Raw genomic sequence first — 115343 nt, 5'->3', positions numbered from 1 at the left:
GTCTTGATGGTAATATTCCTGATCCAGGAATCAATACAGATTTTCAAGATTTAAGCATAAACTCTGGTACCATCCAAGATTTTGGATTTAATATATCTGGTGGTGGCGAAAATTCAAAATACTTTTTTAGCGCTAATTATTACGATGAGGAGGGATTATTAATTAGTGAAGAATTTAATCGCAAAAATATCCGCCTTAATAGTGAATTTAAAATAGGTAAACTTAAAATTCAGGAATCTTTTGGATTTTCTGAAAATAGATTTACTCGTAATAACGCTTTTGGAAATCAAGGAGGAACAGTTCCAATAATTCGTCCTTTTGCTCCAGAAAACGAAGGTGGATTTGAAGCTATTAGTGATCCTATTTTTGGAATTGGAGGAACCAATAAATTTGCCAATGCACAACTAGTAAATGATCAAAATACAGAGCGTAATTTTCTAGGAAATATGAATTTTTCATATGAAATTATAGAAGGACTTACTGCTAAGCTTAATGTAGGAACCGAATATACTAGTTTTTATAGAAACACATTTCAACCTACATTTTTTCAAAGTAATATAGATAGTGAAACTAATGCAAACCCCCTTAATGATTTAACTGAAGTAAGAGGAGAACGCTATGCTATAAACGTAGAACCCACGCTTAACTATAAAAAAAGCATTGGAGAACATAACCTAGATATTCTTGTCGGAAGCGCTCGTCAGGATATCACCAGAAACACACTTGCTATTTACGCAGAAGGCTTGCCTAGCAACAACATTACTAATATAGCACAGTTTACTGACAATATTATAAACTCTGGTGGAGGACGTTTTGATAATAAACTTTTCTCCTATTTTGGGCGTGTAAATTATAATTATAATCAAAAATATTTGTTCACTGCTATTGTTCGTAGAGATAAAACTTCTCTTTTTGCTGATGGATTTAACACAGGTACATTTCCTTCTTTCTCAGTTGGATGGGTTATTAGTGATGAAAATTTCTTTAATCAAGATGGTCTTTTCAACTCCCTCAAATTTAGAGCTGGATATGGCGAATTAGGTTCTCAAAATGTAGATCCTTTTTCGAATCAATCCGTAGTAGAACCCAATTCTCCAATTACTGTTGGTGGTTCTTCTGGACAGATTCCCGGATTCGCAATTACCAGTTTAGTAGATCCTACATTAAGTTTCGAAACATCTAAAACCATTAATTTTGGTTTAGACACTTCCCTGTTAAACAATAGTTTAAAACTAAGTTTAGATTATTTTAATCGAGATAATGAGGATGTAATTCAGGCGGTTGCTATACCAGATTCTAATGGATCAGTAAACCCTGTATTTCAAAATGCTTCATCTATTGACAACAAAGGTTTTGAGTTCGAAGCAGCCTACACCCACGATAAGGGTGGAGACTTAACCTTTAACATAGGGGTTAATTTATCCGCAATCCAAAACGAACTTACGGATTCTCCAAATCCAATTGTAGGTCCTTCATATAACGAAGAAGGATTAAGAGCAAATCGTTTTGAAGTTGGACAACCATTAGGATTCTTCTTTGGATTTGAAACAGACGGAATCTATAATGACCAAGCAGAAATTGATAACGATCCTTTTTTAGCTAATGATCCTGATCGCAGAGCATTGTTACGACCTGGAGATTTTAGACGTGTAGATATAAATAATGATGGTATTATCAATGATGAGGATCAAACATATTTAGGTGATCCAACTCCAGATTTTACATATGGAATTAACTTATCTGTAAATTATAAAAACTGGGATATTGGAGCCTTTTTTAATGGAGTTCAAGGAAACGAGATTTATAATGTTACCAAGTTCTTTGGATATTTTTTCTTAGATGACAATAAACTGGGAATTGTAAGAGATGCTTATACTCCAGCTAACCCAAATACAAATCTTCCTCGAGTAACTACACAGGATACCGCAGGAAACCAGCTCCCATCCGATTTCTTCGTAGAAGATGGTTCTTTTTTCCGACTTAAAACGTTAGAAATAGGATACAATTTTAGCAACTTTATTGGAAAAGAATGGATCTCTAATGCTAGATTATTTGCAAACGTTCAGAATGTTTTCACGATTACAAATTATTCTGGATATGATCCAGAAATTGGATCTAACAACAGTGGTTTAGGAACCAATCGTGGTTTCTTTGGTTTTACACCACTTACAAGTGCCGATTCTGTTTTCGATAGAGGATTAGATGTAAGAGCACAACCAAGACCTCGTACGTTTACCATTGGGGTGCAAATGTCATTTTAAAAACAAAAAAAAGAATACGATATGAAAACCATTAAAAAACTATTCCCTTTCATAATGTTATTACTTTTTGTAGTAATATATTATAGTTGTAACGAAGAAGATCTTAATATTTCTAATCCGAATAATGTAGCAGAACCTGAGTTTTTTCAGACCGAAAATGACTTCAGACTTGCTGTAAACGGCATGTATCACCCAATAACTGCTGTATTATTTTGGGGACGAGTTATTCATACAGGTGCTATGCTACGATCGGATGCTTATAATGTAATCCCATTCCAACAAAATACAACGATGTCTACATTAGAAGGGCAACCAGGTATTTCTAGATGGGCAGTAGACTTGTATCCTCAATTGTATCAATCTATTGCTAGGGCCAATAGAATTATTGAAGAAGATGCAGAAAATAATGTGTTATCTGGAGACGTTCAAAATGAAATTTTGGGACAAGCACATTTTCAGCGCGCATTCTGTAATTGGTATTTATTAAATCTCTTTGGAACCCCTCCACTTGTTATGCAAACACCAGACACACAAAATCCGGAAGAATTTTTCCCAGCTAATGCTACACCTTCAATGTTTAATGAAGCTATTATCGCAGACCTTACTGAAGCGGTAAACAGACTTCCGCAATCCTGGGGAGCAGATGATTTAGGCCGTCCCACAAGAGGAGCAGCACTAGCCTTAAGAGGAAAAACATATTTATATATGGAAAATTGGGCAAATGCTGTTACAGATTTTACAGAAGTAACTAGTCTAGGATATTCTTTACTACCTTCAAATAATTACGGCGATAACTTTTCATCTAATTCTTCAGTAGAAAATAATTCAGAATCTGTCTACGAACTTCAGTATGTTGGACAAGACAACTTTGTTTGGGGAGCAGATTCGCCACTTACTGGCTCGCAATCCAATTGGTATATTGATTATTCTCCCCCTCATGTAAGTTTAGATCAAGGTCATGTCATAAATCCACATATTCTTCAAGTTTTCGACGATAATGGAGACACCGTAAGAAGAAACAAAACAATTGCTTTTGATTATCCAGGTGCCACAGGATATGGAGGGGCACCATTTACAGATGATTTTGCTTCAAGTATAGAAATTGCAGAGAATCTAGGAGTTCCAGCATTATTTTCTAGGAAATATGCAGGTTTGGATGAAGGTATGTCTAGTGCAGAAATCCCTGGTTTTGGACACACACTAGGAACTAACTGGAGAATCATACGCTATGCTGACGTATTATTAATGTTAGCAGAGGCTCTCAATGAAAATGGAGGTACATCAGATGCTATACCGTTTATTAATCAAGTAAGAGAACGTGCACAGATTTCTTTATTACCTAATACTTTATCTAAAGAACAAGTAGAACAAGCCATTATAGATGAGCGAATTATGGAATTAACAGGAGAAGGCCATCGTTTTTTCGATTTAGTACGCTGGGAACTAGCGGATGATATATTAGGTCCTGGTTCAACTATATCTGCAGGTCGTCATCCTAAATCTCTTGCAGGGCCAGCAGCTGTATTTACTACTGGACAAGATGAACGTTTATGGATTCCATTACCAGAATTACAAGCCAACCCTAACTTGAAACAAAATGATGGTTACTAAACCTATCTGATTAATTGTTGTTTATTGTTTTAGTCAACCAAGCAAACCCTTACTTGGGTTTGCTTGGTCTTGAAAATCTAATACTATCTTTTTGAAAAAAAATGTAATCCATATCATATTAATTCTGTTATTTTTTGGTTGCAAAAAACGATTGCCAAAAGATACTCTATTCACTCTTGTACCATCTTCGCACAGTAGTATTCTTTTCCAAAATACAATCACCGAAAATGATAATATCAATGTTATAGATTTTCAATACTGCTATAATGGTGGTGGTGTCGGTATTGGTGATTTTAATCAAGACGGACTATCAGATATTATTTTTACCGGAAATCAAGTAACTAGCAAGTTATATCTAAATCTAGGTAATTTAAAATTTAAAGATATTTCTATCGAATCTAATTTTAAAACAAATTCATGGATAACCGGGGTAAGTATTATAGATATCAATGCGGATGGGTTGGATGACATCTATCTTAATGTTGGTGGAAGTAATTGTAATAATGATTGTAATAATCTATTGTTTATAAACCAAGGTTTAAGTAAGAAGGGAATCCCTTATTTTAAAGAACAAGCTTCAATCTATGGACTAGATGATGGCAGTTATAGCCAACAAACTGTTTTTTTTGATTATGATTTAGATGGCGATTTAGATGCATATATTGTTCATAATGGTAATACCAAAAGAGATCGAAATACTCCTATACCCAAAATTTATCAACCTAAACATTTATCCGATTACTTATTAGAAAACAAAACTTTAAAAAATACGAATCAAATATTTTTCTCTAACGTCTCAGATAGTATGGGTATCACTCATAAAGGATTTGGATTAGGAGTAGCTATTAATGATTTTAATAACGATAATTTACCCGATATCTACATTAGTAATGATTTTATTACCAATGACCTTTTGTACATCAATAAGGGTAAAAACAGTAACGGAATTCATCTTGGATTTAGCGAAATGAACCAACAGGTTTTATCAAAACAAACCTATAATGCAATGGGAGTTGATGTAGCAGATATTAATAATGATTTATTACCGGATATTATGGTGGTAGACATGTTGCCTAATGATTATCAGAGACAAAAGAAAATGTTAGCTTCTAACAATTATGATAAATATTTATTATCCAAAAGAAATGGATATACTCCGCAATATGTTCACAATACACTTCAAATTCATAATGGCCTTATCAAAGGTCAAATATTACCAGCATCAGAAATTGGATTCGCTTCTGGCATTGCCAGTACAGATTGGAGTTGGGCACCACTAATTGCAGACTACAATAATGATGGAAATAAAGATATTTACATTACAAATGGTTATGTTAAAGACATTACAGATCTTGATTTTATTAATTATTCTGGACATAATAACATCTTTGGAACACCAAATGCTAGAAAAGAAAAATCCAAAAATCTAATTGAACAACTTCCAGGAATTCATCTTCCGAATGTAATCTATGAAAATAAAGGTAATGCTCAATTTACCGATGTTTCCTCTCAATGGATAGATGAGAAAAATTCCTACTCTAATGGCTCCGCCTACGCGGATTTAGATCAAGATGGAGATTTAGATTTAATCGTAAACAATATAAATAGTCCTGCATTTATACTAGAAAATCATATATCGGAAAAAAACAAGAAGTTTTTAAGAGTACAACTAAAAGGAACAGATAAAAATAAAAATGGAATTGGGGCAAAAATTACCTTGTGGGATAATGGTACTAAACAAACACAATATCAATCCACCATCAAAGGATATTTATCTTCTGTAGAGCCAATTATTCACTTTGGTTTGCATTCAGAAAAAGTTGATTCATTAAAGATACTATGGCCTAATGGTGCTATTAGTTATAAAAAAGATATTCCATCGAACCAACTTATAATTATTAATCATCAAAATTCTTTTGATAATCCTTCAGAAAAAGAAACTGATCTTTTATTTCAAAAAGATATCAGTACCTTTTCATTTGCACATACCGAAAACTATTTAAATGACTACCTACAACAATCCTTATTAAGTCATCAATTTAATTCTTTGGGTCCATGCATTATAAGTGAAAACGTAGACAATAAACAAGGTGAAGAAATCTTTATTGGTGGCAGTAAAGGTTTTTCTGGCACTCTTTTTAGCGAAAACCAAAATGGTGTTTATAAACCTAAGCAGAAATTTGACACTAAATACGAAGATACTGCGGCTTTATTTATTGATATAGATTATGATGGAGACAAAGATTTGTACATCGGTAGTGGTGGAACTGATGCTGGAAATAATGACGAACTATTAAAAGACAGAATATACATTAATGACGGAACTGGTTCTTTTTTAATAAGTGAAACTAAAACTCTTTCCAAAATAATAACAAATACAGCTTGTGTGACAGCAGACAACACTGATAATACGGGTATACAAAATATTTTTGTTGGAGGCAGTGTATTAACAGGGAAATATCCACTTTCTACTCCTAGCTATTTAATCACTAATCAAAAAGGCAATCTTTCCATAAACAACAACATTCCATTTTCTGGATCAGGAATAGTAACAGATGCTACCTGGGCGGATATTAACAATAATAAAACTAAGGAACTTATTGTAGTTGGACAGTGGATGCCAATTTCTATATATCAAATCGATACAAACAAAGCAAAAGAAATTCCTATAAAATGGATAGATACGCAAGGAAACACATTGAATATGTCTGGTTGGTGGAACAGTATTACACTGGCAGATATTGATAACGATGGTGATCAAGATATACTTGCAGGTAATCAAGGTATCAACGGATACATCAAGCCAATGTTTAATCAAGCCGTATATGTGTACAAAAAAGATTTTGACAATAACGGAAGTATTGACCCCTTGCTAGCGCAGTATTTCAAGACATCTAATGGATTATCATTGCAACCAATTCACACTAGGGACGACGTCATGAAACAATTAGTGAGTTTAAAGAAACAATACCCAACGTATAATGAATTTGCTAAAGCTAATTTTAAGGAATTGTTGAATATTAATAATTTAGAAGAAGAAACTTTTAGCGCTCATATATTTCAATCTATTTATGCAGAAAACATAGGTAACAATACTTTCAAAGTCAAGTTTTTACCTGAACCTTGTCAACAATCTCCTATCAATAATTTTCTTGTAGAGGATATTGATCAGGATGGTTTTAAAGATGTGTTGATTGTGGGGAATGATTATTCCGCAGAAGCAAGTTATGGCAGACACGATGCCATAATAGGAATCTATTTAAAGGGATCAGAAAAAGGTTTCATCCCTACAAAGAATAATAAGACAGGGTTTCTTGTCCCCAAACAATCTAATCATATTATTTCTATGCAAAACAGGAACAATGAAAAATTAATTCTTGCTACACAAAATAATGATAGTACAATGGTATATCGAATACAGAGTAAAAAAAGAAATGCTTTGGCAAAAAACTGATTTTACCAAATAATAAAGAATAAAAACGAATGAAAGAAGTAATTACTCATAATATCGAGGTAATACAAGAGTCCAAAGATTTTCAAGTTGACATAACGCTACTTGAAGAACAAAATGGAGTCACTATATATAATATAAATTTCACATCCATAACTACATTTACACCCCAAACGGTAACCTTTAAATGGAAGATTCCCGCGGTTAATATCAAAGGTGTTTGGAAACCTACTACTGATTTTGCAAAAAGAATCATGGATGATTGGGAATTGGATCATATGGAATCAAGAATTTCTGTTGATTCTCCAGTAATTTCATTATTTGGCCATGACGACAACAACGTTATCACCTTTGCTTGTTCTGATGCAATAAACACCAAAAAACTTAATGCCTTATATCGAGAAGAAGATAACTGTATCTATTGTCACATATCGTTTTTTACAGAAAGACATCATTCAATTTCTAATTACAATGCACAACTAAGAATAGATCAAAGTGATCAATCTTTTTCAGAATCTCTAAAAAACGTAGGGAAATGGTGGGAAAGTTTCGAAAATCTTACCCCAGTTACGGTCCCTGATTTAGCAAAAGTCCCTGTTTATTCTACTTGGTACCAGTTCCATCAAAAACTAAATATAGAAACCCTTATTGAGGAGTGTAAAATTGCATCTGATTTAGGGTATGAACTAATAATCATTGATGATGGATGGCAAACCAAGGATGAAAATAGAGGATATGATTATACTGGAGATTGGTATCCAGAAAGAATTCCTAAAATGAAACATTTTGTGAGCAAAATTCACGCTACAGGAATGAAATTAGCTTTATGGTATTCTGTTCCTTTTTGTGGTAAAAAATCAGAAGCTTATAAAAAATTTAAAGGTAAATTCCTTACAGAAGAACATCGTTGGGCTCCCGTATTTGACCCAAGATATCCAGAAGTAAGAGAATACCTAATAAATTTATATGTAAATGCCTTAAACATGTGGGGAATTGATGGATTCAAACTAGATTTTATTGATGAATTCAAAGTATACCCTAGCACCAAACTAACCAAAGAAAACGGAAGAGACTATTCCTCCGTAAATCTAGCTGTTGATCGATTAATGACCGACATCATAAGTTCCCTACACGCAATCAATCAAGAAGTTGTAATCGAATTTCGTCAAAAATATACCGGTCCAGCCATGCGAAAATATGGAAATATGTTTAGGGCTTTTGATTGCCCAGGTGATTCTTTAATGAATCGCGTACGTATCACCGATATCAAGATGATTTGTGGAGATACTGCTGTACACAGTGATATGTTTACCTATCATAAAGAGGAACCTCTAGAAATAAAAGCATTACAACTGGTAAATATTTTATTTGGAGTTCCACAACTTTCTGTATTACTACAAGAAGCAACATCAGAAGAATTATCTATGATACATTTTTATACTCATTATTGGAGAAATCATTCACAGATTTTTCTTAAAGGAAACTTTATACCACAAAAACCTTTGGCTAATTACCCAATACTCAAATCTTCTCTAAATGATCATACAATTATAGGAGTGTTTGATAACTATATAGTTGATTTTAATGAAATTACAAATAAAATTGACATCATCAATGGTCAATTAGTTACTAAAATTGTGCTAAACAGTGATAAAAATTATGGAGCATATCATTGTACGACTTACGATTGTACAGGAAAAATAACACACGAATGTAACTTAATGATTCTCATTGGAGTAGTTCAGATAAAAGCTCCAGTTTGTGGATTGATTAGATTAGAAAAAAACACCGGATCTTAAATGATTTCATTAAAAAAATCAATAAAATCATCAATATACCTTATAAAAAATAATACAAACGATTGCATTTTTTTTAGTTCGTAATTATCTTTTCAATTGCTTTAATAATTCAGATATTTATAATCAATTGACCAATCTTCTAAAAATAACATTGTTTTTTTAGAAGATCACAAAGAAATCATCAACCAAGAAAGTATATAAAAATAAAGTCAACTATCACTGATGGATAAAAAATATATCATTGCATTTGATCAAGGAACAACTAGTACTAGAGCTATTATTTTTGATAATAATGGCAGTATTTGTGGCATCTCTCAAAAAGAACTAACACAACATTATCCTCAATCTGGATGGGTAGAACATGATCCTGAAGAAATTTTTCAACATCAAAAAAACGTTTTTGAAGAAGTATTAGCTACATCTAAAATAAGTATTGATCAAATCGCTGGTGTTGGAATCACCAATCAAAGAGAGACAACAGTTGTTTGGGATAAAACTACAGGGAAACCAGTACATAACGCTATTGTTTGGTTAGACAAAAGAACTTCTAACATTTGTAAAAATCTTAAGTCTATTGGTTTAGAAGATTATGTTTCTAAGAACACCGGTTTGGTAATTGACTCTTATTTTTCTGGCACAAAATTAAAATGGATTCTAGACAATGTAGAAGGGGCAAGAGAAAAAGCTAACAAAGGAGATCTGCTATTTGGTACAATTGATACCTGGCTAATTTGGAAATTTACAAATGGATCAAGACATGTGACGGATCATTCCAACGCATCTCGAACAATGTTATATAATATCATACGATTAGAATGGGATGAAACTATGTTAAATGCACTAGACATTCCTAAGGAAATGTTACCCAAAGTTCAATATTCATCATCAGACTTTGGAAATATTTCTTATCAAGGAAAAGAGATTCCGATATATGGAGTTGCCGGAGATCAACAAGCATCTTTATTTGGCCAAGGTGGTTATAAATCAGGAATTGCTAAAAACACCTATGGCACAGGCTGTTTTTTATTATTAAATACAGGAAAAAAAGCCTACCATTCTAAGAATGGCTTATTAACAACTTTATGTTGTAGTCTTCCTGAAGATAATATCAAATATGCGCTCGAAGGTAGTGTTTTCGTAGGGGGTGCTTCTGTACAATGGCTTCGTGATAAATTGCAAGTCATTTCTAAAGCTTCTGAAACAGAAGAGATCTGTATATCTACTCCCTCTTCTAAAGGTTTGTACGTTGTTCCCGCTTTTGCCGGTCTTGGAGCTCCTTATTGGGACATGAATGCTAAAGGAGCAATATATGGACTAACATTGGATTCCGGTAAAAATGAAATTATAAAAGCTACTGTAGATGCCTTAGCCTACCAAACTCGTGATGTATTAGATGCTATGGTCGAAGATAGTGGTAAGCTAATGAAAGAACTTAAAGTAGATGGAGGCGCATCTGCTAACAACTATTTGATGCAATTTCAGGCTGACATCCTCAATGTAGAGGTTGATCGACCAGCAATGTTAGAAGTTACAGCACTTGGTGCTGCATTCCTGGCAGGAATAAAAGCTGGGGTTTGGACTAAAAAAGACATTTCCAGAATTAGAATTGTCGATACTAAGTTTAAACCCCAGATTAATGAACACGAAAGGAGTAGAAAATATAGTGGATGGAAGGACGCAGTAGAACGCACAAAATCTACCAATGCAAAAATGCTATCTGTAAAAGAACAAGGTCCTATACGTTTTTCTATTCTAGACCGACACATACAATTACAAAAAGCACAAACTACCAAATATGATCTCTTTATTATTGGTGGTGGTGTGACCGGAGCCGGAATTGCTTTAGACGCAGCTTCGAGAGGCTTAAAAGTATGCCTGGTAGAAAAAAACGATTTTGCATCCGGAACCAGTAATAAGTCTACAAAACTGATTCACGGTGGACTACGATATCTAAAACAAATGGAAATAGGTTTGGTAAAAGAATCAGGAAGTGAGCGTGCTATGGTTCATAAACTTGCCCCCCATTTAGTCGTTCCAGAAAAAATGTTATTACCATTAATAGAAGGTGGTACGTATGGAAAGATGATGACTGCGATTGGATTAAAAGTATATGATTTTTTAGCAAATGTAGAAGGAGATGACAAACGAAAAATGCTAAGTATTGAAGAAACAATTGCCAAGGAACCTTTATTAAATAAAAATGGACTTACTGGAGGTGGTTATTATGCAGAATATCGTACAGATGATGCGAGACTTACCGTAGAGCTTCTTAAAAAAGCAGCTTCATATGGAGCAAACATCATCAATTATTGCGAAATGACAACCTTTAACTATGATACTGAAGGAAAAATAAAAAGTTTAGAGTGTTTAGAATATAATTCGAATAAAAAAATAACTATAAAATCCAGAAACTATGTTTCTGCAGCAGGTCCTTGGGTGGATTTATTAAGAGAAAAAGATCACTCTATGAATAACAAGTATTTACACCTTACAAAAGGTGTACACATTGTTTTTTCACGAGAACGATTTCCTCTTACACAATCTATCTATTTTGACGTATCCGATGGAAGAATGATTTTTGCTATCCCCAGAGGTCGCGCAACATATGTAGGAACTACGGATACCAACTACAAGGCTAATTTAAACCGGGTAGTAGCTACACAAGAAGATGCTCAATACTTATTAGACGCGGTTAATAATATGTTCCCTTCTGTGCAACTCACAATAGATGATATAGAGTCTAACTGGGCTGGACTGCGACCACTGATACACGAAGACGGCAAAGACCCTTCAGAATTATCCAGAAAAGATGAGATATTTATTTCTAAAACAGGATTGATTTCAATAGCTGGAGGAAAATTAACAGGGTATCGTAAAATGGCGCAACGTGTTATTGATGCAGTTCTTAAAACAATGAGCTCCAAAAAAAGAGAACAATTCTCAAAATCACATACACAAAATATACCACTTACTAATGATCCATTAAAAGATACTGAAGAAGTGGAAAAATATCTTCTACAAATTAATCAACAGCTAAAAGATCTAAATATACAGGATGAATACTACGGATGGTATTTAGCCACTACATATGGTAAACAAGCAAATACTATCATTAATAAAGTTGGTTACTTTCTAAACGATTCTATTGAAGAAAAATTAATACGATCAGAAGTTTGGTATGGCGTACATCATGAGATGATAAACGGTTTGGCAGATTTTTTTGTGCGACGAACCGGTAGACTCTATTTTGATATTAATAGTGTTCGTCAATATCGATCATTAGTACAAGAGGATCTTATAAAATATTTACATTGGGATGAACAACGTCTGGCAAAGGAAAATGAATACCTAGATTTGTTATTACAAGATGCATCCACTTATTATGAGCACGAAATTGCTTAAATTAAAAACATATAATCATCTGATTTATCAATTTAACACAAAACTTGTATGGGCATATTATCATTTATCGGATTTACATTACTTGTAGCAATATATGCTTGGTGGAAAACTCGGAGTACAGACGAAAAATCTGCTGATGGGTATTACTTAGGAGGCAGAAGTCTTGGTGCTATCACTATTGCAGGTTCATTATTACTTACCAATTTATCGGCAGAACAAATTGTTGGCTTAAATGGTCAAGCATTTACAGAAGGTATTCTGGTAATGGCTTGGGAGACACTAGCTGCTATTGCTATGATACTTACAGCTATATGGTTATTACCAAAATACATGAAAGTTGGTATTACCACCATTCCAGAATTTATAGAAAAACGTTTTGACGAAAACACAAAAGCAATACTATCTGTTTTATTTTTAATTGCGTTTAGTATTGTGTTGCTACCTACAATCCTTTATTCTGGATCACTAGCATTTAGCACTATGTTTGATTTACCATCTTTATTAAATCTATCCCAATCTGCTACTATTTCGCTTTGTGTATGGAGCATTGGATTGATTGGGGTTATATATGCAATTTTTGGAGGATTAAAAGCTGTTGCCGTGTCGGATCTTATAAATGCAATAGGTTTATTAATAGGCGGATTATTCATTCCATATTTCGGATTGAAGTTAATTGGTGATGGAAACATGATGAATGGTGTACAAACTTTGTGGACAGAAAATCGAGATAAATTTAATGTAACTGGAGGAGTTACTTCATCAATCCCAGTAGGAACTATTTTTACAGGAATGATGATTGCTCAAATGTATTATTGGGGAACAAATCAATCTATATTACAACGTGTTTTTGGCGCTAAAAGCTTAAAAGAAGGGCAAAAAGGTATGATGCTTGCTGCCTTTGTAAAATTTTTGATACCAATAATTGTTGTGCTTCCTGGAATTATTGCTTGGAATGTTTTTAATGGAGAACTTGATTCTGCGGATCAAGCCTATCCAGAATTAGTGCGAAAAGTTCTTCCTCCTGCGTTACTTGGTTTTTTTGCCGCTGTTCTTTTTGGAGCTGTTCTAAGTTCTTTTAATAGTTTATTAAATAGCAGCGCCACACTATTTGGATTTGACCTTTACAAAAAATTCTTTAAGCCTAATGCTAATGAACTTCAAACAGTAAAAGCTGGAAAACTATTTGGACTTATTATAGCCATAATTTCCATGACGATTGCACCATTTATAGCAAATGCTCCTGAAGGATTATTTTCCTATATTCAACAGGCATTAGGAAGTTTAAGTGTTCCTATTTTGGCGGTTGTTATCATTGGTATTTTAACAAAAAAAGTTCCTGCTATCGGTGCTAAAATAGTCCTAATTGCAGGAGTACTTATGTACTTAATAAGTTTACTCATTCTTGGCCCTTATTTTACAAATGAAGCCTTAGTAGAAGCTTCTATTAATGGCATTACAGATGTAGATCAATTAGCCATTATAAAAGCTGAAGCATATCCTCATTTTTTACATATTATGGGTATCTTATTTGTAATCAATGTAATTATCATGCTGATCATTGGAGTACTAAAACCAAAAACAGAAATTTACACACCTATTACCACGGATGTTATAGACACTACTCCTTGGAAATATGCCTTGATCACTGGAGGGATTATTACAGCTTTAGTAGTGAGTACATATTTGATTTTCTAATTACTAAAACTTATTCCTAATCTATTTTTAGTTATATATCATATTGTAGTAACTTTACAATATACTTTAGTAAAAACTCTTGAAAACAAAAAAATGAAAATACTAGTTACCGGTGGATTGGGGTTTATCGGATCGCATACCGTTGTAGAATTACAAAATGAAGGATATAATGTAGTCATTATCGATAATTGCTCAAACTCTACTGCAGAAGTTTTAAAGGGCATTAAAACTATTACAGGGAAAGAAGTTATTTTTGAAAATTTCGATCTTAGAGAAAAGGATAAAGTTGAAGATTTTTTTAATCGCCACGCTGATATTGAAGGAATTATTCATTTTGCTGCTTCGAAAGCTGTAGGAGAAAGTGTAGAAAACCCCTTATTATACTATGAAAACAACATAAGTGTTCTAGTTTATATTCTTAAAGAATTACAAAAAAAAGACCGAACTAGTTTTATATTCAGTTCTTCTTGCACTGTGTATGGACAAGCAGATGAGCTACCTATTACCGAAAATGCTCCTGTTAAAACCGCAGAATCTCCATATGGAAATACAAAACAAATAGGTGAGGAAATTATAAAAGATACTTGTAAAGTAAAACCAAACTTAAACGCGATCGCATTGCGTTATTTTAATCCTATTGGAGCCCATCCTTCTGCAGAGATTGGAGAATTACCAATTGGGGTTCCGCAAAACTTAGTTCCGTTTATTACTCAAACAGGAATTGGACTTAGAGAACAACTTTCGGTTTTTGGTGATGATTATCCTACGGAAGACGGAACTTGCATAAGAGATTATATACATGTAGTAGATCTTGCAAAAGCACATGTAGTAGCTTTAGAACGTCTAATAAAAAATAATAACACTTCTAATTATGAGGTATTTAATGTAGGAACAGGAACTGGTAGTTCTGTGCTAGAGGTTATACAGTCATTTGAGAAAGTATCTGATAAGAAATTAAACTACAAAATTGTAGACCGAAGAGAAGGTGACATTACTGCTGCTTATGCAAATACAGACAAAGCAAATAACGAATTGGGCTGGAACGCTAAGAGCAGTCTAGATGAAGCATTATCTTCTGCCTGGAAATGGGAACAAAAAGTGCGAAAATAATACCTTAAAATTTAATCATACTAAACAAAAAATCCTGAAGATTATTTCTTCAGGATTTTTTTATTTAAAATATCTTCTTACTAAATCTTTTATTAATAGAAGTTAGCTCTTTTATCTTCTATATCAGCTGCTTCTTTTAAAGCATTAAACACTCTAGAATTAACTGCGTTAGCTTGTGTCTTAGATTCTTGCGCAGCATAACTCATATAGGTATCTAATCCGCTAGCAGGAGTTTTCTTTGTTACAGAAACCACATAAACTCCATTATTCCCAACAATTGGTTCAGAAACTTGACCACTCTCTAAAGCAAATGCAGCACCAACAACTTTAGGCTCTGTTCCCGCTCCACTTATCGTAGGTGTTTTCATATTTAATGCAGATGCAGTCTTAACTGTTTGAGATTGATTTTTAGCAATATCTTCTAATGTACTTCCTGAAATTTTCTTTTTAAGCATTTCAGCTTTTTTCTCCTTAATAAGGATAGGTTTTACAGAAGTACTTGCGTCTTCTACTTTTTGAATTCCTTTAGATGCTTTTGCCGTAAGCTGTACAACAGCATATCCGCCAGTAACATCAAAACGTTTTACATCTCCTACCTTAGTTTCTTCCTTAAATGCCCATTGAACAATTGATCGTTGTGCACCAATTCCTGGAATATTTTCTGCTAACTCACTTATTTTATTTACTGGAAGAACATTATATTCACTCTCTTTTGCTTTCTCAGCAAAATCTGCATCTTTTGTAGCAATTTGAAATTTAGTAGTTTCCGTAAAAATATCGTTAATAGTTTTTTCACTAGCTTCAATTTCTCTAGCGATAGTCCCAACCTTAACAGCTTTTTGTTCATTCTTCTTATCCTCAATAGTAATGATATGATATCCAAAAGCAGTTTCTACTACTCCCATATCTCCAACATTGTTATCTACAATGTAATCATTGAATGCCGGTACCATTCTTCCTGGAGGGAAATAACCTAAATCTCCACCTTTATCCTTATTAGAAGTATCTGCAGAAAAATCTTTTGCTAATGTCACAAACTTAGTTTTATCAGTCTTAACAATACTTAACAAACTATCTGCAAGTGTTTTTGCTTCTTCCTTAGTCCTTTCAGTATCACCAGCTGTACCTAAACCTTTCCAAGACACTAAAATATGGCTGGCTTTTAACGAGTCATGTAACTGTTTTTGAGCAACAACTTTAGAGATTTTAATGTATTTTCCATCCTTATAAGGTCCATAAACCTCTCCAACCGGAACATTATATAAAGTATCACTAACAGTAGTTGGTAAATCTTTCTTAAAAACAAAACGGTCTTCATACTTTAAAGCAGATCCACTATCTAGGTTAATAAATTCTTCAATATTTTCTGCAGTTTTTAGACCTTCTATGACTTTAGTTACCTCTGCTATCAATTGATCTTCATCTTGCTGACTTGGCTCTTCTTTAAAGAATACATATCTCATATTTCTAGAAGCGTCCGCCTGATATAAGTCAGGATGCTTGTCTACATAGGCCTTAATCTCTGCATCAGATACATTCACTTCAGTGTCTTGTATTCCAGAAAATGGAAGCTGAACATATTTTATATCTACAACGTCATTTTCCATCTTATAAGCTAGCTCTCCCTCTTTAAGAGTTACTCCAACTCCAGCTTTAATCATATTTAGATACGTTTCTTCTAAAGCTCCTTTACCCAAAGATATTTTATAGTCTGTCCATTGTTGATAAGCTACAGGATTTCCTTTAATACTAGCAACGTATTCTTGCATCTTTGCCTTATCAAATACTCCAGCTTCGTTTTGAAAAGTTGGGTTATTTGCCAATCCTTCTTCTAACAATTGATTTACCTGATCTGCTCCAGCTCTAATTCCTAATTCTTCAAATTGTCCATCAAAAACGATCTGTCTAACTTCTTGATTCCAAACATAATTTACAGTCTGTAAATTTGATCCATTACCTCCAAAATTTCTAGATGCTGTCTCGACTTTTCTTGCAAAATCAGTTCGATCAATTTCTTTCCCATTTATTGTAGCAATAATATTTGCTGCTTTTTGAGAAATAGCTCCACCATTTCTAATCAAATCTGCTAAGACGAATGAGAAAAGCGCTAAAGCGATAATCACAATTAAGAAAACGGAACGTTGTCTGATTTTATTTAAAACTGCCATTTTAAGTTTAATTTATTGAAATATAGTGGGCGAAAATACCATTTTATTAGAATATTACCAATTAAAGACAGAAAGTCTTTACAAGTTTTTTTGCTTTTTATTTTTGAATAGATCTTTCAATTAATTTTAGTGAATAATTTCTCCTTAAAACAAAACTTATCTATTTGATTAAAAGAACACTACACGCATTTCTTGTTATCAACATAATGATAAGTGCTTTTCGAAAAAAAACTAATTGATTAAGAATAATAAGAAGACAGATATCAAATATACGTCTGTTTACGAATCATTAATCCTCTAACAAGGCTTTTAATTCTACAATCTCAATTTTAGTATTGGAAGTTTCAATAATATTGATGATTACTGAGTCAATATTCACAATATCTCCTCGTTCTGGAATTTCTTCTGTATGATTAACTATCATTCCACCAAGTGTTTCGTAATACTCACTTTCTGGAAGGTTTAGCTTGTAGGTTTCATTGATATAATCTACTTCCATTCTAGCAGAAAAACGATAATGATTTTCATCTAGTTTCTCCTCTATAAGATCTACAGAATCATGCTCATCCTCTATCTCTCCAAAAAGTTCCTCTACAATATCTTCAACCGTAATAATACCACTTGTTCCACCATATTCGTCAATCACAACAGCAATACTTTTGTGTTTTTTAGTCAAAAGATTAAGCACATCTTTAACATACATGGTTTCTGGAACAAAAACTACTGGCAACAAAATAGATCTTATAGACTTCGGCTTTTTAAACAATTCAAAAGAATGTACATAACCAATAATATCATCAATAGTAGCATTAAACACCAAAACTTTGGATAAACCAGTGTCAATAAAAAGTTGACTAACCTCTTCCAAGGATTGAGATTTTTCTATAGCAATGATTTCTGTCCTCGGAATCATAACCTCTCTAGATTTTACGTCCGAAAAATCAAGTGCATTTTGAAAAATCTGAATTTCGCTATCAATTTCATCATGTGCTTCGACAGTTTCCATTTGTTCATTAATGTAATCTCCTAATTCAGTTTTTGTAAAAGCTAATTGCACCTCATCCCCATCTGTTTTAAGAAATTTCTTAAGGACAAAATCCGATATCCAAATAACAAAGGATGATATAAACCAAAATAATAGATAAAAAAAATAAGCTGGTAACGCAAATACTTTCAGCAACGTATTGGCATAAATCTGAAAAAAAACTTTGGGCAAAAACTCTGCAGTAAGCAAAATAACTAGTGTAGAAATTATAGTCTGTAGCAACAAATTAAAACTTGGTGCCATATCTGGATAATACCCTTGAATAAAACCCATGAGTAATTCTCCCATGTAAAACCCATATACCACTAAGGCTATATTATTACCTACTAACATTGTGGCAATAAACTTAGACGGCCTTTTGGTTAACCGGGATAAAATATTAGCAAGAAAACCATCTTGTTTTTTTTCTATTTCAATATGAATTTTATTGGACGAAACATAGGCTATCTCCATCCCAGAAAAAAAAGCGGAGAGAATAACAGAAAGTACAATTACTATAATTTGTAGCTCCATTAATTATTGTCCTTGTTATTGGCATCAAATCTTTTTCTGAAGTTTCTTTTGAAGAAAAACATAAAAACTGCCACACCAGCAAAACATAGATACAAAATACTACGACTATCTTCTTTTCCCCATTCTTCATACGCTTGATACAGGAAAAAACACATAATAGCTAAATAAGCAATTTCAAAAAATCTAAAAATTTTCATCATTATAAGTTTATTCTTCGATGAACATTATTCCTTCATTGATGCGAGAATTCAAGATAGTAAAATCCTGATTAGCATCAAAACCATCTGCTTCGTTAACAGTACCATCCGGAAGAATGCTTTTATAAGGTTGATCAGTAAACACCCAGTTAATACTTTGATCCCAATATAACTGACGTGCCATAAGATGAGTACTATCTGCAGTCTTAATATCTACATTTCCTCTCATATCAATAAGCCCTGTTTCTTTATAGAATATTGCATAATCTGATTTTACAACACTTACTTTTCCATCTTGATCAATCATATCCAAAACAATACCTTCTGGAAACTCCTGAAACCCAAAATTTCTATTGGTATAGTCTTTTATTTTAGGTGTTCTAAGAATCGCAGTAAGTCTCCCTGAATCGGTATACTTTAAATTCACCTCAAAAGCTTCTGAAATAGGAGCATCCTCAGTAATACGATAGTTATTAGTTTTGGACGTGTTTGATTGACACGAAAAAAACAATGTCACAGCAAATGCTGTGACAAAGTTTAATAATATATATGAATTCCTTTTTTGCATTATAGCTTCGGCACTTTAACCGTTTCACCAATCCAACATCCTATTTTTACTGATTTAATTTCAGGATTATTAAAGATATCTGTTTTAGAAGGTGCTTTTGCTTTATAGTTTGCTGCTGTTCCTGCTGCCGTTTTCTTTAAACTAGGATCTACCTTACCAGCTTTTCTGGCATATCTTTCAGCTAACCAATACACTGCTCTTTTACTAAATACATCATCACCACAATTATTAGCACTTTTAGCAACCATTGCTGCAATTTTAAGGTATGCTTGACCAAAAGAAGGCTTATTTGCTAATACTTTTTTATAGTTCGATCTTGCTTTAGCATAACTTCCTCTTTTTCTATATACCTCTGCAATTCGATAGTACACATTTGCTTTATCACTAGCTTTAGTCTCTAATTGTGCGGACTGATTAAAATATTCTAGTGCTTTAGATGTTTTCTTATCCTTAAGCGCTAATATACCTAAATACTTTGCTGATTTCGCTGATGGATCTGCTTTATGAAGAGCTTCTACCATTTTGAAAAATAATGGATCATCGGTACATTCTTTTGCAGACATTCTACCAGCAGCTCCCTTTAACCAATTAACATCAGTCTTTTTACTTTCGAATTGACCAGAGTAAAGAGGTATCAAGTTTTCACAATCTGCTCTTGCTCCAATTTTTTGATTAATCCCAGCTTTTACTTTACTGTAGGCTCTTAGGTTAATTCCAGCATTTTTTAGACTTCTCTTCTCTTTAGAACTCAATGTTGCTCCAGACTCTTCTTTTTCTGTAAGCGTACTGATTGTTTTTGCTTTTTTACTTTCTTCTTCTTCAATCTTCTCCGTAATATCATCATACAAATCAAATACATCTTGAAGATCCTTCTTACCTGCATCTTGTAACTCTACTAGTAGGTAAAAATAAGTATATAACTTTTTCGCTCCTTTAAAATTAGCTTTATCCTCAGTATATGCTTTATGGAACTCTGCAAATTGAGAATCTGTTGTCCCTATTTTGTTAGCATACATAAGCTGACCTATATCAGAATGCATGTCACCTATTTGAGTTTTAGCAGGGAAATACTGATATCTTTCTTTTAACAAGGCAATAAGTTCGTTCGCATATTGAGTTTTTTCTCCATCAGTAGCTGCCTTTTTTAATTTAGACTCTATTAATTTCTGACCAAACTGGTATGTCGCAACACTATATGAAGGGCATTCTTTTCTTACTTTCCACAAAGGCGCTTCTGCGGCCTCATAATTTTTTACTTTAGCGTGCTCATAGGCAATAGAAGCCGTAGTCGCACAGTCAGTAGCTTGAGCACTAACTCCTGTAGCGCTTAAAACTAATCCTGCTGCTATCGTATATAACACTTTAGTATTCATAGCTGTATAATTGTAGTTAATTAAATTTCACTTTTCTAAACCATCTATCATTTAGGGATAAACTTAATGATAAATTAAAAAATTCTTCTTTCACTAATCCTGCGTTGGTAGTTCCTCTTGTTCCGAACTCAAAACCTACATTAGCATTAGAGAATAAGTTGCCAACTGGTAACCCTACTCCAAAAGATATGCCAAACTCATTAATAGCTTGTCCATTAATATTTAAACCAGTTTCCTCATATCTCAATCCTGCTCTATAAACAATTCTATTAAGGTAACTTGTTAGCGAATTATATTTAGGGATATAATACCCTCCTAATTTCACCTTTGAAGCATTCTCGTAAACAATATTATCTGATGTAAACGATCTATTATCGAATTTACTCGCATCAAAATATGTATACTCAGCCCCCACGAACCATTTTTTAGATTCTCCAATTCCTGCACCGACTTTTACCTCTGCCGGAAGATCCAAATCTCTATCCTCTACTGCAATATCTTGTCGCTCTACAACTAATTCTGCTCCATTAGTTAAAACCTGCACAGTTGCTAATTCTAGACTGTTCTCTGATTTCAATTTAAATGAAGGAGTGGATACAAGTGATGTAGTTAACTCTAATTTCTCTGTTAGCATCTTTTTATAGGCAATTCCAAAAGATAAACTAACTCCCGACAAATCAGAACTATTGATTTCTCTTGTATCAAATTCTAACTCTGAACGCTTGAGAACTGCTTTATTCTCAATGTTCCCAAAGTTATAATTAATATCTAAACCAACGCTTAAATTCTCGTTAACTTTAAATCCAGCTGCAACAAACACCTTATTAAGACCACCTGTTCCAAGGAACTGATTCTCAGAGCCATCAGCATTAAATGAATTCGTTTGATATCCAACAGAACTTATTGGAAGTACTCCAAAACCAAAACCAAATTTACCTGCAGGAATACCTATAGCGAGATAATCTAAAGATGCATTATCTTTATACGAATCATCCCCCGCAGCATTATCAAGATTCAATCCATTATAATTGGCTCCTAATGTATATGTTGTTAATTTCAATTCTCCATACGATGCTGGATTCTGAAGATTTAAGTGAATACTATCCGTAAGTATACCCAATCCCCCCATCGATCTATTTTCTACTGTTCCCTTAAACTTCTGTAATCCTATTCCATAAAAAGAATAAGGAGAAGAAGTTCCTTCCTGAGCATAAGATACGCTGGTAACTATTACCAGAATGACTACTAAAATCTTCTTTATCATTGACTGTTATTAAAAGCTAAAATGTGATTTAGTCCCTCCAATAAAAAATTAGAGGTGGCAAATATGCTATTTTTTAATCTTTTAGACAAAAAATGTGCATCTCCTCCGGTTAAAATAACTGTTAAATCGGGGTAAGTGTTGCAATATTCTGCAATTGCACCCTCAATTTCATACGAAACACCATTCACAATTCCGGAATGTATTGCTTGATTTGTTGTATCCCCAATGTAATTTTTTGGTGATTCTAGCTCTAATAACGGTAATTTTGATGTGTAATTATGTAAACTCGCATATCTTAAACTTAATCCAGGTGCAATTGCTCCTCCTAGATATTCTTCATGTTTATTTTTAAAATCATAGGTTATACAAGTTCCTGCATCGATAATCAAAACGTTTTTTTTCGGAAATTGACCAACTGCACCTGCAACTAAACCTAATCTATCAACACCAAGAGTAGTAGGTGTAGCATATAAATTTTTAAAAGGCATCTGTAAAGTATGATCCAAAACCATTATATCAAAAAGATCTTTAATCAGCAGCATATCCTTTTTATTAATAGTAGCAACAGAAGAAATTATTGCGTTACTAATTAAAGGGTAGTCTTGATGGATTTTTTGAATTACCATAAAAAAGCTATCCGACTTTAATGTTTCTTTATAAACAATTAAACCTTCTTCGAAAACACCTATTTTTATAGAAGTATTACCTACATCAATAATAAGATTCATTTATTTATTTTTATTTTACAGGTAGTCAATCCTCTTTTTTTAAAAATTATAATCTCGTTTCAGTTAATCACAACTTCTAGATTACAGGATATTACAAGCTCTTATCTATAAGTTTGTAAAAATACAAAACGATTTTTTTAATTTTTTCTTTTGAGTATTAAAAAAAGCGTTCTATATTTGCATCCGCTTACAGCAAGGTGCCTTAGCTCAGTTGGTAGAGCAAAGGACTGAAAATCCTTGTGTCCCTGGTTCGATTCCTGGAGGCACCACCTTAAAAGCCCGAACAGTTTGTTTGGGCTTTTTTAATACACAAAATAATGATAATCAAATACTTGATTTTTTAAAAAAGTTCGATAAGTTGTATTATTTCCTGCTTTTTTTAAGGCTTTTTTGTTGGATTTCACCATTTATCGAACCGCTCTTCACCACCAATAAACCCATACAAAACAGCAGGTTGCGCCATTAAACTTTTTACATAAAGAATAGTCTAAGAATAAACCCACCCTTCTAAGGAAAATGGAAGTTACATGCGGATCAAGGCCAATTGTTGTGTTTATGCAAAAATTATGGTTAATCTAAAAAGAAAAAATACACTTATTTAATTAAAATGTTTCATAGGGGGGGCTTCTAAAATATCATAAAGCTACTTAAATCTTTCTAGTATTGCTTTACTAATGTCGTAATTACACAAGTTTTGCTTTACTTTGTAAACAATAATGATTTTTACATACATTATGGTTGGTATCGAATTCAAAGTGTATTGTTATAAATACTGTTATAATACCATTTCCAATATTAAATTACACAATTAAAATCAGAACTGGTATAACATGTGATCTGTTTCATATTTTACCCAAGGAAAATATAATATATAATCCACCCTAATAATGTATAGAATACAGCTAATGATAGGCTAAGTCGATATTTAATAATTAATCTGCGCATATATATTTGGTTACGATTGAAGCGTTATTATTTTCTTTTCACGTATGATTTAACATCATAACTGGTATAAGTCCTTGTGTATGTAGACTTTTTTAAAATAAAATTCCTCAGTTAGAGACATCCAGTAAAAATTTTATCCAATAATTTGCTTCGACATCTGTTCGCCATCGGAGGAAGCTCAGCATGACAGTAGTTTAAAATTCAGTGTTTCAAAAAATTCCTCCGTTCGAGTGCTTTTACTTTAGGAAGAGTGCCTGCACACCCTCAAATCTAAATAACGAACATAGGGGTTGACTTAAAAAAGCTATGCGCTATATCCACCTAGATCGACAGACAGGCAATTTCTCTTTGTTTCACTATGATAAATTACTTGAATTTGTCCACTTAGACCCGGATTATGCAATAGAACTTTGTTATGAAGCTTGGAACTACAATAAATACTGGTGTTTTCTTGATTTCTGCATAGCAGTATACCCTGAGCTGGGTCGAAGGCTATGTACTGAGCCCAGTCGAAGTGGCTATGGTGAAATTAAAAAACAGAACACAGTGGTAGTGTTTACAGTAGTTACCAGATGCAATAAATTTTCTATTGCATAATCTGGGTTAAAACACCGCAACACCTCTTCCAGGTAAAATACGTACTAAGAAAATTTCACTGGCAAAGGCGGTTTGCGGCATACAAAAAAACAAATCAATTATTAATCAACAATTACACAAGTTTAGTTCGCATTGCTTCGTTATGATTTTTTCTTCTTTTTCATGATACCCGATGTTTGACAATACATTCAATACTGTTGATAATTCGTTGGCTCTTCTAAAACAGAATGTAATAAGTGCTTCCTTAGGATATAATCGAACGTTTTTGATCTGATCAACTTCGGATAATTTATTCCTAATTAGTGAAGCACAATCTTCACAAAAGTGTTCTTGAACCTCTATTCTAGCAATGGATATCATCATGGTACAGGCGGTTTTATTAAAACACTCTAGATAGGTTGAACCCAAAGAAAATATCACCATCGCTCCAATCACCCGTGCCTTGTCCTAAAAATCCATTGGTGTTCATAGGCTGTGCATTGGTGAAATGTAATTGAAAAACATGTCCGCCAGTCTCGATATCAACGCCAATAGAAAGTGGATTTTTAAAGGGTGAATTATCAGCTCTATTGAGATGTAATCCATAATCCATGTTTAGTGAAAATCGTTTGGTGAGTTTATGCCTTCCTCCAAAACCAATCACATATTGCGAGTTATCCTGGGCATCAATATCTACATAATTATCATGAAAAAACGTAGGCATTAATTGCAATGAAAAGTTCTCATTAAACTTTTTGGAGATTAACAATTGTGTCGTATACCCTAATCTGTTTACAAATTCTAACTTGGGTAACAAGGCATCATCTAAAGAGGTATTGATCAAGACATTACTAGAACTCACTATGGTAAAAGGAAAACCTCCTTTTTTTTCTCTAACTAATCTTATTTTTAAAGAAGATTCATAGATCTTACGAAATGAACTTCGGGACACTCCTATATTAATAGCATCCGTAATACCATAAATAAGATTTAATCGTGTGACTGCTTGATCCAACCCAAAGAAATCCTCAAATCCTGTTTCTATCGAACCAAATCTATGGGACACTACAAAGTACAACTCTTTGCCAGTGATCATTTTTGTGGATTCAAAATTAACGATTTTCAACCCTTTGAACGCCGCACTTTTATAGTCTGCTTCAATTTTGGTATCTATCTCCGATAGTAAATCTTCCTCTTGCCCAAAAAATAAACTGGGCGTTAAAAAAATTAGTATATATATAAATTTGCAATTCATTTTAGTTTTTATTTTAATACGGTTGCCTGGTCTATTTTGACCACTTCTAATAGTTCATCATAGCCTACACATCGTCCTTTTATAGTAATTATTTCTCCCACTTTATGTCTAGAGGTTTCTGTAGTATCTAGACGTATTTGTGCTTTACTATTTAGGACCACTTCATTATTTTCTAGCTCAGTTATTTCACCTTTTACTGCTACTACTTTGTCCAGAAAATTGGTGGTTGCTAATGCTTCATCCTTTTTAAAATTCGTATACAATGCTTCTGCTGATAAGGTTATGCTTGCTTTTTCTTCTGCAATGTTCCTATGCTTGGCATTAAATACATAATTGTACATAAATATCCCGCCGATAAAGGCTATAAGTACAATAGCTATGATGATTTTACTTTTTTTCATTTCTGTGTAAGTTTACAATCCAGAGAAACAATGACTTCCTTGGCAATTTTATTTCTTACCACACCTGGTATATCAATATCAAAATCAGAAGGAGTTACAGTAAATGAACCTTGTATGACTATAGCATCTCCCGATTTTTTAACCTGTAGGGTGGTATTAATTTCTTTTTCTTTTCCACGCAATTGTATCTTCCCATCTACTGTAACACTGGTATTACTTTCGGTAAGATCCGAAACCTTAAGATCTACTAACTTGCCCTTAAAGGTTGCTTTGGGATAGGTTTCTGATTCGATATAGTTTTCATTAAAATGTTCTTCCATCAAGGAGTTTTTAAATCTAAAACCTTTCATTAAAGCCAGTGACGCGATCTCATTCGTCTCTGTATTTAGTATCACTGTTACCGATTCATTAACCGCCTTTACAGGTTCAAAAAGTTCTTCTGAAGCTTCAAAGGTGAGCTTTCCTTTTTTATCTAAATATTTTTGAGCTGTTGCTGATGCAGTGATCAACAACAATGCTAATACCAATAGTATTGGGTTCTTTTTTTGTGTCATTTTCATCTGTTTAAAGTTTATTGTTTCGTATCTGTCAGATGTAATTCGCCATTACACATTTTGATGGGTATACCCATGGTGTGATGATGGCTCATTTCATAAATTTTGTTTTTTTTTAGAATACTATTCGCTTTCTAGCGCTCCGTCTGCGATCCACTGATCTACCAAATCAATAGTCGATTGCGGCAAACGACCAGAAGGAGGCATGGCTCCTGCCGCTCCATTTTGTCTGGACATTCTGTTAAGAATACCGCCAGCTCTTTGACTTACTTGAGTAAAATTGATTAATGGAAAAGGTGCTCCATTTACTGGTGGATCCGCATGACAACCTACACAACTACTCTGTATGATAGGTTCGATATTGGCGGTATAGGTAATTACTGATCCATCGCCAATAGGATCTGGATTATCAATTACATCTATTAAATCATCTTCGCTATCATTAGCGCAATTGATCATAAAAAATGCCAAGAATAATAATGGTATTAGTTTGATTGTTTTCATGGTAATCTTGTTTTTAATGTATGTATTAAATCATCTTTAATTCGATGACTGCGTATGCGATAAAATTATTTCTTATTTATTCCAAACACTTTACCAATCCCTTAAAAAGCTAGTACTTTTCCGACAGGCATTATTCGTGCTTTGTCTCCTTTATATCAGTTATCAATAGCAATAGGTCTGTTATACGATTTTTGATTAAAAATTGTATAAGTGGCATAATCCAGAAACAAGTCTAGCTAGAGAAAATCACTAGACAAGTTTCAGGGTTATCAACCAAATAACGTTCCTAACTGCTTATTGAGTAAGTAGTTATAGCTAAATCAATATAAAATAACATCTATCTTCATAGAAAAAACTTAGATTTAGCTGATGCTATACCTACGTTTTTTGCCTTAAACTCGAAGTTTTTTCTTTATAAATCTTAAGTGCCATTTTATATTGATTTAGCTATAGGCATGCATACTTATGATCTTTGATATTTACAGATTAAATTATGTATATTCTACTGCTTTACTAATTTCAGAGTTTTACTGGCATCTCCTGCGATCATTTGCAGAAAATAAACACCTGATTGTAAGTGATTCATAGGTATCAATTCATTTACTTTGTTAGGATTAATTTCTTGTACCAAAGCACCAGTGATGTTATATAATTTGATACTATCAAATTCTGCATCAGCACTAGTAATAGTAAAACTATCCCTTACAGGATTAGGATATACTTTCAGACCTTTAATGGTATTATCCTCTACACTAAGTACTTGAGATACGTTTACAGTTCTGGTCACTTCGGTTGCAACATTCCCTGCAGCATCCATCACATTATAGGTTACGGTATAGGTACCTTCTGTAGAAGTGTCTACTGGGTTTACTACAGCAATAGCTGCAGTGATATCACCATCTAGCGAATCAAAAGCGGTTGCTCCAGGATCTGTATAAACATCTCCTTGTGCTATCTCTAATGGGTTATCCCCCAACAACGTAATCTCTGGCACTGTTGTATCGACTACCGTTACTTCTCTGATTACTTCTGTAGCTGCATTCCCTGCAGCATCACTTACATTATAGGTAATGGTATATACTCCTGGTGCCGATGTATCCACTGGATTAACTATTACGAGTTCTGATGTGATATCGCCGTCTGTATCATCAGTAGCAGTAGCTCCATCGTCTGTATAGGTTGTTCCTGCTTCTACGGTTTCTGAAGCATTACCAATTAAAGTAATCACAGGCACTGTGGTATCGGCTACCGTTACTTCTCTAGTTACTTCTGTAGCCACATTTCCTGCAGCATCACTTACGTTATAGGTTACGGTATATACTCCTGGCACTGATGTATCTACTGGATTTACGGTAACAATAGCTGCAGTAATATCACCATCTAGCGAATCAGAGGCCGTAGCTCCATCATCTGTGTAGGTTGTTCCTGCTTCTACGGTTTCTGAAGCATTACCAATTAAAGTAATCACAGGCACTGTGGTATCGGCTACCGTTACTTCTCTAGTTACTTCTGTAGCCACATTTCCTGCAGCATCACTTACGTTATAGGTTACGGTATATACTCCTGGCACTGATGTATCTACTGGATTTACGGTAACAATAGCTGCAGTAATATCACCATCTAGCGAATCAGAGGCCGTAGCTCCATCATCTGCGTACGTTGTTCCTGCTTCTACAGTTTGTAAAGCATTACCAACTAAGGTAATCACGGGTACTGTTGTATCTTCTACAGTTACTTCTCTAGTTACTTCTGTAGCCACATTCCCTGCAGCATCACTTACATTATAGGTAACGGTATATACTCCTGGCACCGATGTATCCACTGGATTAACTATTACGAGTTCTGCTGTAATATCGCCGTCTGTATCATCGGTAGCAGTGGCGCCATCATCTGTATACGTTGTTCCTGCTTCTACGGTTTCTGAAGCATTACCAGTTAATGTAATTACTGGAGGTGTAGTATCCGAACTGATAACCGCTCCTGTAGAATCAAAAGTAGCATTCTCTGTAGTGATTTGATCACCAGGAAAATTAGTACAATCTTTATTTGCAGGGGTATCAAAAGGACCACAAGCCGTAAAAAATTGTTCGGTAGCTCCATTAATCTCTGTATTGAAAGCAACTCCCGCATCCTCGGATACATCCTCATACTTTATTTTGATACTAAAAAGTATGGTTGGTGTACTGGTAATATTATTGCCATTGATTACTCCCGCAGAACCCTGAGCAGAATAATTAGTAGATACCACCTGATCCGAATTATCAACAGAATTGGTACTATAGAAAAAACCAAAACCACCGGGTAGTGCCAGAATGGCTCCATCGGGTATCACAAACTCAAAATTTCCATTAGCCACCACGTTTGTTCCAAAAGCAGCGGTATTGTAATCAAAATAAAGTTGACCGTCTCCTAACTTAAAACCCACATCGGATGAAACCACTATGTCGGCTTCATAAAAATCGTCTGTGCCATCATTAGTATTTCTGGCATTCTCGAAAGTAACGGTTAGGTCCTGAGCAAAAGTTGTGATGCTCAAAAACACTATAAATAAAAGGGCTAATTTTATTTTCATAATAGTTTGTTTTTTATTTGTTAAACCAAAACCTGCTGCGGAGTCCTTGACACCATAAACTTCTTGGTTTTGTATGGATGTATAGTTTTGTGCTATGCACTGGTTATTTGTTTTATATGCTTCCGTTTTCATGGGGATTCTACTTTTTTAAAATTTAACGTGTATCCCTTCAGAAGGCTGCTTATTTGCTGCCTGTGCTTTGGGCGCATATCTAAACTCTATATGCTTATGTGTTCCTTTACCCGTAGAAGTAGCCAAGGTACTTCTGGCCAATAACTGCTCACCACGCCCTACATTAGGGTTTACCAAATTATTTATATCGGCAGGTTGTATTTGGCCATTCATATCCATATCGGCATTGCTATAAGCAGAGGTTCCTATGGCTGAAGTAGTATCACTAACATCAGTAGGTTGTACTTGTCCGTTTTCGTCAAAATCACCTGCTACCATCGCAAATTTGCCTTCACTAATTTCTACAAGCGCATTGATCCCACCTTGTGTTACCGACAGATCTGCGGTAAAATCTATAACAGTTGGAGCAGCAGATAATGTAATCGCATTAGCAGATAAAATCCCTAAATGATTACGATGCTCGATAGATATAAAATAATCGTCTTCATCGAGAGTAAAACTTAACGATGAGCTACCGCTGGTATTTACTATATCCCCATCACGCTGTAATAAAGCAGATTTTTCTTCAATAACTATGGAGGCATCATTAGGGTCACGCAATTGTACAAATACCCAATCCACAATGCCATTGTTACCTGTGATATCAAACACGGTAGCGTCTAGAGTTAAACCATCACTATATGGTGAAGTTGTTGGAATAAGACCTGCAACACGTAAATCATCACGCATCAAGTCTTCTTCGCCTGCATTAGGATTAATAGTAGCGCCCTGTAAAAATACTTTAAGTGCCAATGTGATATCGATATTGATAACTCCATTGATGGAATTAAAGCCATCCCATTGACCTGAGAGTATATAATTAGCCGGTGTACCTTCAGGCACGAACAAATCAATACCAGAACGGTCACCAAAACTATTCTCACTCGAGCTGCTATCTGTGGTAGGCGGCACCGTGGCTAATACCGTTACCGAGGTTAATGGATTATTTCTAAACGCACTAGTTTCAATGGTCGTTACACCTGTGGGTATGATAATATCGGTTAACTGATTATTAAAAAAGGCACCTTCTCCAAGTATTTCTAAGCCTTCTCCTAAATTTACAGTGATTAGACCATTATCTCGAAAAGCGTTCACTCCTATTTCAGTAACACTATTAGGAATCGTAACTGTACTGAGGTTAGGATTATTTTGAAACGAACTTTGTCCCAGTATTACTAAGCCTTCTCCTAAATCTACAGTGGTTAGGCCATTATTTCTAAAAGCACGCTCTTCTATAGTAGTAACACTATTAGGAATGGTTATGCTCGTAAGCTCGTCGTTATCTTCAAAGGCACCTCGTCCTATTGTGATAATCGTATTTGGTAAACTTACTGCTGTAAGGTCTTCATTATTAAGCCCAAACTCTTCTATAGCCGTTGGAATAAAAGTAATGGTATTGTTAAGGACTTGCTCAGGAATTTCGATGGCACCACTCAGGGTTGTACTAAATACCTTTACCGTGTTAGGAACACCTCCAGCAGTAATTTCATAGGTAAAGCCACCTGTTGTAAATCGTTCTCCTAGAGCACCTGTGTATTGGCCATTGATACTGTAGAAATTCTCCCAATTAGCATCTGCTAAATAGGTATCTACTGCTGCTGGGGGAACTGTAACATTAATATTTGTTCTCGTGCCAAAGCTACGATCAGCAGTGGTAGGAGGCTGTGTGGCATCAACCGTTACTGTTTCTAATAAGCGATTCAGGTTAAAAGCACGCGCTTCTATAGTGGTTACACTTTCAGGAATAGTTACTGAAGTAAGGTCATTGTCTTCAAAGGCACCTTCTTCTATTATGGTAATTGTATTTGGTAAACTTACAGATGTGAGGCTTCTCATATTAAACCCAAACTCTTGTATAACAGTTGGAACAAAACCTATAGTATTTTCTGTAACGACCTCTGGAATAGTAAGCGCACCGGTAAGTTCTGTTTCAACCGCAGTTACGGTATTAGGAATACCACTCGCAGTAATTCTGTATTTAATTCCACCTACTGTAAATTCATTTCCTAAAGCACCTGTGTACTGCCCATTGATACTAAAAAAACCAGTCCAAAACTCACTATTTAAGTAATCATTTTCTGCTGCAGTAGGAACCGTTACTACAATATCGCTTCGGTCTCCAAAACTATTTTCTGTAGCACCATTATTATTGGTAGTAGGCGGCACACTCCCTAATACGGTTATGGTTTCTAACGGATTATTTCTGAACGTGCCTCTTCCAATTGCAGTGATGCCTGCGGGTAATGTAATCGCTGTTAGCTGATTAAAGTTAAAAGCGCCAACTCCTAGTGTCTCAAGGTTTGCACCTAGTACTAGAGTTTGTAATTCGTTGGTATCAAAAGCGTTATCTCCTATTTCAGTAACACTATCAGGAATCGTCACCGTAGTGAGGTCGTTATCTTGAAAAGCGCGTTCTCCTATACTCACAATGGTATTGGGGAGACTTAGGGAGTTAATACTTTGACCATTAAGTGCAAGGTCTATAATCGTGGTTGGCTCAAAAGCTACTGTGTTTTCTGTAACCGATTCTGGAATTATAATAATCCCACTATTAGTCGTACTTACTACTGCTACCGTATTAAGAACACCTCCGGCGGTAATTCTGTATTTTATTCCATCTACTGTAAATTCTTCTCCTAAAGCACCTGTATATTGCCCATTGATACTAAAGAAATCTTCCCAATTAGTATCATTTAAATAGGTAGCTAACGCTTCATTAGGAACCGTTACCGCAATATCGGTTCTCGTGCCAAAGCTACTACTAGTAACAGTAGGCGGTTGATTGGCTGCAACCGTTATAGTCTCTAACTGATTACTCGTAAATACATTATCTGCAAGTGTAGTTACACTGGCAGGTATCGTAATGTCGGTTAACTCATTACTGAAGAAAGCAGCTGTACCTAATTCTACAACACCTTCTCCTAAATCTACAGTAGCTAAATTATTACTTCTAAAAGCATCTGATTCTATAAGAGTAACACTATCAGGAATCGTCACCGTGGTTAGTGGATTATTTTGAAAAGCACCTTGTCCCAGTGTTTCTACGCCTTCTCCTAAATTTAAAGTGGTTAGGCCATTATTTCTAAAAGCACGCCCTTCTATGGTAGTAACACTATTAGGAATGGTTATGGTGGTGAGGTTGCCGTTATCTTCAAAGGCACCTTCTTCTATTGTAGTAATTGTATTCGGGATACTTACTGAAGTAAGACCTTTATCATTCAACGAAAAACGAAAAATAATGGTAGGCACAAAAGCTACGGTGTTTTCTGTAACGACTCCCGGAATGGTAAGTGCACCGCTAAGATTAGTACTAACCACAGTTACGGTATTAGGAATACCACCTTCTGTTACACGATACCTGATTCCATCTACTGTAAATTCTCCATCTTCTCCTAGAGGACCTGTGTACTGCCCATTGATACTAAAAAAATCTTCCCAGTCCGCACTATTTAAGTAATCATTTTCTGCTGCATCAGGAACCGTGACATTAATATTTGTTCTCGTGCCAAAGCTATCAGCAGCAGTGGTAGGAGGCTGTGTGGCAGTAACCGTTACCGTTTCTAATGATGTATTCTGGTTAAAAGCACGCGCTTCTATTGTGGTAACATTCTCAGGAATCGTCACTGTGGTAATAAGGGGATTGTCTTCAAAGGCACCTTCTTCTATTGTAGTAATCGTATTTGGTAAACTTACAGATGTCAGTCTTATACCATTAAACGAAAAATCCCCAATAACGGTTGGCACAAAATCAATAGTTCTTTCGGTAAGTACGTCTGGAATGGTAAGCGCAAAATCTCTAAGGTTGGTATTTGTAGCAGATACCGTATTGGTATCACCCGCACTCGTAATGGTATAGGTAATCCCATCTTGTTCAAAATCTAAAGGAATCGGCCCTGTATATTGTTCATTAGTACTAAAAAAGCCATCCCAATCCCCATCATTTAAATAAGCATTAAGCGCTGCCCCAGGAACTAGTAGATTGATATTGCTGCGGTCTCCGAAAGGATTGCTATTATTAAAAGATACCTGATTAGAGTTATTAGCTTCTACCCTTACGGTTTCTAGTGAATTATTGACAAACACATCATCTTTAAGATTTATAACAACCCCTGCAGGGAATTCAGGGAACGTAATATCAGTCAACTGATTATTCATAAAAGCATTAGCATCTATAAATAAATTTACATCGTTACTTCTTTCCTCAATATGTAGGCTTGTTAAACTGTTATTGGCAAAAGCATTGGGGTCAATAATACGAACATTACTAGGAATACTTACTGTAGTCAAAGCGTTGCTTGCAAAAGCATTATCACTTATCCTTGTAATCGTATTTGGTATCGTTACTGTGGTCAACGCATTGTTTGCAAAAGCATTATTATCTATGCGTGTAATCGTATTGGGTAGCGTTACAGCAGTAACACCATCGTCAAAAAAGGCATTATCACCAATACGAGTAGGGACAAATGTTAGGGTGTTTTCTACAACTGTCTCTGGGATGATTATGGTCCCAGAATTGGTATTACCAGTTATTAATACATTATTTGGTTGGCTAGCGTCAAAGATTCTAAAGCTAAAGCCGTCTTTATCAAATTCAAATGGCACTACACCTGTATATTGTCCGTTAATACTAAAGAAGTCTTCCCAATTAGCATCATCTAAATAATCTTGTAGTGCTGCTGGGGGTACGGTTACATTAATATTTGTTCTTGTGCCAAAGCTTTCAGCAGCAGTGGTAGGAGGCTGTGTGGCAGCAACTATTACCGTTTCTAATGATGTATTTTGATTAAAAGCACGGTCTTCTATTGTGGTTACACTCTCAGGAATAGTTACTGAAGTAAGTTGATTGTCTTCAAACGCACCTTCTTCTATTATGGTAATTGTATTTGGTAAAATTACAGATGTGAGTCCTCCGTCAATATTATTAAGCCCAAACTTTTCTATAGCCGTTGGAACAAAAGTAATGGTATTGTTAAGGACTTGCGCAGGAATTTCGATAGCACCACTCAGGGTTGTACTAAATACCTTTACCGTGTTAGGAACACCTCCTGCAGTAATTTCATAGGTAAAGCCACCTGTTGTAAATTGTTCTTCTAAAGGACCTGTGTACTGCCCATTGATACTGTAGAAATCCTCCCAATTAGCATCTGCTAAATAGGTATTTACTGCTGCTGGGGGTACGGTAACATTAATATTTGTTCTCGTGCCAAAACTTTCAGCAGCAGTGGTAGGAGGCTGTGTGGCATCAACTATTACCGTTTCTAATGATGTATTTCGAAAAGCACGGTCTTCTATGGTAGTAACACTATTAGGAATGGTTATCGTCGTAAGCTCGACGTTATCTTCAAACGCACCTAATTCTATTATGGTAATTGTATTTGGCAAAATTACAGAGGTGAGTCCTCCTTCAATATTATTAAGCCCAAAATTGTTTATGCCCGTAACAACAAAAGAGATTGTGTTTACCGTAAATTCTGCAGGAATTACAATAGCTCCACTGAGGCTTGTATCAATTACTTCTGCTGTGTTTGGAACACCTCCTTCTATAACACGATATGTAAATCCACCTACCGTAAATTCTCCGTTTGAAGGACCTGTGTACTGCCCATTGATACTAAAAAAATCTTCCCAGTCCGGGCTATTTAAGTAATCATTTTTTGCTGCAGTAGGAACCGTTACTACAATATTGCTTCGGTCTCCAAAACTATTTTCGTTGGAGCCATTATTGTTTGTAGTAGGAGGCGTATTTCCTTCTACAGTTATCGTTTCTAAGGGATTATTCCTAAACACGCTATCTTCAATAGTAGAAACACTGGCAGGTAAGGTAATACTTACTAACTGATTAAAATTAAAAGCCCCAATGCCCAGTGCGGTTACTCCTTCTCCTAAATCTAACGAGGTTATACTGTTTTGTCTAAATGCATCGCGTTCTATTGTGGTAACACTGTTGGGTATTGTAACCGTAGTAAGCCCACTATTTTCAAAAGCCTCTTGTTCTATGGTAATAATCGTATTGGAAAAACTTAAGGTGACAATAGTTGCGTCTTTAAAAGCGCCATTACCTACACTTACAATATCAAATTGCGTGGCTCCGTCACTTGCGGTTGTAGGAATGTTAATGTTTAATGGGGTTCCCAATGGAATGTCGGTACCCGTCACTTTAGCTAGTGCAGGTGCTGCTGAGATAACCTCATAATTTAAATCACCATCGGTAAAGGTGGTTTGTGCGATACCAGTGAGTATTGCAAAAAATGTAAAAATAAATGTTGTAATTTTTGTTTTCATTGTCCTCATCTTTTTATTTTTTTGTTTTCTAAAGCTGCACATCGGGTTAGCTCCGTGCAAAAAATAATGATCGTTCTAGCAGGTCGCTATCTTATCATTGTGGTTCTTTTAGTATCTTCATTAAAATTGGTTATCAAAAGGTTAGGCAAAATTAGTTGCCTTTGTAATGCGTGTTCGTAACAATTACGTCAAACACCATAACTATAGCGACATTAATTCGCTATTTTCTTACGATTAGGAGTGTTTAATAAATCAGTTGGACTTATTCCAAATTCCTTTTTAAAACACTTTGTAAAGTAAGAAGGGCATGAAAAACCAAATTGAAACGTAATTTCTGCAACACTGTATTTATATAACATCAGGGCTGATTTTGCTTTGTGTAATCGAATAAGATTAATAAGCTGCACGGGTGACTTACCTGATGTTTCTTTAATTTTTCTTTGTAGCTGGCGTTCACCGATACCCAGTTTTTTAGCTAATACCCTAATGCCAAATTTGGGATCTTCTAGATGGTCATCAATAATCTGTAATAAATCTTCCATAAAAGAATCATATGTAGAAATTAAAGAGGGGATAGATGTGTTTTTACGTACTTCTCCCGCTATAGTTTCTTTGGAAACACTATACAAAGTAGTAGTCTGATAAGAATTATAATCCAGTATCGAACACTCTTTGGCAAACCGATAGATGGATCCCGTTAATAAAAATTTTATAGATTGGCTCACAAAAATTTGATTCTGATTGGTTTGGTCAATCATCATCTTAATCAAATATCTATCCCGCGGATCTAACCGGTCCAAGGAGTTATGAAATGCTTTTTTGAGGTATAAACCAATGCTAAAAAAAATATCTAGATGCCGTAGCCTATCTCCTAGATGGAGTGCATAAGCTACTGCATCTCCAGAGGATTGAAACGAAGCCAATATTATATTCTTTTCTTTATGCAACATCCTACCCCCAAACTGATAAGCCAACTGTTCTATAAGTTGATTTCTAGCACTAATTTTTAATAGCGAATTAAGTTGTATCAATACAATGGTTATAAGTCCTTCTTTTAGTTTTTTTGCGGGTTTTGTTTTTTTGATAAAGGGGATCATTTCATCCAATACCTCCTGTGTATTTCCAGCCCAGAATAAATGATCGTTCCCTGGTAATTCTACAAACTGTGCATTCTCGATATGATTGGCTATATACCTGCCTTCTTCTACTTTTACATCAATGTCATCGGTGCGCTGCAGGAGTAATGTAGGCACCTGTACATATTTTAAAATGTCTACGATATCTATTTGGGTATTCATTTTGGTAAGTGTTAAGGCAGTACCCGGACTGGCTCCATACCTGAAATAATTAGACAACCAATCCATAAATTGTTGATCATCAGCTTTGGATGGTGCCAGGGATTGCAGATTCATATCACCGCTACCCCAATGGTGTTCGATCATATCATACACTTTTTGGCGTTCTTGATCCGTTGGTGCCCAGGGATAATTCTTAGTATACCGTCGTTTTGCAAAAATGCCAAAAGCAATCAAAGCGATTACACGGTTGGGATAGGTTGCACTAAACAAGGCAGATACACTCCCGCCTTCAGAATGTCCGAACAAAATTGCTTTTTCGGAGTGTATGGCGTCCATCACCGCTTTGATATCCTCCATACGTTCTTCTAAGGTCGCGAACTCAGTAATCCTATCGGATAAGCCTGTTCCACGCTTATCAAAAAGAATTACTCTAGCCACTTTGGTTAAGGCTGTAAAGAAAGCAACCAACTCAGGACATGCCCACATCCAATCGATATTAGAAATCCAACCTGGTATATACACCAGATCGATGGGACCAGAACCAAAGACCTGATATGCGATATTAATATCGCCGCTTTTGGTGTATTGAATAGGTGGTTTCATAGGGGTTGTTTCTAACTATACTAAGGTTGTTCTATACAGCACTATTTGTGCATTGTATGCTGAGCACAAAGAACAGAACCAAGTCAATTAGAAACAAGAAATTGGGGGGTGCAAAAGTGTGACAATCAATTTAAATAATTGATTGTCAGTTATTTAAAATGTCGTATTTGTGCTATTGAGAAACGTTATTTTGATCAAGAAAGACGATAATGTCCTTGTCTGGAGCTAGGTTTAACTTCTTGCGAAGACGATATCGATTGGATCGAATGGCGGAAAAGGTCGTTTGTAACACTTTACTTATTTGTGAATTACTCAGTCCCGCTTTCATCAGGTAAATAAGCTCTTTATCTTTTGGTGTTAATTGTGGGTAGTTGGTATCTAAATGTATTTTAAAATCCATATGCACCTGATCTATATATGTTTTTATATTGGAAGTGGATTTTTGGGAGTATTTTTCAGAAAGCAAATCTGCAGATAAGGCACGTAACGCTACTTGTCGCTCTTTTTCGTTCTGGTAGGTGATGATATTTTTGATATCATCCAGGGTTTTATTCAGCACTTCTTCGGTGATAGAGTTTTCGATCACCACTTTTTTGAGCTCGTTTTCTCGGTTAGACAAGGCAAGGTCTGCCTTTACTTTTTCCATTTCTTTGAGTTCTAATTTATTTTTTGCTATAAATAGTCGCTGCTTGCTGTTTTTACGTATTACATAAATCAAAGCACTAGCAGCGAGTATTGCCATAAATAAAAGAATAAAGTATAATTTCTTCTTTGCACTTTCGTTCTTGAGTGTAAGCGTTGCGAGCTCACGTTCTTTTTCAAACTTGTAATTAAGGTCTAGTTTAGTTAAGCGCTTTTGTTCCTCTACATTGTTTACTGAATCTGAATAGACTTTATAAAGTGCCTGCGCCGCATAAGCCTCTTTAAATTTTTCTAAATTATATAAACAATCTGTCTTAAACTTATAAGAAAGCATTAATGACTCTTTCCGCCCACCAACAGACTTAAAATAATAAATACCAGAATCAACAGCTTTTAAACCATTTTCCCAATCCTCAAGGAGTCCGTAAGTTGAAGCTAAATTGGCATAACGCAGTCCCATTGCAAAATACTGTTTAGGATTGCTTTGTTTTATTAATTCTTTGTGAGCCTTTATGGCTTTTTTGTATTTTTTTTGAGCTTTATAAATACTTATGATATTAGATTGTACTGCTAAAACTCGTGATTTTGTGGTATCTATTTTTTTTGACTTGTTAAGCATAATTATTGCTGAGTCTAGTTCCTTTTTGAAATAGAAAATTTGAGCCAGCTTTAAATATGAATAGGAATAATCTTGTGGTTCACCATTATATTTCTGTATATTAATTGCCTTTCTAATATATTTTTCTGCAGATGTTAGGTCTTTTAGTTTAATATAAATGTGACTCAATCCTGAATATGCTATTCCTAAACCTACTGAGTCTTTTATTTTAATATTATAATCTACGGCTTGGATTTGATACTCTAACGCATTTGCCCAGTTTTCTTTTAGGCTTTCAGCATTGGCAAAACTTTTTAAAATTGTAGACTTAGTTTTTTTATAAAACGCCGAATTTTTATTAATTTTTTTGATTTCATTTTCAACATCTTTAATAACAACCACTGCTGTATCAATGTTATACGACGCCATTACCCCAGCCAAATCTAACTTAGCATTGATTCTTATAGAGTCCGAGTCAGCCTCTCTTATTTTTGCTTTAAGAGCATCGGCGATACTATCTTTTTCCGCAGTTTGACCGTGCAGAAAAAAAGAACAAAAGCACAATAGAACTACTAATTGACTTATTTTGAAAAAAGAATCTCCTTCCATATCAACTGCTTTACTCAATTTTTAATTCAATGTTATTTTCCTAATTGATTTTGAATTACTATGCCTAAAAAAAGTATACTTTCTACTATTAAAAAGTTTCATAGAGATAACTTAACGGGGTTTGTAAAATACTATTAATCTATAAAATTACTCAATTTTTCTGGTGTTGTTTCATCAATGTCGTAATTGTACAAGCTTTTCTTTAATTTGTTTAGAGACGATAATTTCACATAAATATGGTTGATACCAAACACAAAGTCTATTATTGTAGATGCTTCTATACAACAAACAACAACCCGATAGCTCGGATTTGCAATCCGAGATTGATTAAATGATCCGATAATTGATGTATTAAAACAATCGGTATTTACTAAAAGTACATATTGGCAAACAATTCCTCAAAGTCACGAGACTTTGAGGAACAGGAATTGATTTGATAAGCAGTAAGGAACATTTCTTGGAAACGACTTCTCCATATGGTAAATTTATTTTTACAATATTTTCTGGTATAGCTGAACTTGAAAGGGATATTCTCATAGAAAGAACAATAGCAGGTCAGGAAAGTGCTAGACATAGAGGAGTTAAAATTGGAAGGAAACGAGGACTACCAAAAAAGGCAGAAGAAAAAGGGATTTTAGCAGAGATGTACTATCGAGATGAGTCAAAAAACCTTTCGATTAAGAAATTATTGACTTTAACTGGAATCAAATCTAAAAAACACTATACAGCTATCAAACTATACAAGGTCGTATAAACTGCAAATATGAAGGTTGTGGTGCTTTATTTTGGGATAAGGATCGGGAGCCAGATAAGGCGTATTGTGAAAAACATAAGGAAATTTTAATATGTTTATATTTGCTAAATATGGATAATAAGGTCATATTTGAATATGAATATTAGTTTTACAAAACAACAGGAAGAATATATTTCCAAGCAAGTTGCTTCGGGAGAATATCAGAATAATAGTGAAGTAATACGTGATGCTTTAAGGCTTCATAGTATTTATAGAAATAAAGTAATAAATGATTTAAGAAAAGAAATTGAGGAGGGTTGGGATGCTCCAGATAGTAAAAGAACGATGCAAGATATTATTGATTCTAAGAAAAAAGGATAATGCGAAAATTTATATTATCTACAAAAGCGGATGATGATATCGAGGATTTGTATGATGATGGTGTAAAGAAGTTTGGAGAAACCCAAGCTATTAAATACTTAGAAGAACTTAACTTAATGTTTGTCTTTTTTTATGAAAATCCAGAGGTTGGAAAAAAAAGGAATGAAATTAAAATGAAACTAGTAAGTTTTTCGTATGGATCACATATTATATTTTATAGAATATTCAAAACACATATTCGAATTGTAAGAGTTCTCTATGGAGGCAAAGATCTAATAAAATTTTTAAAATAACAGCTCAATAAAACGATAGTTTAATTTTTGATTTTTACTAGTTTGAAACAACAAGAATTATATAAACAAACTTTTTGTAAATCAATTGTTTTTGAGAGGATTATTAAGTTAGAATCCGCTATCCAAAAGTTTGATAATTGTCAGCTCGGCACTACTATATTAGAATTAACGTATTGTTTATCTTTTTTTCTAAAATCAATAGCACCTCAATTATTATGTAAAATAGATTTTTTAATAACTAATTGATTGTTGGATAATTAACCCACAATCTTGCATCAAAAAGTTCGATTCCATTCCTAGAGGCACCACCTTTAAAGCCCGAACAATATGTTTGGGCTTTTTGCTTTTTACACCTAAAAGCTACAATACGATTCAATTTTTTGCATTTACCATTTGTTTACAAATAAGTTATTATTTTTGTTTACCAAATTATTCCTATGAAATATTTCCGCGTGTTACCTGCTTTCTTTTTACTTTTTCTTATTTTAGAAAACACCCATGCTCAAGAAAAATCTAATGAGAATCAGAAAGAATCGGTTCAAGAATCCATTGAAGAACCGCCTAAAGAGAATGCTGAAGATGAATCTAATGATTTACAAAGCAACATGACTCGATGGCAAATGCTAAAATATGATGGAGTTTCTGCATTTGGAGGTTTAAAACACGCATACACACAACCTTTTAGATGGAAAGGAAAGGATTGGGCCACATTTGGAGGAATTGTAGCAGGAACTACCCTTCTTTACCTAATAGATGAACCTGCGAATGATTTTTTTACAGATCAAAGAGATGATGTTCCTGATTTTATAAGAGAAACGGGATTTCGTTTTGGAAAACCTCTTGTAAACTATGGGTTAACTACAGGAATATATGCTTTTGGATTAATTACAAAAAATGAAAAAGTTCGTAAAACCGGAGTATTACTAATTGCTTCTGCAACTGCAGGTGGAATTATCCAAACTGTCAGTAAAACACTAGTTGGTCGTGCCAGACCTCATACAGGAAAAGGTAAAGATGCTTTTAAATTCTATAGTAGTGAAGCTGACTACCACTCTTTCCCTTCTGGTCATGCCATATTATCATTTACAACTGCATATGCAATTAGCAAACAATTCAAAAACCCTTATATAAAAGGAGGTATTTACGCTTTGGGTCTAATCTCACCAGTATCACGATTATGGGAAGGTGCCCATTGGTTAACTGATGTGACTCTTGGTATCGTTCTTAGTGTCGTTATTGTAGATGGAATTGATAACTACCTGAACAAAAAAGAAAGATATGTTTATGATAGTAAGAAATTTAAGATTAAATGGGATCTTAGACTTGGAGCAGGTCAATTAGGAGTAATTGGCAGGTTCTAACAATCAATAAAACCATTAATTTTCACTGGAAATAGGTATGAAAATTTCAGCTTTCCATTGAGAAGCATTACCATCTTGCATTGGATTATTATAGAATATTTCTAGAGGTTTTTTTACAATCGAAATATTTCTTCTTTTAGCATAAGCCATCAGTGCAAACCAGGCTTGATCACTATTTCTATAATTACCGTAAAAAACAGCTTTTAAGGCTTTTTGCGGAGGTGATCTATCAAATTTGATTAATGAATTCAATGGGAGAGAATCCGTGTACTTTATCGGAAAACCAAAATCAAACTTGATTTTATCATCTAAAACATCCCATTCTTTAATTCTTACAAATGGTGCTCCATCAACCTTTAGGTTATTTTCTAATATCTTTGGATAAAGATCAGAATTGGTCCTCATCATCATACCTGCCTTACCAAAACGACTAGAAGATGACGAGACAAATAAATACGCTAAACTAGGTATATCGGATTCTCCTTCTATTTCTATTTTAAAAGTATCTGCAAAATTATTAGCTAGCTTGCCAAAAACCTTTAGCTCTTTTTTTAACCCTCTAGTAAAGATTGTTTCACCCATAAGTATTCGTACTCTATTCTGTATAGAATACTCTTCAGAAATAGCGCCTACTCTAATTTTTGTTATAGAATCGTTTAAACTTTCTAAAGTCCAATCCAGATTAATAATAGTATCATTTACTATTACTGCTTGAGACACTTGCTTAAATAATGTAGTATCCAAAGTGGTAATATTTTTAGCCTTTGGATCTTTACCCCAAGACTCCCAACTAATTACCTGATGATAAACACTACCTGGAGAACCTTTGACGTTAAAAGAAACTTGATAATCATATTTTTTTATAAATAAATACCAAACAGAAACACTTATTAGTATTACCAAAGCTACAACTACAATCCTCTTCATACTAGTTAGAACTTGCGACTTCAGAGTTCGAAATATTCATTTTTAACTTATGTACCACAAAACTTCCTAATGCACGTCCTTGATCTAAACCTAAATCAATAGCCGCTCTATAATGAATCCCACCATACAATCTACTTACAGCAGCTTCATCAGCAGCTTGATTAAAGGACACAAAAGAACGAACAGGCAATCCATATTGTAATTCGGTATCATCATCAAAAGAAAAATTATCTCCAAAAATATCCGTAAGAATAGTAGACGCTGCTCCGGAAACTACAGAATGCCCACTTGTATATTCGGGAAATGGTGGTGTCTGTAATACAGGTGTCCAATTTTCATCTATATGTTGATTAATCAAAGTCTCTGGGCGTATCAAATTACTTCTATATTTCTCATCCCAACAACTTATAAAAGCATCTGCAATTGCGATGGAAGTTTTTGTATAAGCAAACACAGTCTTTGCAAAATCAGCATTTGTTTTTTTACATGCTATTTTACAGATACCTATCCAATGAGCTCCTGGTGTAATTTTCTTCGTAGCAAACATTAGATGTCCCTTGTGTGTCGAAACATAAGGGTTGCAATCCCAGAATTGAGCTATTTCTAATTTTTCTGATTTTTCTCCTTCTTCTTTTATCGTATTCCCTACCTCATAAGTTTCCATCAATTCTTTATAAAATGGTGTATCTTTTTCTAACGAAAAATCTGGATATCTAGCTGGCTTAAACTGAGAAGAAGAATCAATAATAGAAGGTCTTATTTTTTTCCAATGAGGTTCTATACCATCCATATAATCTGGCGGAGTAGGTTGCCATCTAGAAGGATCTTCTGTATTAACCGAAAACTTAGGCATCGTCCTAGTTTGCGCATAATTATCGGAAGCGTACCAAGTCTTAATATGCTCCGCAACCGCTAAACCATAGGTTTTAGAATCATTAAACATTTCTTCATTCTGTAATTTCCAAAAACCATATAAACTATCTCTGTAGGCTTCTACTCGATCTTCGGAAAAAAGCAATGATTTTCCCACTTCCATATACGCTACTAAAGCAGAAAGTTTATGATTTATATGTTTGGTCGTATCAGCAACAGGAATATTTTTTAGGTTATGTAATTGATTTGACAAGGTATTATAATCTTTTCCTTCTTGTCTTATCACTTCATAGGCAGCTATATTAGCATAGTTGTATATACGACTTGCCACAGGAGGAGAAAAAATATCATGTACCATTACCTCTGTGATTTTATCTACTGCATTATGGTAGTCTTCAGCTGTAATTACAATCCGCTTTTCTTCTTTTTGACAAGCGTTTAAAAAAAGCAAGGAAGAAGTAATTAAAAATAAACTCTTACCCTTAGTTATTACGTTAATTTTGCTCCATTTATTGAAACATTTCATAAATCTCTGCTTTTCCATTGTTTAGTGTGATAAGTAAATAATCCTTATTTACAAAATTAATAATATTTAATCCTCTAACTGATTTTTGACTTAAGTTAATCCCCAATTCTTGTGCTTTAATTAGTAAAGCATCCTTTCCTATTATAGCACCTGCGAATCCATCGAACCTTCCGTGATATGGAATTACTCCGAAATAATTACCAGCTAATAGGACTTCTTCTGTTCCATCGTTATTAAAATCATATTTTAACATCGATAATATAGGAGCTAATTGGAGTGAATTATCGAAAGGAACAAATGAAAATGTTCCTTGATCATTTTTTAAGTAGCCAGAAGCTAGTTCGTGTACTTCAAACAACTTTGCATTTTCTAATGCATCTTTATCAAAAATTTGATCTACAGTTTTACCTGCAAAACTGGTATAGGTAGTAAATTTTTTCTTGAGATAATTAAGCTGACTTGATAACTCATCTAATGCTAAAGCCGTATAATATTTACCATTCTTGGGTATTGCAACAATAGTTTCTGTTGTTTTGTTTTTATCAAAATCAGAATAATACATTTTTAGTGGTAAGTCTGAAGAAGCGGTAAACTTAGAATTTAGTCCAAAATTACCAAGCAAATAATCATTATCACCATCATTATCTATATCGAATTCGATAATAGATTGCCAAAGACCGTTTAAACTTCTTGGCAAAAATTTAGCAGTAACATCTATTAATTTTCCATTTTCATTTTTAAAAAAGTGTGGAGACATCCATTCTCCAATGACGATCAAATCTTTTATTCCATCACTATCAAAATCATCCCAAATAGCATCTGTTACCATACCTACTTGCTTTAAATCAGGATTTTCTTTGATCGTAAAATCTCCTTTATCATTAATCAGAAGGTATGAATTTGGCATCTTACCAAAATCATTAGAAACCGCATACCCTCCAATGAAAATATCTAAATCACCATCGTTATCTACGTCATGAGTTTTTATTACCGATTCGTGTTCATATAATTCTGGAAAACTACCTTTTACTAATCCTTTATCTGAATTTAAATACAATCTATCTATTAGCTCCTTAGAGTTGCCATAAAACTCGCCGCCAGAAGAACAGACCAATAAATCTTTTATCGTATCATTATTAAAATCTGTAATAATCGCAGCTACATCTTCTTTCTTTTTATCACCGATGAGAATTTCGGAGGATTGTTCTTCAAAACCTGTAGTGGTTTGGATATATATTTTAGATGCTTCAAGTTTAGAACTTCCGAAGAAAATATCATCTTTCCCATCACCATTTAGGTCTCCTATTGCAGTAGCTGGTCCTCGATCAGAAATTTTATATGGAATTAATTTTTGGCGATTAAAATCTGTATAATTATTTTCTTTATGTACATATTGTAATCCAGGGATAGAATCTATTTTCTTAAACCAACCTTTATTTTTAGGAAACAATTCTTCATAATTCACAATGTTTCTTTTGTGTAACAATTTAATTGTTAATGTTTGATTTGTAGTTATATTTTCTGCTACTTGAATCGTATTATCCGGCCATATAATTTTCAGAGAATCTATAGCTGCAATCGTATCGTACCCAAAATGAATCATAGGCTCTGAAGAAGATTGAAAACCTTTTGAAGTAAATAATTGTTTGTACTGTGCAATTCCCCGATGATAGGATATTACTTTGACCCCTATCCCTAGTTTGTTTTTGTCTTTAAAAACAAATTTCAATTTTAAAAACTTCTTTTTTTCATTCGTTTTATTTTGATAAAAAGAAGCTGGAGCATTTATATTATTAGTTACTATATCCAGATCTCCATCGTTGTCAAAATCGGCATAAGCACTTCCAGTAGAAGCTGTATTTTCTAATGGAAGCCAATTTGAAGATTTATTTATAAAATTAAACCCTTTATCTCCTTTAAAAATGCAATTCTGTACTTCTCCAGAAGGCATAATATTTAAAGCTTCATTATCCACTAACTTTGAACTATTTATTTTTTCTTGGATTTTTTCGTTAGAGATGTATTTAATATAATCAAGATCATTGGGACGTTTTGGGATTCCGTTAGATATAAATACGTCTTGTTCTCCATCTTGATTATAATCTGCAAACAATGCTGACCAACTCCAATCTGTGGCAGCTATACCACTTAACAAAGCGGTTTCAGTAAAATGATCCCCATTATTAACCTGAAGCATATTACGTGCATACTGATAATGATATCCTAATCGATTGATACGCATTTGTAACATATCCACGGTCTCATCTCCTGCAGAAGCTTTGAGAACTGTTTCATCCTCTGGAGTCATATCTAAAGTAAGAATCTCAGCATAGCCATCATGATTAATGTCGGTTACATCGCTACCCATAGAGAAACGGCTGGTATGACCAAAATTTTGTTTTAATGACTCACTAAAGGTTCCATCTCCTTTGTTGATATAATAATAATCATCTTCATGAAAATCATTGCTTACATAAATATCAGTATATCCATCATTGTTAAAATCTGCTGTTGCTATTCCTAAACCATATCCATTTCCTCCGCCAAAAACTCCTGCAGCCGCACTCACATCCGTAAACACTTCTCCATCATTACGAAGTAATTTATCACCGCTTTCTGGGCTTCTTTTATTTCTTAATGAAGCGCTACCAAAAGAATTCTGAGTATGGATGGCATGATTCAACAAATACATATCCAAATCTCCATCATTATCGTAATCGAAAAAAGCCGCTGATGTAGTATAATTTTCAAAATCTAATTTATACTGAGAAGCCTTTTCAGTAAATGTATTATCCCCATTATTTATGAACAACTCGTTTTTTCCCTTTAACCCCTGAAGACCAACTACGGCACAGACGTAGATATCCAAATATCCATCTCCATTAACATCCGCCATTACCGTTCCTGTATTCCAATCGGAATTTCCTTTTACTCCCGCTTTATCTGTTATATCTTCGAATTGAAAATTCCCTTTATTGAGATAGAGTTTATTTTCTCCTTGATTAGAAGTAAAGAACACATCAACTAGATCATCTTTATTGATATCTCCAACTGCTACACCAGCACCATTATAGTAATATAGATAATCCAGAATATTCAATTCTTCGGTAGGAACTAGTGTATTTTGAAAGGTAACATTTGTAACCTGGGAAGTAATCTTATCAAATAATTCACCTTGGTGTGTGTTTTGTTTTTTACACCCAAATAAAAATAACAGCCCAAAAATTACTATGATTATATTTTTGATCATTTGTATAAAATCTACCCTTTGACTATTTATTATCTACTTTAAAAATTTTAGGCTTTTCATTGTTAATGGCCACCAACAAGTACTTTTGGCCCGATTTATTCTTCACCCAACGCATATTTCTCACTTCATCTTCTACTAAAAACCCTGAAGATCTTTGGTTTTTAAAATTTCCTTTCCCATCTCCTAACAAAACATTTCCTCGACTAGCATCTAATCTGGAGAATTGAGGTTTAAAACTATAATTATTACCTCCTACAATAAGGTCTAAGTGACCGTCCTTGTTCAAATCTTCAGTTTCTATATCACATATACAAGATAATTGTGTTTCTTTAGGAAGTTCTTTTATTTCAAAAGTAGCATCACCATTGTTATAAGCTACTAAATTGGCAAAGTTGTTTACGGTTTTAATAGTTGTATTATCTAAAACCTCTTTAGAAAACAGTTCATCAATAGATTTGGTTGCATATTCAGAAAATTTGAGGTTTTGCTTCTTCAAAACATTGATTTGTGCAGTAATCTCTTTCTTCAGATGTATTGGAATATCTTTACCATTGATCGTTTGCGTAATAATTTGTTCTATGGTTCCGTTATTATCAAAATCATTGATATACATCTTGGATGGAGTTTCTTTACCACATTCATAAATAGAATTTAACCCTCTATTACCTAAAACCAAATCTACATCTCCGTCATTATCTAAATCAGTAGCTTCTAAGGTATTAAACCAGCCGGAAACTTCATCTAAATTTGTTTTGATTAGATTCAGCCTATTACCATCGTTTAGGAACACCTTAGGAGACATCCATTCGCCCACAATAATTAAATCTCTTTTACCGTCTCCATCTATATCTTCCCAAGTGGCATCAGTTATCATTCCGATAGTTTGAGCTTCTTTAGCTTTATTTGCTATTACATCTTTAAAGTTCCCTTTACCATCATTCTCTAGAAAATAACTCTGTGGAGAAATTCCATATGTTCCTACAACACTATGACTTCCTACAAATAAATCAATATCTCCATCCTGATCGTAATCATATGGAGCTAATGTAGAAATATTAGTAAGGGTGGGTAGTATAATTTGTCCTCGAGAAAGATATCCTCTTCCATCATTAATATAACTTCTAACACCAGTTCTGGCTCCTCTAAAGTTCCCTCCAGAACCTATTACCAAATCTAAATCCTTATCTCCATCAATATCCTCAAAAACAGCAACGGTATCTTCAAAAAATGTTTCGGTTTCGAATTTTGATAATGTAAATCGACCCTTTCCATTCTGAAAATATAACTTGCCAGGTTGGTTATATGCACCCCCAATAAAAACATCATCATTACCATCTCCATTAATATCTGCAATTGCTATAGCTGGGCCTTCTCTAGATTGCATTTTATAAATCAATCCTTCGTAATCAAAGTCAACATAAGGATCTTCTTTATGCATTCCTAAAGTGTTACTTATTTCTTCAAAAAAAGTATCTTGTTTGTTTTCTGGCGCTACGTATTTTTCTTTTGCGTTTTCCTGAGATAGTTGAACTACCGCATTAAGAGTAATATCCTTAATAACTTCCGCATTTCCATTAGGATAAATTACCTGTAACGAATCTACTTTCTTTGTTTTACCCAATCCAATAGTCATCATATACTCTATAGAAGACTGGAAACCTCTTGTAGGTATTAGTTCTTGCCTTATAACTTCATTCTTGGTATATAGTTCAACTACGCTACCAATTCCAAAGGTGTTTTTATCAGCTCCTTCTATTTTGATTTTTAAATAATTATTTCCTTTTTCTTCGCTATTATTCTGATAAATAGATACTGGCATATTAAAATTATTAACCACCAAATCCAAATCTCCATCATTATCCAAATCTCCATAAGCAGATCCATTAGAAAAAGTTGGCTCATCAAATCCCCAATTATCTGTTAGGTCAGAAAAAGTAAGGTCTCCATTATTTTTAAAAGCATAATTAGGGATGGGCCTAGATGGCATTTTATTAATAATCGAATCTACTTCTTCTTTTTTACCGGTTAACGTCATCCTCTGTATGATATCATTGGCAAAAAAGTTCATGAAATCTTGATCTGTAAGATCGTGATAGATTCCGTTACTAACATAAATATCGCGATACCCATCATTATCCATATCAAACAACAACGCTCCCCAACTCCAATCTGTTTTAGCTACTCCACTGTAAAAAGCAATTTCAGAAAATGTATTATCGCCATTATTAAGTTGAAGCGAATTTTGCATATATTGATTGTAGAAATCTCTACTCTTCTTCAATTTATATACATCATAACTTTCGAAAGAGCTAGTCTCTTTTAATCGTTGATCGTCTTCTGGAAGCATATCTGTTACAAAAATTTCTGGATATCCATCATTATTAATATCCGCCATATCTGCTCCCATCGAAGAAATACTAAGGTGTTTTACCCAATCCTTAATTTCCTCATTAAATATCCCATTACCCTTATTTATATATAGGTAATCTCTCTCATAAAAATCATTGGACACATAAATATCTGGAAGTAAATCTTTATTAACATCCCCTATAGTTACTCCCAATCCAAAACCTATTAAACTTCCAAATATTCCAGCGGGCTCGCTTACATCTGTAAACACACCATTATCATTTCTCATTAACTTATCTCCTCCACCTTTTAGAATATCAGGAATATCCCAATCCTTTGCACGAAGATTACGCTTGTTTACGTATCCCAAACTACTTACTGGTATAAAACTATTGTTTAGTATATACACATCAAGGTCGCCATCCATATCATAATCAAAAAAAGCTGCATGAGTAGTAAAGCCACTATCAGCTAAATTATATTCTTCAGCTTTTTCAGTAAATGTTATAATTCCTGTACTTACCGATGGACCATTGTTTATAAAAAGCTCATTCTTTTGGTCATCACCTTCTACATTTCCTGCATTACATACATAAATATCTAACAACCCATCTGCATTAATATCCACCATAACTACGCCGGTAGACCAAGAATTTTTTCCAGTTGTATTAGATGATTCAGAAATATCTTCAAATGTAAAATCTCCTTTATTCAGATATAATTTATTCTCTTTTCTATTAGCAGTTAGATATACATCTGGTAGACCATCATTATTTATATCGCCAATCGCTACTCCTCCTCCGTTATAAAAATTTCTATATGTAAAAATATTGAAGTCTTTTTCGTTATCGACTTGATTTACAAAATCAATTTTTGTCTCTTCGGGAGTAAGTTTAGTAAACAAAGTATCTTCTTGTTCTATCTCTAACTTCTCAATTTTTTCCTTCGCACAAGATGAAAGGATAAGAATTATAAAACTTCTATATAAAAATTTATTCATATTACTCTTTTATCTTTTTGACTAACTGGATACTATCATTATTTATTCCGAACAATAAATATTCTTCTTCTTTTATTCTTATAGGTTTAATAGACCTAATCGCTCCCTTAACATTCAATTCTAAAGTTTCTGAACTAACAAATCCTCCTTTTTTATTATTTAATAATATAGTTCCGTATGATCCATCTAACCTACCCAATTGGGTACTAATTTCATAAGTATTTCCCCCGAGAATTATATCAGGATATTCATCCTCATTCATATCATGAATTAATATATCATGAACTGAAGAAATTTGCGTTTCCCAAGACAAATCATATGCTACAAAATCTAAATCTCCTTTATTCTCAAAATATGTTGTAGTAAGCATATACACTTGTTTTTTTTCTGCTTGATCTATTTTATCTTTTGAAAAATAATCCTTAAAATCCGCTTCAGAAAAAGCTTTATAGGACAAAAACTTTTTGTTAAGCTCTGGTATTTGCTTAGTCAATTCATCCTTAGTAGCTATAGGAGTTTCTCTCCCTTGATAGAAATAAGTTACTATTGGATCTACTTTACCATTATTATCAAAATCGTTTAAATATAACTGAATTGGTTGTTCTAAAGAAGCCTTTAGCCTGCTATTTTGTCCCCAATTTCCTGCAATAATATCTATATCTCCATCTTTATCCATATCACTAATTGATATACAATTCCACAAACCATGTGTTTTACTCAATGAATGGATATTCTTTTTAAGAAGATTTCCTTTTCCATCATTGATAAATATAGTAATAGGCATATAATGACCGGCTACTATTAAGTCCTGATAACCATCATTATTAACATCAATAAATTTTGCATCATACACTAATCCAATAGTATATAAATCTGGTGCCATATCTAAAGTAACTTCTATAAAATTACCTTTTCCATCATTTAGAAAAAGATAATTTTTAGATGATTTTCCATAGAACCCAGTTAAACTATTACTACCTATAAAAATATCTTCATCACCATCACTGTCTATATCAGAAGTAATTACAACCGAGGCATTCATTTTAATATCCGGAAAAGCATTTGAACTCTCTTCAAATTTACCTTTGTTATTTACAAACAAAACTGGACTCGACTCATATCCCGCATAATTTTCATTACCACCATAAACTGTGATTAGATCTAAATCACCGTCAGAATCCGCATCAAAAAAATGTTGATCAATATCTTCATATTTTTTATACACATCTAAATCAGGTTGTTCTGTTTCTTTAAACGTTCCTGACTTTTCCTGTAAAAAAATTGTTCCAGATTTAAATCTCCCTCCAGGAGTATAAAAATCATCTAATCCATCTTTATTTATATCCATGATGGATATATGAGGTCCTTCATTAGATACTGCATATGGAGCCAAAGGTTCTAAACTAAAATCTTTAGTTTCATAATCTTGATGCTTAAATTTAATAGGTTTAGGCTCTCTTCTAAGAACGTTTAGTTTTTCTTTAAAAATTTCCAGCGAAGTATTTGTACTATCCTGATTTAAAGATATTGTACTATTTATTTTTACGTTTTTATATAGAGAACTATCGCCATTAGGCCATGCTATCTTAATAGAATCAACAACTTTGTTATCCCCTAGACCAAAATGTAAAATCTGAGACACAGAAGACAAATATCCTTTAAAAGGGTTAACACTAGAAGTTTGCAATCTATTTTCAGAAAATATAGTTGCTTTTGCTCCTATTGCATTTAAATTTTGCCCAATTCCTTTTAACTTTAATCTTATGTAATTATGATTCATTAAGGTATCTGCACGATTTTGATAAACAAAAGCCTTACCATCAATGTTATTAGTAACAATATCTAAGTCTCCATCATTGTCTAAATCTGCATGCACAGCTCCATTACTATATGATGGAATATTTTTGAACCATTGATTGGATACATTTTCGAAAGTTAAATCACCATTATTACGATAAAAATAATTGGTAGTTTTTTTATTTGGCAGTTCATCAATTAAAGCCAAATCTTCTTTGGTCATACCATTATCTATACGTTTCTGAATATTATCATTGGCAATAAAACTTATAAAATCCATATCATTAGTAGCTCCTTTAATTCCATTAGAGATAAAGACATCTTTAAACCCATCATTATCATAATCTGCAATTAAGGGTGCCCAACTCCATTCTGTAGCAGCTATCCCAGCAAAAAATGCAATTTCACTAAAACCTTCTCCTCCTCGGTTCAGTTGTAATCCATTCTGCATATACTGAGGTTTATAACCATTTTTAAGATATTGGTTGTAAATAGTAAAACCATATTCAGTTCCAGATGATTTATACGTACTAAGATCCTCTGGCAACATATCTAGAGATAGGATATCGGTCCATCCATCATTATTTATGTCTGCAATATCGACACCCATAGAATAATGAGATGTATGCTGAATCTTAGAAAAATTAGAAGTAATTACTTCTTTAAAAATTCCATTTCTTTGATTGATATATAAATAGTCATTTTCAAAAAAATCATTACCAACATATATATCTGGATATCCATCATTATTGATATCATCCGTAGCAATTCCTAATCCATAGCCTATACCACCTTGAAAAATTCCTGATTCTGCAGAAACATCAAAATACTTTCCGCCATCATTTCTGTATAATCTATCACCAGAAAGAGAATCAATTTGTTTACGTTTAGAACCTCTTCCATAACTACGATTAGGGTACACGGAATGATTTAACAAATACATATCTAAATCTCCATCTAAATCATAATCAAAAAAACTAGCCTGAGTAGAAAAACTGGAAATATCGAGATTGTAAAGCGAAGCTTGTTCTTCAAAAACTGGTACACCATCGTTATCTACACCTTGGTTTACAAATAATTTATTCTTTCCTTTTAAACTTTTATAATCTCCAACTTTGCATACATATATATCCTGTAATCCATCATTATTAATATCTACAGCTATTACACCAGTAGACCAACCATTAGTATCTTTTAAGAGATTTGTTGTAACTTCTTTAAACTGAAAATTCTTCTGATTAATATATAATTGATTCTCATTTTGATTAGATACAAAATATATATCTTCCCAACCATCATTATTAAAATCACTAACTGCCAAACCTGCTCCATTATAATAATAGAGATATGTAAGAATATTAAGATCTGGAGTATCTTTTAAATTATTGCTAAATGAAATACTTGTTTCTTTTTCAGACAATAACTCAAAAAAATGACGCTCCTTATCCTTTTTACAAGAAATTAATATAATTACTAGCAGTAAGCTACAACTGATATTTTTTAAATAATTGGACAATTGTTATATCTAAATTTGAATATATTAATTAGTAGAGCCCTTCAATTTTTGAAGGGCTCTACTCTAACAAATCTTAGCAATTTAATATGTTAGTAACCAGGGTTTTGCACTAAACTAGGGTTAGATATTATCGCAGTAGCAGGAATAGGAAACAATGCCCTGAATTCGTCGGTACTACTTTTAAGCCCCCAAGTATCCGCAAACTTTCCGAAACGAATTAGATCATTACGTCTCCAGAATTCTTTATACAATTCTCTCCCACGTTCGTCAAGAATATCTTGTTCTGATAAATCTATTAAAGGATTTGCATTTCTTATCGTTCTCAATTCATTAATCATAGTTAATGCATCTCCAGTATTTCCCATTCTAAATAATGCTTCTGCTTTCATTAAATGCGCATCAGCATATCGATATACAATTTGATGTGGTTCGAAAGATCCATTTTCAGGATGATATTTAATGGTCCTTATTCCGTTGTTTTCATCATTACCTACTATTCCAACAAAATCTCTTGTAAAAACTAGAGGGTTCCCTGGTCTATCAGTTAAGGCTGTTCCATTTTCGTCGTATTGTTGACCAATCAAAAATCCAAAACCAATACCTAAATTAGATCCATCAGTCGGCACAAACCCTCTTCTTTCTTCTTGTCCACTCCCTGGTATATTAGTATTAGGATCACCCTCGAACAGATCATAGAATTCAGCCAAAGTTGACCAACCATTCCAACCACCTCCTCCTTGATCCGGAGCATTTTGATTATAATGTAAACCATTCCAAATTCTATTACCTATACCTGCTCCAAAATATAAAATAGTTTCCGTATCAGCATCTGACTTAAAAATATCAAAATAACCTGATTGCAATGCAAAGCCATCTGCTGTTATTTCGTCTATACCATTTACCACAGCTGTCATGTCTTCTGTACTAGGTGTTCCTGTCCCATTATAAATATGCGCATTTAATCTTACTTTTGCTAGTAGATATTGTGCAGCAGCTTGGGTAGCTAAATCAAAATTTTCTCCTTCAATATTTTGAACTAATGGTAAATCTGGTAATGCTTCTGTTAAGTCTGTTATTATAAAATCTAAAGCTTCGATTCTAGAAAAAACAGAAGGGTTTTGCTCCAAAGGATCTTTAGGATCTCTAAAAGGAACTTGACCATACATATCCATTATCCAAAACATATTAAAAGCTCTAATAAATTTAGCCTGAGCTAACTCTGCATTTGTTGCATTACTTAACGGATCAATAGCTGTTGTTGCCGTAAATACATTAGCATTCAAATTATTCCAAGTATTCAAGACAAATTGATTTAAGGTCCCCCAATTATGTTCGTGAAGAACCCTCCATTGACCATTATCAGACCAATCAGTACCTCTAGTAGGCACTAAAAGTTCATCAGAAGTTACCTCGTTTAAAGCATATAAATTAGCTTGATCTCCTATTTGACCATTCAAAGTTCCAATTAACCCAACAACTGTTGAATTGGCATCAACTCCTGTAAACTCTCCTGTTTGATTTACTATTATCGAGTCAGTTCCTTCTATCTCCAAATCCGTACAAGATGAAGCTAACAACATTATAGACAGTAATGTCAATAATGTAAATTTAATTTTCTTTTCTTTCATGATCATTTTTTTTAAAACGTTACATTAAAACCAAAATTATATACGCGGGGTCTTGGGAATGATGTATAATCAATTCCCAAAGAAGGAATTCCATTTGCTCCTGCTGCCACATTAACTTCAGGATCCAAGCCACTATAATCTGTTATTACAAATAAATTTTGTCCAGTAACAAATAAACGTAAGCTTTTGAAAAGTCCTTCACCCGATAATGGCCAATTATATCCTAGACTAGCATTCTGCAATCTTAGGAAATCTCCTTTTTCTAAGAACTGTGTGGAAGGTTCTGGAGCATTTGATCTATCCTCTCCATTACCAATAACATCTGTAGTCACATTACGCCCTGCTCCAATAGAACCAGCTGTAAAAAACGCATTTCTTGTAGCATTGTAGATGTAATGACCAAACTGTCCTGCAAAAAACACTGATGCATCAAAGTTTTTATATCTAAAAGAAGTGCTTATACCAACATTATATTCTGGTAAGGCACTCTTATCGACAAAATCTCTAAAATCTACCCCATTGGTATATACCCCCTGTCCATTTTCATCAAACCCTTCGAATAATCTTAAATAATATGAAGCTAAAGGACGACCTGTTTCAAGACGCTGTACATTAACTCCTGTTAACCCCTGACCATTTAATGCTCCTGTAGGAATTGTTCCTGTAAAATTTTGAAGTTCATTCTTATTATACGCAATATTAAATCCAAAATCCCAACTAACGTCTTCCTGTTCAATTATTGCATAGTTAATAGAAAATTCAATTCCCTGATTAATCACATTACCATTAACATTAGTAAAAGTAAATGGTGTTGGACTTGGTTGAGCAGTTTCAGCCTGTAATAAAAGATCCTCTGTATCTTTATAATATAAATCAACAGTTCCAGTTAATCTATCACCAAAAAACCCAAAATCTATCCCTACATTAGTTTGTGTAGTTGTCTCCCATTTCAATTTGGTATTTGCAAATGACACAAAACCAGCACCGGTTCTATTTACATCACCATTTTGTTGAATCCCTAATCCACCAAATCTTTGTCTGAATGTAAAATTACCAAAACCTAAGCCATCTTGATTTCCTGTAACACCAAATCCTAATCGTAACTTAAGTGTAGAAAAAGCATCCCCTATAAAATCTTCCTTATCCAATTTCCAAGCAAATGCACCTGATGGAAATATTCCACGAAACTTGTTGTCCGGACCAAATCGAGAAGATCCATCCGCTCTTGCTGTTGCTGTTAAAATATATTTATCAGCAATTGTATATGTCCCTCTAATAAAATAGGATTGCAATTCATCAGTAAAATCAAAAGTGTCACCAATAACTGTGGTAGGAGCAATATTAGGAATATTTGTAATATCTTCAGTTACAATATCAGGAAAAAGCCTATTAATAAAAGCATCATTAGGAGCTACCGCATATTGTTGAAACGACCCTTCAATATTACCTTCAATTGCATTTGCAGCGGCTTCTAGTTGTTCTCCAATCTGGTCTAAATCTGTACTTGAAAAACCAAATCCTTGCACATTTCTTCCTTTTCTTCCAAAATCTTGATATGAATAACCTCCTAACAATTCTAAAGTAGAATTACCTATTTCGGTATTATATGTTAAGGTAGCCTCCATTAATCTATTCTCTACTTCTATATCATCAACAGTTGCTCTACCATTACCTGAAGTTCCTCCATTAGTAATATTTCTAACATCTCGAGATATTACTCCGATGGCGGTTGATTCCGAATTATCGTATCCAAGATTTATTTTGGCTTTTAATCCCTGGATAATCTCATATTCAGCAGAAAAATTAACCAAATAACGATTTGTATTCGTCTCATTCTGAGTATTTGTTAATAAATTAAGTGGATTAATTGTTGTTCCACCTATGTCAAAATTAGGAGTAGCAGGCCAAGTTGGATTAGCACTATAAGCTGCACCCAATAAGTCTCCTTGGAATCCTGCATTATTACTAATTGGAGGTGCCTCATCATTAACTCTTGATAGAGTACCTTGAAGATTTAATTTTAGCTTTTCATTAAAAAATCTATGTGTAGCGTTAATTCTCCCGGTGATTCTTTCTAATGAACTTTTTTTAACAATCCCTACCTGGTTTCCATATCCAAAGGATGCACGAACATTTCCATTTTTGTAATTATTAGAATATGACAAACTATTTATAGTAGATTCTGCTTGTCTTAAAATTTCATCTTGCCAATCTGTATCTGCCCCAAAGTCTAAATCACTTGGGTTATTTCCAAAATCCGCACTTGCATTTAAAAATTGATCTCTGTTTAATAAATCAAGTTTTTTTCTTGTTTTAGCAACACTTAAAGTACTCGAAAACTCCCACAGCCCTCCTTTCGCGCCTCTTCCTGCCTTTGTTGTAATAATAACAACACCATTTGCTCCTCTTGATCCATAAATTGCAGTTGCAGATGCGTCTTTTAATATACTTACGCTTTCAATATCGTTAGGATTTAAGAAATTAAGAGGATTTCTAGCGGAACTAGTTCCTATACCTAAATCACTCCCACCTGCCGCTGTATCATCTCCTGCCAAAGGAACTCCATCTACTACAAATAAAGGATTATTATTCGACCGAACGGAAGTAGTACCTCTAATTCTAAGGGACACTCCTGCCCCTGGTTCACCACTTGCTTGCGTAATTTGAACTCCTGCTGTCTTACCCTGAATAAGCTGCTCTGGAGAAGCAATAGCCCCTTGATTAAAGTCCTTAGAGCTAATAACTGCAACTGCCCCAGTAGCATCTTTGATAGACTGAGTACCATATCCAATTACCACAACTGCTTCCAATTCGGCAGCATCTTCTGCTAAGGTAACGTTGATAACAGTTTTCCCATTAACTGATACCGCTTTCGTTTGGAATCCAACATAACTAAAAATCAAGGTAGCATCTTCTGCCACATTGTTTAAAGTAAAGTTTCCATCGAAATCAGAAATCGCTCCATTGGTAGTACCTCTTACGAGGACATTTACCCCAGGTATGGGTCCGTTTGCATCCGAAGTCACCCCTGTAACTGTGATCTGTGCAAACATCATATTCCCCGAGATAAATACTAAAAGAAACATGAGTTTTTTAAGTATCATACTTTTCATAATTTAGAGTTTGATTAAATTTAAATATTTAGTTGTTAATTATTATTACTTTTATCGTTAAAAATCTGAATCTTTCTTGAAAGATTAAGTAACAGGGGCATCCCAGTCATACTAGAACAATTGACAGAATTATAACCACAAATAAATATTTGAAAACAAAAGTTATAATTTTAAGATGCCCCTATGTTACCTCTTATAAAGGAATTTCTATCAGAAAAACTCCTTCGCTAACAAACAAAAACTAATTTCACTTTCTACTCGATTCATATTTGCTATATGTTTATTTCATCATAAATCCAATATCACCCCTTGATACGGCTTTAAAACAATACTTTTATCATCTAATAATAGGTCATCATAATTATTAATAAGAACCTTAGATCCATTCGCAATACTGCTCCCATTTCCATAAAAATAAGATTCTTCAGAGCTACTAAAATTTAGTAATACCATTATTTTATCTTCTCCCAATGTTTTTTTATAGATATACAAATTAGGATTATCAAACTCTATTTCTTCAAAATCACCAAATACAAACACATCATGTTCCCTTCTTGTTTTTAATAAATTCCTGTAAAAATTTAGTATAGAAGTAGAATCATGATTTTGATTTTTAACATTTATATTTTTATAATTAGGGTTTGACTTAAGCCAAGGTTCATTTAAAGAAAACCCTCCATTTATCTCATCATTCCATTGTATTGGAGTTCTAGCATTATCTCGTCCCTCTTTGTTAATCATTTGTAGGGCTAGATCTTCTGAGTACCTTTTTGTCAATTGATTCTCACTATAAAAATTTAAAGACTGCACATCTCTTACTTGATCAATATTATTTAAGGATATATTGGTCATACCAATCTCATCTCCTTGATAAATATTTAAGGTTCCATTTTGTGTAGACAGCATTGTTATCAACATTTTTGCAGACTCTGAATGATATTTATTATCATCTCCGAACCTAGATACCATTCTAGCAAAGTCATGATTCCCCATCGCATTTGCAATCCATCCCGTTCGATGTACTGCATCTCTCCATTTTTTAAAAATCTCCTTCATCTGAATTAAATTAAAAGGAGAAACTTCTTCAAATTTCCCATTGACTATGGTACATTCTAAAATATCAAAATGATACAACATATCTAATTCATTTCTATCCTCATTGACATAAAGTCCAGCTTTACTATCATCTATACCAACTCCTTCCGCTAACGAAAATGCATCATATTTACTAATAACCTCTTCATTCATTTCTTTTAAATATTTATGAACTGTAGGGCCATTAGCATACACTTCTTCAATAATTTTTCTAAACCCAAAATCAGGTGCATCTGGATACCCTAGTGGTTTTGAGATTAGAGGAATTACATCCATCCTAAATCCATCTACTCCTTTATCCAACCAAAACCTCATTGCATTATAAATCTCTTCTCTAACCTTAGGGTTTTCCCAATTAAGATCTGGTTGTTTTTTTGTAAATAAATGTAGGTAGTATTCCCCAGAGGCTTCATCTAACTCCCAAGCACTTCCTCCAAAAAATGATTTCCAATTATTAGGAACTCCCCCATCTGGCCCTGGTTTTCTCCAATGAAAATAATCCCTGTAAGGACTATTCTTTGATTTCTTAGCTTCTTCGAACCAGTTATGCTCATCTGAGCAATGATTTGCTACGAGATCCAATATTAATCTCATCCCTCTTTTATGTGTTTCTTTCAACAATTCATCGAAATCCTCCATAGTACCAAACTCAGGCATAATCGAGCAATAGTCACTAATATCATATCCATTATCATCATTTGGAGAACTAAAAATTGGACTCAACCAAATAATATCAACATACAAACTCTTTATATAATCTAACTTTTCTATTATACCTTTAAGATCGCCGACACCATCATTATCACTATCATTAAAACTTCGAGGGTATATTTGATAAATCGTTCCTTTTCTAAACCAAGTAAGCTTCACTTAACATTTTTTTAATTTTTAAACAATCTTTACTCTTACTTACTAAAGAATTTAGATATTTCTACATTTAAAATTCGTCAAAAAAACAACGTATTAATAGATTCAATAAAAAAACAGTTAAAAAATATCGATATTCATATTTATTAAACCATTTGATTACCAAAACTACAACATTATTCGTATAGAATTTCAATCATCCAAATCTTTACATTACCTATACAATGAATTAAAATCAAGGTTTTTATCATTTTAAAAGCTTATTTATCAGTGTTTTATACAAAAAAGAAAGGGTTTATATAAAAACAAAAAATAAAGAAAGCTATCGATTAAGTATAGATTTTATATAGACATATACTTAATAATTTTCTATACAATCCTAAGAAAACGACTCATAATCATCTTATCAAACTACATTTCAATTTCTTAAAAAACGTACGCCTTAATATTATTTATTATAAATTAGCATAAGCAGTTCGTACCTAAAAGTCTGAACATTTTATTTTGGGGGAAAAGTTTAGTATAACCTTATAATTTAATAGATCTAAACGTATCTATTGTTTATAAGCTTAACGTTATTACAATTTACATAACAAATAACACCCAAGAGAAATAAATCTTCTATTAAAATAATACAAACGTTTGTATTATTGTTTTTTTAGTCAAATTAGAGATTTATTGATAATTTTTTAATATTAATTTTAATGGGTTTTAAAAAAAGAAGAATAAAACTTGAGGATATCGCAAGGAAGCTTAATATTTCTATTGCAACTGTATCTCGTGCATTAGATCAAAACCCTAGGGTAAAGAAAAGTACTCAAGAGAAAGTTTTTAAAATGGCAAAGGTTATGGGATATATGCCAAACCAAATTGCTAAAAGTCTTAGCTCAGGAAAAACTAATATTATAGGGGTTCTAATTCCTAGATATGATGAACCATTCTTTATTGAGGTATGTAGAGGTATTGATCAATACGCAAGAAATCATAATTATAAAATACTAATTAGTTCTTCCAGAAATTCTTATAAATTCGAAAAGGAAAACTTGATTTCATTTGAAAGAGGTCTTGTAGATGGAATTATTCTATCTCCGACTCATGAAACAGAGAACGTTGCTCATCTAAACGACCTCATTAACAAAGGAATGCCAATTGTACTATTTGACAACATAAGAGAAGAGGTCTCTGGGGCTGATCATGTTATGATAAATGATGAAAAAGCTTCTTACGAAGCTGTAGAATTTCTTATCAAAAAAGGGAACAAAAAAATCGCATTTATCGGAGGTATTAAACAAAAGAAAGTATTTCAGGATAGGTATAAAGGGTACATTTCTGCATTGAAAAATTACAATGTTCCCTTATCTAATGAATTAGTATTACATTGTAATTCATTAGACAGAGAATTTGAAGACAAAGAAATTCTTGATTTTTTTAGTAGTCTAAAAATCTCTCCAGATGCTGTTTTTGCTTGCACAGATAACTATGGGCTCTTAACAATGAAGACATTATTAAAAATTGGAAAAAAAATACCGGATGAAGTTGCAGTAATCGGTTTTGGTGACCTAGGTCCTGGAGAAGTATTTGTTCCTACTTTAACCTGTGTATCTCAACCTAGTTTTGAAATGGGGCAAAAGGCGGCAGAACTCTTAATCAAACAACTTAATGAACCCGATGACATCGATCATAAAAAAACAATAATTAAGTTAGAAACAAAATTAACAGAACGAGAAAGCACTTAAAAAACTAACAAAGTAAACTTCTAAAAGTATTGATGAATTTTAAACAAATCTTCTGTTTTTCGAAAAATATAATAATACAAGCGGTTGTTTTATTGTATTTAAACATCTGATCTTAATTTTTAAATCTTGTTTAGTAAATTGAGTAAATCATTTATTATAAAATACTTATAACTCAATTTATTAAAATCACCGCATTATGCAATTTAAGATTTCATCAAATTCATTTATTTTAATTTTATTACTTCTTTTTATTCTTAACCCTGTCAATGCTCAAAAAGAGGGATGGACATTAACCACCAAGGAAAACTCAAATTACACTGGTATCGTAGCAGCAAATGGAAGAATTGGTATTTTACCATCTTCAAATATATTAGCAACTGACAAAGTAATTCTAAACAATGTCTATGATAAAGAATCACCTCTTGGAGTTAGTAGAATTCTATTAGGAATGAATTTTGGAAATCTTGATCTATACATCAATAACACGAAGTTAGATAATGATAATATTAGCAACTGGAGACAAACGTTAAATATGAAAGAAGCCAGCTTCACTACCACATTTAACTACAACTCTATCGCAGAAGTATCATACACTATATATGCTCTAAGAAATGTCCCATATTCAGGTTACATCGATTTTGAAATAAAATCATCCGAAAACATTAATTTTAAAGCGATCGGAAAAATTAATACTCCCAAAGAATATAAAAACCCTTTAAGTACTTTTAGAATATTAAAAGACGCAGAAACAACCATGCCAATTCTACAAACAGTCGCTAAAAGTAGATTAGGCAAACACACGGTTGGAACTTCGGCTACTTTTGTATGGCACGACATTAACTCTGGAAAAGAAAATCAGCGCCCTAAACTAACACATAATAAAATCTCTGAATACGATAACCAATTATCTTTTGAAAAAAAACTATCCAAAGGAGAAAATTACAAATTCGCTTGGACCGCCGCTCAATGCTCCACTCAAGATTTTTTTGATCCTCAAAGTGAAAGTGAACGCTTTGTAATTTTCAACTTATTAACTCCTAGAAAAGATCTATTAACTCAACACAAAAAATTATGGAACGATCTATGGCAAGGTGATATCATTATTGAAGGAGATTTGCAATCGCAACTTGATGTTCGATTAGCTTTGTATCATTTATATGCATTTTCCAGAGGTGATTCCGACCTTAGTATTGCTCCAATGGGGTTAAGTTCACAAGGGTATAATGGCCATATTTTTTGGGATACAGAATTATGGATGTATCCACCATTATTAGTATTAAATCAAGATATTGCTCGCTCTCTAGTAAACTACAGATCGGATAGATTGGATGTAGCAAAAAGAAAGGCTATTAATTTTGGATATAAAGGAGCAATGTTTCCTTGGGAAAGTGATGATACAGGAGAAGAAGCTACTCCTCCTTGGGCATTAACAGGAACCTTTGAACATCATATCACTGCAGATATTGGAATTGCTTTCTGGAACTATTATCGAGTAACTAAAGATAAAAAATGGCTAAAGAAAAGAGGTTATCCACTATTAAAAGAAGTTGCTGATTACTGGGTAAGTCGTGCCACCAAAAATATCGATGGTTCGTTTTCGATTAAAAACGTAGTAGGGGCTAATGAATTTGCATCTAATATTGACGACAATGCATTTACCAATGGATCCGCAATTACTTGCCTGCAATATGCTTCACTTGCAGCCATTGAAATTGGCATTACTCCAAATAAGACCTGGAATAAGGTAGCAGATAAAATTATCATCCATAAGTTTAAAGACGGAACCACCAAGGAACACAGCACATACTCCGGAGATAGAATAAAACAAGCAGATGTTAATCTTTTATCGTATCCTCTTGACATCATTACTGACAAAGAAACAATTTTAAAAGATTTATCTTATTATGAACCTAAACTTGCCGAAGAAGGACCGGCGATGGCTCAAAGCGTATTTGCTGTTATTTATGCTCGTTTAGGCGATGCAGAAAATGCTTTCAGGCTTTTTAAACGAAGTTATGAACCAAATAAAAGACCTCCTTTTGGAGCATTAGCAGAAGCTGCTACAAGTAACAACCCATATTTTGCAACTGGAGCGGGAGGAATGTTACAAACTGTTATTTTCGGTTTCGGAGGACTACATCTTACAGATAACGGAATTATCCAAAAAAAACCAATATTACCAGCTGCTTGGAAAAAATTAACGATTACTGGAGTTGGTCCAGAAAAGAAAACATTTATAATTGAATAACACTAATTAGTAGAATCCCTAAGTATCAGCGAGGTATTAACGATCTCTGTATTGGATTTATAATTATTTTCTGAGGTGTCCGATATTCTATCAAGCAGCATTTTTGCTGCTTTCGACCCTAACTCTTCTGCGTGCTGAGAAACTGTAGTTAATTTAGGATATGAATGCTTAGATAATATACCATCTGTAAAGCCAATTACAGAGATTTCATCTGGGATCTTATATCCTAACTTATTGGACATATTTATTGCAACAGCAGCAGCAGTTTCATCCAATCCGAGTACTGCATCTATTTTATTATTTTTAATAAAAGATTCTATCTCTTTTTCTTCTGTTTCAATATTTTTTACTGGCAGTTCTATTAAAGTAACCCCATCATTTACTGAAACTTCTTCTCGAGCACCTTCTAACCTTAGTCTACCAACACTAAGATCAAAAATAGTTGAAATTACAGCTATGTTTTTACATCCCGTCTTTATCAAATGTTTAATTGCTGTTTTTGAAGCATGCTTATCATCAACGATCACTTTATCACAATCCACTTCACCACTTACCCGATCAAACATGATTAATGGCACATTATCTCTTTTTAAATCTTTAAAATGATCAAATTTATTAAGCATTTGCGTCTCCTTACTTAGCGCTAGGATAAAACCATCAACACTACTGTAGTTAAGCATTTCTACATATTCGACCTCTTTTTCATAAGATTCATTTGTTATACAGGTAACTATTTTATATCCATTTTTAGACGCCTCTTGTTCAATACCAAATAAAACCTTAGCATAGAAATGGTTAAGAATCTCTGGCAACAGAACACCAATCGTATTGGTTTTATTACTTTTTAAGCTTACCGCTAGCGCATTAGGCTTATAATTATAAAAATTAGCAAGCTCATGAACTCTATTGATGGTTTTCTGACTTATTTCTGAATCATTTTTTAATGACTTAGACACTGTGGAAATAGACAAGTTCAATTCTTTTGCCAGCTGTTTTAGGGTAACCTTTTTTCTCATGACCTTAATGATTAGAAATCCTTACTTAAGACTTATAAGGATATTAGTCAAATTATCCTTGGAGCCTAAATTAAGCTTTTTTCTTAATCTATGCCTGCTTACATCGACACTTTGTGAACTAATTCCTAATAACGGTGCAATTTCTTTTGAAGAAAGGTTCATTTTTAAGTATGCACATAACCTTAAATCCTTTGAAGTAAGGTTAGGATAATTTTTCGAAAGTTTTTCGTAAAATTCTTGATGTGATTTATCAAAATTAATCTCGAACAGCTTACTTTCTTTATCTGTAATATAATAGTCTACTAATCTAACCAACTCATTATAGCTATTAGTTGGAAGTTTTTGATCAGAAGCATTTTGTACCTTAACAATTTTGTCTTTTATTTTCTTTAAAATTTTATTTTTATTAAGGTTAACATATGCAATTTGAGTTAACTCTCTACTCTTAGCTTTTATCTCATCTTGAAGCTTAGAGTTATTCAATTCAATAATCTTATGTTCTTGTTCTAATTTCTGAGCGCGATGCTCTTCTTCTTGTTTTTTAAGTTTTCTAGCTTTTTCTTCTAACAGAATTCGCTCTTGCTTTTTCATTTTATACCGATTAATTCCTATAACCGAAATAACTAGTAATAAAAACAACAACAGATATAAAAGATATGCCCAATTTGTTCTATAAATAGGTGGCTTTATGGTGAAACTAAAATTACTTTCTCTAAAGTCTCCATTATATTTGGCTCTAATCTTAAAGGTGTAATCTCCTTCTTTAAGATTAAACAATGTTTTTTCAGTTGCAGTAGTATTTTCACTCCATTCGTTATCGTTTAAACGAGTTTGATATTCGATTTCTTGACCATAGATAGGTAATGCATAATTAATTTTAAGATCATTATCTGAAAATGGTATTTTATCATCAAAATTATACGACTTACCACTATTAACAGAAACAAAATTTCTGATTAAAATTTCACTCTTAATACCTTCTTTAATTGTTTTTTTATTCTTAGAATACATAGCAAAACCATTAAAAACAGGTATAACTTTATGAGCATTACTTAAGGAAAAAACATTAACTACATCTGGAACAAGTTGATCTTCTAATTCATGAAGCACCGTTAATCCCTGCGAATCCTCTACAACGACTTTATCATTATCTAAATACCAAGTTTCATCTCCTTTTTTATAGATACGAGGCGCATACCCTCTATCAACTCCTATCTCGGATTTCTTGAAGTTATTAGTATTTTCTGAATAAGTGTAAGAATAAAAATTAGATGTAATTACAATCTTATTTTCCACTTTAGAAAGTGATAATCTGTTTCCATCAAAATCACTTATAGGATAAAAACCAAGCTTTTTTAATTGTTTATTTTCATAATCTAAATTAAACTTGAAAACACCATTACTCCCTAATGCAATCCAGATATTATTGTTTTCATCCACTTCTAGATAACGTCCTGACTTTTCGAATCCTGCTAATTTATAACCTTCCCATTCTCCATTTTTCTTTTGATACAAAGAAACTCCGTTATAATTTCCAGATATTAAAGATTCCTCTTGTTCGGAAATCCTAAATTTTCTAAAATTCCAAGCTCCTAAATCTTCACCCATTCTTGTCAGAACTTTACCTTCTAATGAATAAGCTCCTTTATCATGACCAACATATATTTTGTCATCAACCTTTTCTATATTCCAAACTTGGCCATTAAGTAACAACTCAAGTTCATCATTAGTATTAGAATTGATTTTATTCCCAACATACAAACCTTGATTAGTTCCTAAGTAAGATAAACCTTCCTCTTTTACCACGGCATACGTAGTCCCAAGCTCTCCATAATAATCATAGTAATACGTAAGTGGAGAATTTAACTCTACATAATCCACCCCATAATCTAAGGCTAACCAAAGATTATCTTCATAATCCTGGTAAATAGAAAGAATTGTGTTGTTTTGCAACCCATTTCTTTTATTAATATTATGAGTTTCTCCAGAATTTAAATCTAACAAATACAGTCCGTTAGAAACCGTTCCCAATGCAATTCTATTATCCTTAAGTTTAAGAAAAGAAAATATCTGAGCTTTTTGAATATCATTAGAATCAGAAAAACTAATAGGTATCAATTGATCTCCCTGAAGTTTAAAAAGTCCCTTTGTATCTGTTATAATAATTAAATCTTGATTAACCTTTGTAACTCCAATGATATTCTCATTTATAGCAGGATCACTAACTACAGGAATCAAATTGGTTTCTTCTAACCGAAAAATACCATATTTAAGATCATTAACATATATCTGATTATCTATGTTGTAACTCCACTTAAATCGATATGGAGCTGGGATTTTCGTAATAATATTCCCTTGATTAACATACAAATTCCTGAAAGTTTGAAAAACAATCTCTTTATTAATGAAATGAGTTCTCCAATACTCTTCAATATCTGCAGCAACATCTTTTTTGTTATTTCTTAAAGGTTGAATCTTATAATCTTCATAACCATTATTAATTAACATACCATGATGTCCATCTGCACCAAAATAAATAGTGTCTTTATTCTTAACAAATAAACTTCTATTTACCATTTCAGGATTTGTAGCTACTGATGTCCAATCGGTTCCATCAAACACCAAGACCTCATTCCCATTAGCTATATAAACTAAACCATTTTCATCCTGTTTAACATCCCAAGATTGAGCATTAAAACCCATATTCTTAGTATCATAGTGTGTTATTTTAGGAAGTGTTTTATCGCTTATAGACTGGGAAAAACCCGAAACAACTAAAAAGTAAAATATAATAGAAATACGACACATTAGACAAGTTTTTACATCAGTAAGCTTATCAAATATACCATTAAAATCTTAACACATTACACAAACTATACGTTTGTAAAATATTAATAAGCTATCAATATTCATTTTAAACAAAATGCAAATATTAAATCTTGATAATTATTTAAGCTCAAATTTTTTCTTTAAATCTCCAATACTAATTTCAAATTCTCCCGATTCAGCAATTGTTTCTAAACTCTCGTTTACAAAAGACAATTCGTCTTTTGTAATTGTAAAAGAAACTACCTTAGACTCTCCTGCATTTAAAGCTATTTTTTCATATCCTTTTAAGGCACGAACTTCTGGTGTAATACTAGCGTAGAGATCACTAACAAACAAAAGCACAGCTTCTTTTCCTTTTCTATTTCCAGTATTAGTAACTTTTACAGATACTTTAATTGATCCATCTTGCGTCATTTGAGTAGAACTTAATGACAAATCACTATACTTAAAGCTAGTGTAAGACAACCCATCACCAAACTCATATTGCTGATCATAATCCGATTCATAATAATTTGGAACAGCGATATTATCAGAGTGTTTATGATTATAATTCACAAAAGCATGAGGGTGCTTAGGATAATTTATTGGTAATCTCCCAGATGGGTTTTCTAAACCAAACAATAAATCTACTAAAGCATCAGCTCCATAGTTTCCTGGTAAATACCCCATATAAACTGCATCTACTAGAGGTTCTATTTCATTAAAAATGATTGGTCTTCCTTCTAATAAAACAAGTATTATCTTCTTTCCGGTTTTAGCTAATGCTTTGGTTAATTCTATCTGATCCTTTGGCAACAGTATAGAATTTATATTTCCTGGAGTTTCTGTATAAGAATTCTCACCTAAACACAATAATATCACATCACTTTGTTTTGCGGCTTTCACAGCTTCATTAATGTTATTTTCTCCGTCAAAAGATACTCCTTGTATAAATGTAGTATTACCTGATTTTGTAAAAGCATCAGCAATAGTATTTTTATCTTTTGCATAATTATCAGCTTCACTACCCTGCCAATTATAAGACCATCCGCCATTAAGTGATCTCATTGTATTTGCAGTTGGTCCAGTAACCAATATTTTAGACTTTTCTGCTATAGGCAAAATATTATTGTTGTTTTTTAACAACGTGAAAGATTCTAGAGCTGCTTTTTTACTAACCTCAGCAAATTTCTTCGATCCAAAATCAGGGTATTTTTTGGGGTCCGTAACAGGGTTTTCAAACAACCCTAATTGCATTTTAACTTTTAATATCCTGGAAACCGCATCGTTAATTCTTTCTTCAGAAACACTTCCTTCTTTCACTAATTCCACTAATAATTCCGAAAACTCAAAATCATGTGGAACCATACTCATATCTATACCAGCATTAACTGATATCTTAATAGCATCTTTAATTGTTTCTGCAACTTTATGTCTAGTATGTAGATAGTTAATATCCGCCCAATCTGTAACAGCAATACCTTGAAAACCTAATTCACCTCTAAGCACATCTGTCAATAAAAATTTACTAGCGTGTACTGGAACTCCATTAATTTCTCCAGAATTAATCATTAACGTTACTGATCCTGCATCTACAGCTTCTTTAAACGCAGGTAAAAAATACTGTCTTAGTTCTCTCTCTGGTATCCAAGCTGGTGTTCGATCCTTGCCAGAAAGTGGAACACTATATCCTAGATAATGTTTCATACAAGAGGCAACCGTATTAGGATCTCCAAGAGTTCCTTGATAACCTTCTACCATGGCAACACCCATTGTTTTGCCTAAGTAAACATCTTCTCCAAATGTTTCCCACAACCTAGGCCACAACGGATTTCTTCCTAATCCTAAAACAGGAGAGAAATTCCAAGGTATTGAGGATGCTCTAGTTTCATATGCAGAAATTTTTGCCGCTTCTCTTACCAAATCTTTATTAAATGTTGCTGCCAATCCTATCTGTTGTGGAAACAACGTTGCTCCGATAGTATAATTTACTCCATGAATTGCATCAATCCCATAAATAATAGGAATCTGTCTAGGAGTTTTAGCCGCTTCATCTTGGAAAGTTTTAATGGTTTTATACCAATCTTGTCTAGATAACGGTACTCCCGGAGTATTAAGTATTGAGCCTACCTTGTAAGTATGAATAGCTTTATGAACTAATGCAGAATCTAACTCATAGGGTTGTGCCGAACTAAACTGATTGTCGCCTTTGGTAACCACATCGAGTGTGATTTGTGTCATTTGCCCCACCTTTTCTTCCAGAGTCATTTCTGACAGTAATGAAGCTACTTTGTTATCTATCTCTGTATTCATTGCAGGAGTTTCTCTCACCGATTCCTTTTTCTTTTTATTAACTTCAGAATCACAACTGATTACTATTAGTACCAGCACTATTATATATAATTTTCGCATCATTTATTTTTTAAAAGAAAAATCAATTTCTAAATCTGTTTTTGAACTACCTCCAACGAATACTTTAAAATCTCCAGGTTCTGCCTCCCACTTCTTATTGGCAGTATAAAACTGAATTGTTTTTTCATCAATTTTAAAAGTTACCGTCTGACTTTCTTTAGGATTTAATTCTACTATTTTAAAGTCTTTTAATTCTTTAACCGGACGCGTTAAACTTCCAAATAAATCTCGAATATAAAGCTGAACTACTTCTTTCCCTTTTCGTTCACCTGCGTTAGTAACTGTCACAGAGACCGACAAATCTCCTCCTGTAGTAAAAGATGACGAACTTATTTTAAAGTCTTTATATTTAAACTTAGTATAGCTTAATCCATGTCCGAAAGAGAATAATGCGTCATTCTTTTCATCAGTATAATGCGACCAGAACACCATTCCATCGGCATTAACTGGTCTTCCTGTATTCTTTACATTATAGTATATAGGTAATTGCCCAACATGTCTAGGAAAAGAGACCGGTAATTTACCAGAAGGATTATAATCTCCAAATAACACATCAGCAATTGCACTCCCTGATGTTGAACCTAAATGCCATGTCTCTAAGATAGAAGGTGCTTTTTCTGCCACATTAGAGATTGCCATAGGCCGACCATTCATAAGTACAACAACTATATTTTTGTTTACAGCATAAATCTCTTTGAATAATTTTTGCTGCGGTTTTGTTAATTCAATACTTACTTGACTTCTTGCCTCTCCAGATTGAAAAGCTTCCTCTCCAATAGCTAAGACTACAACCTCTGCATCTTTAGCCGCTTTTACTGCTTCTTCAATACCCCTAAAATCTTCTCTATTCACTTTTAAGTCTCTCACAAAACTCCTTTCACCTACACCTAATTCAACTCCTTTTGCATACGATATCTTAGTAGTTTTTTCTACTGCAGATTTAATCCCTTCTAAAAGAGACACCGCAGAATTAGGTGTTGCCATACCTCTCCAACTTCCTATAGGAGTATCCTTATCATCAGCCAACGGACCTATTACAGCAATACTTTTTATGTTTTTTTTAAGTGGTAGAATATTCTTATCATTCTTAAGCAAAACAATAGATTTTCTTGCTACATCTCTAGCCACTTCTAAATGCTCCTTAGTATAAATGTCTTTTTTCTCACGATTTTCATCACAATATTTAAATGGGTCATCAAATAACCCTAATTTAAACTTAACTCTAAGTATTCGCTTAGCGGCCTCTTCAATTAATTTTTCATCGACCTTTCCTTGTTTTACTAACTGCTCTAAACCTGCTTCATAAGCTCTACCTTCCATATCCATATCATTACCAGCCTTCATTGCTAATTCTGCCGCATGTGTTTTATCCTTTGCGTATCCATGAAATATCATTTCTGCAATAGAAGCCCAATCCGAAACTATAAATCCATCCCAATCCCAGGTTTTCTTAAGAATATCTCTCTGTAATCCTTTATGTCCTGTTGCTGGTATACCATCAATTTCATTAAATGAACTCATCATAGAAGCAACGCCTGCATCCACAGCAGCCTTAAATGGAGGCAACACAGTATTATGTAATTCATACTCTCCAATACTTACCGTATTATAGTCTCTACCACCTTCTGCGAAACCATATGCAGCAAAATGCTTAGCGCAAGCCGCTAGTGTATTATTCTTAGACAAATCATCTCCCTGAAAACCTTCAATTCTAGCAACCGCAATCTTAGAAGCTAAAAAAGGATCTTCTCCAGCTCCTTCCATAACCCTACCCCAACGAGCATCTCTAGAAATATCCATCATTGGCCCAAATGCCCAATTTATTCCAGAAGCTGTTGCTTCTTTTGCTGCTATAGACGAAGATTTCGTTATTGCCTCTAGATCCCAACTTGCACTTTCTCCTAAAGGAATTGGAAAAATAGTTTTAAAACCATGGATCACATCATACCCAAAAAGTAATGGAATTTTTAACCTCGAATTTTCAATAACCGTTTTCTGTAATTCCTTAGTTCCCGCTACAGAAGTAGCATTAAGCATTGCTCCCACTTCACCATTTCTAAGTTTTTCATATTTTTCTTTATTTCCTACATCAGAAGGTGGCCCCGTTACATCCCAGCTTCCATTATATAATACAAGCTGACCTATTTTTTCTTTTAGCGTCATAATAGCTATCAAAGAATCTACTTTCTTTTCTATACGATCAGAAGATTCTTTTTCCTTCTTATTTTGGGAGAAACTATATTTCGGTATCATTAAAAAAAGCCCCACTATAACTAAACCTACACCCCTAAAGTTATATTTTTTACAATCCTTCACTATACTTATCTTTTAATTTTTAGCAATAAATGTATTTACAATTCTATCTTTCAAATCTTCTTAATAAATATTTACTTAAAAACACTATGAAGAGTAAATAAATATTTTAGATTTTTTGTTGTCAATATTGATAAAGCTACAACATTACATTGTATTTTAAACTAATCTATCAATCTTAACATTCTATGTACATGTAATAAACATGGAATGTTGTAAATTCAAAAATATCTAAAAAAATATCTGTAAATCAGTGGCTTATGTTTTTAAAGTGTTAAAATTTTAAAAAGAAGTAATATCTAGGAAATCAAACCTAATATAGATTAAATAAATATTTTATCTAAAACCACTTTATAGTTTCTATTAACAATAGTATACTTTTTATAAAACAAAACAGCACCTTAATATCTTAACAAGTAAAGTCAAAAACCTCTAAAAATGAAAACAGATTAAAACATTATTGGTTTTTAAAACAATTTGTTTTTATAAGCTGACTGTAAATATTTTATAACAAAAACACTTAATTATTTAACATTAACTTTTATTTTATCTTCATAATGTTGACTTTAGTCTTTATTAAATAATTTGAGATTTATTGTAAGTTTTGATTCTTATTGCACGACTAATAGTAAATGCTTGTAACTTAAAAACGACAACATATGTCTAAAACATATTATGATCCTGCGGATCTTAGAAAATTTGGAAAAATAACTGAATGGAGTGAAGAGCTAGGAACAAAATTCTTTGATTATTACGGAAAAGTTTTTGAAGAAGGTGCACTATCCGCTAGAGAGAAATCTTTAATAGCACTTGCTGTTTCGCACGTGGTAAAATGTCCTTATTGCATTGATGCTTACACTAAGGATGGACTTCAAAAAGGTATAACCAAAGAAGAAATGATGGAAGCAGTCCATACCGGAGCCGCCATAGAAAGTGGTGCAACTTTGGTACACGGCGTACAAATGATGAATAAATATGAAAAACTATCGATGTAAAATGTTTACTATAAATATGGTAATCTTATAACGCGGTATTATCAATGATAAAAATAATATATGGCTACTAAGTCACTCAAAAATAGAAATAACGAACTAGCAGACTCTCACAGACAATTAGAAATTCTAAATAATGGAATTTTTGCTAATGGAGAATTACCTAAGTTTGCAGATAAAATTGCAGAAATTGGACATAATTCACTGCGTCCCAATAAATTAGAAGTTCTACAGATCAATGTAGGATATATGTGCAATCAAGTCTGTGAACATTGTCATGTGGATGCGGGACCTGATCGTAAAGAAATTATGACCAAAGAAACTATGCTACAATGCTTAGAAGTCATAAGAAAAACGGGGGCACACACATTAGATCTCACAGGTGGAGCGCCCGAAATGAATCCTAATTTTAGATGGTTTGTCGAGGAAGCAAGTAAAGCAGGAATTAAGGATTTTATCGTACGTAGTAATTTAACTATCATTAGAGCGAATAAAAAATACTATGATCTCCCCGATTTCTTTAAAAAACATAATGTGCATGTCGTTTCTTCCATGCCGCATTGGACCAGAGGAAAAACTGACAAACAACGTGGAGATGGAGTTTTTGATAAATCCATAAAAGCACTGCAAGAACTTAACGAACGAGGATATGGGATGCCAGACAGTGGTCTTAGATTAGATCTAGTTTATAATCCTTCTGGTGCCTTTTTACCAGGTGATCAAGCATCTATGGAAAAAGAATTTAAAAAAGCTCTTATAGAAGATTTTGGAATTCACTTTCATAATTTGTTTGCAATTACTAATTTACCGATCAGTAGATTTCTGGATTATTTAATTGCTTCTGAAAATTATGAAGATTATATGTACGCATTAGTAGAAGCTTATAATCCGTCGGCCGTAGCAAATGTAATGTGTACCAATACTATTTCTATTAGTTGGGATGGTTGGTTATATGATTGTGATTTTAACCAAATGCTAGATCTTAAAGTAGCTAGTAAAGTAAAGCATATTAGCGAGTATAATGAAGAATTACTCCAAAATAGAAATATTATTATCTCACAACACTGTTATGGCTGTACTGCCGGAGCTGGAAGTAGTTGTCAAGGGACTGTAGCATAAATATGAATAAAAAAACTGCCATATTAGTTTTTGCAAACTCTTCTAAAGAAGAGCTTCTAAACAAACCTATTATTGGTGGTGAAAAACTATTTGCTGAACTTACTAAAAAAACACTAAGGGTGGTAGAAAGCTCAGGACTTCCTTTTTTTATATTTACAGAAAAAAATCAAAATGGCAGTAATTTCGGAGAACGTTTTGTGAATGCAATTCAAGACACTTATGCACTTGGATATGAAAATGTAATTACAATAGGAAACGACACTCCTCACCTTAATAAAAACCATTTATTAGATAGTGCTAAACAACTTGAAAATAAAAAATTTGTTTTAGGTCCATCTTCCGATGGAGGATTTTATCTAATGGGATTGCATAAATCTCAATTCAATCTAAGTACTTTTTTAGAACTTCCATGGCAATCAAAAAAACTAGCTAAGAGTTTATCAATTATGATAAATACTTCAAAAATTGAAGTGACTAGACTCGAAGTTTTACATGATATTGATTCACTTGAAGATCTAAAAATTATAGCTAAGCTAAGTACTAAGTTCTCTAGAATTCTTACAACTATAATATCTCAGATTGTAAATACAAAAAAAGAGATATTCGATCGGAGTAAACAACTAAAAGACATTTATCTACTCTCCTCTTTTTACAATAAAGGATCACCTTCTTTCAGGGCTTACGTTTAATTAATTATTACTCTCGCCTTCTCTTCATAAAAAAGTTATCAATAACTTTTAGAAAACAAGTCCATATTTAATAATACAATGTAATGTTACAGCAGGTAACATATGTTATATGAAAACAATAATTGTAGTACTAACTTTTATTATATCACCATTTTTGGTTTTTAGTCAGAATTCGCTTAAAGAATTACTTGACCAATATAATAATGAAAGTATTCCATACATCTCAGTAAAAGAATTAAGTACCATAAAAGACAAAGTTATTTTATTAGATGCAAGGGAAATTATTGAATACGAAACAAGTCATCTAAAAGGAGCTATACATGTAGGGTATGATCAATTTAACATGGATTTCTTATCAGATCAAAACATTCCTAAAAAATCTAAAATTGTTGTTTACTGCAGCTTAGGAATACGATCAGAAGATATCTCAGAAAAACTAAAAGAAGCAGGTTACAATAATATATATAATTTATATGGAGGGATCTTTGAATGGAAAAATAAGGATCATAAAGTAATTAATGCTAAAGGAGAAGAAACAAACCAAATACATGCATTTTCCAGACAATGGGGGAAATGGTTACATAAAGGAAAAAAAGTATATAAAAAGTGATGGAAAAGAACCTATTAATGATCTTTACTCGAAATCCAGAATTAGGTAAGTGCAAAACTCGCTTAGCTGCTACTATAGGAAATCAAGCCGCTCTAGAGGTTTATGAGCTATTATTAGATCATACCGTAACTATTACCAAAAATCTTTCGGTTACAAAAGAAGTACATTATTCCACAAGAATTGGCCAAAACGATATTTGGGATCCAACCATATATAATAAAAAACAACAAGAAGGAAAAGATCTTGGAATTAGAATGTACAACGCTTTCCAAAACGGTTTTGAATCGGGATATACAAACATAATCATAATAGGCAGTGATATGTACGATCTAAGTCAGCATGATATAGAAAATGCTTTCGAAGCTCTGAAAAATAATGAGTATGTAATAGGTCCCGCAGAAGATGGAGGTTATTATTTATTCGGAATGAAATCTTTGAATTCAAAAGTTTTTCAAAATAAATCCTGGGGGACAAATACAGTATTACAAAATACATTAAACGATATACAACAAACTAACGTCAAATTATTAGAAGAACGTAATGATGTAGATTATTATGAAGATATCAAAGACATCTCCGTTTTTCAACATTTATTAAGCTTAGCAAAATGATTAAATACATTAAAGAAACGACTGAATACTTACAACAAAAAGGGTTTGAAAATCCTGAAATAGGTATCATATTAGGAACAGGTCTAGGGCAGTTATTAGAACAAATAGAGATTCTCAAAGAAGTAAGCTACAATCACATCCCTAATTTCCCAACAGCTACAGTAGAATTTCATAAAGGAAAACTAATTTATGGAAAACTAGAAGGTAAAAATGTAGTAGTGATGCAAGGTCGTTTTCATTTATATGAAGGATACTCGCTACAAGATGTGACATATCCAGTGCGAATTATGAATGAATTAGGAATCAAAACACTTCTTGTTTCTAATGCCTCTGGGGCCATTAATTTAAACTTCAAAAAAGGTGAATTAATGCTTATAGAAGACCACATAAACCTTCAGGGAGGTTCCCCGTTAGCATTTAAAGGTGTTGAGCAATTAGGAACACGTTTTACAGATATGAGTGCTCCTTATGATCAAAAGATCAGTAATAAACTGGAAGCAATAGCAAAAGAGAATAACATCAACTTACATAAAGGTGTATATGCATCTGTAGTTGGCCCACAGCTAGAAACTCGTGCAGAATATCGTTATTTAAAAATAATTGGTGCGGATGCTGTTGGTATGAGTACTGTTCCAGAAGTAATTGTAGCTAATCATTTAGAAATGAATGTTGCAGCTGTATCTGTTCTTACTGATGAATGTGATCCTGATAATCTAAAACCAGTTGATATCGATGAGATTATTGCGATGGCTGGAAAAGCTGAACCAGAAATGATTCTTTTATTTAAAGAATTAATAAAGTCATTATAAAAAACCCCACTTTAAAAAGAAAAAAGAATATGAGTTATTTAGAAACCACACACGATGTATATAAAGAAGCAGCATTGACTCCAGATATAGGATTATGTTGTACTACAAATCCTATTTGGGAATTACCTGGATTAAAAATACCAAAAATCATGCAGGAAATGAATTATGGTTGCGGAAGTACTGTAAATGCTCGTGATTTAACTAATAATCCAAAAGTTTTATATGTCGGTGTTGGAGGAGGAATGGAATTATTACAATTCTCATATTTCTCACGCCAAAAAAGTGGTGTAATCGGTATTGATGTAGTTCAAGAAATGTTAGATGCTTCTCATAAAAACTTTAAAGAGGCTGAAGAACAAAATGAATGGTTTAATAGTGATTTTGTAGATCTAAGATTTGGTGATGCACTAAATCTTCCGGTAGAAGATAATAGTATTGATGTAGCTGCCCAAAATTGTTTATTCAATATTTTTAAGGCAGAAGATCTAAAAAAAGCAATTGAGGAGATGTATCGGGTATTAAAACCTCATGGTAGATTAGTAATGAGTGACCCTACCTGTGAACAACCAATGAATGATACGCTTAGAAATGATGAACGATTAAGAGCGCTATGTCTTAGTGGTAGTCTACCAATTGCAGAATATGTAAAAGCATTGACCGATGTTGGTTTTGGAACTATAGAAATTAGAGCTCGTAAACCATATCGTATTCTAGATCCTAAAAATTATGAAACGGAAGAACTAATCTATATAGAATCTATAGAAGTAGCTGCAATCAAAGATCCAATGCCAGAAGATGGGCCTTGTATCTTTACAGGGAAAGCAGCTATTTATTATGGTGATGAAGATTATTTTGATGATAAAAAAGGACATGTTCTACTAAAAAATCAACCAATCGCAATTTGCGACAAAACTGCTGGCGCGCTTGCTGATTTAGGAAGAAATGATATTTATATTAGTGAATCCACATATCACTACGATGGTGGTGGATGTTGCTAATACAATAAAATCATAAATTATATCCCTAAAACAATGGTTTTAGGGATATTTCTTTTAAAACAACTTTTTTATCATTGCTTTTTTGAATTCATATAAAATCAAAAACATTGAGCACCATAAAGGGTTCATAGTAGTTTTCAAACCTTTGCCTTTAGAAAATCTTATAATCTGTCTGGCATAAAAACCACCTTCTGCTGCATCCTCAAATTGTTTTAAACCAGTCCTTAGAACTAGGTTCTTAAGATACGGTAATTCACCTTTTAGGAATTTTGGAATATCTTCTCTATTTGTTATAAATGGCCTCGCCATACCAACTAGATCTACCTCTCCATTGATCAAAACTTCATTACAAAAATCATACGATCTAAAACCTCCTGTAATCATTAAGGGTAATTTACTAATAGCCCTAATCTTCTTAGCAAAATCAATAAAATAAGCCTCTCTTTGTTTAGTACTTTCCTTAAGTTCCGAGTCTTCTTCATTCATGGTAAAAAATGCTAGCTTCTCATAAGTTCCTCCCGATATTTCGAGTAAATCAATTTTTTCTTCGTCTAACATTTTTATTACTTCCAACGACTCTTCTTCTGTAAATCCACCTCTTTGAAAATCAGCAGAATTTAATTTTACAGAAATTGGAAAATCAACTCCAACTACGTTTCGAACCTCTCTAATAATAGTAAGCAATAAGCGACTTCGATTCTCGATACCACCTCCCCAACTGTCAGACCTAACATTAGTGTGAGGTGATAAAAACTGGCTTAATAAATACCCATGAGCAGAATGGATCTGAACTCCTGTAAAACCAGCTTCTTTGGCAATTCTAGCGGCATTCACAAAACGCTCAATTACATCCTGAATGTCTTTTTTAGTCATAGCTATAGGTTTCCCAAAAAGCCCTAACTTTTTCAATTGCACTTCAGAAGGTGCTAAAGGACTATTCGTGCCAAACCTATTTGTTTGTCTTCCTGAATGAGAAATCTGCACCCATATATGATTCCCATTCTTTTTACCTTCTTGTGCCCAGGATCTTAATTTGGGAAGCATTTTTTCATCATCAAAACATACATTTCCTGCAGATTCTAGATGTTTTCGGTCTATAACCACATTACCTGTTATTAATAAACTCGCTCCAGTTTTGGACCAATCTCTATATAACCGCTCATGACCTTTTGTAGGTTCAAACTTGCTATTACTAATCCGCTCTGTCATTGCAGATTTTACTAGTCTATTGCGCAATGTAACCCCACAAGGAAGTTTAAAACTTGTACTAATCATATAAAAATAGTTCGATTACAATAATACGGAATCAGCAACTAACCTGCAACGTAAAAAAATAGCAATAACTATCTTTGTAAGGAGTGGCATAAACTTTGGACTAAGATCAAGTATTTAACGAATATTTAATATAGTATTGGTTATTTGGAAAACAAAAAAACAAACAGAAGTTGAACCTACTTAACCATTTGTAAAAACACTTACATCTGGATATATTTAAAAGATTATAAAAATGAGAACCCCAAAAATATTTGTATTCATATTAATTACATTTTTCTCTTTTCAAACGAAAGCGCAACAAAAACTTGATCACGCTATTTGGGATCAAATTTTACTAATTAATGTTTCCGAAGACGGTAAAGTTGATTATAAAGGTTTTATGAGAGATAGCTCCCAACTTTATCAATATTTCACTTATCTCTCTGATAATCCACCAACATCTTCTTGGAGTAAAGAAGAAAAACTAGCGTATTGGATTAATGCATACAATGCGTATACTATAAAATTAATTATAGATAACTACCCTCTAAAAAGTATAAAAGACATTAAAGATCCATGGGGAAGACAGTTTTTTAAAATTAATGGAGTATTACATAGTTTAAACGAATTAGAACACAAGATTCTTAGAAAACTAGGAGATCCTAGAATCCACTTTGCTATTAATTGTGCTTCTTACTCTTGTCCTATTGTATGGAATAGAGCTTTTACTGCTGGAAATGTGGATAATGCGCTGGAAACATTAACCAAGAATTTCATTAATGACCCTAAAAGAAACACGATTACCGAAGAAGTAGTAGAAGTATCTAAAATCTTCAGCTGGTTCAAAAAAGATTTTAAAGTTGATGGTGAAGATGCGAAAGCGTTTATCAACAAATATTCAGAAGTTAAGATTGACAAACAAAAAAAGAAAGGATATAAGAAATACGATTGGAGTTTAAATGAGTAATTTTATATTTTAAATTATAGTTCCCTTTTGAAAATATCTATCATAATTCCCATTCTTAATGAAGCAGCTACAATTTGTAAGCTGCTTTCCCATTTGATACAAACTTCTTCCTCCCCAAATTTCATTAAAGAGATCATAGTAGTTGACGGAGGAAGTGTGGATGAATCTCGAAAAACTGTTACAGATTTCGCAAATACACAAAAAACATCTATTAAATTAGTATCTTCAGAGAAAGGTCGTGCTAAACAAATGAATACAGGAGCTGCAGCAGCTTCTGGTGAAATACTTTATTTCCTACACGCAGATTCTTTTCCTCCTGATGGCTATGATAAGGATATTATCCAACAAATTCATGGAGGCAATGAAGCCGGTTGTTTTAGAATGAAATTTGATTCTAAACATTGGTGGCTTCGATTCTTAGGTTGGCTCACTCAATTCGAAAGTAAGCGCTGTCGTGGAGGAGATCAAAGTCAATTCATTACAGCTTCATTATTTAAAGAAATAGATGGATATGATGAAGCTTATATCGTTTATGAAGATAACGATTTAGTAGACCGCCTTTTTGCTATTGATAAATTTGTTATAATCCCTAAATATGTTATTACTTCTGCAAGACGTTATAGAGAAGTAGGTGTTTGGCGATTACAATATCACTTTTTAAATATTCATATGAGAAGATGGCTAGGAGCTTCATCAGAAGATTTGTATCGATATTATAAGGAAAAAGTTGTTTCTTAAATCTTCTTCTTTATCTTTAATCCAGTGGAAACGTTAGAGATACTTTTGGTTATATTATTATGTATTGGTGCCATACAAGGAATCATTTTTGGTATTATTTTATGGCAAAAACATGGAGTACACTACTTGGCTAATCGATTTCTTGCCACTATATTATTCTTTTTCTCTTATCGCCTAATCGTAGAGACCTTAAATATTTTTGGGCTGGGACGATATGATTTTTGGTATCATATACTATTAGAATACAATTGGATATATGGAACGCTTATATATTTTTTTATAAAAAGTTACGTTAATCCTAAGTTCAAATTTTTAAGAAAAGATTGGATTCACTTCCTTCCTGTACTAATAGAATTTACTTGGAGCTTTTTTATAAAAGCGCAAAACTTTTACTGGGATGGCACTCGGGAGAGCCTCTCTTGGTTAGGGTATTGGGGATATGTAGTATGGATGCATTACCCTACTATGTTTATTGTTTCTGGAGCACTAATTGTTTTTTATAGTATTAAAGCTGAAAAAATACTTAGTAATACAATACAAGTAGAAGGATATAAAATTCTTGAAGAAAAACTCGACTGGATAAAAAGAGTTGTTTTAGTAATGAAAATATTTTCTATCATTTATGTGGTTGGGATATTAATCGATTTTTTCTTCTTCAATTTTGCAAGTAATTTTTTCTACGGACACCCCGTATTTATAGGCATGGCAATTATTACCTATTGGTTAGGTTTAGAGGGTTTTGCTCGAAGAAAAGAAAGTGCGTTCAAACAAATTACAATCATTTCTGACAAAGAGAAAGAGCAGCTACAAAAGATTCGTAAAACCTTAGAAATTAAAATGAAGGAGGAACAGCTTTTCAAAAATCCAGAGCTTACCCTAGCTTCATTGTCAAAGCAACTTTCTGTAAAACCGTATTTAGTCACTAGATGTTTAAATACAATCTACCAAAAAAAGTTTACTGATTATATAAACGAACTTCGTTTTAAAGAAGTAAAGAGATTACTTGATAATCCTAAAAATGATAATCTTACACTGCTGGCTTTAGCCTATTATGCTGGTTTTAATTCTAAAGCTTCATTTAACAGAACCGTTAAAAAAATTACAGGAAAACCTCCTAGCGCTCTAAAAACAAAGTTTTAAAAGTTTCAATTAAAAAATTGAAACCTTGTTTTTATCTAAAATCCGTCTCATTTAGCAAATTGAAACGATTTTTTTCTGCATTTGGTCAATATTTGTCTCATACAAATTCTAAAATCAGAAAAAATGAAACATTTCGCAATTTTAAAAAAAGTAAGCATACTCTTTCTTTTCATCATTTCTTTCCCCACCTTTTCTCAAGAAAATAATACGGACTTACAACTATTAATAGGTGAATGGAAATTAGACATGAGTCCTCAGGATAAAACAGACTCTAATTTTGCTATGATGCGTATTGATAAAATCAACTCCAAAACTGTACACGGTACATTTTATCGAGAAGGAGTTAAAATACAAGAAGGAAGAATTAATACCCAATTAGATGTTGTTTATGTTTCTCTGATATCTGGTGACAATAGCGAAAGTTATAACACAAGCTTTTACTATAAAAACGGAAAATTATACGGTTCTACTCATGCTGTGGATAGAGGCTTTTTAGCAGTTTGGATTGCAGAAAAAACTAAATAATAACACTATGAGAATAATAATTGTACTATTAATAGCATCTACCTTAAATTCATTGACCGCACAAATACAATATGGAACTCCCATAAATGAAGAATTACCTGATAAGTTAAAAACACTTCGTAAGGCAATTGAAGTAAATAACTTTCCAAAAAAAATTGATGCAATTAAGATTGATAATCGATTTTATTGGAAACATAACACAGCTATCCTATGTAAAGAAAATGAGATTAAAATCATAGAATATGGTGCTTATCTTTTCTACAATAACACTTGGAATCTTAGGAAATCATATCCATTAAAAGAATTAAATAAAAACTTTGGTACTAAAAAAGAAGTGATGAAACAGTCTCAACCATATACTTGGACAAAAAACTGGCGAACAGATAGTTCTCTCTTTGGCGGATGGGCTATGTGGTACTTTATAGGCATTACCAAGGATGGGGAAACTGTATGCGGATATCAAAAAATAGAAACAACCAATAAACTTCTGAATTAAAATGAGAACACTAAAAATTATATCTGTAGTATTTTTTCTACTATTAGGATTACAAAGTATAAATGCCCAGAGTTTCGAATTAGATACAAAAAAATCGACATTTTTCTGGACAGGTAAAGCTGCATTTAATTCTTATTCTCTAAAAGGCACGATTGACGCAAAAAAAGGGGCGATGATTATAAGTGATACTGTAATATCCGCTATGAATATTACCATTGATATGAAAAGTTTAGATCATGAAAATAACGATCTCAAAAATCATTTAAAAAACGAAGATTTTTTTGAGGTTAAAAAATATTCAAAAGCTATATTTACTCTAGAAAAAACGACAAAGATTGAAAATCATAAAGCTATTCTACAAGGTAAACTGACTATTAAAGGAAAAACAAACCTGGAACGTATTCCTGTTAACATAGAACACAATGACTCTGGAATTACTATTACATTTAATCATACAATTGACAGAACTAAATATGGAGTTAATCATAACTCTCCAAGTATTTTTAAACGTATGAAAGAAAATGCAATTGCAGATGAATTTATCCTAAAAGGTAAGCTGAAATTCGATTCTGATTAAACTTTTGATCGAAAATCACTACTTTTATAAAAAGCCGCTATTTAATTATATACATTCTATTGATTTTCGCTTGTTATGAAAGTAGTTCCTCAAGTATTTTATCAACATCCTAGAATAGAAAAAGTTTTAATAGACGGTCTTTCTTGTGTAATTCTAAAAAATGTAAAACAAGCGGATCTTCAGAATGAAAGGTATTTAGCTTCTCACGCATTAACATTAGTACTAAATGGAGGATTACAAGTCGAAACCCCAGAAGGTGATTTAACCATAGTTCAAAAAAATCAAATCATTCTTTTACCAAGAGGACTGTATATGATATCAGATATTATCCCTAAGGATAACTCTTTCGAAGCAGTTGTTTTCTTCTTTGATGAAGAAATCACAGATGAATTTTTGAATAATTTCGAAGTGTTTACAAAGGAAGATACCTCAACAAATTTAGTACTAGAGTATGATCAAAATCTGCGACTTTTTACAGATACTCTTCTTACCCTATACAGAGGTAAAAATCAGCATCAATTCACAAGACCAAAACTACTAGAATTATTGCATCTGATCAGTATTTCGAAACAAGGGAGTGAATTTCTGTCAAAGCTTTTTCAATTAAAAAAAAGAGCTAAAAAAAACATTCGGACTTTTATGAATAACAACTTTGACAAACCACTGGACGTTGAAGATTACTCTTATCTTACTGGAAGAAGTATCTCGACATTTAGAAGAGATTTTAAATCTAAATTTGGTATTTCTCCTAAAAAGTGGCTGATCGAAAGACGGTTAGAAAAAGCTTCTTTTTTATTAAAAGACACTAACGATTCTGTTACAAGTATCGCACGACAAGTTGGATACGAAAACACCCCACATTTCATTAAGACATTTCAAAAAAAATTCAATATTTCTCCTAAGCAATTTCAAATTAAATACCGAAAAGACATTATGATCTAAGTTTTTGATCGAAAAACACAACTTTTAGTTTTTTCGAAAACTTATTTTTTTCACTTTCTGTGACATTTGTATAAGAATTAAAACATATACAAATGAATAAAATAGGATTTATAGGATTAGGTATTATGGGAAGTAGAATGGCTTCTAATCTTCAAAAAGCCGGCCATTCACTTATTGTATACAACCGAACCAAAGAAAAAGCAAACCATCTACTGGATAATGGAGCAACATGGGCAGAAAACCATAAAGAAGTTGCACAAAACGTAGATGTTTTAATCACAATGCTATCTACTCCAGAAATTATCAAAGAAGTTGCTCTTGGTAGCAAAGGTTTTCTTTCTTCTCTTAAGGATAATAGTATTTGGATTAATTGCAGCACGGTAAATCCATCATTTACCAAGGAGATGGATATCATCGCAAAAAAACATAGAATTCGTTATCTCGACGCTCCAGTAGCAGGTACGAAAGCTCCTGCTGAGAGCGGTGAATTACTCTTTTTGGTAGGAGGCGATTCAGCTTCTGTTACTGAAACTAAATTCTTACTTGATATTATGGGAAAAAAGACATTGCATTTAGGAAAAGTAGGAATGGGTGCTGCTATGAAAATGCTAATTAATCAATTATTAGGACAATCTATGGTTGCTTTTTCAGAAGCATTAGTGATGGGTGAAGCAATGGGTTTAGAAAAAGAAACATTACTCAATGTACTACTAAGCACACCTGTTGTTCCTCCCGTAATGTCAGCAATCCGTTCAAAACTTGAAAATTCTAATTATGAAACAAATTTCCCCTTAAGGTGGATACAAAAAGATCTACACCTATCCACTATTAGTGCATATGAGCAAAATATAGCAGCCCCCAATCTTACAATTACGAAGGAAATCTATGCACAAGCAAAACAACATGGGTATGGAGATCTAGATTTTAGCGCAGTATATGAATTTTTAAACCTTAAAAAATAAAACTATGAAATTACTAAGAATAGATGCCAGTTCTAGAATAGACAATTCAGATAGTCGAAAAATAGCAGATCAATTTCAGCAACGTTGGCAAAAAAATAATCCAAAAGGTTCAATCATAACTAGAGACATCATAAATACTCCAATACCTCATATACATCAAAAAACAATTGAAGGATTTTATAGTTCTAAAGAACAATTTAATGACGAATTAATTAGTGCTACAAAATTATCTGATCAACTCATTGAAGAGTTAAAGGAAACCAACACTTTACTCATAAGCACACCTATGTATAACTTTAGTATTCCATCTGCCTTAAAAGCTTGGATTGACCACATCGTTAGGATTAATAGTACTTTTGGGATAGATGAGCAAGGTCAATTTTATGGTACAGTCAAAAATGTAAAAGCTTATATCATAACCTCCGCAGGAGCAGTATATAACTCAACTGAAATGAAAGCCTTAGACTTTGTTCAACCCTATTTACAAACAGTTCTAGGTCTTATTGGGATAACCGATGTAACCTTTTTGCCAATAGAAGGAACCTCTATGAACGAAGAAGTATTTAAACAGTCAAAACAAACAATTTCTGAAATCATAAATAAATTGTAAAAACGCTCAAACTCTTAGCAAAGATCAACAAAAGTCTGTAAATGGAGGTAATCTTGGAGCTTGTCCTAATCCTGTTGACGCTCAAAAATGTCAATCTTGTGGTGGGTATCCTTTACCAAATGGTTGTCGTTTACGAACAAGAGAAACGCATATGTGTATTTCAGGTATATTTGAATAATAATGAAACAAGGATCTAGTTTATCAACTAGATCCTTGTTCTATTTTGTAGCTATTATTTAATTCCATTTTTTTTAAGGAAAAATCTAATTTTCTTGATAATCGATTTACTTTCTTCCTCTAAGGCAAAATGTCCAGTATCATAAATATTATAATCAATATTTTTCACATCCCTTTTAAAAGCTTCTGCCCCACTTTCTGGAAAGAAGGCATCATTTTTACCCCAAACAATCAATAGAGGAGGTTGGTTGTCTCTAAAATACTTTTGCCATTTCGGATATAACTTTATGTTATTTTGATAATCATAAAACAAATCCAAATTGACTTTATGAGCATTCGGTCTTGACATTCGTAAGTAATCCAAATGCCAAGTATCTGGATTCACATTTTCTGGATTTCTGGTACCGTGAGTATATTGCCATTTTAATCCTTCTAAAGAAAACACCGGTAATAAAGCCTTCTCAGTTTCTGGAGATCTATTTGCCCAAAATGCTTTGACATCCTTCCAGGCAGGTCCTAAACCTTCTTTATAGGCATTTCCATTTTGATTTATAATAGCGGTTACTCTTTCTGGATACTTAGTCGCAATTCTTAGTCCTATCGGAGCACCATAGTCTTGAATCATTAATGCATAAGACCTAATTTCTAACTTTTCCAAGAAAACCTCAATAGTCTTAGCTAAATTATCAAAAGTATACTCGTAAGAGGTAGCACTAGGAAAATCACTATTCCCAAAACCAGGATAATCCGGTGCAATTAAGTAAAACTCATCTGATAATGCATTCAATACTTTACGGTATTGATGAGACGAAGAAGGAAATCCATGCAATAATACAATCGCCGGATTTTTGGGGTTACCAGCCTCTCTATAGGCAACATCTATTCCTTGTATATTGATTTTTTTATATTTAACCGTATTCTCTATAGTAGTTTCGTAATTATTGTTAAGGGGTAAACCATGCGCTAAGACACTTGTGGTAAGGGTAATCACAAGCAATACTATAAAACGTTTTGTCTTTTGATTTTTCATCTTTATGTATGTATTTAAATTAGATTATAATTTTCTTTCTGTCTCTGATATTTCTAAATCGTTAATACTGGCATATCTTTTTTCCATAAAACCATTCTCATCAAACTCCCAATTTTCATTACCGTATGCTCTGTACCATTGATTATTTTTATTTTGATATTCATACTCAAATCGCACTGCAATCCTATTATCTTGATATGCCCATAATTCTTTTCTAAGTTTATAATTGAGTTCTTTTTTCCATTTATCTCTGAGAAATTCCTGTACTTCTTCTCGTCCATTGATGAATTGATTTCGATTACGCCATTCGGTTTCTAAACTATAAGCCGTTGATATAGCTATTGGATCTTTGCTGTTCCAGGCATCTTCTGCCATCTGAACCTTTTGTTTTGCCGTTTCTTCTGAAAAAGGTGGCAAGGGGAATTTTTTTTCCATTATTTAAATTTTATTACCGAACGTTCGGTAAATTATTAATATAAAAAATATTATACTTTATACTTAAGCTTTATATCTTCTAAAGTATCTAAAAACAAGCTGTTATCAGACATTGCATTAGATACAACAAGGCTTCCTTGTATACTTATTAAACCCTGTTTTGCAATTCTCGTTGATTGATCTTTACTAAGTCCGAACTCTAATCCAAATTCTGTAAAATTTCTTATCCATCTATTCATTTCTCCCTTTATTTGCTCTCCAAAAATTCCCATTCCTGATTCCATTGATAGTGATCGAAGTACACAGGTTTCTTTCCCATCATCATATAAATCCTTGATTCTGGTTAATGTCATTTCCAACCTTTTCTCTTTTGTTAATTTTTTATCTATTAATAATTCATACAGATTCTTATGCAACCAATCTGAAGAATACGATAAGACTGCAAGACCAATTCCTTTTTTCCCTTCCGGAAATCTATGATACAAACTTGCTTTTTTTAAACCAGCGCCTTCTGCTAATTCATTCAAACTAGCTCCTTCATAGCCTTTAGCTCTAAACACCTTATTAAGGCCATCCATTAATTGTTTGTCTTCTACTTTTACTGGTCTCATAATAGCACAAATGTAAGGATATAAAGTTTTTTACCAAACGTTCGGTTATTCATTAACTCGTTTTTAACACAAAAGAATATGATCTTATCATTATTAAAAATATTGCCCTATCCCAAATACAAACCCATTAGTAGCATCTTCGGTAACCCCATATCCATAATCTATTCTGAAGATTGCATTAAAAATACGTTTATGGATAAATCGTAATCCTATTCCTGGGTATACTCTAAAGTTTTGAGTGTCTCCAAAATCTCCAAAATCTCCTCCTGGATTTCGCCAACTACCTCCATCAACAAAAACATTACTTTGTAATACAAACCAATCTTTATCATATAAAGTATGTCTATATTCTGTATTTAATACAATCACACCAGTTCCTCTATCGATTGTATTACCTACCCCTCTAATATTTAGATTATTATCAACAGCAAAGGGAGCAAAAGGAGAATCGTCATTAGTTGCTAAACCAACCCTTAATCTAGATCCCCAATTCCCTTTTTTACCAATTCGATGGTAATACATAAAATCATTCCATCCAATTAAAAAATCTGGTAATACATTTTCTGTACTAATTACATATTGAAAGTTTGCTACACTTCTAAATCCTGATACATATTGAAAATAATAATCTAAATTATTATACTCATAGATTAACTTAAATAGTACTTTATTTACATCAAAATCTAACGGTACATTTGGGCCCGTAGCTCCATTTCTATATGTATAATCTTCATTAAAATAATTTACACCTAATTCTATTCTGTTTTGAAAATTAAATTGATACAATCCTAAAACCTCGTATGATGTATTATTATATTTATAATTTGCAGTGCCAGTATCTAAAAAAACGGGTTCTTGGGTAGTAAGACTTTGATAATTAAACGCTAAACCAAATCTTTTGGTAAACAAATATGGAGCTCGTACGTTTAATCCAAAAGAACTATAAATATCATCTTGATAAAACCCTCCTAAAGTAACATTCTGTCCTAAAAAATTAAATTCATATAAACCTACCCTAAAAGCAAATTCATCATTATTAGTAGTATATACATTCGCACTAGGAATTATAGTGAAATTCTCCTCAACACCATAAACTACTTTATAGCCATTTTCCTTTTTATGAACTTGATAATACGCGTGCGCAATGCTTGGTAATCGTTTTAAGCGTTTAATATCTTCTTCTATCTTGGTAGAATCTAATACTTCACCTTCTCGAATGGAATTCAGTTTTACAATTGCCGCTGTTCTTGTCTTTTTATTTCCTTGAATTACTATTTCAGAAATATTTCTTTTCTGAGCGTTTCCTAAAAAACAAAAACAAAAGGTCAGGAAGACAAGAATGAGTCTTTTTCGCATTTAGTTCTAAATATTTGAAGCAATTTTATAACAAAGGTACACCTTATTGCACTGCAAATCAAAAATATTGTCCAATCCCAAAGGTAATACCATTGGTTGCATCATTTCCAATTCCGTATCCATAATCTAACCTAAAAACCGCATTAAAAATTCTTTTATGTATCAATCTTATGCCCGCTCCTGGGTAAAATCTTAGTGTACTACCATCTATTAACTCCACGAGTTCTCCTCCTGGGTTTCTCCAGGTACCTGTATCAATAAAAACATTACTCTGAACTACAAACCAACCTTTTTCATATAACGTGTGTCTATACTCGGTATTTAAAACTATTGCAGCGGTACCTCTATCAATAGTATTTCCTGCACCTCTTATATTTAATTGATTATCTACAGCAAATGGAGCAAATGGAGTATCATCATTAGACGCATATGCTACCCTAAGACGATTAGCCCAATTGCCCAATTTACCCACTCTTTTGAAATACTCGAAATCATTTCTACCGATAAAAAAATCATCTAAAAGACCATCACCACCGGTAACAAATCGAAAATCTAAAAGGCTTCTCAAACCAGATACATACTGATAATCAATATCAATATCGTTATACTCATACTCTCCTCTGTAAGCAATTTTACTAGCAGAAAGGCGTGTAGGGATTTCTGAAGGTAAATCTTCTTCTATAAAATTATATTCTTCATTAGAGATATTAACTCCAACCTGTGCTTTATGATGAAAGTTAAATTCGTATAACAAATTAACTTCGAAAGCTCTTGTATCGAATTTATAATTTATCGTATTATCATTGTCAAGAAAAATAGGCTCTTGAGAAACTAGATTCTTATAATTAATACCAAAACCAAATTTATTTGTAAAAAGGTAAGGAGCTTCCCAATATCCACCATAAGAATCAAACACATCTCGTTGATAAAACCCTCCTAATATTTGATTTCTTCCGAATAAGTTAAACTCAAAAAGGGATACTCTATATGCAAATTCACCATTGTTATCAGTTGCTATACTAAGCCCTGGAATAATGGTGAAATTTTCTTCAATAGTATAGATAATTTGATACTCTGATCCTTGATTTTTTTGCACTATTGCTTCTGCATTTGCAATACCAGGAAGTCTTTTAAGTCTTTCTATATCTGTCGCTACCCTCAGAGAATCGTATACCAATCCTGGTTTTACCTTAACTAATTTCCTAATAAAGGATTCTTTTGTCCTTTTTAGTCTTGTAATTTGTAATTCTGATACTAGAGCATCTTGAGAAAAGCTTCCTTGATACACAAAGAAAATCAGTGCTATTAAGATTTTCTTCATAACATATTTTACACTCGTAGACGAAAAACATGTTATGATCTTACATAAAAGATTAAATAAAGTTAAGGCTAGAATCTTTTTTGAATAAACAAATTCACCCAATTATCTTCACTGACTCCCATAAGGGTAAAATTATATGAATTAGCTGCGTCTAACTGTGGTGGAATTTCTTGGGTGATATTTAAAACTACATTATCCGTTTTATAATATTGGAATTGTTTTTGAAAAGTATAGGTTCCAGAAAGCAATTCATCATCAGTATCAGAAATTACTTGAAAATATATCTTATTATCATTAAATATTCCATCTTCCCAATTAAATATTGGCATATTTTCACTATTTGTATTTACAACCACTTCATCGGTAAACTCTGTAGGTTTTGTTAGATGTTTTAATCTAATTGGATTTGATAAATGCAATTTTTCATTTTCAAAAAACGTAATAATTACCCACTTTTCTTCAGTTGTAGTTCTTGTGAATTTTTTTAGATATCCGTTAAAAATATCTGTTGGTGCTATCATTACCTGTTGATAGTTTTGATAATCATTTTTATCAGCTTCTATATTTGCTGTTTCAAAATATCTAATATCCGTTGCTCCAGGTCTAGGATATACATACGCAATAATGACATCTTCATCTGATTCAGATCCCGAAGCACACGCAATTACATTATCAATTTCTATTTCATTTAAAGCCACTAAAGATGTAAGAGATTCATCCAATTGAATCGTATTTTGATCTTTATTACAGGCCAATAAAATGCAACATAAGATATATACGATATAATTGGTTTTAATCATCTTTATACAATGTTTGTATTAACTTTTCTGATGGTTTATTTTGTATTGTAAATCTATTATTATCTTCTCCACCCACCTTATCATGGTCGTGGTACCATTTCCAAAGAAATCCTCCGGCAAACCATTGTTCTTTCCAGAATTCCTCATATAACGCTGTTAACGCATTATTCTGAGCTTTTAAATCTACATTTCCCTTTATTCTATTAGAAGCCCAAGGTTCTTTTCCTGTATAATGTATACTTCTATATCCAAACTCTGTAAACAAAACAGGTTTTCCTATTGTTTTTTGTAATGCTATTATCTTATTTTTATGCTTTTGCCAACCTTCCCTCATCTCCTCTACACTAGGCGTTTTACTCTCAGAAACCGGAAAGTAAGCATCTACACCAATATAATCCAATTGATTCCAAAAAGGAGCATTTGTGAACTGATCCCAATTCTCCGCATAGGTTAACTTACCCTCATAAACAGATCTAACTTTCTGTATTAACTGCTTCCAATATTCGGGTCTTTTCTGTACAAAAGTGTGCAATTCTGTACCAATACATAATATTGGAACATTTAATTTTTGCGCCAATTTAGCATACAGCATAATAAACCCTTCATAAGAGCTTTCTAAGGTTTTCCAATCCTCTTCAGAATCCATAGAAATATTACCCGTAAACTCACCTCGCCAAACCCAAATCTGTGGCTTCAGCATGACTTTAATCCCTTTTTGGTTTAGTAATTCAATGGTACGCTCTGCTCCATCTGCTCTCTCCCCCCACCATTGCCTTTCTGTATTAAAAACAACTGATGGTTCTTTCAAATTTTTCACAAATCCAAATGGCATCACAGCAGCCCAATTTGCATTTACTTTTACTACAGGATCTATATTTGTCTCATTAATCTCTTTTGGTGATGCGACAAAACTAACTCCATTGATTTTAGATTGCTGTCCTGAACAGTTCAAAAAACAAATACTAATCAGCAGTATAAAAAAACGTTTCATGATTATTTTTTATACCGCTGAAAATACAATTTATATTTTATAGTGCTTAAAACATTGCTCTTAAACCTAAGCTAAATGTTTGTTTTCTATAATACATATCTTAAACCTATATTGTATGATTCTCCAAGACCAGAATCATTTCCTCTTGCAAAATAACTCCATAATGCTTCAATATTAAGCGATTTTGTGAGTTGATATTTTGCTCCTGCTCCTACTGCAGTTAGGTCTTGCTCAAAATCATTATTTAAATCAATAAGTTGAAAATGTTGTACAAATACTTGTGCTGTAAACTTAGAGCTCGGAAAATAACTTAAGAACACTCCAGGAGTAAGACGGAAGCTGTCATTTGCAAAACTACCTTCCGATCTGCCATCGCTATTAAACTCAAGGTCCTTACCAAAATTATATTCAGTATTTAGATCAAAGAAAAGCTGCCACTTATTACTATTACCTAAAGCAAGGTCATAAAAGAATCTGTTTTGAAAAACAAACCCATCTTGATCAAAGAAAACACCATCATCAAACTCACTTTTTATTGTCGGAATCACCAAGCTACTTTGTACAGAAAAATTACTCAGACTTTTAAAAGGGACAAATTTTACACTTGGAGCGATACTGGTAATACCACTTCTTGCTGATCCACTTTCTCCATCAAAACTAAATACATCAAAAGCACCACGGTCTCCTATTGTATTAGATCTAAATTCAATAATCGCACCTACAGTAATTCTTCTATTTTCTGAAATTCCATAGAAAACATCTAATGTCGAAGTAAAGAAGTTTTCTCTATCAGCAGAAGATACATCTCCATCAGCATTTGCAATACGAGTTTGTGTATAAAGATTATTAAACCATTTAACATCTACTTGTCCTTTTCCAATCAATTTTGAAGGAGTAAGATTTTGTATTACAGAACCATTATCTTCTGCATCATCATCTTGCGCAAATCCAAAGCTTACGGTTAGTAATAAAAAAAGTGCGGTTATTATATTCTTAGTTAATCTCATGATTTAAATATGTTTATTATTAGATTAAGTATTTATTGGATTACTTGTAATCCTTATTTATAGGTTATTATTATTTTGCTACGTTTAAACTCCAATTATATGGGTAGTATGATATTCTTGCATTCGCAGGAATTTTTTCTTTTCTAAACTGGTTTACATAATCTATTTCTGAACCATTTTGAGTAAAGTCTCCTTTATACCATTCGAAAATTTGAGAAAGTTGTACTTTCTTTCCTTTTACTTTAATAAAGTTAGGATTGTTTAATGCTATCGTTGTTTGACGCTGTAATTGTTTTTCTAAAAGCGAAGGAGTATAAGCTTCTGAAATTATTGGAGGGCATCCTAACCCAGCACAAACCAGTGCAAAGTGAAAACGTGCTTCGGTTGGAAAATTCTTTCTAAGAATCTTATTTTCCAAATCATTTAATGTTGTTGATTTACCCGCTAAAGTATATTTAATCTTATCAAAAAAGCCCTTGATATTAAGTGGTGATTTTGTTGGATAATTATTAATTACTCCTTTAATAACAGATAAATTATATCCATTAATATAAAATGCTTGAAAAGTTTTAGCATCACTTTTAGAAACACTTAAGTTGGCAGCTATATCCAATAACCCATCCAATTCCTTAGGATCACTTTTTATTGCTTTATAATCTACTTTACCATTTGTTACATGTTTTTTAAAAAACGCATCAGATTTGGTGAAAAATTCTGTTGTGCTTTGCGAAAAGCTAACAGTAACCATTAGCAAAGTCATTATAAAAATTATCTTTTTCATTGTTTTAAGTTTTAAAAACTTCTTATTATGAAGTTGGTTTAATACAAGTTAAGTTTACCTTGGTAACGGGCATTGAGTCGGAGCGTCTATATGCTACTTACAAATTATTTTCAATTTGTTTGAAAGAATTTTTTATTCATTTATAAAGAAAATCATCGTTCGAATTCTTTACTAAAACTTACAAAAACTTAGCTTTTTAGATTAATTCTAAATTATTAATGTTGGTTAAGTTCTTATATTTATAAACGACTTACGCACAGAAGCTTCATTTTAAGAACTAAAATTGAAAATCAACTAACACACACCTCTATGGAACATATTGTAATTATCGGCAACGGAATTTCTGGTGTTACTGCTGCAAGGCATATCCGGAAAATGTCTGATAAAAAGATTACTCTCGTATCTGCCGAAACAGATTATTTCTTTTCTCGTACTGCGTTGATGTATATATACATGGGACACATGAAATTCGAACATACGCAACCTTATGAAAATTGGTTTTGGGAAAAAAATCGTATTGAATTAAAGAAAGGGTTTGTTTCGAAAGTAGATCACCAAAAAAATCAATTGATTTTTGAAGGTGGAGAAAGTCTGCAGTATGATAAACTAATAATTGCTACAGGTTCTAAACCAAATAAATTTGGATGGCCAGGTCAAGATCTAGATGGTGTTATGGGAATGTATCATAAACAGGATCTTGAAAATTTAGAAAAATATGCTCCTAATAATAAAGTTTGTAAAAGAGCTGTTATTGTTGGTGGTGGTTTAATCGGAATAGAATTAGCAGAAATGCTTAACTCTAGAGGAATCCCTGTTACTTTTTTAGTAAGAGAAGATAGTTTCTGGAATGGCGTTCTTCCTGCTGGAGAAAGCGGAATGATTAACCGACATATAAAGAATCATCACATTGACCTTCGTTTAGGTTCCAATTTAAAAGAAATCATTTCTGATAAAGATGGAAAAGTGAAGTCAATAATCATTCAAGAAACTGGAGAAGAAATAGCGTGCAATGTTGTTGGGCTTACCGCTGGTGTATCTCCCAATGTAGATTTCTTAAAAGATTCTGGAATTGAATTAGGAAGAGGTGTTAAAGTAAATCGTTTCTTAGAAACAAATATTTCTAACATATATGCTATTGGTGATTGTGCAGAACAACACGAAGCTATTGGAAACAGAAGACCAATAGAAGCAGTATGGTATACCGGAAGAATGATGGGCGAAACTGTTGCACAAACGATCTGTGGAAATAAACTAGAGTATAAGCCTGGTCACTGGTTTAATAGTGCCAAATTCTTGGACATCGAATATCAAACATATGGATGGGTATTTGGTAGACCTCAAGAATATGAAGAACAATTCCATTGGATACATCAAGATGATACAAAATGTGTTACCGTTTCTTATCATAAAGAAACTAGAGAGTTTCTAGGAATAAACACTTTTGGGATTCGAATGCGTCACGAGGTATTTGACAAATGGTTAACCGAAAAAAGAGATGTAGACTATATCATCTCCAATTTATTAGAAGCCAATTTTAATCCTGAATTCTTCAAACATTTCGAAAAAGATATTTTAAATGCTTTCCAAAAGCAACAAACAATAAACGCATAAACAATGGCAGTAGAAAGAAACATGGCATTAACAGGACAACCTCCTAAGAGCCTAAATACAAAACAAAAGATTGGTGTTCTAGTTGGAATGACTGGACTACTTATATTATTACTAGCTACCTTTAATCTCAATTTACCTAATAAAGCTACTTGGCTTACCTTATCATTATCAGCTATAACTATAGGTATTGTTATCTTCTCTAAAGGTGCATATGACAAAAAATTAGAAGGTATAAAAAATGATGCAGTTTGGTTTAATTCTATGTCATCAAGAGGAGTCCTTGCCTGGATTGCAGGAATAGTACTTACAGGTTTTTATGTTGTGTTGTACTTTTTTGCTGATTTATTAGGACTAGGGCAAGGAGTAGATGGTGCTAATACTGGCTTAATCGCTTTATTCGATCCATTGAGTTATGCTTTTAAAAATGAACAAGCAAGTCAGTGGTTTGTATATGGGACATTGTATACCATCGCTATCATAGGGTTTGGAATAAAGTTTATTATGAAGTATAAACATAACCGCTATGAACAATTACGTACAGTGAGTGTAATATTTTTCCAAACCGCATTTGCGTTTGTGATTCCTGAATTAATGGCTCGCTTAAACTCTGATACATTTTCTTTACCTTATAATGATCTAAAAAATATGTGGCCGCTTAATTACTATGCGTTTGAACAATGGAGAGTAGATCAATTTATTAATGCACAAAATATTGGTTTATTCTTCTTAATCTTAGCCGTATTAATGGTGTTTGTAATTTCTCCTTGGTTAACATACAAATATGGAAAAAGATGGTACTGTTCTTGGGTTTGTGGTTGTGGAGGACTTGCAGAAACTGCAGGAGATTCTTTCCGTCAATTATCTGACAAGAGTGTAAAAGCATGGAAAATAGAAAGATGGATGATCCATACGGTATTAGTGTTTTCAGTTATCATGACTGTTGCAACAATTTCAACCTTTTTAGGATATGACGCTACTAAATACTGGTTTACAAAAAATGTATTTTTAATAAGTGTAGGAGTATTTTTAACGTTACTTTTTGCAGGTATTCTGTATTATAAGAGAAAGCAACTTAACAAAAGTGCTGTTGCTGGAGCAACTGGCTTCTTAATATTTACTATTGCATTTCTTGTTTTAATCAGTTTTGTAGACTTAAGTCAAATACAAATTCAGGCTAAATACTTTTCATTTGGTTTAAACAATAACAGCTATACTGCAGATAGTGCACTTAGAGCTTTTTATGGTTTTGGTATTGGATCTATTTTCTCTGGTGTTATTGGTACTGGCTTTTACCCAATTCTTGGAAATAGAGTTTGGTGTCGCATGGGCTGTCCAATGGCAGGAATATTAGGAATACAACAACGATTATTTTCTAAATTTAGAATTACTACTAATGGAGGTCAATGTATCTCTTGCGGTAATTGCTCTACGTATTGTGAAATGGGGATCGACGTAAGGTCGTATGCTCAAAAAGGAGAGAATATTGTACGATCAAGTTGTGTAGGATGTGGTATTTGTTCTGCAGTATGTCCAAGAGGTGTATTAAAATTAGAGAACGATAACTTAGATGGAAGAATCAATTCTAACGAGATTCTATTAGGAAATGATGTCGATCTTATGGATTATGTGAATAATAAATAAATTCAAAAACATCAATAGTATGAAAAAACAGCCTAAATAGGCTGTTTTTTTATTTACAAAAGTTTAGTTCGTAAATTAGGCACTCATTGTATTGGGAAAATATAAATTAATCGTTGTTCCTTTGTTGTATTCACTCTCTATTTCTAAAACTCCGTTCTGTTTTTCTACTAGTTTTTTAGCTATACTTAACCCAAATCCTGTACCTCTTTCATTTTCTGTACCAGTAGTAGAATTGTTTCTTTCTTTTTCAAAAAGATTATAAAGACTATCATTACACATTCCGATTCCTTTATCTTCTATAGCTATTCTTACCTGTCCACCTATTTTTTCTGATTTTACAATAATATCTGAACCTCGGTGCGAAAATTTAATGGCATTTGCTATCAAGTTTCTCATTACAGTTTCCATCATTGCTGGGTTTATTGTTACTTTTAAATCTCTAGGCAACTTATTTATTAGACTAATCTCTTTATTTTTTGTTTTTAAATCAGAAAACGCAAAAACCTTATCTACTATGACAGAAATCTCTTTTGTCTCCAATAAAACTTGTGATTGTTTTTTGTAAATGTTTCCCCATTCTAATAAATCCTCCAACAAATTATTTCCTTTATCAGCAGCTTGTCTTATCATATTTCGTATCTCATCTCTTTCTTCATCATTCTCTACTTCATCTACCATGTCAATTAATGATCTAAGTTGATAAAATGGAGTTCTAAGATCGTGACCTATAATCCTAAACAAATCATCTTTGGATTGATTCATTTCTTTTAATTCTTCATTCTTGATGCTTATCAATCTATTTGCTTCTTTAACTTTTCTAGATAACTGTACAAGTAAACGCTGACAGAAATATGCCATAAGACCACCACCACTAACAATAACAAAATAAAAAGCAAACTTCTCTAAAGGAAAGCTAGGGTAATAAAACATACATAATCCTATGAAAAGAAAATTAATCGTTAGCAAGAAGATAATATGTCTAAAATGCACCAACATACCTACTGCAAAAAATAAAAGAGATACAATTACTTCTACTTTTAGGAAAAATGATTCAAATATGAAATTAGGATCATCTACGCCAAAAAATATCGTTGACATCATACCTAAAACGATAGTATATACGGATAAGGTAAGTAGTTTTGATTTTCTAATAAAACCACTTCTCTGCAATATTAAACCAAGAGTAACTATAGAAAATGTAACAACAGCTCTGTTAAAATAAGCACTTAATCCAGCTTCATTAAACTCAACTAAGCCATCAAGTATTATTCCTGGTAATGCAATAAACATTACCGTAAACAAAACCTTATCAAACTGAAAGAATCCGGGTAACTTTTTAGATGTACTATTCATATTAACATCGATTTATTTAGCCCCGTTAAAACTTATCTCAATATAATGAAATTTATCTATGTATCGTTAAAAACAACTAAATAATCGATGAAATACACATTTTTTGATAAAAAAACTACATTTGGTAAGAAAAAACAAACCAATATTTAACTTTTCTATCAGCTTATAAATATCAACAATAAAGAATATTGTCGAGTTAGAAACGATCTAAACTTAAAGAAGTGATCAAAAATTCTTTCTTAATTTGTAGGAAAAAGAAGTAATCTAATACTATTTTTGGAAGTATTAAGCTACCAAAGGAAAAGTGAGTACTACTTTTGTTCCTTTTTTCAATTCACTGTCGATTGAAAGTGACCCCTTTTGTTGTTCTACAAGTTTTTTTACAATTCCTAATCCATAGCCAGTTCCTTTTTCATCGGCGGTTCCAGATGTTGATTTAACCTGATCAGAAAATAGCACCGTTAATTGTTCGGAACTTATACCTACACCTTTATCCACAACCGATAAATCAATATGGCCATTATTAATACTACAATTAACTATGATTTTCGATTTTGGATGAGAAAACTTAATGGCATTTCCAATTAAGTTTCTAAAAATAGTTTCCATCATAGAATTACTTATTCTCAATTTTATATTTTCTGGTACCTCATTGATCAACGTGATTTCTTTAACATTGCTATTAAATTTATAAAACTCGAAAGTCTTATTTACAATTTTAGCAATTGAAAACTCATCTAAGTTTATATCACTATGATCCACATCTTTCTCATCCCAACTTAACAGATCTTCCAAAAGTTCGTTTCCTTGAGTAGCTGATTCTTTTATAAGATTAAGATATTGCAACTTTTCATTCTCATCCTTACTTTCTGAAATAAGGTCAATTAGCAGACTCATTTGATGAAAGGGGGTTCTTAAGTCATGACCAATAATTCTAAATAATTGATTTTTTGTAGCATTCATTTTTTTTAATTCAATATTCTGCTTTTCTATCAGTACTCTTGCAGACCTAATTTTTCTAAAAAGTGATTGTACAAATTTTTTACCTGCATAGGCTATAAATCCACCACCCGAAACCAAAACTCCACAAAAAATAAATCTCATAACCGAATGTTCATTGCCAATTGTTAATGCACAACAAATAATGAATAAAATATTCATCGTATTTAGTATAAAAAGATGCCTTGCATGTATCAACGTACCCGCAGCAAATATGACCGTAGCAAAAATCATTTGAACATGTATAAAATTGTATTCAAACGCAAAACTGGAATCAAAATAACCAACAATAAAAGTGTAATCAATCGCAATTCGAATTGTATATAAGGATATTACGATTAATTCCTTTTTTGTTATCAGATTAAGTTTAAGTATTACTAATCCTAAGGTAAGAATGATAATATTAGTAATATCTCTATAGAAATACAAACTAAATCCAGTATTTAAATACTCTAAATAACCATGAAGCGCGGTAGCTGGAAGTATCACACAAAAAAAAGGTGCTAATACTCTATCATATTTCCAGGTACTATCAAATGCTAATAGCTTCAATTTCATAAATGCGATTATATTTTTTTTAAATAAAAAAAGAAAAATAAAATGATATAATCTTTTCTATTTATCGACAAATATACCAAAATCATCGATAAAATACATTTTTTCACATAAACAATTCAAAAAAAGTAAGTTTTATACGCACATAAAAAACTCTCTTGATTTAGATTTTTAAAATAATTTGTAGGTATCTCTAATAGTTTTCGTCTAAGCACGTAACCAATGATTAAAATGATGAAATACATACTTTATATTGTTATTTCCTTTATATCCTTTTCCTTTCAAACTTCTGTAGAAAAAGAATATCATAAAGAATATTACAATGATGGATCTATCAAATCCGAAGGTTGGAAAATGGATGGTCAGAAAATAGATTATTGGTATTCTTATTACCCTAACGGTACTATTTCTGAACAGGGACATTTTTGGAACAATAAAAAACAAGGATATTGGTATTTCTACTCATCAAGCAATAAACTAATCAAAGAAGGGCATTTTATAAACGATAAAGCAGAAAAATGGTGGATTATTTACGATATTGCCGCAAGTAATAAGAAAAATCGTATTACTAGAAAGTATCAATATAAAAATAATCAAAAAAACGGGTATTGCCTTTTATATAAAAATGACAAGCTTTTTAAAGCAGAAAAATACATTGACGATCGGAAAACCGGAGAATGGACAGATGTTTTTAGCTTCAAAAAAGACAACCCCAACGCTTCGCTATAAATGAATCCCATAATCAAAGTAATCATACCTGCCTTTAATGAGCAAGACTCTATAGGCCACGTAATTAATGAAATTCCTGATATAGTTTCTGAAATAATTGTGGTAAGTAATAGCTCTACAGATAATACCGAAGACGTAGCAAGACAGGCTGGAGCTACTGTATTAAAGGAAGAAAGAATGGGATATGGGTATGCTTGTTTAAAGGGGCTTGATTATGTTGCCTCACAACAAGATGTTCCAGAAATCATAGTTTTTCTGGATGGTGATTTTAGTGATTACCCTGAAGAATTGACAAAAATAGTTGCACCTATAATAAATCAAGATATTGATATAGTAATAGGTGCTAGAGATAAAAAATTACGGGAATCAGGATCAATGACGATCCCTCAGATTTTCGGAAATTGGCTTGCAACGAGCTTAATGAGATTGTTTTTTGGTGCAAAATTTACGGATCTTGGACCTTTTAGAGCAATTAAATATGATAAGCTTTTAGAACTGAATATGCAGGATAAAACGTATGGCTGGACTGTAGAAATGCAGTTAAAAGCAATAAAAAGAAATTTTTCCTATATAGAAGTTCCGGTTCGATACAAAAAGAGAATAGGTGTCTCAAAAGTTTCAGGAACCATAAAAGGTGCTATCTTTGCAGGCGTTAAGATTTTAAGTTGGATTTTTAAATATAGCTTTGCGTAATGGATATTGCTATCATTGTTATTTATACATTAGCGTTATTAATAATTTTCTTGTACAGTTTAGCACAGTTGAATTTACTTTTCAACTATCTCAAATCACGCAAACTGGATGACAAATGTCCTACTTTTGATCTTTCTAAAGAAGAAGAAACCCCTTATGTAACAGTTCAATTACCGGTTTATAATGAACTATATGTAATGGAACGATTACTGGATAATATTGCTCTATTAGAATATCCAAAGGATAAGTTAGAAATTCAGGTATTAGATGATTCTACAGATGAATCTGTGCATACTACAGCTACTCATATAGAGAAACTGCGAAAAACGGGGCTAGATATTCAGCATATTTGTCGAGAAGATAGAACAGGATTTAAAGCAGGTGCTCTAAAAGAAGGATTGAAAATAGCCAAAGGAGAATTCATAGCAATTTTTGATGCTGATTTCTTACCTGGAAGAAAATGGTTACTTCAGACAATTCCTTATTTCAAAAAAGAAAATATTGGTGTTGTACAGACTCGTTGGGGACATATTAATCGAAATTACTCTATGTTAACTAAAATTCAGGCATTTGCATTGGATTTTCACTTTACTATGGAGCAAGTAGGACGAAATTATAAAGATCACTTTATTAATTTCAATGGAACTGCAGGAGTATGGAGAAAAAAATGTATCGAGGATGCAGGAAATTGGCAAGGTGATACACTGACAGAAGACTTAGACCTTAGTTATAGAGCCCAACTAAAAAAATGGAAATTCAAATATCTTGAAGAAGTAGAAACTCCAGCGGAATTACCTGTTGTTATTAGTGCAGCTCGCTCCCAACAATTTAGATGGAATAAGGGTGCGGCAGAAAATTTCCAAAAATTGTATTGGAAAATGCTTAAAGATAAAACCGTTCCTTTTAAAACTAAATTTCATAGTTTCTTTCACTTATTAAATAGCAGCATGTTTTTATTAGTACTACTAGTTGCAGTATTAAGTGTTCCTGTAATGTATATAAAAAACAGTAATCCAATGTTTAGCTGGTACTTTAATGTAATTGCCTTTTTTGCATTAAGTACTGTGATCTTTTTCTTCTGTTATTGGCATACATTCAAGAAAATTCATAACGGCGGTTTTTGGAATTTCATAGAATATATAAAAATGTTTTTCACCTTCTTTTCTATAGCTATGGGATTCTCTGTACACAATTCTATGGCAGTTTTAGAAGGCCATTTTGGAAAGAAAAGTGAATTTGTTAGAACTCCAAAATTTAATATCAATACGCTAAAAGATTCTTGGAAAGGAAATAAATACGTAAACAAGAACATTTCTGGAAACACCATTATTGAAGCTTTACTTATGTGCTACTTTGCATTTGCTTTATACAGTGCTTTTAAACTACAGGATTTTGGATTGTTTTTATTTCATATCATGTTATTTCTTGGATTTGGATTTGTTTTCTTTAAATCAGTTACTTCTAAATTATAATGAATGAATTATGGAAATACAATAAGTTTTCCATATTACTAGTATTCATTTGTACCATATTTTATTGGGGGTTTGCCTATCAATTAGAACGCATTGATTTCATAAAAATGTCTGCCTTATGGGTTGGTTTATTTTTTATCTCCTATAGAATCATTAAAATTAATTCTAGTAACATTAAACTATTAGCAGGTATTGCTTTAGCTTTTAGAATATTGTTTCTTTTTGCAATACCAAATCTATCTCAAGATTTTTATAGATTCATTTGGGATGGTAGAATGTTATTGGAAGGGTTTAACCCTTATCTATCCTTACCTGAAACATGGATTGCAGAAGGTAATGCCCCAATTGCTCAAGCACAAAAATTATATAATGGTATGGGCACTCTTAATGGCAGTCATTATACGAATTACCCTCCTTTAAGTCAATTTTGTTATGTTATCGCTGGTATTTTTTCTGGAAACAGCATTTTAGGCGCGGCAATTGTTCTGAGGTTATTAATCATTTTGGCAGATATTGGTACTTTTTTCTTTGGAAGAAAGTTATTGCAAATGTTGCATATACCAGAGCATAGAATCTTTTGGTATATCTTAAACCCTTTTGTTATTATTGAACTTGCCGGAAACTTACATTTTGAGGCAGTCATGATATTCTTTATTATCTGGTCCTTGTATTTATTGCAAAAGGGATATTGGTATTGGGCAGCAATGGCACTGGCATTTTCTGTATCTGTAAAATTAATCCCCTTGCTCTTTTTACCCTTGTTCTTTCAAAAATTCATAACAGGATTTAATACATCTAAACTTAAATATCATTTTTTTAAACTTATTGGTTTTTATAGTATTGTTATTATAACTACTGTACTTCTATTTACTCCTTTTTTATCTGCAGAGTTTATAGCAAACTTTAGTAAAACCATTAGTCTTTGGTTTCAGAACTTCGAATTTAATGCGAGTATCTATTACATTATTCGTTGGATTGGATATCAAACCATTGGTTGGAATATAATTGGCACGGTAGGAAAGATATTACCATTAATCGTTATTGGAATTCTATTAATTCTTACGTTTTTTAGAAAAAACAAAAAGACATCAGAATTAATTACCGTTATGGTTATTGGTATTTGTAGTTATTATTTCTTGTCAACTACCGTTCATCCATGGTATATAGCAGTTCCTTTATCACTTTGTATATTCACTAATTATAGATTTCCTATTTGGTGGTCATTTCTTATTATATGCAGCTACACAGCGTATATCAACCTTGATTTTAAAGAAAATTTATGGTTTGTTGCTCTGGAATATAGTATTGTATTTGGTATTTTTATTTTTGAAGTATTAAAAAACACTTCAAAAGTTTCATTAAAATCTATCTATACTTGAGTTTTAAACTAAATAGCAAACTACACTTTCTACTTATAACAGTACTTGTTAGTAGTTTTTCGTTTTCTCAAGATACTACAACCATTACAGAATTATTACAAAATAACTGGGATCTATGTAAATATAGAACGGATAGACATTTTTGCGAGTTTAATTCAACTAGATTAGATTGTGATTATCAACTTGAAATTACACAAAATCAATTTACTTTATTCAAAGATTCAAAAAAAGTAGATGAGGGAAACTTTGAAATTGAACATCATTCTGGAGATACTTTCTTTATAAATTTTAACTCTTTATCAAATAATAAAATATTAGAATTATTTGGAGCGAACACTATCAAGCTTTTTAATAAAAAAGAAGAAGGTTTTGCACTTTTTACAGAATTGACAAAAACCCTTTTTGTACTAAAAAATACGAAACAATATCTTGAAAATTAATTTTAAAAAAATAGCACGTAGATTATTACGATTTGCAGGAGTCATTATTATTTTGATCCTTTTTATATATATCTTTTTATATGTGAAACAGGAACGTTTCTTTTTCAATCCAAAAGTATTAGACAAAGATTATTCGTATTCCTTTGATCAACCGTTTGAAGAGATCAACATAGCTGTAGAAGAGAATATCAATCTTAATGCATTATTATTTAAAACAGATTCTATTAGCAAAGGGTTAATATTATATTTTCATGGTAATGCAGGAGCTATTCATGAATGGGGAGAGCGAGCGTATTTATATACAGAAAATAAATTTGACGTTTTATTCGTAGACTATAGAGGATATGGTAAAAGCGACAGCTTCTATGAAGAAGAATCAGAACTTTATCACGATGCTCAAAAAATATACGATTATGCCCTAACTAGATATGACGAAAAAGACGTTATTATATTAGGGTATTCCATAGGAACAGGATTTGCTTCATATACCGCAGCAAAAAATAATCCTAAACTTCTTATTTTAGAAGCGCCATATTACGCCTGGAATGAATTCATAGCTAATATAGCACCTGTTCCACAATCATTAATTAACTACGAAATCCCGTCCTATAAGTTTTTAGGAGAAGTCAATTCTCCTATTCGTGTTTTTCATGGTTCCAAAGACTTTTTGATTAAACCAGAAGAGCATTCTAAACGATTAAAGCAATTATATCCGGATAAAATTGAACTTACACTTATTAAAGGGGCAGGTCATAATGGTATTTATCTTTCTAAACAATATTATGACGAGTTAAAGGAATTGTTGGAGAGGTATTAAAAAATTAGGAGCTGTATTTTTAATACAACTCCCAATTATATACTATTTTAAAAACAGCTTTTTTTATTTTTTACATCATTTTCATATTAATCACCTCTTGTTCTGTAAGTATTCGCCAGTGACCTCTAGGCAGATCTTTTTTAGTTAATCCAGCAAAAATAACTCTATCTAATTTTACAACACCGTAATTAAGATGTTCGAAAAGTTTAGTTACGATACCGTTTTTTGAAGACATTAATTGTATCCCAATTTCATTTTTAGCAGCTCCTTCTATATAAGATATCTCATCTACCGAAATAAAACCTTCTTCTAATCGCACACCTTTTTCTATCTTCTGAAAATCCTCGAACTTTAGATTACGATCCAACTCTACATGAAAAATTTTGCGAACTCCAGTTTTATGATGAGTTAACTTCTTTTCTAAATCTACATCATTAGTAAAAAGTAACAAACCTGTGGTATTTCGTTCTAATCTACCTACTGGTTTTAATCTTGCCTTGGATGCATTAGCAACTAAATCCATTACTGTTCTTGTTTTCTCCGGACTTGTAGAAGTCACAAAACCTTTAGGCTTATTAAGCAACACATATTCTTTTCTTTCTGGTGTGATTAATCGACCATCAAACTTAACCTCATCTGTTAATTTAACCTTATATCCCATTTCGGTAACTGGTTTCCCGTTTACCCAAACACTTCCTGTTTGTATATACAAATCGGCATCTCTTCTAGAGCAAACTCCAGAATTAGCGACAAACTTATTTAATCGAATTTGATCGGGATCAGAAATCTTCTTAGGTGAATTATTATTGCCCTTTATGAGAGCCTTACCTTTACTATATGATTTTCTATTAGGTTTTCCACCTTGTCTTCCACTTCCTTTTCCTCTATTGGAATTGTCACCACGACTCATATCTTACATTTTTTGCAAAGATAGTTGTTTCGTTTTTAGAAATGACAACTATTCTTCACCAAACCAAACAGTACTTTGACGCTCTCTATTTACATTAAGCTGCGTTACATCTGGTCGGGAGTAATGTCCTACAGGATCAAAATTCTGGCGTTCTTGCAATACACGATTAAAGTCTAAAGTTTCTATTAACAAGCCTTCTTTATGAAGCACAGGCTCCAAAATCCACTCTCCATCCGGACCAGCAATACAGGAACCTCCATTACCTAAAACATCAGGAGCTTTTCTCAAAATTTCTTCTAGGTGTGGTGTCGTAGAAGGAAAATCCTCTTTTCGCATTAAACTAGATACAGAAATAACATAAGATCTTGATTCTCTTGCTATAAAACGAGTAATGTCTTTAGTATTATAATCACTTCCTGGCCAAACTGCGACATGTAGGTTTTCTCCTTGTCCATATAATGCTACCCTAGGTAATGGCATCCAGTTTTCCCAACAATTTAAACCTCCTACTGTAAATGCTTTAAGCGGATGTACCCGAAGCCCGTTACCATCTCCTGGAGCCCAAGTTAATCTTTCTTCATAAGTTGGTTGTAACTTACGATGTACAGATTTAATTTCTCCATCCCCATTTATATATACTAAAGATGCATATAAACTATGACCTCCTCTATCCAAGGGTCGTTCGATAACACCTAAATAGATTGCTATATTATTCTCTTTTGCTAAATCACAAATTCCGTCTAAATCTCCTCGCTCTATAACTACTGCATTCTGAGCATAATGAGCATGAATTTCTTTCTGGATCTTATTGTCGAACTGAGCTCCATCGGTTAGTGAAACCCAAAAAGGATATCCAGGCAGTAACGTTTCTCCAAAAACAATAAGCTCTGCCTTTTTTTGTGCCCCTTCAATAATTGATTTTTTTATTTTTTCTATTGTAGCCCTTTTATCCAACCAAACTGGCGATATCTGAGCTAAAGCCACAGTAAGTAATTGATCCTTCATAAAGAATGTCTAAAATTGATTTTTAAATTTATCCAGATTTATAGTTAATGTTTACAAATTCTTAAGAGTTTAGTTAACGAATAATTAACATTCAAAAAATTGATTTTCAAATACTTAAATCTTAAAAATCGCTTTACGGTTAAACCATTACTTAACATTATGGTAACATTAAAAAAGGTCCAAAAATTCAATTATTCGTATCGCAATAAGATTAAGACTTGAGAATTTAACATCAAAAAAATCAATCCTCCTAAATACTCCCAAAGTAAACTTATAAAAAGTATATATTATTCAAAGTTCAATTTATGTTAAAACGTTCTCTTTTTTACGCAAAGGTAAACTTAGCAATACATTCTAATAAAATATAAACTCAAAAATAATTACGTATCGGTTCTACATTTGTCTTGTAAAATTAAAACAAATAAAATTTTATAACTCAAATAAAAACACGTAACAATGAAAAAATTAATTGTATTAGTAGTAGCCATTTTAGCAACAACTCAAATTTTTGCAAATGACAAAAACACTAAAGAAACTTCAGAGCAAAAACTAAGAAACGAAATTGCTCTTTTATTAGACAGACCAGAAATTAGGTTAGAGAGTAACGAAATTAAAGCTAACATTGAATTTATCTTAAATGCTAAAGGAGAAATTGTAATCCTTACAGTAGATTCAGAAAAACAGGCAATAGAACAGTACGTAAAGTCTAGATTAAACTACAAAAAAGTTGACACTGACGCTATCAAAACTGGTAACAAAGTATTTAAGATTAAGCTAAAAGTATTAAACCCTGAAGCTTAAAAACTTACCAAAACAAACCTTGTTTAGAAGAGCAGTTATATCCGAATGATATAGCTGCTTTTTTTTATTACCAAAGAAGTCTATCCAGTATCATATTAACATCAATCAGTATAATACTAAATACTCCAGATACAATGATTAATTTTAAAATATTATGCAACCAAACATAATGTATTCTTCCATCTGATTTCCATAACGCTATTAGAAATAGCAACAATAATGTTAGACAAACATAAAAGTAAAGATACATATAGCCTACTTCATATTTTGTAAGTAGCAAATAAATAGGCAGACACGAAGCTAACACTAATAAACTAATCATTTTTTTCGAAGCTGATTCTCCATAAATAATTGGAATCGTTTTATAATTTTGAGCTACATCGCCTCTAAGATTCCCAAGGTCTTTGACCATTTCTCTCATCACTAACATTAAAAACAAAAAGGTAGCATGAACAAAAACCACCTCATCAAAGTTTTTATAATAAATGAACACAGCAAAGAAAGGAGTAATTGACAGCGTAGATGCTACAAAATTACCTAGAAACGGCATTCTTTTTAGCTTATGAGAATACAACCATATCCCAAATACGTACAAAGAAAAAAACAATACCGCTTTAAAAGAAACATAACTAGCTAATATTACTGAAAGAAAGTTAAGCACGAAATATCCAGTTAATTTAGTTCGTTGGCTTACTAAACGATCTAACATTGTTTTCTGAGGTCTATTTATAAGATCCTTTTCCCTGTCATAAAAATTATTGATAATATATCCTGCTGCAATTACGCTTGCAGATGCTAAAACAATAACAAATAAGTTCGCATCAAAAAGCACTTCTCTTAAAGGAATGTGAGGAGCTAGAATAAAGATGGAAGTAAGATATTGCGCTAAAACAATAATGAGCACATTATATCCTCTAACAATAGAAAATAGACTCAATAATTTGAGTAGGATGAGTTTATTTTTTCTAGAAAACATCCTACTGTAGATCTATTAAAAGTTGTATACCACTTCTAATTTATAATCTTTTAATGCAGTTTGGGCTTTATTAAAATCCTGGGTAAAACCTAATATATAACCACCGCCTCCAGAACCACATAGTTTAAGATAATAATCATTAGTTTCTATTCCGTTTTTCCATAATGCATGAAACTGCTTAGGAATCATTGGCTTAAAATTATCTAAAACAACATTAGACAACTGTTTAATATTAGAAAACAATGATTTTATATCGCCTTTCAAAAAGTCATCAACACAAGCATCGGTATGCTTAACAAACTGATTCTTAAGCATTGATCGAAATCCCTCTTGCTTCATGCTTTCCATGAAAATGCTTACCATCGGAGCAGTTTCTCCTACAATACCACTATCCAATAAAAATACAGCTCCCTTTTTATGATCTACACTTTGTGACGGAATTCCTGCAGGTTCTATATTATCTTTAGAATTAATTAGAATAGGAAGGCTTAAATAACTGTTTAAAGGATCTAAACCAGAACTACTGCCATGAAAAAATGATTCCATGAATCCGAAAATCTCTTTTAACTTCAACAATTTATCTCGGGTAAGGTTTTCTAGAACCGTAATCTTATCCGTAGCGTATTTATCATAAATTGCAGCTACAAGTGCTCCACTGCTGCCTACTCCATATCCTTGAGGAATACTACTATCAAAATACATCCCAGATGCCACATCGTTTTTCAACCTTTCTAAATCGAATTCTACGATATTTTTATCTTGAACACTTTCTAAATAACTAGTGAAATCAATTAAACTTTTATTGGATTTAGTCGCTTCTTCATCTGGATTATCAGATACTTTTAGAGCTCCTTTGAAGAAATTATAGGGTATAGAAAGCCCTTTTGAGTCTTTAATTATACCATATTCTCCAAACAATAATATCTTAGAGTAAAAAAGTGGTCCTTTCATCTGTTCGTATTCCTTATATCCAATTTGTCTAACTAATTAGGATAAAGTTACAACAATTTAGCACCTAATCCTATTTTGTCGCAAATATACTGTCCTTTCTCACAATATACAACTAACTCTCTCTTAATGAAGTCGATTACCTGCTCCTTCTCCGAATCTGGATATAATATATGAACATTTGCTCCAGCATCTAAGGTGAAACAAATTTTAGATCCTGTCTCTTTTCTATACTCCCAAATCTTATTAATAACAGATAATGTGTTTGGTTTCATAAGAATAAAATAAGGTAAAGAAGTCATCATCATAGCATGCAAGGTCAATGCTTCACTTTCCACCACTTCAATAAACTTATCCAAGTCTCCGGAAATTAAAATACTTTTAAGTTTATCTATATTTTCGTTTGCTTGTTTAAATCTTTCAGAAGAAAAAGGGTGACCGTGCATTAAATCATGACCGACAGAGCTACTCACTTGTTTTTCTCCTTTATCGACAAGAAGAATAGTATCTTGATAATTCTTAAAATTTTCATGAATGGTATAAGGAAATTTTACTGCATATGCATCATTACTTCCTTCTACATTTTTATGCGCTCCCCAAACTGTAATCGGCCCTTCTATACTTCTACTAGCACTTCCTGATCCTAATCTAGATAAAAAGGAAGTTTTCTGAACAAACTCGTCGCCGGTCATCTCAGGGTTTAGCTGTTTTTCTAACTGCATTAAACAATATGCCAAAGCACTCATCCCACTTGCAGAAGAAGCTATTCCACTACTATGAGGAAATGTATTACTCGTTTCTATTATAAACTTATACTGCTTAAGAAAAGGAACGTAGCTAATTATTCTTTGAAAAAAACTTTGAATTTTTGGTTTAAAATCTGGTTTGGATTTTCCTTCAAAAAACAACTCGAATTGAAAATTTTCAGAAATACTTTCTAATTTTTCATATCTTAATATGGTCTCAGTTTTACAAGTATCTAACGTAAAACTTATAGAAGGATTTTCTGGTAATTGCACTGGTCGTTTTCCCCAATATTTCACTAAGGCAATATTACTCGGTGATGTACAAGAAATAAATCCTTTATCAAGAACTACAGAAGATATTTTAGTGACAAACTGACTATAATCACCCATAACGTAAAAAATAATTTTGGCAAAGATAAGTTGTTATCTGCTTTTAAAAGTAAGCTAGTAAAAATAAATTGCTATTTTAGTATTTAACTAACTAATTCGAATGAAAAAAAAAATACTGCGTATTGGTATTGCTGTTTTGCTATGCTTGTTAATTGGTTTTTTGAGTAGTATTGCTACGCAAACATCGATTACCAGTTGGTATCCAGGACTGCAAAAACCTTCCTTTACGCCCCCAAATTGGCTCTTTGCCCCAGTATGGACAGCCCTATATATTATGATGGGAATTGCTGCCGGAATTGTTTGGAGTAAAGGTTTTTATCATAAATGGGTAAAAACTGCGTTATACCATTTTGGGTTTCAACTTTTACTCAATGCTGCGTGGTCCATTTTTTTCTTTGGATTACGTAATCCATTGATTGCACTTGTGGATATACTTGCCCTGTTTATCCTTTTATTGTTTACAATCAGGTGGTTTAAAGTTGTTAACTCGACAGCCGCTTACCTACTTATCCCTTACTTGATATGGGTTGCTTATGCAACTGCATTGAATTTTGCTATTTGGCAACTTAACTAAACCAAGAATGAAGGAATAAAAATTTTTATGAACAAAAAGTCAATTGTCTTACAGACAACTTTAGAATTAATCACAAAACAAGGAATACGGGCAACTTCTCTTTCGCAAATTATTAAAGAATCTGGTGTTGCCAATGGAACTGTATATCACCATTTTAAGAATAAAGAGGAAATTATTACAGAACTCTATTTAATGCTTACTCAAGATTTTGGAACTGTTGTTATGCGTAATGTCCCTGAGGACGATATTAAAAAGCAGTTTTCAATTATGTGGCTTAATCTATTTCACTATTTCGTAAACAACCCATTAGCTTTTGTGT

At 32.8% G+C, this 115343-nt stretch carries 85 protein-coding genes and 1 tRNA gene (2 of these 86 cut by a window edge); 41 read left to right on the top strand and 45 right to left on the bottom strand.

Translation table 11 applies throughout. The features are described from left to right. The 7 genes from H526_RS0121815 to galE all read left to right on the top strand — a co-directional run. Positions 1-2261, top strand: partial view of a SusC/RagA family TonB-linked outer membrane protein gene (locus tag H526_RS0121815; RefSeq protein ID WP_027394985.1) — the 3' portion only. The gene continues 811 nt to the left of window position 1, outside the view; the window shows 2261 of its 3072 coding nt (coding positions 812-3072); its start codon lies beyond the left edge, outside the window; the stop codon is at positions 2259-2261. 21 nt (positions 2262-2282) lie between these two features. Then, positions 2283-3872, top strand: a complete 1590-nt coding sequence (locus tag H526_RS0121810; protein WP_027394984.1) for a RagB/SusD family nutrient uptake outer membrane protein — start codon at positions 2283-2285, stop codon at positions 3870-3872. 91 nt (positions 3873-3963) lie between these two features. Beyond that, positions 3964-7326, top strand: a complete 3363-nt coding sequence (locus tag H526_RS0121805) for a VCBS repeat-containing protein (RefSeq protein ID WP_035086208.1) — start codon at positions 3964-3966, stop codon at positions 7324-7326. Positions 7327-7355: 29 nt separating this feature from the next. Then, positions 7356-9122 (top strand): glycoside hydrolase family 36 protein, encoded by a 1767-nt coding sequence (locus H526_RS0121800; RefSeq protein ID WP_027394982.1) that lies wholly within the window; start codon positions 7356-7358, stop codon positions 9120-9122. Between the two features lie 222 nt (positions 9123-9344). After that, positions 9345-12524, top strand: a complete 3180-nt coding sequence (glpK, locus tag H526_RS0121795) for a glycerol kinase GlpK (protein WP_027394981.1) — start codon at positions 9345-9347, stop codon at positions 12522-12524. 48 nt (positions 12525-12572) lie between these two features. Next, the gene (locus tag H526_RS0121790) at positions 12573-14219 is read left to right on the top strand and encodes a solute:sodium symporter family transporter (RefSeq protein WP_027394980.1); all 1647 of its coding nucleotides are present in this window, start codon (positions 12573-12575) and stop codon (positions 14217-14219) included. A 93-nt stretch (positions 14220-14312) separates the two neighbouring features. Next, positions 14313-15329 (top strand): UDP-glucose 4-epimerase GalE, encoded by a 1017-nt coding sequence (gene galE / locus H526_RS0121785; RefSeq protein WP_027394979.1) that lies wholly within the window; start codon positions 14313-14315, stop codon positions 15327-15329. A gap of 92 nt (positions 15330-15421) precedes the next feature. Here galE and H526_RS0121780 read toward each other — a convergent pair whose 3' ends face one another. The 7 genes from H526_RS0121780 to H526_RS0121750 all read right to left on the bottom strand — a co-directional run bounded on the left by H526_RS0121780 (position 15422) and on the right by H526_RS0121750 (position 23185). Next, positions 15422-17497, bottom strand: a complete 2076-nt coding sequence (locus H526_RS0121780; protein WP_027394978.1) for a peptidylprolyl isomerase — start codon at positions 17495-17497, stop codon at positions 15422-15424. Positions 17498-17786: 289 nt separating this feature from the next. Beyond that, positions 17787-19055, bottom strand: coding sequence for a hemolysin family protein (locus tag H526_RS0121775; RefSeq protein WP_027394977.1), 1269 nt, complete (start codon positions 19053-19055; stop codon positions 17787-17789). Next, on the bottom strand, positions 19055-19252 hold the full coding sequence (locus tag H526_RS0121770; RefSeq protein WP_081415691.1) for a hypothetical protein: 198 nt from the start codon (positions 19250-19252) through the stop codon (positions 19055-19057). The genes H526_RS0121775 and H526_RS0121770 overlap by 1 nt, the downstream gene beginning before the upstream one ends. Before the next feature lie 10 nt (positions 19253-19262). Further along, positions 19263-19820 (bottom strand): LPS export ABC transporter periplasmic protein LptC, encoded by a 558-nt coding sequence (gene lptC / locus H526_RS0121765; RefSeq protein ID WP_027394975.1) that lies wholly within the window; start codon positions 19818-19820, stop codon positions 19263-19265. Next, on the bottom strand, positions 19820-21193 hold the full coding sequence (locus H526_RS0121760) for a tetratricopeptide repeat protein (protein WP_027394974.1): 1374 nt from the start codon (positions 21191-21193) through the stop codon (positions 19820-19822). The genes lptC and H526_RS0121760 overlap by 1 nt, the downstream gene beginning before the upstream one ends. 16 nt (positions 21194-21209) lie before the next feature. Then, the gene (gene bamG, locus H526_RS0121755) at positions 21210-22457 is read right to left on the bottom strand and encodes a BamG family beta-barrel-assembly machinery protein (protein WP_027394973.1); all 1248 of its coding nucleotides are present in this window, start codon (positions 22455-22457) and stop codon (positions 21210-21212) included. Continuing rightward, positions 22454-23185, bottom strand: coding sequence for a type III pantothenate kinase (locus tag H526_RS0121750; protein ID WP_027394972.1), 732 nt, complete (start codon positions 23183-23185; stop codon positions 22454-22456). Before H526_RS0121750 ends, bamG begins: the two co-directional genes overlap by 4 nt. A 196-nt stretch (positions 23186-23381) precedes the next feature. Between H526_RS0121750 and H526_RS0121745 the strand changes: the two genes are divergently transcribed. Beyond that, a tRNA-Phe gene (locus tag H526_RS0121745) sits at positions 23382-23454 on the top strand. A gap of 1378 nt (positions 23455-24832) precedes the next feature. On the opposite strand, the gene H526_RS29800 is transcribed toward H526_RS0121745, so the two are convergent. The 9 genes from H526_RS29800 to H526_RS0121700 all read right to left on the bottom strand — a co-directional run bounded on the left by H526_RS29800 (position 24833) and on the right by H526_RS0121700 (position 40213). After that, a complete protein-coding gene (locus tag H526_RS29800; RefSeq protein ID WP_035086204.1) occupies positions 24833-25090 on the bottom strand; it encodes a ubiquitin family protein in 258 nt (85 codons plus the stop codon). 16 nt (positions 25091-25106) lie between these two features. Beyond that, complete coding sequence (locus H526_RS0121735) at positions 25107-25961, bottom strand: DUF5777 family beta-barrel protein (protein WP_027394971.1); 855 nt, start codon at positions 25959-25961, stop codon at positions 25107-25109. An 8-nt stretch (positions 25962-25969) separates the two neighbouring features. Further along, positions 25970-26362 (bottom strand): OB-fold protein, encoded by a 393-nt coding sequence (locus H526_RS0121730; RefSeq protein ID WP_027394970.1) that lies wholly within the window; start codon positions 26360-26362, stop codon positions 25970-25972. Then, on the bottom strand, positions 26359-26916 hold the full coding sequence (locus H526_RS0121725) for a YceI family protein (RefSeq protein ID WP_035086203.1): 558 nt from the start codon (positions 26914-26916) through the stop codon (positions 26359-26361). Before H526_RS0121725 ends, H526_RS0121730 begins: the two co-directional genes overlap by 4 nt. A 123-nt stretch (positions 26917-27039) precedes the next feature. Next, positions 27040-27420: a hypothetical protein gene (locus H526_RS0121720; RefSeq protein WP_027394968.1), complete on the bottom strand. Its 381-nt coding sequence runs from the start codon at positions 27418-27420 to the stop codon at positions 27040-27042. A gap of 502 nt (positions 27421-27922) precedes the next feature. Continuing rightward, positions 27923-30124 carry an immunoglobulin-like domain-containing protein gene (locus H526_RS31170; protein ID WP_051336276.1) on the bottom strand — a complete coding sequence of 734 codons (2202 nt, stop codon included), beginning with the start codon at positions 30122-30124 and terminating at the stop codon, positions 27923-27925. A gap of 15 nt (positions 30125-30139) precedes the next feature. After that, positions 30140-36445: a leucine-rich repeat domain-containing protein gene (locus H526_RS29790; RefSeq protein ID WP_035086202.1), complete on the bottom strand. Its 6306-nt coding sequence runs from the start codon at positions 36443-36445 to the stop codon at positions 30140-30142. A 212-nt stretch (positions 36446-36657) separates the two neighbouring features. After that, positions 36658-38346, bottom strand: a complete 1689-nt coding sequence (locus H526_RS31165; RefSeq protein WP_051336275.1) for an alpha/beta fold hydrolase — start codon at positions 38344-38346, stop codon at positions 36658-36660. A 172-nt stretch (positions 38347-38518) separates the two neighbouring features. Beyond that, entirely contained in the window at positions 38519-40213 is a 1695-nt protein-coding gene (locus H526_RS0121700; protein ID WP_027394967.1) for a hypothetical protein, read from the bottom strand. 415 nt (positions 40214-40628) lie between these two features. On the opposite strand from H526_RS0121700, the gene H526_RS29780 reads away from it, so the two are divergent. The 4 genes from H526_RS29780 to H526_RS0121680 all read left to right on the top strand — a co-directional run bounded on the left by H526_RS29780 (position 40629) and on the right by H526_RS0121680 (position 42963). Then, positions 40629-40949 (top strand): recombinase family protein, encoded by a 321-nt coding sequence (locus tag H526_RS29780; protein WP_211237855.1) that lies wholly within the window; start codon positions 40629-40631, stop codon positions 40947-40949. A gap of 135 nt (positions 40950-41084) precedes the next feature. After that, the gene (locus H526_RS0121690; protein WP_027394966.1) at positions 41085-41309 is read left to right on the top strand and encodes a type II toxin-antitoxin system ParD family antitoxin; all 225 of its coding nucleotides are present in this window, start codon (positions 41085-41087) and stop codon (positions 41307-41309) included. After that, complete coding sequence (locus H526_RS0121685) at positions 41309-41602, top strand: type II toxin-antitoxin system RelE/ParE family toxin (RefSeq protein WP_035086200.1); 294 nt, start codon at positions 41309-41311, stop codon at positions 41600-41602. Before H526_RS0121690 ends, H526_RS0121685 begins: the two co-directional genes overlap by 1 nt. A 437-nt stretch (positions 41603-42039) precedes the next feature. Further along, a complete protein-coding gene (locus H526_RS0121680) occupies positions 42040-42963 on the top strand; it encodes a phosphatase PAP2 family protein (RefSeq protein ID WP_081415669.1) in 924 nt (307 codons plus the stop codon). 15 nt (positions 42964-42978) lie between these two features. Here H526_RS0121680 and H526_RS0121675 read toward each other — a convergent pair whose 3' ends face one another. The 8 genes from H526_RS0121675 to H526_RS0121640 all read right to left on the bottom strand — a co-directional run bounded on the left by H526_RS0121675 (position 42979) and on the right by H526_RS0121640 (position 61907). After that, positions 42979-43890, bottom strand: coding sequence for a GyrI-like domain-containing protein (locus H526_RS0121675; protein ID WP_027394963.1), 912 nt, complete (start codon positions 43888-43890; stop codon positions 42979-42981). A gap of 1 nt (position 43891) precedes the next feature. Continuing rightward, entirely contained in the window at positions 43892-45289 is a 1398-nt protein-coding gene (locus tag H526_RS0121670) for a vanadium-dependent haloperoxidase (RefSeq protein WP_051336336.1), read from the bottom strand. Next, positions 45273-48539 carry a VCBS repeat-containing protein gene (locus H526_RS0121665; RefSeq protein ID WP_027394961.1) on the bottom strand — a complete coding sequence of 1089 codons (3267 nt, stop codon included), beginning with the start codon at positions 48537-48539 and terminating at the stop codon, positions 45273-45275. Before H526_RS0121665 ends, H526_RS0121670 begins: the two co-directional genes overlap by 17 nt. A gap of 22 nt (positions 48540-48561) precedes the next feature. Beyond that, positions 48562-51888, bottom strand: coding sequence for a VCBS repeat-containing protein (locus tag H526_RS0121660; protein WP_027394960.1), 3327 nt, complete (start codon positions 51886-51888; stop codon positions 48562-48564). 1 nt (position 51889) lies between these two features. Next, entirely contained in the window at positions 51890-55201 is a 3312-nt protein-coding gene (locus tag H526_RS0121655; RefSeq protein ID WP_051336273.1) for a VCBS repeat-containing protein, read from the bottom strand. Between the two features lie 89 nt (positions 55202-55290). Next, a complete protein-coding gene (locus H526_RS0121650; protein WP_199726765.1) occupies positions 55291-56829 on the bottom strand; it encodes a RagB/SusD family nutrient uptake outer membrane protein in 1539 nt (512 codons plus the stop codon). A gap of 11 nt (positions 56830-56840) precedes the next feature. After that, positions 56841-59942, bottom strand: coding sequence for a SusC/RagA family TonB-linked outer membrane protein (locus tag H526_RS0121645; RefSeq protein WP_027394957.1), 3102 nt, complete (start codon positions 59940-59942; stop codon positions 56841-56843). A 288-nt stretch (positions 59943-60230) separates the two neighbouring features. Continuing rightward, complete coding sequence (locus H526_RS0121640; RefSeq protein WP_027394956.1) at positions 60231-61907, bottom strand: glycoside hydrolase family 13 protein; 1677 nt, start codon at positions 61905-61907, stop codon at positions 60231-60233. A 701-nt stretch (positions 61908-62608) separates the two neighbouring features. Here H526_RS0121640 and H526_RS0121635 point away from each other — a divergent pair. Then, the gene (locus H526_RS0121635) at positions 62609-63640 is read left to right on the top strand and encodes a LacI family DNA-binding transcriptional regulator (protein ID WP_027394955.1); all 1032 of its coding nucleotides are present in this window, start codon (positions 62609-62611) and stop codon (positions 63638-63640) included. Between the two features lie 196 nt (positions 63641-63836). Next, entirely contained in the window at positions 63837-65888 is a 2052-nt protein-coding gene (locus H526_RS0121630; RefSeq protein ID WP_051336272.1) for a kojibiose hydrolase, read from the top strand. Positions 65889-65890: 2 nt separating this feature from the next. On the opposite strand, the gene H526_RS0121625 is transcribed toward H526_RS0121630, so the two are convergent. From H526_RS0121625 to bglX, 4 genes are all read right to left on the bottom strand, one after another. After that, a complete protein-coding gene (locus H526_RS0121625) occupies positions 65891-66904 on the bottom strand; it encodes a LacI family DNA-binding transcriptional regulator (RefSeq protein WP_027394953.1) in 1014 nt (337 codons plus the stop codon). 21 nt (positions 66905-66925) lie between these two features. Further along, positions 66926-69712, bottom strand: a complete 2787-nt coding sequence (locus H526_RS0121620) for a helix-turn-helix and ligand-binding sensor domain-containing protein (protein ID WP_027394952.1) — start codon at positions 69710-69712, stop codon at positions 66926-66928. Between the two features lie 138 nt (positions 69713-69850). Next, positions 69851-72124, bottom strand: coding sequence for a glycoside hydrolase family 3 N-terminal domain-containing protein (locus H526_RS0121615; RefSeq protein WP_027394951.1), 2274 nt, complete (start codon positions 72122-72124; stop codon positions 69851-69853). A 3-nt stretch (positions 72125-72127) separates the two neighbouring features. After that, positions 72128-74377 carry a beta-glucosidase BglX gene (bglX, locus tag H526_RS0121610; protein WP_051336335.1) on the bottom strand — a complete coding sequence of 750 codons (2250 nt, stop codon included), beginning with the start codon at positions 74375-74377 and terminating at the stop codon, positions 72128-72130. 719 nt (positions 74378-75096) lie between these two features. Here bglX and H526_RS0121605 point away from each other — a divergent pair. The 7 genes from H526_RS0121605 to arsM all read left to right on the top strand — a co-directional run bounded on the left by H526_RS0121605 (position 75097) and on the right by arsM (position 80265). Further along, positions 75097-75432 carry an arsenosugar biosynthesis-associated peroxidase-like protein gene (locus tag H526_RS0121605; protein ID WP_027394949.1) on the top strand — a complete coding sequence of 112 codons (336 nt, stop codon included), beginning with the start codon at positions 75097-75099 and terminating at the stop codon, positions 75430-75432. Positions 75433-75492: 60 nt separating this feature from the next. After that, the gene (arsS, locus tag H526_RS0121600) at positions 75493-76548 is read left to right on the top strand and encodes an arsenosugar biosynthesis radical SAM (seleno)protein ArsS (RefSeq protein WP_027394948.1); all 1056 of its coding nucleotides are present in this window, start codon (positions 75493-75495) and stop codon (positions 76546-76548) included. Between the two features lie 2 nt (positions 76549-76550). After that, positions 76551-77237, top strand: coding sequence for a TIGR04282 family arsenosugar biosynthesis glycosyltransferase (locus H526_RS0121595; RefSeq protein WP_027394947.1), 687 nt, complete (start codon positions 76551-76553; stop codon positions 77235-77237). A gap of 109 nt (positions 77238-77346) precedes the next feature. Further along, the gene (locus H526_RS0121590) at positions 77347-77847 is read left to right on the top strand and encodes a rhodanese-like domain-containing protein (protein WP_027394946.1); all 501 of its coding nucleotides are present in this window, start codon (positions 77347-77349) and stop codon (positions 77845-77847) included. After that, positions 77847-78458, top strand: a complete 612-nt coding sequence (locus H526_RS0121585; RefSeq protein WP_027394945.1) for a TIGR04282 family arsenosugar biosynthesis glycosyltransferase — start codon at positions 77847-77849, stop codon at positions 78456-78458. The genes H526_RS0121590 and H526_RS0121585 overlap by 1 nt, the downstream gene beginning before the upstream one ends. Then, entirely contained in the window at positions 78455-79267 is an 813-nt protein-coding gene (locus H526_RS0121580; protein WP_027394944.1) for a purine-nucleoside phosphorylase, read from the top strand. Before H526_RS0121585 ends, H526_RS0121580 begins: the two co-directional genes overlap by 4 nt. Before the next feature lie 29 nt (positions 79268-79296). Further along, positions 79297-80265, top strand: coding sequence for an arsenosugar biosynthesis arsenite methyltransferase ArsM (gene arsM, locus H526_RS0121575; RefSeq protein WP_027394943.1), 969 nt, complete (start codon positions 79297-79299; stop codon positions 80263-80265). A 54-nt stretch (positions 80266-80319) separates the two neighbouring features. Here arsM and H526_RS29775 read toward each other — a convergent pair whose 3' ends face one another. Continuing rightward, positions 80320-81540: an NADH:flavin oxidoreductase/NADH oxidase family protein gene (locus tag H526_RS29775; RefSeq protein WP_051336271.1), complete on the bottom strand. Its 1221-nt coding sequence runs from the start codon at positions 81538-81540 to the stop codon at positions 80320-80322. 232 nt (positions 81541-81772) lie between these two features. Here H526_RS29775 and H526_RS0121565 point away from each other — a divergent pair, with 232 nt between their 5' ends. The 9 genes from H526_RS0121565 (at position 81773) to H526_RS0121525 (ending at position 88476) form a co-directional block, all read left to right on the top strand. Continuing rightward, a complete protein-coding gene (locus H526_RS0121565) occupies positions 81773-82486 on the top strand; it encodes a DUF547 domain-containing protein (RefSeq protein WP_035086196.1) in 714 nt (237 codons plus the stop codon). A 27-nt stretch (positions 82487-82513) separates the two neighbouring features. Further along, the gene (locus H526_RS0121560; protein ID WP_027394941.1) at positions 82514-83224 is read left to right on the top strand and encodes a TIGR04283 family arsenosugar biosynthesis glycosyltransferase; all 711 of its coding nucleotides are present in this window, start codon (positions 82514-82516) and stop codon (positions 83222-83224) included. Positions 83225-83248: 24 nt separating this feature from the next. Next, on the top strand, positions 83249-84364 hold the full coding sequence (locus H526_RS0121555; RefSeq protein WP_027394940.1) for a helix-turn-helix domain-containing protein: 1116 nt from the start codon (positions 83249-83251) through the stop codon (positions 84362-84364). Between the two features lie 123 nt (positions 84365-84487). Continuing rightward, complete coding sequence (locus H526_RS0121550) at positions 84488-84889, top strand: hypothetical protein (RefSeq protein ID WP_027394939.1); 402 nt, start codon at positions 84488-84490, stop codon at positions 84887-84889. A gap of 7 nt (positions 84890-84896) precedes the next feature. Next, complete coding sequence (locus H526_RS0121545; protein WP_027394938.1) at positions 84897-85385, top strand: hypothetical protein; 489 nt, start codon at positions 84897-84899, stop codon at positions 85383-85385. 1 nt (position 85386) lies between these two features. Continuing rightward, positions 85387-85962, top strand: coding sequence for a YceI family protein (locus H526_RS0121540; protein ID WP_027394937.1), 576 nt, complete (start codon positions 85387-85389; stop codon positions 85960-85962). 75 nt (positions 85963-86037) lie between these two features. Beyond that, entirely contained in the window at positions 86038-86904 is an 867-nt protein-coding gene (locus H526_RS0121535; RefSeq protein ID WP_027394936.1) for a helix-turn-helix transcriptional regulator, read from the top strand. Positions 86905-86996: 92 nt separating this feature from the next. Further along, positions 86997-87866, top strand: coding sequence for an NAD(P)-dependent oxidoreductase (locus tag H526_RS0121530; RefSeq protein ID WP_035086193.1), 870 nt, complete (start codon positions 86997-86999; stop codon positions 87864-87866). 4 nt (positions 87867-87870) lie between these two features. Then, the gene (locus H526_RS0121525; RefSeq protein WP_027394934.1) at positions 87871-88476 is read left to right on the top strand and encodes an FMN-dependent NADH-azoreductase; all 606 of its coding nucleotides are present in this window, start codon (positions 87871-87873) and stop codon (positions 88474-88476) included. Between the two features lie 232 nt (positions 88477-88708). Here the strand turns inward: H526_RS0121525 and H526_RS0121520 are convergent, their stop codons facing one another. The 9 genes from H526_RS0121520 to H526_RS0121480 form a co-directional block, all read right to left on the bottom strand. Then, positions 88709-89683, bottom strand: coding sequence for an alpha/beta fold hydrolase (locus tag H526_RS0121520; RefSeq protein WP_027394933.1), 975 nt, complete (start codon positions 89681-89683; stop codon positions 88709-88711). Positions 89684-89707: 24 nt separating this feature from the next. After that, positions 89708-90118, bottom strand: coding sequence for a nuclear transport factor 2 family protein (locus H526_RS0121515; RefSeq protein ID WP_027394932.1), 411 nt, complete (start codon positions 90116-90118; stop codon positions 89708-89710). 50 nt (positions 90119-90168) lie between these two features. Continuing rightward, positions 90169-90729, bottom strand: a complete 561-nt coding sequence (locus H526_RS0121510; protein ID WP_027394931.1) for a TetR/AcrR family transcriptional regulator — start codon at positions 90727-90729, stop codon at positions 90169-90171. A gap of 93 nt (positions 90730-90822) precedes the next feature. After that, complete coding sequence (locus H526_RS0121505; protein WP_035086189.1) at positions 90823-92085, bottom strand: POTRA domain-containing protein; 1263 nt, start codon at positions 92083-92085, stop codon at positions 90823-90825. Between the two features lie 58 nt (positions 92086-92143). After that, positions 92144-93406, bottom strand: a complete 1263-nt coding sequence (locus H526_RS0121500) for a BamA/TamA family outer membrane protein (RefSeq protein ID WP_035086187.1) — start codon at positions 93404-93406, stop codon at positions 92144-92146. 68 nt (positions 93407-93474) lie between these two features. Continuing rightward, positions 93475-94206 (bottom strand): hypothetical protein, encoded by a 732-nt coding sequence (locus H526_RS0121495; RefSeq protein WP_051336270.1) that lies wholly within the window; start codon positions 94204-94206, stop codon positions 93475-93477. After that, positions 94199-95197: a glycoside hydrolase family 113 gene (locus H526_RS0121490; protein ID WP_027394927.1), complete on the bottom strand. Its 999-nt coding sequence runs from the start codon at positions 95195-95197 to the stop codon at positions 94199-94201. Before H526_RS0121490 ends, H526_RS0121495 begins: the two co-directional genes overlap by 8 nt. Before the next feature lie 86 nt (positions 95198-95283). Beyond that, positions 95284-96204 carry a hypothetical protein gene (locus tag H526_RS0121485; protein WP_027394926.1) on the bottom strand — a complete coding sequence of 307 codons (921 nt, stop codon included), beginning with the start codon at positions 96202-96204 and terminating at the stop codon, positions 95284-95286. A 70-nt stretch (positions 96205-96274) separates the two neighbouring features. Beyond that, the gene (locus H526_RS0121480) at positions 96275-96985 is read right to left on the bottom strand and encodes a DUF547 domain-containing protein (protein ID WP_027394925.1); all 711 of its coding nucleotides are present in this window, start codon (positions 96983-96985) and stop codon (positions 96275-96277) included. A gap of 309 nt (positions 96986-97294) precedes the next feature. On the opposite strand from H526_RS0121480, the gene H526_RS0121475 reads away from it, so the two are divergent. Both H526_RS0121475 and H526_RS0121470 read left to right on the top strand, forming a co-directional pair. Further along, on the top strand, positions 97295-98596 hold the full coding sequence (locus tag H526_RS0121475) for an NAD(P)/FAD-dependent oxidoreductase (protein ID WP_027394924.1): 1302 nt from the start codon (positions 97295-97297) through the stop codon (positions 98594-98596). Positions 98597-98599: 3 nt separating this feature from the next. Further along, complete coding sequence (locus H526_RS0121470; RefSeq protein ID WP_027394923.1) at positions 98600-100237, top strand: 4Fe-4S binding protein; 1638 nt, start codon at positions 98600-98602, stop codon at positions 100235-100237. Positions 100238-100312: 75 nt separating this feature from the next. Here the strand turns inward: H526_RS0121470 and H526_RS0121465 are convergent, their stop codons facing one another. Next, positions 100313-101590: a sensor histidine kinase gene (locus H526_RS0121465; RefSeq protein WP_027394922.1), complete on the bottom strand. Its 1278-nt coding sequence runs from the start codon at positions 101588-101590 to the stop codon at positions 100313-100315. Between the two features lie 285 nt (positions 101591-101875). Beyond that, positions 101876-103147 (bottom strand): sensor histidine kinase, encoded by a 1272-nt coding sequence (locus H526_RS0121460; RefSeq protein ID WP_027394921.1) that lies wholly within the window; start codon positions 103145-103147, stop codon positions 101876-101878. Between the two features lie 228 nt (positions 103148-103375). On the opposite strand from H526_RS0121460, the gene H526_RS0121455 reads away from it, so the two are divergent. Genes H526_RS0121455 through H526_RS0121430 form a run of 6 tightly spaced genes read left to right on the top strand, consistent with a single transcriptional unit; the run spans position 103376 to position 108674 of the window. Then, positions 103376-103873 (top strand): toxin-antitoxin system YwqK family antitoxin, encoded by a 498-nt coding sequence (locus H526_RS0121455; protein WP_155839742.1) that lies wholly within the window; start codon positions 103376-103378, stop codon positions 103871-103873. Continuing rightward, positions 103874-104566, top strand: coding sequence for a glycosyltransferase family 2 protein (locus H526_RS0121450; protein WP_027394919.1), 693 nt, complete (start codon positions 103874-103876; stop codon positions 104564-104566). It begins immediately after the preceding gene. Continuing rightward, the gene (locus H526_RS0121445; RefSeq protein WP_027394918.1) at positions 104566-106038 is read left to right on the top strand and encodes a cellulose synthase family protein; all 1473 of its coding nucleotides are present in this window, start codon (positions 104566-104568) and stop codon (positions 106036-106038) included. The genes H526_RS0121450 and H526_RS0121445 overlap by 1 nt, the downstream gene beginning before the upstream one ends. Continuing rightward, entirely contained in the window at positions 106038-107417 is a 1380-nt protein-coding gene (locus H526_RS0121440) for an MptA/MptB family glycosyltransferase (protein WP_035086183.1), read from the top strand. The genes H526_RS0121445 and H526_RS0121440 overlap by 1 nt, the downstream gene beginning before the upstream one ends. After that, entirely contained in the window at positions 107414-107857 is a 444-nt protein-coding gene (locus H526_RS0121435; RefSeq protein WP_027394916.1) for a hypothetical protein, read from the top strand. Before H526_RS0121440 ends, H526_RS0121435 begins: the two co-directional genes overlap by 4 nt. Beyond that, entirely contained in the window at positions 107847-108674 is an 828-nt protein-coding gene (locus H526_RS0121430) for an alpha/beta hydrolase (protein ID WP_051336269.1), read from the top strand. Before H526_RS0121435 ends, H526_RS0121430 begins: the two co-directional genes overlap by 11 nt. 70 nt (positions 108675-108744) lie before the next feature. Here the strand turns inward: H526_RS0121430 and H526_RS0121425 are convergent, their stop codons facing one another. After that, the gene (locus H526_RS0121425; RefSeq protein ID WP_027394914.1) at positions 108745-109584 is read right to left on the bottom strand and encodes a pseudouridine synthase; all 840 of its coding nucleotides are present in this window, start codon (positions 109582-109584) and stop codon (positions 108745-108747) included. Positions 109585-109632: 48 nt separating this feature from the next. Further along, a complete protein-coding gene (locus tag H526_RS0121420; protein ID WP_027394913.1) occupies positions 109633-110589 on the bottom strand; it encodes a carbon-nitrogen hydrolase family protein in 957 nt (318 codons plus the stop codon). Positions 110590-111045: 456 nt separating this feature from the next. Here H526_RS0121420 and H526_RS29770 point away from each other — a divergent pair, with 456 nt between their 5' ends. Then, positions 111046-111390: a hypothetical protein gene (locus H526_RS29770; protein WP_051336268.1), complete on the top strand. Its 345-nt coding sequence runs from the start codon at positions 111046-111048 to the stop codon at positions 111388-111390. 67 nt (positions 111391-111457) lie between these two features. On the opposite strand, the gene H526_RS0121410 is transcribed toward H526_RS29770, so the two are convergent. The 3 genes from H526_RS0121410 to H526_RS0121400 are packed head-to-tail and all read right to left on the bottom strand — an operon-like array spanning position 111458 to position 114450. Next, complete coding sequence (locus tag H526_RS0121410; protein ID WP_027394912.1) at positions 111458-112366, bottom strand: geranylgeranylglycerol-phosphate geranylgeranyltransferase; 909 nt, start codon at positions 112364-112366, stop codon at positions 111458-111460. A gap of 15 nt (positions 112367-112381) precedes the next feature. Beyond that, positions 112382-113317 carry a mevalonate kinase family protein gene (locus H526_RS0121405; protein ID WP_027394911.1) on the bottom strand — a complete coding sequence of 312 codons (936 nt, stop codon included), beginning with the start codon at positions 113315-113317 and terminating at the stop codon, positions 112382-112384. A 47-nt stretch (positions 113318-113364) separates the two neighbouring features. After that, entirely contained in the window at positions 113365-114450 is a 1086-nt protein-coding gene (locus H526_RS0121400; protein WP_035086180.1) for a diphosphomevalonate decarboxylase, read from the bottom strand. 100 nt (positions 114451-114550) lie between these two features. Between H526_RS0121400 and H526_RS0121395 the strand changes: the two genes are divergently transcribed. Then, positions 114551-115024: a TspO/MBR family protein gene (locus H526_RS0121395; protein WP_027394909.1), complete on the top strand. Its 474-nt coding sequence runs from the start codon at positions 114551-114553 to the stop codon at positions 115022-115024. Between the two features lie 27 nt (positions 115025-115051). Continuing rightward, a protein-coding gene (locus H526_RS0121390; protein ID WP_027394908.1) for a TetR/AcrR family transcriptional regulator crosses the window boundary here: on the top strand, positions 115052-115343 show its 5' portion. Its footprint extends 266 nt past the window's final position; 292 of the gene's 558 nt are visible here — the first part of the coding sequence; the start codon lies at positions 115052-115054; its stop codon lies beyond the right edge, outside the window.

The organism is Aquimarina latercula DSM 2041, from assembly GCF_000430645.1.
GTDB lineage: Bacteria > Bacteroidota > Bacteroidia > Flavobacteriales > Flavobacteriaceae > Aquimarina > Aquimarina latercula.
This window is presented reverse-complemented; position numbering and strand designations above follow the sequence as displayed.

Excerpts from the sequence above, each read along its gene's own strand:
- H526_RS0121810 (WP_027394984.1), top strand. The coding sequence starts at position 2,283 with ATGAAAACCATTAAAAAACTATTCCCTTTCATAATGTTATTACTTTTT.
- H526_RS0121800 (WP_027394982.1), top strand. The coding sequence starts at position 7,356 with ATGAAAGAAGTAATTACTCATAATATCGAGGTAATACAAGAGTCCAAA.
- glpK (WP_027394981.1), top strand. The coding sequence starts at position 9,345 with ATGGATAAAAAATATATCATTGCATTTGATCAAGGAACAACTAGTACT.
- H526_RS0121790 (WP_027394980.1), top strand. The coding sequence starts at position 12,573 with ATGGGCATATTATCATTTATCGGATTTACATTACTTGTAGCAATATAT.
- galE (WP_027394979.1), top strand. The coding sequence starts at position 14,313 with ATGAAAATACTAGTTACCGGTGGATTGGGGTTTATCGGATCGCATACC.
- H526_RS0121780 (WP_027394978.1), bottom strand. The coding sequence starts at position 17,497 with ATGGCAGTTTTAAATAAAATCAGACAACGTTCCGTTTTCTTAATTGTG.
- H526_RS0121775 (WP_027394977.1), bottom strand. The coding sequence starts at position 19,055 with ATGGAGCTACAAATTATAGTAATTGTACTTTCTGTTATTCTCTCCGCT.
- H526_RS0121770 (WP_081415691.1), bottom strand. The coding sequence starts at position 19,252 with ATGAAAATTTTTAGATTTTTTGAAATTGCTTATTTAGCTATTATGTGT.
- lptC (WP_027394975.1), bottom strand. The coding sequence starts at position 19,820 with ATGCAAAAAAGGAATTCATATATATTATTAAACTTTGTCACAGCATTT.
- H526_RS0121760 (WP_027394974.1), bottom strand. The coding sequence starts at position 21,193 with ATGAATACTAAAGTGTTATATACGATAGCAGCAGGATTAGTTTTAAGC.
- bamG (WP_027394973.1), bottom strand. The coding sequence starts at position 22,457 with ATGATAAAGAAGATTTTAGTAGTCATTCTGGTAATAGTTACCAGCGTA.
- H526_RS0121750 (WP_027394972.1), bottom strand. The coding sequence starts at position 23,185 with ATGAATCTTATTATTGATGTAGGTAATACTTCTATAAAAATAGGTGTT.
- H526_RS29800 (WP_035086204.1), bottom strand. The coding sequence starts at position 25,090 with ATGATGATATCCATTGCTAGAATAGAGGTTCAAGAACACTTTTGTGAA.
- H526_RS0121735 (WP_027394971.1), bottom strand. The coding sequence starts at position 25,961 with ATGAATTGCAAATTTATATATATACTAATTTTTTTAACGCCCAGTTTA.
- H526_RS0121730 (WP_027394970.1), bottom strand. The coding sequence starts at position 26,362 with ATGAAAAAAAGTAAAATCATCATAGCTATTGTACTTATAGCCTTTATC.
- H526_RS0121725 (WP_035086203.1), bottom strand. The coding sequence starts at position 26,916 with ATGACACAAAAAAAGAACCCAATACTATTGGTATTAGCATTGTTGTTG.
- H526_RS0121720 (WP_027394968.1), bottom strand. The coding sequence starts at position 27,420 with ATGAAAACAATCAAACTAATACCATTATTATTCTTGGCATTTTTTATG.
- H526_RS31170 (WP_051336276.1), bottom strand. The coding sequence starts at position 30,124 with ATGAAAACGGAAGCATATAAAACAAATAACCAGTGCATAGCACAAAAC.
- H526_RS29790 (WP_035086202.1), bottom strand. The coding sequence starts at position 36,445 with ATGAAAACAAAAATTACAACATTTATTTTTACATTTTTTGCAATACTC.
- H526_RS31165 (WP_051336275.1), bottom strand. The coding sequence starts at position 38,346 with ATGAAACCACCTATTCAATACACCAAAAGCGGCGATATTAATATCGCA.
- H526_RS0121690 (WP_027394966.1), top strand. The coding sequence starts at position 41,085 with ATGAATATTAGTTTTACAAAACAACAGGAAGAATATATTTCCAAGCAA.
- H526_RS0121685 (WP_035086200.1), top strand. The coding sequence starts at position 41,309 with ATGCGAAAATTTATATTATCTACAAAAGCGGATGATGATATCGAGGAT.
- H526_RS0121680 (WP_081415669.1), top strand. The coding sequence starts at position 42,040 with ATGAAATATTTCCGCGTGTTACCTGCTTTCTTTTTACTTTTTCTTATT.
- H526_RS0121675 (WP_027394963.1), bottom strand. The coding sequence starts at position 43,890 with ATGAAGAGGATTGTAGTTGTAGCTTTGGTAATACTAATAAGTGTTTCT.
- H526_RS0121670 (WP_051336336.1), bottom strand. The coding sequence starts at position 45,289 with ATGAAATGTTTCAATAAATGGAGCAAAATTAACGTAATAACTAAGGGT.
- H526_RS0121665 (WP_027394961.1), bottom strand. The coding sequence starts at position 48,539 with ATGATCAAAAATATAATCATAGTAATTTTTGGGCTGTTATTTTTATTT.
- H526_RS0121660 (WP_027394960.1), bottom strand. The coding sequence starts at position 51,888 with ATGAATAAATTTTTATATAGAAGTTTTATAATTCTTATCCTTTCATCT.
- H526_RS0121650 (WP_199726765.1), bottom strand. The coding sequence starts at position 56,829 with ATGAAAGAAAAGAAAATTAAATTTACATTATTGACATTACTGTCTATA.
- H526_RS0121645 (WP_027394957.1), bottom strand. The coding sequence starts at position 59,942 with ATGAAAAGTATGATACTTAAAAAACTCATGTTTCTTTTAGTATTTATC.
- H526_RS0121635 (WP_027394955.1), top strand. The coding sequence starts at position 62,609 with ATGGGTTTTAAAAAAAGAAGAATAAAACTTGAGGATATCGCAAGGAAG.
- H526_RS0121630 (WP_051336272.1), top strand. The coding sequence starts at position 63,837 with ATGCAATTTAAGATTTCATCAAATTCATTTATTTTAATTTTATTACTT.
- H526_RS0121625 (WP_027394953.1), bottom strand. The coding sequence starts at position 66,904 with ATGAGAAAAAAGGTTACCCTAAAACAGCTGGCAAAAGAATTGAACTTG.
- H526_RS0121620 (WP_027394952.1), bottom strand. The coding sequence starts at position 69,712 with ATGTGTCGTATTTCTATTATATTTTACTTTTTAGTTGTTTCGGGTTTT.
- H526_RS0121615 (WP_027394951.1), bottom strand. The coding sequence starts at position 72,124 with ATGCGAAAATTATATATAATAGTGCTGGTACTAATAGTAATCAGTTGT.
- bglX (WP_051336335.1), bottom strand. The coding sequence starts at position 74,377 with ATGATACCGAAATATAGTTTCTCCCAAAATAAGAAGGAAAAAGAATCT.
- H526_RS0121605 (WP_027394949.1), top strand. The coding sequence starts at position 75,097 with ATGTCTAAAACATATTATGATCCTGCGGATCTTAGAAAATTTGGAAAA.
- arsS (WP_027394948.1), top strand. The coding sequence starts at position 75,493 with ATGGCTACTAAGTCACTCAAAAATAGAAATAACGAACTAGCAGACTCT.
- H526_RS0121595 (WP_027394947.1), top strand. The coding sequence starts at position 76,551 with ATGAATAAAAAAACTGCCATATTAGTTTTTGCAAACTCTTCTAAAGAA.
- H526_RS0121590 (WP_027394946.1), top strand. The coding sequence starts at position 77,347 with ATGAAAACAATAATTGTAGTACTAACTTTTATTATATCACCATTTTTG.
- H526_RS0121585 (WP_027394945.1), top strand. The coding sequence starts at position 77,847 with ATGGAAAAGAACCTATTAATGATCTTTACTCGAAATCCAGAATTAGGT.
- H526_RS0121580 (WP_027394944.1), top strand. The coding sequence starts at position 78,455 with ATGATTAAATACATTAAAGAAACGACTGAATACTTACAACAAAAAGGG.
- arsM (WP_027394943.1), top strand. The coding sequence starts at position 79,297 with ATGAGTTATTTAGAAACCACACACGATGTATATAAAGAAGCAGCATTG.
- H526_RS29775 (WP_051336271.1), bottom strand. The coding sequence starts at position 81,540 with ATGATTAGTACAAGTTTTAAACTTCCTTGTGGGGTTACATTGCGCAAT.
- H526_RS0121565 (WP_035086196.1), top strand. The coding sequence starts at position 81,773 with ATGAGAACCCCAAAAATATTTGTATTCATATTAATTACATTTTTCTCT.
- H526_RS0121550 (WP_027394939.1), top strand. The coding sequence starts at position 84,488 with ATGAAACATTTCGCAATTTTAAAAAAAGTAAGCATACTCTTTCTTTTC.
- H526_RS0121545 (WP_027394938.1), top strand. The coding sequence starts at position 84,897 with ATGAGAATAATAATTGTACTATTAATAGCATCTACCTTAAATTCATTG.
- H526_RS0121540 (WP_027394937.1), top strand. The coding sequence starts at position 85,387 with ATGAGAACACTAAAAATTATATCTGTAGTATTTTTTCTACTATTAGGA.
- H526_RS0121535 (WP_027394936.1), top strand. The coding sequence starts at position 86,038 with ATGAAAGTAGTTCCTCAAGTATTTTATCAACATCCTAGAATAGAAAAA.
- H526_RS0121530 (WP_035086193.1), top strand. The coding sequence starts at position 86,997 with ATGAATAAAATAGGATTTATAGGATTAGGTATTATGGGAAGTAGAATG.
- H526_RS0121525 (WP_027394934.1), top strand. The coding sequence starts at position 87,871 with ATGAAATTACTAAGAATAGATGCCAGTTCTAGAATAGACAATTCAGAT.
- H526_RS0121520 (WP_027394933.1), bottom strand. The coding sequence starts at position 89,683 with ATGAAAAATCAAAAGACAAAACGTTTTATAGTATTGCTTGTGATTACC.
- H526_RS0121515 (WP_027394932.1), bottom strand. The coding sequence starts at position 90,118 with ATGGAAAAAAAATTCCCCTTGCCACCTTTTTCAGAAGAAACGGCAAAA.
- H526_RS0121510 (WP_027394931.1), bottom strand. The coding sequence starts at position 90,729 with ATGAGACCAGTAAAAGTAGAAGACAAACAATTAATGGATGGCCTTAAT.
- H526_RS0121505 (WP_035086189.1), bottom strand. The coding sequence starts at position 92,085 with ATGCGAAAAAGACTCATTCTTGTCTTCCTGACCTTTTGTTTTTGTTTT.
- H526_RS0121500 (WP_035086187.1), bottom strand. The coding sequence starts at position 93,406 with ATGAAGAAAATCTTAATAGCACTGATTTTCTTTGTGTATCAAGGAAGC.
- H526_RS0121495 (WP_051336270.1), bottom strand. The coding sequence starts at position 94,206 with ATGATTAAAACCAATTATATCGTATATATCTTATGTTGCATTTTATTG.
- H526_RS0121490 (WP_027394927.1), bottom strand. The coding sequence starts at position 95,197 with ATGAAACGTTTTTTTATACTGCTGATTAGTATTTGTTTTTTGAACTGT.
- H526_RS0121485 (WP_027394926.1), bottom strand. The coding sequence starts at position 96,204 with ATGAGATTAACTAAGAATATAATAACCGCACTTTTTTTATTACTAACC.
- H526_RS0121480 (WP_027394925.1), bottom strand. The coding sequence starts at position 96,985 with ATGAAAAAGATAATTTTTATAATGACTTTGCTAATGGTTACTGTTAGC.
- H526_RS0121475 (WP_027394924.1), top strand. The coding sequence starts at position 97,295 with ATGGAACATATTGTAATTATCGGCAACGGAATTTCTGGTGTTACTGCT.
- H526_RS0121470 (WP_027394923.1), top strand. The coding sequence starts at position 98,600 with ATGGCAGTAGAAAGAAACATGGCATTAACAGGACAACCTCCTAAGAGC.
- H526_RS0121465 (WP_027394922.1), bottom strand. The coding sequence starts at position 101,590 with ATGAATAGTACATCTAAAAAGTTACCCGGATTCTTTCAGTTTGATAAG.
- H526_RS0121460 (WP_027394921.1), bottom strand. The coding sequence starts at position 103,147 with ATGAAATTGAAGCTATTAGCATTTGATAGTACCTGGAAATATGATAGA.
- H526_RS0121455 (WP_155839742.1), top strand. The coding sequence starts at position 103,376 with ATGATGAAATACATACTTTATATTGTTATTTCCTTTATATCCTTTTCC.
- H526_RS0121450 (WP_027394919.1), top strand. The coding sequence starts at position 103,874 with ATGAATCCCATAATCAAAGTAATCATACCTGCCTTTAATGAGCAAGAC.
- H526_RS0121445 (WP_027394918.1), top strand. The coding sequence starts at position 104,566 with ATGGATATTGCTATCATTGTTATTTATACATTAGCGTTATTAATAATT.
- H526_RS0121440 (WP_035086183.1), top strand. The coding sequence starts at position 106,038 with ATGAATGAATTATGGAAATACAATAAGTTTTCCATATTACTAGTATTC.
- H526_RS0121425 (WP_027394914.1), bottom strand. The coding sequence starts at position 109,584 with ATGAGTCGTGGTGACAATTCCAATAGAGGAAAAGGAAGTGGAAGACAA.
- H526_RS0121420 (WP_027394913.1), bottom strand. The coding sequence starts at position 110,589 with ATGAAGGATCAATTACTTACTGTGGCTTTAGCTCAGATATCGCCAGTT.
- H526_RS29770 (WP_051336268.1), top strand. The coding sequence starts at position 111,046 with ATGAAAAAATTAATTGTATTAGTAGTAGCCATTTTAGCAACAACTCAA.
- H526_RS0121410 (WP_027394912.1), bottom strand. The coding sequence starts at position 112,366 with ATGTTTTCTAGAAAAAATAAACTCATCCTACTCAAATTATTGAGTCTA.
- H526_RS0121405 (WP_027394911.1), bottom strand. The coding sequence starts at position 113,317 with ATGAAAGGACCACTTTTTTACTCTAAGATATTATTGTTTGGAGAATAT.
- H526_RS0121400 (WP_035086180.1), bottom strand. The coding sequence starts at position 114,450 with ATGGGTGATTATAGTCAGTTTGTCACTAAAATATCTTCTGTAGTTCTT.
- H526_RS0121395 (WP_027394909.1), top strand. The coding sequence starts at position 114,551 with ATGAAAAAAAAAATACTGCGTATTGGTATTGCTGTTTTGCTATGCTTG.